This is a genomic window from Tateyamaria omphalii (assembly GCF_019802125.1).
In the GTDB taxonomy this organism is placed as follows: domain Bacteria; phylum Pseudomonadota; class Alphaproteobacteria; order Rhodobacterales; family Rhodobacteraceae; genus Tateyamaria; species Tateyamaria omphalii_B.
Map to the genome: position 1 here is coordinate 1 of NZ_JAHVHT010000006.1, position 115343 is coordinate 115343.

At 61.2% G+C, this 115343-nt stretch carries 96 protein-coding genes and 1 tRNA gene (1 of these 97 running past the window's edge); 54 read left to right on the plus strand and 43 right to left on the minus strand.

Annotated features, from left to right (window positions below; translation table 11 throughout):
• The 4 genes from KUV51_RS19275 to rpsL form a co-directional block, all read right to left on the minus strand.
• The coding region (locus KUV51_RS19275; RefSeq protein WP_222457858.1) for a GTP-binding protein at positions 1-119 on the minus strand (119 nt) is incomplete at its 3' end.
• 108 nt (positions 120-227) lie between these two features.
• The gene (fusA, locus tag KUV51_RS19280) at positions 228-2345 is read right to left on the minus strand and encodes an elongation factor G (RefSeq protein WP_147114138.1); all 2118 of its coding nucleotides are present in this window, start codon (positions 2343-2345) and stop codon (positions 228-230) included.
• A 26-nt stretch (positions 2346-2371) separates the two neighbouring features.
• Entirely contained in the window at positions 2372-2842 is a 471-nt protein-coding gene (gene rpsG, locus KUV51_RS19285; RefSeq protein ID WP_039689754.1) for a 30S ribosomal protein S7, read from the minus strand.
• A 12-nt stretch (positions 2843-2854) separates the two neighbouring features.
• Entirely contained in the window at positions 2855-3226 is a 372-nt protein-coding gene (gene rpsL, locus KUV51_RS19290) for a 30S ribosomal protein S12 (RefSeq protein ID WP_024809820.1), read from the minus strand.
• 340 nt (positions 3227-3566) lie between these two features.
• On the opposite strand from rpsL, the gene KUV51_RS19295 reads away from it, so the two are divergent.
• Positions 3567-4373, plus strand: coding sequence for a putative rhamnosyl transferase (locus KUV51_RS19295; RefSeq protein ID WP_222523094.1), 807 nt, complete (start codon positions 3567-3569; stop codon positions 4371-4373).
• Here KUV51_RS19295 and KUV51_RS19300 read toward each other — a convergent pair.
• The gene (locus KUV51_RS19300; protein WP_222523095.1) at positions 4362-5228 is read right to left on the minus strand and encodes a DMT family transporter; all 867 of its coding nucleotides are present in this window, start codon (positions 5226-5228) and stop codon (positions 4362-4364) included. The two genes, KUV51_RS19295 and KUV51_RS19300, sit on opposite strands and share 12 nt — an antisense overlap.
• Before the next feature lie 184 nt (positions 5229-5412).
• On the opposite strand from KUV51_RS19300, the gene KUV51_RS19305 reads away from it, so the two are divergent.
• A complete protein-coding gene (locus KUV51_RS19305) occupies positions 5413-6633 on the plus strand; it encodes an MFS transporter (protein WP_261385955.1) in 1221 nt (406 codons plus the stop codon).
• A gap of 6 nt (positions 6634-6639) precedes the next feature.
• Here the strand turns inward: KUV51_RS19305 and KUV51_RS19310 are convergent, their stop codons facing one another.
• Both KUV51_RS19310 and KUV51_RS19315 read right to left on the minus strand, forming a co-directional pair.
• Positions 6640-8016, minus strand: a complete 1377-nt coding sequence (locus tag KUV51_RS19310) for a sensor histidine kinase (protein ID WP_222523097.1) — start codon at positions 8014-8016, stop codon at positions 6640-6642.
• Positions 8013-8687 (minus strand): response regulator transcription factor, encoded by a 675-nt coding sequence (locus KUV51_RS19315; protein WP_222523098.1) that lies wholly within the window; start codon positions 8685-8687, stop codon positions 8013-8015. Before KUV51_RS19315 ends, KUV51_RS19310 begins: the two co-directional genes overlap by 4 nt.
• A 132-nt stretch (positions 8688-8819) precedes the next feature.
• On the opposite strand from KUV51_RS19315, the gene KUV51_RS19320 reads away from it, so the two are divergent.
• The 6 genes from KUV51_RS19320 to tcuA all read left to right on the plus strand — a co-directional run bounded on the left by KUV51_RS19320 (position 8820) and on the right by tcuA (position 15835).
• Positions 8820-9932, plus strand: a complete 1113-nt coding sequence (locus KUV51_RS19320; protein WP_222523099.1) for a tricarboxylate transporter — start codon at positions 8820-8822, stop codon at positions 9930-9932.
• A 68-nt stretch (positions 9933-10000) separates the two neighbouring features.
• Positions 10001-12028 carry a tripartite tricarboxylate transporter permease gene (locus tag KUV51_RS19325; RefSeq protein ID WP_222523100.1) on the plus strand — a complete coding sequence of 676 codons (2028 nt, stop codon included), beginning with the start codon at positions 10001-10003 and terminating at the stop codon, positions 12026-12028.
• A complete protein-coding gene (locus KUV51_RS19330; protein ID WP_222523101.1) occupies positions 12025-13110 on the plus strand; it encodes a 4-oxalomesaconate tautomerase in 1086 nt (361 codons plus the stop codon). The genes KUV51_RS19325 and KUV51_RS19330 overlap by 4 nt, the downstream gene beginning before the upstream one ends.
• A gap of 48 nt (positions 13111-13158) precedes the next feature.
• Positions 13159-13398 (plus strand): hypothetical protein, encoded by a 240-nt coding sequence (locus KUV51_RS19335; protein ID WP_222523102.1) that lies wholly within the window; start codon positions 13159-13161, stop codon positions 13396-13398.
• Entirely contained in the window at positions 13395-14369 is a 975-nt protein-coding gene (locus tag KUV51_RS19340) for a D-2-hydroxyacid dehydrogenase family protein (protein ID WP_222523103.1), read from the plus strand. The genes KUV51_RS19335 and KUV51_RS19340 overlap by 4 nt, the downstream gene beginning before the upstream one ends.
• Positions 14366-15835 carry an FAD-dependent tricarballylate dehydrogenase TcuA gene (gene tcuA, locus KUV51_RS19345; protein WP_222523104.1) on the plus strand — a complete coding sequence of 490 codons (1470 nt, stop codon included), beginning with the start codon at positions 14366-14368 and terminating at the stop codon, positions 15833-15835. The genes KUV51_RS19340 and tcuA overlap by 4 nt, the downstream gene beginning before the upstream one ends.
• On the opposite strand, the gene KUV51_RS19350 is transcribed toward tcuA, so the two are convergent.
• Positions 15832-16833: a LacI family DNA-binding transcriptional regulator gene (locus tag KUV51_RS19350; RefSeq protein WP_222523105.1), complete on the minus strand. Its 1002-nt coding sequence runs from the start codon at positions 16831-16833 to the stop codon at positions 15832-15834. The two genes, tcuA and KUV51_RS19350, sit on opposite strands and share 4 nt — an antisense overlap.
• A 116-nt stretch (positions 16834-16949) precedes the next feature.
• Between KUV51_RS19350 and KUV51_RS19355 the strand changes: the two genes are divergently transcribed.
• The 4 genes from KUV51_RS19355 to KUV51_RS19370 are packed head-to-tail and all read left to right on the plus strand — an operon-like array spanning position 16950 to position 22898.
• Positions 16950-19274: a DUF1989 domain-containing protein gene (locus tag KUV51_RS19355; RefSeq protein ID WP_315898852.1), complete on the plus strand. Its 2325-nt coding sequence runs from the start codon at positions 16950-16952 to the stop codon at positions 19272-19274.
• The gene (locus KUV51_RS19360) at positions 19271-20329 is read left to right on the plus strand and encodes a glycine betaine/L-proline ABC transporter ATP-binding protein (protein WP_241462684.1); all 1059 of its coding nucleotides are present in this window, start codon (positions 19271-19273) and stop codon (positions 20327-20329) included. Before KUV51_RS19355 ends, KUV51_RS19360 begins: the two co-directional genes overlap by 4 nt.
• A gap of 1 nt (position 20330) precedes the next feature.
• Complete coding sequence (locus tag KUV51_RS19365; RefSeq protein ID WP_222523106.1) at positions 20331-21917, plus strand: ABC transporter permease; 1587 nt, start codon at positions 20331-20333, stop codon at positions 21915-21917.
• Between the two features lie 30 nt (positions 21918-21947).
• Positions 21948-22898 (plus strand): glycine betaine ABC transporter substrate-binding protein, encoded by a 951-nt coding sequence (locus KUV51_RS19370; protein WP_222523107.1) that lies wholly within the window; start codon positions 21948-21950, stop codon positions 22896-22898.
• A gap of 79 nt (positions 22899-22977) precedes the next feature.
• Here the strand turns inward: KUV51_RS19370 and KUV51_RS19375 are convergent, their stop codons facing one another.
• From KUV51_RS19375 to KUV51_RS19455, 17 genes are all read right to left on the minus strand, one after another.
• Positions 22978-24876 carry a serine hydrolase domain-containing protein gene (locus KUV51_RS19375; protein ID WP_222523108.1) on the minus strand — a complete coding sequence of 633 codons (1899 nt, stop codon included), beginning with the start codon at positions 24874-24876 and terminating at the stop codon, positions 22978-22980.
• Positions 24877-25034: 158 nt separating this feature from the next.
• A complete protein-coding gene (gene rpoC, locus KUV51_RS19380) occupies positions 25035-29279 on the minus strand; it encodes a DNA-directed RNA polymerase subunit beta' (RefSeq protein ID WP_222523109.1) in 4245 nt (1414 codons plus the stop codon).
• A 216-nt stretch (positions 29280-29495) separates the two neighbouring features.
• Positions 29496-33632, minus strand: coding sequence for a DNA-directed RNA polymerase subunit beta (gene rpoB / locus KUV51_RS19385; protein ID WP_222523110.1), 4137 nt, complete (start codon positions 33630-33632; stop codon positions 29496-29498).
• A 397-nt stretch (positions 33633-34029) separates the two neighbouring features.
• Positions 34030-34407, minus strand: coding sequence for a 50S ribosomal protein L7/L12 (gene rplL / locus KUV51_RS19390; RefSeq protein ID WP_222523111.1), 378 nt, complete (start codon positions 34405-34407; stop codon positions 34030-34032).
• 69 nt (positions 34408-34476) lie between these two features.
• Positions 34477-34989: a 50S ribosomal protein L10 gene (gene rplJ / locus KUV51_RS19395; RefSeq protein WP_039689769.1), complete on the minus strand. Its 513-nt coding sequence runs from the start codon at positions 34987-34989 to the stop codon at positions 34477-34479.
• Positions 34990-35428: 439 nt separating this feature from the next.
• Positions 35429-36511 (minus strand): sensor histidine kinase, encoded by a 1083-nt coding sequence (locus KUV51_RS19400; RefSeq protein ID WP_222523112.1) that lies wholly within the window; start codon positions 36509-36511, stop codon positions 35429-35431.
• 1 nt (position 36512) lies between these two features.
• Complete coding sequence (locus KUV51_RS19405; protein WP_222523113.1) at positions 36513-37133, minus strand: hypothetical protein; 621 nt, start codon at positions 37131-37133, stop codon at positions 36513-36515.
• Between the two features lie 468 nt (positions 37134-37601).
• Positions 37602-38174, minus strand: coding sequence for a hypothetical protein (locus KUV51_RS19410; RefSeq protein ID WP_222523114.1), 573 nt, complete (start codon positions 38172-38174; stop codon positions 37602-37604).
• Positions 38175-38540: 366 nt separating this feature from the next.
• Positions 38541-39602, minus strand: a complete 1062-nt coding sequence (locus KUV51_RS19415; RefSeq protein ID WP_222523115.1) for a 2Fe-2S iron-sulfur cluster-binding protein — start codon at positions 39600-39602, stop codon at positions 38541-38543.
• Positions 39603-39612: 10 nt separating this feature from the next.
• Entirely contained in the window at positions 39613-40086 is a 474-nt protein-coding gene (gene paaD, locus KUV51_RS19420; protein WP_222523116.1) for a 1,2-phenylacetyl-CoA epoxidase subunit PaaD, read from the minus strand.
• A complete protein-coding gene (gene paaC, locus KUV51_RS19425; protein WP_222523117.1) occupies positions 40083-40835 on the minus strand; it encodes a 1,2-phenylacetyl-CoA epoxidase subunit PaaC in 753 nt (250 codons plus the stop codon). The genes paaD and paaC overlap by 4 nt, the downstream gene beginning before the upstream one ends.
• Complete coding sequence (gene paaB, locus KUV51_RS19430; protein ID WP_222523118.1) at positions 40835-41125, minus strand: 1,2-phenylacetyl-CoA epoxidase subunit PaaB; 291 nt, start codon at positions 41123-41125, stop codon at positions 40835-40837. The genes paaC and paaB overlap by 1 nt, the downstream gene beginning before the upstream one ends.
• A 4-nt stretch (positions 41126-41129) precedes the next feature.
• Entirely contained in the window at positions 41130-42107 is a 978-nt protein-coding gene (gene paaA, locus KUV51_RS19435) for a 1,2-phenylacetyl-CoA epoxidase subunit PaaA (protein ID WP_222523119.1), read from the minus strand.
• A 40-nt stretch (positions 42108-42147) separates the two neighbouring features.
• Positions 42148-43344, minus strand: coding sequence for a 3-oxoadipyl-CoA thiolase (gene pcaF / locus KUV51_RS19440; RefSeq protein ID WP_222523120.1), 1197 nt, complete (start codon positions 43342-43344; stop codon positions 42148-42150).
• Positions 43345-43460: 116 nt separating this feature from the next.
• The gene (locus KUV51_RS19445) at positions 43461-44249 is read right to left on the minus strand and encodes a hypothetical protein (protein WP_222523121.1); all 789 of its coding nucleotides are present in this window, start codon (positions 44247-44249) and stop codon (positions 43461-43463) included.
• 16 nt (positions 44250-44265) lie between these two features.
• Positions 44266-46305: a phenylacetic acid degradation bifunctional protein PaaZ gene (paaZ, locus tag KUV51_RS19450; RefSeq protein ID WP_222523122.1), complete on the minus strand. Its 2040-nt coding sequence runs from the start codon at positions 46303-46305 to the stop codon at positions 44266-44268.
• Between the two features lie 20 nt (positions 46306-46325).
• A complete protein-coding gene (locus tag KUV51_RS19455) occupies positions 46326-48338 on the minus strand; it encodes a 3-hydroxyacyl-CoA dehydrogenase NAD-binding domain-containing protein (protein ID WP_222523123.1) in 2013 nt (670 codons plus the stop codon).
• A gap of 95 nt (positions 48339-48433) precedes the next feature.
• Here KUV51_RS19455 and paaG point away from each other — a divergent pair, with 95 nt between their 5' ends.
• From paaG to KUV51_RS19515, 12 genes are all read left to right on the plus strand, one after another.
• Entirely contained in the window at positions 48434-49219 is a 786-nt protein-coding gene (paaG, locus tag KUV51_RS19460) for a 2-(1,2-epoxy-1,2-dihydrophenyl)acetyl-CoA isomerase PaaG (protein WP_222523124.1), read from the plus strand.
• Positions 49216-49641 (plus strand): hydroxyphenylacetyl-CoA thioesterase PaaI, encoded by a 426-nt coding sequence (gene paaI / locus KUV51_RS19465; RefSeq protein ID WP_222523125.1) that lies wholly within the window; start codon positions 49216-49218, stop codon positions 49639-49641. The genes paaG and paaI overlap by 4 nt, the downstream gene beginning before the upstream one ends.
• A gap of 13 nt (positions 49642-49654) precedes the next feature.
• Positions 49655-50968, plus strand: a complete 1314-nt coding sequence (gene paaK, locus KUV51_RS19470) for a phenylacetate--CoA ligase PaaK (protein ID WP_222523126.1) — start codon at positions 49655-49657, stop codon at positions 50966-50968.
• A 1-nt stretch (position 50969) separates the two neighbouring features.
• The gene (locus KUV51_RS19475) at positions 50970-51569 is read left to right on the plus strand and encodes a TetR/AcrR family transcriptional regulator (RefSeq protein ID WP_222523127.1); all 600 of its coding nucleotides are present in this window, start codon (positions 50970-50972) and stop codon (positions 51567-51569) included.
• Between the two features lie 120 nt (positions 51570-51689).
• The gene (locus KUV51_RS19480; protein ID WP_222523128.1) at positions 51690-52688 is read left to right on the plus strand and encodes a TRAP transporter substrate-binding protein; all 999 of its coding nucleotides are present in this window, start codon (positions 51690-51692) and stop codon (positions 52686-52688) included.
• 2 nt (positions 52689-52690) lie between these two features.
• A complete protein-coding gene (locus KUV51_RS19485) occupies positions 52691-53182 on the plus strand; it encodes a TRAP transporter small permease (protein ID WP_222523129.1) in 492 nt (163 codons plus the stop codon).
• Positions 53179-54519, plus strand: coding sequence for a TRAP transporter large permease (locus tag KUV51_RS19490; protein WP_222523130.1), 1341 nt, complete (start codon positions 53179-53181; stop codon positions 54517-54519). The genes KUV51_RS19485 and KUV51_RS19490 overlap by 4 nt, the downstream gene beginning before the upstream one ends.
• 20 nt (positions 54520-54539) lie before the next feature.
• Complete coding sequence (locus KUV51_RS19495; RefSeq protein ID WP_222523131.1) at positions 54540-55463, plus strand: helix-turn-helix domain-containing protein; 924 nt, start codon at positions 54540-54542, stop codon at positions 55461-55463.
• A gap of 88 nt (positions 55464-55551) precedes the next feature.
• Complete coding sequence (locus KUV51_RS19500; protein ID WP_261385956.1) at positions 55552-56961, plus strand: aldehyde dehydrogenase family protein; 1410 nt, start codon at positions 55552-55554, stop codon at positions 56959-56961.
• 58 nt (positions 56962-57019) lie between these two features.
• Positions 57020-57418 carry a hypothetical protein gene (locus tag KUV51_RS19505; RefSeq protein WP_222523132.1) on the plus strand — a complete coding sequence of 133 codons (399 nt, stop codon included), beginning with the start codon at positions 57020-57022 and terminating at the stop codon, positions 57416-57418.
• Between the two features lie 25 nt (positions 57419-57443).
• Positions 57444-57803 (plus strand): nuclear transport factor 2 family protein, encoded by a 360-nt coding sequence (locus KUV51_RS19510; RefSeq protein WP_222523133.1) that lies wholly within the window; start codon positions 57444-57446, stop codon positions 57801-57803.
• A 55-nt stretch (positions 57804-57858) separates the two neighbouring features.
• Entirely contained in the window at positions 57859-59496 is a 1638-nt protein-coding gene (locus KUV51_RS19515; protein WP_222523134.1) for a GMC family oxidoreductase, read from the plus strand.
• Positions 59497-59641: 145 nt separating this feature from the next.
• Here KUV51_RS19515 and KUV51_RS19520 read toward each other — a convergent pair whose 3' ends face one another.
• Positions 59642-60673 carry a carbon-nitrogen hydrolase family protein gene (locus tag KUV51_RS19520; protein WP_222523135.1) on the minus strand — a complete coding sequence of 344 codons (1032 nt, stop codon included), beginning with the start codon at positions 60671-60673 and terminating at the stop codon, positions 59642-59644.
• Between the two features lie 171 nt (positions 60674-60844).
• Between KUV51_RS19520 and KUV51_RS19525 the strand changes: the two genes are divergently transcribed.
• Positions 60845-61828, plus strand: a complete 984-nt coding sequence (locus KUV51_RS19525; protein WP_222523136.1) for a helix-turn-helix domain-containing protein — start codon at positions 60845-60847, stop codon at positions 61826-61828.
• A 143-nt stretch (positions 61829-61971) separates the two neighbouring features.
• On the opposite strand, the gene KUV51_RS19530 is transcribed toward KUV51_RS19525, so the two are convergent.
• Positions 61972-64260 (minus strand): adenosylcobalamin-dependent ribonucleoside-diphosphate reductase, encoded by a 2289-nt coding sequence (locus KUV51_RS19530; RefSeq protein WP_222523137.1) that lies wholly within the window; start codon positions 64258-64260, stop codon positions 61972-61974.
• A gap of 193 nt (positions 64261-64453) precedes the next feature.
• Between KUV51_RS19530 and KUV51_RS19535 the strand changes: the two genes are divergently transcribed.
• The gene (locus KUV51_RS19535; RefSeq protein WP_222523138.1) at positions 64454-64885 is read left to right on the plus strand and encodes a DUF1489 family protein; all 432 of its coding nucleotides are present in this window, start codon (positions 64454-64456) and stop codon (positions 64883-64885) included.
• Positions 64886-65133: 248 nt separating this feature from the next.
• On the opposite strand, the gene hisG is transcribed toward KUV51_RS19535, so the two are convergent.
• From hisG to hisS, 3 genes are read right to left on the minus strand one after another with little or no spacing between them, the layout of a single operon-like run.
• Complete coding sequence (hisG, locus tag KUV51_RS19540; RefSeq protein WP_222523139.1) at positions 65134-65826, minus strand: ATP phosphoribosyltransferase; 693 nt, start codon at positions 65824-65826, stop codon at positions 65134-65136.
• Positions 65823-66893, minus strand: coding sequence for an ATP phosphoribosyltransferase regulatory subunit (locus KUV51_RS19545; protein ID WP_222523140.1), 1071 nt, complete (start codon positions 66891-66893; stop codon positions 65823-65825). The genes hisG and KUV51_RS19545 overlap by 4 nt, the downstream gene beginning before the upstream one ends.
• On the minus strand, positions 66890-68434 hold the full coding sequence (gene hisS / locus KUV51_RS19550) for a histidine--tRNA ligase (RefSeq protein ID WP_222523141.1): 1545 nt from the start codon (positions 68432-68434) through the stop codon (positions 66890-66892). Before hisS ends, KUV51_RS19545 begins: the two co-directional genes overlap by 4 nt.
• An 86-nt stretch (positions 68435-68520) precedes the next feature.
• Between hisS and KUV51_RS19555 the strand changes: the two genes are divergently transcribed.
• Positions 68521-68715, plus strand: coding sequence for a SlyX family protein (locus KUV51_RS19555; RefSeq protein ID WP_039683762.1), 195 nt, complete (start codon positions 68521-68523; stop codon positions 68713-68715).
• Between the two features lie 282 nt (positions 68716-68997).
• Here the strand turns inward: KUV51_RS19555 and KUV51_RS19560 are convergent, their stop codons facing one another.
• Together KUV51_RS19560 and dnaE are read right to left on the minus strand one after the other, a co-directional pair.
• Positions 68998-70071 carry a hypothetical protein gene (locus tag KUV51_RS19560; RefSeq protein WP_222523142.1) on the minus strand — a complete coding sequence of 358 codons (1074 nt, stop codon included), beginning with the start codon at positions 70069-70071 and terminating at the stop codon, positions 68998-69000.
• 85 nt (positions 70072-70156) lie between these two features.
• A complete protein-coding gene (gene dnaE, locus KUV51_RS19565) occupies positions 70157-73657 on the minus strand; it encodes a DNA polymerase III subunit alpha (RefSeq protein WP_222523143.1) in 3501 nt (1166 codons plus the stop codon).
• Positions 73658-73780: 123 nt separating this feature from the next.
• Between dnaE and KUV51_RS19570 the strand changes: the two genes are divergently transcribed.
• From KUV51_RS19570 to KUV51_RS19625, 12 genes are all read left to right on the plus strand, one after another.
• The gene (locus tag KUV51_RS19570; RefSeq protein ID WP_222523144.1) at positions 73781-74113 is read left to right on the plus strand and encodes an ArsR/SmtB family transcription factor; all 333 of its coding nucleotides are present in this window, start codon (positions 73781-73783) and stop codon (positions 74111-74113) included.
• Complete coding sequence (locus KUV51_RS19575; protein WP_222523145.1) at positions 74110-74592, plus strand: SRPBCC family protein; 483 nt, start codon at positions 74110-74112, stop codon at positions 74590-74592. Before KUV51_RS19570 ends, KUV51_RS19575 begins: the two co-directional genes overlap by 4 nt.
• The gene (locus KUV51_RS19580; RefSeq protein WP_222523146.1) at positions 74589-75047 is read left to right on the plus strand and encodes an SRPBCC domain-containing protein; all 459 of its coding nucleotides are present in this window, start codon (positions 74589-74591) and stop codon (positions 75045-75047) included. Before KUV51_RS19575 ends, KUV51_RS19580 begins: the two co-directional genes overlap by 4 nt.
• Positions 75048-75177: 130 nt before the next feature.
• The gene (xdhA, locus tag KUV51_RS19585; RefSeq protein ID WP_222523147.1) at positions 75178-76563 is read left to right on the plus strand and encodes a xanthine dehydrogenase small subunit; all 1386 of its coding nucleotides are present in this window, start codon (positions 75178-75180) and stop codon (positions 76561-76563) included.
• Entirely contained in the window at positions 76560-78917 is a 2358-nt protein-coding gene (gene xdhB, locus KUV51_RS19590) for a xanthine dehydrogenase molybdopterin binding subunit (protein ID WP_222523148.1), read from the plus strand. The genes xdhA and xdhB overlap by 4 nt, the downstream gene beginning before the upstream one ends.
• On the plus strand, positions 78910-79833 hold the full coding sequence (gene xdhC / locus KUV51_RS19595) for a xanthine dehydrogenase accessory protein XdhC (RefSeq protein WP_222523149.1): 924 nt from the start codon (positions 78910-78912) through the stop codon (positions 79831-79833). Before xdhB ends, xdhC begins: the two co-directional genes overlap by 8 nt.
• Positions 79830-81344, plus strand: coding sequence for an ABC transporter ATP-binding protein (locus KUV51_RS19600; protein WP_222523150.1), 1515 nt, complete (start codon positions 79830-79832; stop codon positions 81342-81344). Before xdhC ends, KUV51_RS19600 begins: the two co-directional genes overlap by 4 nt.
• 53 nt (positions 81345-81397) lie before the next feature.
• Positions 81398-82480 carry an ABC transporter permease gene (locus KUV51_RS19605; protein WP_222523151.1) on the plus strand — a complete coding sequence of 361 codons (1083 nt, stop codon included), beginning with the start codon at positions 81398-81400 and terminating at the stop codon, positions 82478-82480.
• On the plus strand, positions 82477-82740 hold the full coding sequence (locus KUV51_RS19610) for a hypothetical protein (protein ID WP_222523152.1): 264 nt from the start codon (positions 82477-82479) through the stop codon (positions 82738-82740). Before KUV51_RS19605 ends, KUV51_RS19610 begins: the two co-directional genes overlap by 4 nt.
• A 5-nt stretch (positions 82741-82745) precedes the next feature.
• Complete coding sequence (locus KUV51_RS19615) at positions 82746-83666, plus strand: ABC transporter permease (RefSeq protein WP_222523153.1); 921 nt, start codon at positions 82746-82748, stop codon at positions 83664-83666.
• A gap of 31 nt (positions 83667-83697) precedes the next feature.
• A complete protein-coding gene (locus KUV51_RS19620) occupies positions 83698-84771 on the plus strand; it encodes a BMP family ABC transporter substrate-binding protein (RefSeq protein ID WP_222523154.1) in 1074 nt (357 codons plus the stop codon).
• Between the two features lie 83 nt (positions 84772-84854).
• Positions 84855-85244 (plus strand): tautomerase family protein, encoded by a 390-nt coding sequence (locus KUV51_RS19625; RefSeq protein WP_222523155.1) that lies wholly within the window; start codon positions 84855-84857, stop codon positions 85242-85244.
• A 6-nt stretch (positions 85245-85250) separates the two neighbouring features.
• Here KUV51_RS19625 and KUV51_RS19630 read toward each other — a convergent pair whose 3' ends face one another.
• Together KUV51_RS19630 and KUV51_RS19635 are read right to left on the minus strand one after the other, a co-directional pair.
• The gene (locus tag KUV51_RS19630; RefSeq protein WP_222523156.1) at positions 85251-85976 is read right to left on the minus strand and encodes a hypothetical protein; all 726 of its coding nucleotides are present in this window, start codon (positions 85974-85976) and stop codon (positions 85251-85253) included.
• 124 nt (positions 85977-86100) lie between these two features.
• A complete protein-coding gene (locus KUV51_RS19635) occupies positions 86101-86778 on the minus strand; it encodes a DUF2461 domain-containing protein (protein ID WP_222523157.1) in 678 nt (225 codons plus the stop codon).
• Between the two features lie 277 nt (positions 86779-87055).
• On the opposite strand from KUV51_RS19635, the gene KUV51_RS19640 reads away from it, so the two are divergent.
• Genes KUV51_RS19640 through KUV51_RS19650 form a run of 3 tightly spaced genes read left to right on the plus strand, consistent with a single transcriptional unit; the run spans position 87056 to position 89822 of the window.
• Positions 87056-87982: an aldo/keto reductase gene (locus KUV51_RS19640; protein WP_222523158.1), complete on the plus strand. Its 927-nt coding sequence runs from the start codon at positions 87056-87058 to the stop codon at positions 87980-87982.
• Positions 87979-89034, plus strand: a complete 1056-nt coding sequence (locus KUV51_RS19645; RefSeq protein ID WP_222523159.1) for an NAD(P)/FAD-dependent oxidoreductase — start codon at positions 87979-87981, stop codon at positions 89032-89034. Before KUV51_RS19640 ends, KUV51_RS19645 begins: the two co-directional genes overlap by 4 nt.
• A 17-nt stretch (positions 89035-89051) precedes the next feature.
• Positions 89052-89822, plus strand: a complete 771-nt coding sequence (locus KUV51_RS19650; protein WP_222523160.1) for a GH25 family lysozyme — start codon at positions 89052-89054, stop codon at positions 89820-89822.
• 85 nt (positions 89823-89907) lie between these two features.
• On the opposite strand, the gene KUV51_RS19655 is transcribed toward KUV51_RS19650, so the two are convergent.
• From KUV51_RS19655 to KUV51_RS19675, 5 genes are all read right to left on the minus strand, one after another.
• Positions 89908-92406, minus strand: a complete 2499-nt coding sequence (locus KUV51_RS19655) for an FAD-dependent oxidoreductase (RefSeq protein ID WP_222523161.1) — start codon at positions 92404-92406, stop codon at positions 89908-89910.
• Between the two features lie 198 nt (positions 92407-92604).
• The gene (locus tag KUV51_RS19660; RefSeq protein WP_222523162.1) at positions 92605-93213 is read right to left on the minus strand and encodes a spondin domain-containing protein; all 609 of its coding nucleotides are present in this window, start codon (positions 93211-93213) and stop codon (positions 92605-92607) included.
• A 10-nt stretch (positions 93214-93223) separates the two neighbouring features.
• Positions 93224-94633 carry an FAD-binding oxidoreductase gene (locus KUV51_RS19665; protein WP_222523163.1) on the minus strand — a complete coding sequence of 470 codons (1410 nt, stop codon included), beginning with the start codon at positions 94631-94633 and terminating at the stop codon, positions 93224-93226.
• Positions 94634-94660: 27 nt separating this feature from the next.
• Complete coding sequence (gene ggt, locus KUV51_RS19670) at positions 94661-96442, minus strand: gamma-glutamyltransferase (RefSeq protein WP_222523164.1); 1782 nt, start codon at positions 96440-96442, stop codon at positions 94661-94663.
• Positions 96443-96515: 73 nt separating this feature from the next.
• Entirely contained in the window at positions 96516-97502 is a 987-nt protein-coding gene (locus KUV51_RS19675; protein ID WP_222523165.1) for a 2-hydroxyacid dehydrogenase, read from the minus strand.
• A 146-nt stretch (positions 97503-97648) separates the two neighbouring features.
• Here KUV51_RS19675 and KUV51_RS19680 point away from each other — a divergent pair, with 146 nt between their 5' ends.
• On the plus strand, positions 97649-98119 hold the full coding sequence (locus tag KUV51_RS19680; RefSeq protein ID WP_261385977.1) for an SH3 domain-containing protein: 471 nt from the start codon (positions 97649-97651) through the stop codon (positions 98117-98119).
• Here the strand turns inward: KUV51_RS19680 and KUV51_RS19685 are convergent.
• Entirely contained in the window at positions 98116-98505 is a 390-nt protein-coding gene (locus KUV51_RS19685; protein WP_222523166.1) for a Rid family hydrolase, read from the minus strand. The two genes, KUV51_RS19680 and KUV51_RS19685, sit on opposite strands and share 4 nt — an antisense overlap.
• An 81-nt stretch (positions 98506-98586) precedes the next feature.
• Here KUV51_RS19685 and KUV51_RS19690 point away from each other — a divergent pair, with 81 nt between their 5' ends.
• The 6 genes from KUV51_RS19690 to KUV51_RS19715 all read left to right on the plus strand — a co-directional run bounded on the left by KUV51_RS19690 (position 98587) and on the right by KUV51_RS19715 (position 104100).
• A complete protein-coding gene (locus KUV51_RS19690) occupies positions 98587-99579 on the plus strand; it encodes an NADPH:quinone reductase (protein ID WP_222523167.1) in 993 nt (330 codons plus the stop codon).
• Positions 99576-100907 (plus strand): mechanosensitive ion channel family protein, encoded by a 1332-nt coding sequence (locus KUV51_RS19695; protein WP_222523168.1) that lies wholly within the window; start codon positions 99576-99578, stop codon positions 100905-100907. Before KUV51_RS19690 ends, KUV51_RS19695 begins: the two co-directional genes overlap by 4 nt.
• A 63-nt stretch (positions 100908-100970) precedes the next feature.
• A tRNA-Gln gene (locus tag KUV51_RS19700) sits at positions 100971-101046 on the plus strand.
• Between the two features lie 92 nt (positions 101047-101138).
• The gene (locus KUV51_RS19705; protein WP_222523169.1) at positions 101139-102182 is read left to right on the plus strand and encodes a pyridoxal-phosphate dependent enzyme; all 1044 of its coding nucleotides are present in this window, start codon (positions 101139-101141) and stop codon (positions 102180-102182) included.
• The gene (locus tag KUV51_RS19710) at positions 102179-103342 is read left to right on the plus strand and encodes a M24 family metallopeptidase (RefSeq protein ID WP_222523170.1); all 1164 of its coding nucleotides are present in this window, start codon (positions 102179-102181) and stop codon (positions 103340-103342) included. The genes KUV51_RS19705 and KUV51_RS19710 overlap by 4 nt, the downstream gene beginning before the upstream one ends.
• On the plus strand, positions 103339-104100 hold the full coding sequence (locus KUV51_RS19715; RefSeq protein ID WP_222523171.1) for an Asp/Glu racemase: 762 nt from the start codon (positions 103339-103341) through the stop codon (positions 104098-104100). Before KUV51_RS19710 ends, KUV51_RS19715 begins: the two co-directional genes overlap by 4 nt.
• On the opposite strand, the gene KUV51_RS19720 is transcribed toward KUV51_RS19715, so the two are convergent.
• Positions 104063-105625: a peroxidase family protein gene (locus KUV51_RS19720; protein WP_222523172.1), complete on the minus strand. Its 1563-nt coding sequence runs from the start codon at positions 105623-105625 to the stop codon at positions 104063-104065. The genes KUV51_RS19715 and KUV51_RS19720 overlap by 38 nt on opposite strands.
• 248 nt (positions 105626-105873) lie before the next feature.
• Between KUV51_RS19720 and KUV51_RS19725 the strand changes: the two genes are divergently transcribed.
• Entirely contained in the window at positions 105874-106998 is a 1125-nt protein-coding gene (locus KUV51_RS19725) for an efflux RND transporter periplasmic adaptor subunit (protein WP_222523173.1), read from the plus strand.
• Between the two features lies 1 nt (position 106999).
• Entirely contained in the window at positions 107000-110164 is a 3165-nt protein-coding gene (locus KUV51_RS19730) for an efflux RND transporter permease subunit (RefSeq protein ID WP_222523174.1), read from the plus strand.
• Here KUV51_RS19730 and KUV51_RS19735 read toward each other — a convergent pair.
• Entirely contained in the window at positions 110095-111102 is a 1008-nt protein-coding gene (locus KUV51_RS19735) for a GlxA family transcriptional regulator (protein WP_222523175.1), read from the minus strand. The genes KUV51_RS19730 and KUV51_RS19735 overlap by 70 nt on opposite strands.
• 78 nt (positions 111103-111180) lie before the next feature.
• On the opposite strand from KUV51_RS19735, the gene KUV51_RS19740 reads away from it, so the two are divergent.
• From KUV51_RS19740 to KUV51_RS19750, 3 genes are all read left to right on the plus strand, one after another.
• The gene (locus KUV51_RS19740; protein WP_222523176.1) at positions 111181-112341 is read left to right on the plus strand and encodes an acyl-CoA dehydrogenase family protein; all 1161 of its coding nucleotides are present in this window, start codon (positions 111181-111183) and stop codon (positions 112339-112341) included.
• A 103-nt stretch (positions 112342-112444) separates the two neighbouring features.
• Positions 112445-114433 carry an acetate--CoA ligase family protein gene (locus KUV51_RS19745; protein WP_315898853.1) on the plus strand — a complete coding sequence of 663 codons (1989 nt, stop codon included), beginning with the start codon at positions 112445-112447 and terminating at the stop codon, positions 114431-114433.
• A gap of 3 nt (positions 114434-114436) precedes the next feature.
• Entirely contained in the window at positions 114437-115216 is a 780-nt protein-coding gene (locus KUV51_RS19750; RefSeq protein WP_222523178.1) for a carnitinyl-CoA dehydratase, read from the plus strand.
• Here KUV51_RS19750 and KUV51_RS19755 read toward each other — a convergent pair.
• Positions 115213-115343: the end of a cytochrome-c peroxidase gene (locus KUV51_RS19755; protein ID WP_410001088.1), read on the minus strand. 1252 nt of this gene lie beyond the right edge of the window; the window shows 131 of its 1383 coding nt (coding positions 1253-1383); its start codon lies off the right edge, out of view; its stop codon occupies positions 115213-115215. The genes KUV51_RS19750 and KUV51_RS19755 overlap by 4 nt on opposite strands.

The window sequence follows — 115343 nt, forward strand, 5'->3', positions numbered from 1 at the left end:
TGGAAATCACCAAAATACTTCGTGATCGCCGCCGTCAGCGTCGTCTTGCCGTGGTCAACGTGGCCAATCGTGCCAATGTTAACGTGCGGCTTCGTACGTTCAAACTTTTCCTTTGCCATTGCAAAGCTCCTTCTCTGTCTCAAGGGTGGCGGGGTGAACCCCGCCCTACGGTGGGTGGTAGGGCGGGGTTCACCCCGCCTTCCCAGTGGTCGGGAAACCCGACCTTATTAAGCGTATTTCGCCTGGATCTCGTCGCTGATGTTCTGCGGCACCGGATCGTAGTGATCGAACTGCATGGTGAACTGGGCACGGCCCGAGCTCATCGAACGCAGGGTGTTGATGTAGCCGAACATGTTGGCCAGCGGCACCATTGCGTCGATGGCGATGGCGTTGCCGCGGTTTTCCTGGCCCGACACCTGACCCCGACGCGATGTCAGGTCACCGATGATGCCACCGGTGTATTCTTCAGGCGTGATGACCTCGACCTTCATGATCGGTTCCAGAAGCTTGGCGCCAGCCTTCTTCATGCCTTCGCGCATGCCCATACGGGCCGCGATTTCGAAGGCCAGAACGCTGGAGTCCACGTCGTGGAATTTACCGTCGATCAGAGCCACCTTGAAGTCGATCACAGGGAAGCCCGCCAGCGGACCGGAGTCCATGACCGACTGGATGCCCTTTTCAACGCCCGGGATGTATTCCTTGGGCACGGCACCGCCGACGATGCGGCTCTCGAAGGAGTAGCCTTCGCCCGCTTCCGTCGGCGAGATGATCATCTTCACCTCGGCGAATTGACCCGAACCACCCGACTGTTTCTTGTGGGTGTAGGTGTGCTCGACCTCGTGACCGATGGTCTCGCGATAGGCCACCTGCGGGGCACCGATGTTGGCTTCGACCTTGAACTCACGCTTCAGACGATCGACGAGGATGTCGAGGTGCAGTTCGCCCATGCCTTTCATGATGGTCTGACCGCTTTCGAGGTCAGTTTCCACACGGAAGGACGGATCTTCTGCCGCCAGACGCGCCAGACCCTGGCTCATCTTCTCCTGGTCGCCTTTGGTCTTGGGCTCAACCGCGATCTCGATCACCGGATCGGGGAAGGTCATCGTTTCCAGCACAACCGGCTCTTTTTCCGAGCACAGCGTGTCACCGGTGGTGGTGTCTTTCAGACCCGCCAGCGCGATAATGTCGCCTGCGAACGCTTCCTCGATCTCCTCGCGGTTGTTCGAGTGCATCATCATCATCCGACCAACGCGCTCTTTCTTGCCTTTGGTCGAGTTCAGCATCGAGCCGCCCTTGTTCAGGACGCCCGAGTAGATGCGGGTGAAGGTCAGCGAGCCCACGAAGGGGTCGTTCATGATTTTGAACGCAAGACCCGAGAACGCCATGTCGTCGTCCGCGCGGCGGGCGATGTTACGCTCTTCAGTCTCGTCACCGGGGGCGAAGCCCATGTAGTCAACCACGTCCAGCGGGCTGGGCAGGTAGTCGATCACGGCGTTGAGCAGAGGCTGGACACCTTTGTTTTTGAAGGCGGAGCCACCCAGAACCGGAACGAAGTCCAGTGCCAGCGTGCCCTTGCGCAGCAGTTTGCGCAGCGTGGGAACGTCGGGTTCGTTGCCTTCCAGATAGGCTTCCATCGCGTCGTCGTCTTGCTCGACGGCGGCTTCGATCATCTTCTCGCGCCATTCGGCGGCCATGTCCTGCAGCTCTGCACGGATGGGGGCTTTGATCCAGGACGCACCCAGGTCTTCGCCCTGCCACAGCCACTCTTCCATGGTGACGAGGTCAACCAGACCTTCCAGCTCGGTCTCTGCACCGATCGGGATACCGACGGGCACGGCGCGAGCGCCGGTGCGGTCTTCGATCATGCGGACGCAGTTGAAGAAGTCGGCGCCGATCTTGTCCATCTTGTTGACAAAGACCATGCGCGGCACCTTGTAGCGGTCAGCCTGACGCCACACGGTTTCGGTCTGCGGCTCGACACCGGCGTTTGCGTCCAGAACACAGACAGCACCGTCGAGAACCGCCAGCGAACGCTCGACTTCGATGGTGAAGTCCACGTGGCCGGGGGTGTCGATGATGTTCAGGCGGTGCTTGGGCGTGTCAGCGGTCTGACCGTCCTCGGTGCGCTCCCAGAAGGTGGTGGTCGCAGCCGACGTGATGGTGATCCCGCGTTCCTGCTCCTGCTCCATCCAGTCCATGGTGGCCGCACCATCGTGCACCTCACCGATGTTGTGGGACTTGCCTGTGTAGTACAGGATGCGTTCCGAACATGTGGTCTTGCCGGCATCGATGTGAGCCATGATGCCGAAGTTGCGGTAGCGGTCGAGCGGATATTCGCGTGCCATGGGGCTGCTTCCTCAGGGTGTCTGGATTACCAACGGTAATGGCTGAACGCTTTGTTGGCGTCGGCCATCTTGTGCGTGTCTTCACGCTTCTTCACGGCAGTACCGCGCGACTGTACGGCGTCGAGCAGTTCACCGGCGAGGCGTTCTTCCATCGTGTTTTCGTTGCGGCCGCGGCTGGCAGTGATCAACCAGCGGATGGCCAGCGCTTCGCGGCGCTCGGGACGAACTTCAACCGGCACCTGGTAAGTGGCACCACCGACGCGGCGCGAACGCACTTCGACGGACGGTTTGATGTTGTCCAGCGCTTCGTGGAACACTTCCACGGGCGCGCGCTTGATCTTGCCTTCAACACGGTCCAGCGCGTTGTAGACGATGCGTTCGGCGGTCGATTTCTTACCGTCCAGCATCAGGTTGTTCATGAACTTGGTCAGAACCTTATCGCCATATTTGGCGTCAGGCAGGACTTCGCGTTTCTCGGCGGCGTGACGACGTGACATCTGCTGCTCTCCTTATTTGGGGCGCTTCGCGCCGTACTTCGAACGGCGTTGCTTACGATCTTTGACGCCCTGGGTATCCAGAACACCGCGCAGGATGTGGTAGCGCACACCGGGAAGGTCTTTGACACGGCCGCCGCGGATCAACACAACCGAGTGCTCTTGCAGGTTGTGGCTCTCGCCGGGGATGTAGCTGATGACCTCGAACCCGTTGGTCAGGCGCACCTTGGCAACCTTCCGCATGGCCGAGTTCGGCTTCTTCGGTGTGGTGGTGTACACGCGCGTGCACACGCCGCGCTTCTGAGGGTTGCCCTCAAGGTGAAGCGACTTCGAGCGTTTTACTTTGGGCTGCCGCGGCTTGCGGATCAGCTGTTGGATCGTTGGCATTGCAGGTTCTTTCCCCGTCTCATCAACACATGTGTCATGCGGGACCATCCCGCGGTTTCAATCTCATCGCTGCATGTGCGTCCACAACAGCGCAAAAACCGCAATCGCTCCTGTTCACAGGGGCGACGCGGTGGGTTTCCAGAGGATCGGGCCAATGCGAGGGCCGGATCGTGTCCACTTAAGCTTTGATTTCGGTGCCGGGGCGACCCCCTTGCCGAGATAGCGGGCGTATAGGGGGAGTCGGAGGTACTGTCAACAGCCACAGGCGCCTTGCACGGGCCATATCCGATAGGGCACAGTCCACCGCAATACGAGCAGAAAAACAAGGGGCTTTGCAGCCATGCAGATCATCGGGCTCTGCCGCTTTTCCTATCCCGCCATCGGGGGCTTTCAGGTCGGTCACGAAACCATCGAGGACCGGATGGATTATCTCTGGGCTCATGACCGGCTGGAGGAGCGGTTTCGCCTGCTCGAGACCATGGCCCTGCCCTGTTTGCGTGCGCAGACGGATCAGGATTTCGACCTGATCATGCTGATCGGGGACACGTTCCCCAAACAGCACGAGGACCGGCTGCGTGACCTGACCGCGGACATGCCGCAAGTCCAGATCATCAAGAAGCCCCCGCTCGATAGCCGTCCGGTCTGCAAGGACGTCCTGAACGCTGCCCGGCGCGATATCGACAAACCTTGTATCCAGTTCCGACATGATGATGACGACGCCTGCGCGGTGGACTTCATCGAAAAACTGCGGAACGCGGCCCATGACGCACGGTCGCTGTGCCGCAACAACAAGACCGTCGCCTTCGACTGGAACCAGGGCTACGTGGCCGAGGTCGGCGCGCACGGCATCGCGGCCACCGAGATTTACCGCCCCTTCTATGTCTCCGCGCTTGGCGTTTACATCGCGGGCGGGGTCATGACCTCGATCCATAATTTCATGCACGAACGCATTCCGCAATTCATGCCCTGCGTGACCTATTCCGACAAGCACATGTTCGTGCGCACGCACAACGGCTACAACGACAGCCGTCAGAAAAAGGTCAAGGACTGGCCGGTCGAGCCATTGAGCCCGGAACAGGAGCGGCTGTTCAAATCCTGCTTCAACGTAGACGTGGCACAGGTGCGTTCTGTCTTTTCAGCGCCCTGACAGCCGCCGCTCGCGATACAGCGTGAACAGCCCCGTCGCGACAACGATCCCCGCCCCAAGGAGCGTCAGCGACGAGGGCCAGTCGCCAAAGACCAGCCACCCCAGCACAAGCGCCCAGATCAGCCCGGTATAGCGGAATGGTGCGATGAAGCTGATCTCGCCCACGCGCATCACCTGCACGGAAAAGAAGTATCCGCCGATGATGAAGACGGACGCGCCGCCGATCAGCACGGCCAGGCGCAGATCAATGGGCACCCATGCCGTGCCCGTCGTGCTGACACCGGCAAAGGCGGTGACCGTCAGCGCCGCGACAAGGGTCACGGTCATGGATGGTACCTCCTCGGACAGCCGCCGCGTCGCCAGATCGCGCAGGGTCACACAGGCAACCGCGATCAGGGCATAGGCGGACCAGACCGAAAACCCCTCGGCCCCCGGGCGCACGATCAGCAACATGCCCATGAACCCGATCAGAATGGCGGACATCCGGCGCCAGCCCAGCGGCTCCCGGAAAAACAGGGCGGCCCCCACTGCGACCGTCAACGGCAGCACCTGCAGGATCGCCGTCACATTGGCGAGCGGCATGTTCAGAAGCGCGGTGATGAAGAAATACGCCGCCCCGACCTCGGCCCCAGACCGCACGGCGATCAGCCCCCAGTCACGGCCCCCGATGCGAAAGTGAATGGTGCCCAACCAGCGAGCCATCCCCACGATCAGAACGGATGAAATCACGCCGCGAATGACCAGAAGCTGCATCAACGGCACCGCTCCGTCCGTCATCTTGATCAGCGTGTCATTCAGCGTGAAAGACGCCATCGACGCCATCATCAAAAGCGCACCAATCGTGTTGGGAGACATGGGGAAAACCGATCCTGAGCTTGTGCGCAGACGCTATCCCCACCGTCTCGCAGTGACCAGAGACACAGTTGAGAATTTTCCTTGACCTAAAGTCGACTTGACCTCGTAGGCGTTGAAAAACTCTGGCACGAAGACATCAATGGCAAACCGCTCTCTCCTACCCCGTTTTATCGCAGCAAGTGGCATGACGAACCTGGCCGACGGCATTGCCGTCGTGGTCTGGGCGTGGATCGCGTCCCTGCTGACACGCGATCCGCTGCTGATCGCTTTGATGCCCATCGCTTTGCGGCTTCCGTGGTTCGTCTTCGCGCTGCCTGCAGGGGTCGTCACGGACCGGGTGGACCGGCGCCACCTGATCCTGATCATGGATGTCCTGCGCGCCACTGCCTTTGCCGCGGCCGGGCTCTGCGTCTGGATGTCGATGCCGCTCGCACCTGCTGCAGACAGTGGTACCGGCGATCCAATGCTCTTCTACGCATTGCTGGGATGCGCGCTTGTGGTCGGGACGGCCGAAGTGTTCCGTGACAACGCCGCCCAGACCATCCTGCCCGCCCTGGTGCCGCATGACAGGCTGGAACAGGCGAACGGCCTGTTGTGGAGCGTCGAACTTGTCGGAAACTCGTTGCTCGGCCCGGCCCTTGGAGCATTTTTGATCGCCACGATCCTGTGGACGCCCTTCGCGCTGAACGCCGCCATGTTTGCCCTCGCTGCGCTGCTCGTGCTGTCCCTGGCCGGATCCTTCAAACCGACGCGGGCAATGCACGGATCGTGGCGCAGCGATCTGACCGAGGGTTGGACGTTCCTGCGCGGACATCCCTTCCTGATGGTGCTCGCTGTGATCACCGGGGTGTGGAACCTGCTGCATCAAATGGTGGTGATCGCACTGATCCTGCACGTGCAGGAAAATCTGCAGATCGGGGCGCAAGGGTACGGTCTGATCCTCGCCGCCGGGGCGGTCGGCGGCATTGCCGGCGGGATCGTTGCGGCCCGCGTTGTCGAAAAGATCGGACAAAACGCAGCCGCCCAGTGGATGACGCTGGCCTCTGCCGTCGCGTTTGCGCTCATGCCCTTTGCGCCCAATGGTTACACGCTGGCATTGGTGCTTGTTGCCTTTGAGTTCACCGGTCTGATCTGGAACACCGTGTCGGTGTCCTACCGACAACGCTCGATCCCCGACGAATTGCTTGGACGCGTCAACAGCATCTACCGCTTGCTGGCATGGGGCATGATGCCCATCGGGCTGCTGTTGTCAGGTCTGGTCGTGCGCTGGTCCGAAGATGTCGTGACGCGCGACCTGGCGTTGATGGCACCCTTTGTCCTTGCGGCTGTTGGTGCCACCCTGCTCACGGCCCTTGCCTGGCGTCCTCTTGGCCGCGGGTTCAAGCCGATCCTGCCAAATCCGTGACACCGGTCAGGCAAGCTCTGCCAGGGGCAGCTCAAGGACAATACATGCACCCTGATCGCACTCGGCAATCGTCAACCGCCCGCCATGATTTTCCATCACGCGGGCCGCAATCGGCAGGCCAAGGCCCGTCCCGGGCCCGGCCTTTGGCTGGCTGAAGCGCCCAACGGCCAGCGTGCGATCCTCGGGCGCGATGCCGATGCCATTGTCCCGCACCTCCAGCCGCGCAACGTCACCGTCAGCTGTCAGACGCAACACGATACGCGACACGTCACGGCCACCGTGCAGCACTGCATTTGTGAGCAGGTTGAGCAGCGCCTCCTGCACCATCAGGTCATCGCCAGAAACGCACACGGGTCCGGTCGGCGCGTCCAGAATGACCTGAACATGATCAACGCACAGGGACGACCCGCCCTCGAACCGCGAAATGACAGTCTGGCACAGCGCGGCCAGATCCAGCACGGCGCGCGGTTGCGCCGTGTCTGACCCCTTGGCCCGCTCAAAGGACAGAAGCTGGTTCGTCAGATGCGTCGCCTCCCGCGCAGCCGCCACCAATTCCGCACTGCGCGCCTTGGACGCCGCGCGCGTTGGCGCGCTTTCGACCGCCTCGGCCAGCGCCAGCACCCCGGCAATCGGATTGCGCAACTGATGCGCCGCGTTCGAGATGAACTCGTCCTTGGAACTGATGCGGCGCGCCACACGGTCGAGCAGGGCATTCAGAGTGGCAACGATGCCCTGTGCTTCGGTCGGCACAGGACGACGGATCGGGGTCAGATCGCTGGGTGTGCGCCGGGCGATGGCATCCTCCAACTCGAGCAGCGGGCGCAGCCCCAATCGCACCCCGAACCAAACGATCAGCGCCACCGACAGCACCAACAACAAAAGCACCGCGATTGTGCGGGACACCACGGTCGTCACAAAAGACGCGCGCACGCCCATGTCCTGCCATACGGAGATTGTGAAGATGCCTGTAAACCCATCCAGCGTCGCCGCATCCTGAAACCGCAACGCACGCACGTCCCGGCCCTGATAGATGGCATCGTAGAACAACGGCTCGGCTTCGGTCATGGGCACGGCAGAGGGCGGACGCGGCGGCGTGGCATATCCGGTCACGAACACGCCATCGGGGGCAAAGACGTGGTAGAACAACTCGCCTCCCGAGGTGTCACTGATCAACCGCCTCGTATCCGGCGACAACGCATCGCCCCCGGACAAGGCAACATCGCGCGAAATAGCGAGCGCCGCCGACAACAGTCCGCGGTCAAAGATCTCCCCGGCCCGCTCGGTCGTGCCTCGAAACTCCAGAACCGCCAAGCCAACGGCAATCAGCAACAAGGGCGTCAGGATGATGATGATCAGGCGCGTGCGCAGTGACCGGGTCTTCATGGCTCCTCGCTCACGCGCAACTGATAGCCCAAACCGCGCTGCGCCTTGATCCCGATGCCATAGGGCTTCAGGCGCGACCGGATGCGCGAGATATAGACCTCGATCACCTGCTCCTCGACATCCGCGCCGGTGCCATAGGCATAGTCAAGCAAGGCCGACTTGGTCACCAGCCGCTGGCCCGCATTCAGCAGGCATTCGAACACCGCAAGCTCGCGGCGCGGAAGCTCGACCGGCGTGTCACCATCCAGCAACTGCCGGGCATCGGGGTCAAAGGCCAGCCGCCCGACCTGCCGCACCCGCCGCTGCGGCACTGCGCGACGGCGCGCCAAGGCCCGCACACGCGCCTCAAGCTCGGCCATTTCGAACGGTTTGATCAGGTAGTCATCGGCCCCGGCATCCAGACCCAGCACACGGTCCTCGGTCGCGGCCCGCGCCGTCAGCAGGACAACCGGGCGCGGATCGCCCCGCTCCCGCAACTCCGACAGGATGCGCAACCCGTCGGTTCCCGGCAGATTGATGTCGAGGATGATCATGTCCGACGTGTCGGTCCGCAGAAACTCCGCCGCGTCGGCTCCGTTGTGCAGAACATCCACGGCGTGGCCCGCATCCTCCAACCGGTAGGCGATGCCCTTGGCCAACCCGACATTGTCTTCCACCAACGTGATCCGCATGAATTTCCCGGTCTGCAAGTTTCGCGCAAGGTTCGCAGGTCAACTTGCACACATCAACCGGGCACGGACAGCCCGGTCACATGGCTTCGGTCGGCCCGGGGAGGGGACGACCAGCACATAAGGGAGGAACATATGTCCACTATCAAAACCACACGTCGTGTGGCCTGTAGCCTCGTGGCTGCGGCAGCCGCGACTTTCGCCGTGCAGGCCAACGCAGACGGCCACGGCATCGATCTGCAAGGCAAGACCGTCGAATGGATCATCCCGTTCTCGGAAACCGGCGGCTCGGCCAAATGGGCCAACTTCTATGCACCTCTGCTCAGCGAAGCGCTGCCCGGCCAACCCACCGTCGTCGTCAAGTTCATGCCCGGCGCCGGCTCGACCAAAGGTGCCAACTTCTTCCAGGAACAGCAATACGCAGACAGCGAAGGCACGCTGATCTTCGGCTCGTCCGGATCCACACAATTCCCGTTCCTGCTGGACGACCCACGGGTCAAATACAATTACGCCGACTGGAACGTCGTGCTGGCCTCGGGCACGGGCGGTGTCGCCTACCTGCCGCCGGACATGGCGGCCAAGATGGACGGGCTCGACGCCTCCGGCCTTCAGGGCGAAGACTTCATCTACGGCTCGCAAGGCGCCACACGGCTCGACCTTGTCCCGCTTCTGGCGTGGGAAATGCTGGGCCTGCAGGTCGAGCCGGTCTTTGGCATCAAGGGCCGCGGCGATGGGCGGCTGATGTTCGAGCGGGGCGAAGCCAATATCGACTACCAGACGTCCTCCGGATACCTGTCGGGTGTAGCCCCGCTGGTCGAAGCAGGCACCGCCGTCCCGATGATGAGCTGGGGCGCGCTGGATGCTGATGGTAACATCGTGCGCGACCCGACCTTCCCCGACATGCCGACATTCAAAGAGGTGTGCGAGGCAACGGATGGCTGCGAGACGTCGGGTACACAATGGGATGCGTGGAAAGCCTTCTTCATCGCAGGCTTCCCGGCGCAGAAGATGGTGTTCCTGCCCAACGGCGCCTCGGCAGACGCGATTGCGACCTACACGCAGGCGTTTGAAGCGGTCAAAGCCCGCGCAGACTTTGCCGACATCTCGTCCAAACGTCTGGGCAAGTACCCGCAAATGACCGGGGCCGAAGCCCAAGGCGCGCTCGAAAGTGGCACCAACGTCCCGCAAGAGGCGAAGGACTTTGTTGTCGGCTGGTTGGAAGAGCGCTACGGCGTGACGCTCAACTAAGCCCTGCTGTCTGACTGCCCTGTCCCCGCGGGGACAGGGCGCTTTACCGGGTAAGGCAGAGACATCTCATGGACATTCTGGCAACGGCTCTCCCCGCGCTCGGGCAAGCGTGGGCCCTCATCCTGCAACCTGTCGTGCTGGGCTATCTGGTGCTGGGCGTGGTCATGGGGCTGTGCATCGGCGTCTTTCCCGGCCTTGGGGGCATCGCGGGGCTGTCACTGCTCCTGCCCTTCATGTTCGGCATGGACCCGATCCTGGGCCTCGCGCTGATGATCGGCATGGTGGCTGTCGTGCCTACCTCCGACACGTTCGCCTCGGTCCTCATGGGCATCCCCGGATCCTCTGCATCCCAAGCCACCGTGCTGGATGGCTTTCCCCTCGCAAAGAAGGGCCAAGCCGCCCGCGCCCTCTCCGCTGCCTTCGCCTCATCCCTCTTCGGCGGCCTTGTCGGCGCGAGTTTCCTCACGATCTTCATCCTGATCGCCCGCCCCATCGTACTGGAATTCCGCACGCCTGAACTGCTGATGATCACCATCTTCGGCCTGTCGATGGTCGGCATCCTCGCCGGTCGGGTGGCAATCAAGGGGCTGGTCGCCGCAGGGCTCGGGATGCTGATCGGCACCATTGGCGAGGGCGCCTCGTCAGGTGATCTGCGCATGTCGTCCTACGACTACCCCTACCTTACCGACGGTCTGAAACTGGTGATCGTGGGCCTCGGCATCTTCGCCATCCCCGAGATCATCTCGCTCCTTCGCCAGGACCGCGCCATCGCCAAGGAACAATCCCTGGGCGGTGGCTGGCTCGACGGGGTGCGCGACTGGTTTGCAAACATCTGGCTGTCGGTCCGCTGCTCAATCATCGGGGTGGTGGTCGGCGTGATCCCCGGCCTCGGCGGCTCGGTCGTCGACTGGATCGCCTACGGTCACTCTGTGCAATCGACCAAGGACAAGTCGAACTTCGGCAAGGGCGAAGTGCGCGGCGTGATCGGCCCCGAAAGCTCGAACAACGCGAAAGAAGGTGGCGGACTGGTCCCCACCCTCCTGTTCGGCATCCCCGGGTCCGGCTCCATGGCGATCTTCATCGGTGCCATCGCCCTTCTGGGTTCCGGCCAGATTGAGGTCGGCCCGGCCGTGCTGAAAAACAACCTCGACATCACCTATTCGATCGTATGGCTGCTGGCACTTGCCAATGTGGTTGGCACCATCATCTGCATCGCGGCCTCGAACGGCATCGCCAAGCTCACGACAATCCGCTTCGCGCTCCTCGCCCCGTTCCTCTTCATGATCATCAGTTTCGCGGCCTTCCAGTCAGGCCAGAACCTGATGGACCTCGTCGCCCTCTTCGCCATCGGCTTCCTGGGCATCCTCATGCGCCGCTTCGACTGGTCGCGGCCTGCCTTCCTGATCGGCTTCGTGCTCAGCAATCCAGCCGAAACATACGCCAACCAAGCCCTGCAAATCGCCCAATCCCGCTTCCGCCGCAGTATGGAAGAAGGGCTCGACTACATCTTTTCCCCCATCGTGATCGTACTGATCATCATCACGGTCCTGTCGGTGGTCATCGGCCTGCGCCAATCGAAAAACATCATGGCCGAGGGCGATGTGCAGTCCGGTTCAAAACGCGCGCCGTTCCTCTTCCTGATCGCAATCACCGCCTACATCGCTTACGCCCTCTACGACGCCGCCTCGATCCCAAGCTTCAGCCGCGACCGCACCTTCCCAATGTTCGTCGCGGGCGTCTGCCTCGCGGGCTGCGTGATCCTGATCATCCGCATGATGTTGCGCCCGGAGACCGACACGATCTTCGCCGACCGCGAGAGCGACGGCGAAGATGCCGACGCCACCCATGGCCTTTGGCCCACCCTCGCATGGTTCGCCGCCCTTCTAGTCCTGACGTCCCTCCTCGGTTTCATCCTCGCCCTCGCCCTTTTTCTCTTTGCCTTCCTCAAGATCCGGGCGGGTCTGAGCAACGCCATGGCCGCCGCCTACACCACCGCAGGCATCGCCTTCATGTGCCTGATGGCAGGCCTCCTGAACCGCGACTTCCCGCCCGGCCTGCTGCAAGGCTACGCCGACCTGCCCTGGCCGCTCACATGACACAGACGGCGATCCCATACCTGTTCATGCGGGGCGGTACGTCGCGCGGGCCGTACCTGAACCGCGCTGACCTGCCCGAAGACCTCGACACGCTGGCCCAAGTCCTGATCGCCATGCTCGGCTCGGGCCATCCACTTAATATCGACGGCATCGGCGGTGGCGCAGCAGTCACAACCAAGGTCGCCATGCTCTCGCGCTCAGACGACGACTGGGCCGACATCGACTATTTCTTCGCCCAGGTCAGCGTCGAAGACTGCCTGGTCGATTTCAAACCCACTTGCGGCAACATCCTGTCCGGCGTCGGCCCAGCGGCGATCGAAATGGGTCTGACCTCGGCACAAGAGGGTGAGACACGCATCAATATCCGCGCCGTCAACACAGGCGCACGAGTCAGCGCGACCGTCCAGACACCGGACAGGCAAGTCGCCTACGCAGGCGAGGCCCACATCGATGGCGTCCCGCACACAGCCGCACCCGTTGCGCTGCAATTCATGGACACTGTCGGCGGCGCAACCGGAGCCTTCCTGCCCACCGGTAACCTGATCGACGAGATCGACGGCATCCAAGTCACATGCATGGACGTTGCCATGCCCATGGTCATCGCCCGCGCCTCGGACTTCGGGCTAACCGGTTACGAAAGCGCTGCAGAACTGGACGACAACACAGAATTCTTCGCGCGGATGGAGGCTGTGCGGCTCAAGGCCGGCGCACTCATGGGCATGGGCGACGTATCGAAGTCGGTCACCCCAAAATTCGGCGTGGTCGCCCCGGCCCGCAACGGCGGAACCGTCGCAACCCGCTACTTCATGCCGTGGAAAACGCATCCGACCATGGCTGTCACCGGCGCACAGTGCCTGGCCTCCTGTGTGCTGACACCGGGCACGGTGGCCGACGCTCCCACCCCGAACGAACGCCCGGCAACGATCACACTCGAACACGCATCGGGCCAGATCGAGGTGCTGGTCGACTACGACCCAACCGGCAACGGGATCACGATCAACTCGGCCGGACTGGTGCGCACCGCCCGCAAACTGGCCGCCGGACACGTCTTTATTCCGGCTTCGATCTGGGACGGGAATTGACCTTTGCCTCAAATTGTATACACCTGGATACAATATTGGAGGTACACCATGCCCGACACGTTCGAAGACTGCGTCCTCGCCGCACGCGCGGAACTGGCCATGGCCCGGCAACTGCTGCGGGACGAGATTTCCACCTACCCAAGCCCCATCGCGGGCTGTGACGCCCAATTCAATCACCTGCTGGCCGCGCGGCAAAAGGTGCTGACAGCGATCCGGTCGCTGGATGACAGCGTGTTCGTGCCCACGCCGCGCACCCCGACGCCCGAGGCCGGTATCGAAAGCCGATGAAGGTCCACATCCTCGACGACTGGTTCAACACGCTGCGCAGCCTGCCCTGCTTCCACAAGCTGGCCGCACACAACGTCACCGTATGGACCGATCACGAACCCGACCCGGCCGCCCTAGCCCAGCGCGTACGGGAGGCCGAAGCACTTGTCCTCTTCCGCGAGCGCACAAAAATCACCGCAGACCTTCTTGACCGCCTCCCAAACCTGAAACTCATCTCCCAGCGCAGCGTCTATCCCCATATCGACGTCGACGCCTGCACCCGCACCGGCGTGCTCCTATGCTCCAACATGCACGCGGGCACGCCCTCCTACGCCGCCGCCGAACACACGCTTGCCCTGATACTCGCGAGCTACCGGCAAATCCCGGAACAGGTGGCATCGATCCGAAGCGGCAATTGGCAATCCGGCGTTGGGCGTACCCTGCGCGGGCGTAAACTCGGGCTCTATGGCTACGGGCGCATCGCCCAAGCCGTCGCGGGCTACGCCAAGGCCATGGGCCTGCAGGTGCAATGGTGGGCCTCGGACGATGGCCGCGCCCGCGCGCAGGCAGATGGCGAAACCGTCGCCCCCTCCCGCGAAGCCTTCTTTGCCACTTCCGACATCGTTAGCCTCCATGTCAGGCTCAAGCCAACAACGCGCGGCATCATCACCGCAGACGACCTCGCCGCCATGACCCCGCGCAGCCTCTTCGTGAACACCTCTCGCGCAGGCCTCGTCGCCCCCGGCGCGCTTGAAGCTGAAATCGCACGCCAGCGCATCTTTGCAGCCATCGACGTCTTCGACACCGAACCGCTGACGGACACCGCCCATCCGCTGCTCACAGCCCCCAACGTCCTGCCGACACCCCACATCGGCTATGTCACCGAGGACGAGTTCGACCTGCAATTCTCCGACATCTTCGACCAGGTCAACGCCTACGCCAGTGGCACCCCCATCCACATGATCAACCCCGAGGTTTGGACCACCCCATGACCCACATCATCATCGCCGGCTCCGGCAACGCCGCCCTCTGCGCCGGCATCGCAGCCCTCGAAAAAGGGGCCACCGTCCTGATGCTGGAAAAAGCGGACGAGGCCCTCGCAGGCGGCAACACCAAATACACCGCAGGCGCCATGCGCTTTGCCTACGAGGATGGGGCGGACCTGATCCCACTTCTGAATGACCCCAACGATCCCCGTCTGCCCCACACTGATTTCGGCAGCTACACCCAAGACAAGTTCGGCACCGACCTTCTCGGCTTCAACGACGGCCGCCCGCTCAGCCCCGAACAGCAAACCCTGATCTCGGAAAGCTACGAAACACTCAAATGGCTCGGTAGCCACGACGTCAAATTCGAGCCGATCTATTCCCGCCAGAGCTTTGAAAAGGATGGCCGCCACGTCTTCTGGGGTGGCCTGACGCTCGCAGCAGAAAACGAAGGCGTCGGCCTCTTCGACCAGGAACTCGCCTCTTTCAAGCGACTGGGCGGAGAGATCCGCTACAACACCGCCGTTGCAGACCTGATCACCGACAAGGGCCGCGTCACCGGCGTCATAACCGATGCAGGCGACCGCATCCCTGCCGATGCCGTCATCCTCGCCTGCGGAGGGTTCGAGGCGAACGCGGACCTGCGCCAGCGCCATATCGGCACCGACTGGGACAAGGCCAAGGTGCGCGGCACGCCTCACAACACCGGCGACGGGCTCGTGATGGCAACCAAACTTGGCGCGCAGGAATACGGGTTCTTCGGCGGCTGCCACGCCACGCCCATGGACCTGCACATGGCCGAGTATGGCAATCTCGACATCCCCCCGGGTGAGCGCAAGAACTACCGCAAGATCTGCTACTTCCTCGGCGTCATGCTCAACGCAAACGGCCAGCGCTTCGTCGATGAAGGGATCAATTTCCGCAACTACACCTACGCCCAGTTCGGCGCGGCGATCATGGAGCAGCCGGGCCACTTCGCCTGGCAGATCTTTGACGCCAAGGTGCTGGGCTTGCTCTACGGCGAATACCACTTCCACGACGCGCATTATGTCGAGGCCGACACGCTCGACGCACTGATCCCGATGCTGGACGGGGTCGATCACGCGCAGGCGGCCCAAACGCTCGATGCCTACAACGCCGCCGTGGACGACAGCACGGTCTTCGATCCGACCATTCTGGACGGTAAGGCCACCCAAGGGCTGCCTCTGGCCAAATCCAATTGGGCGCAGCGGCTGGATCAGGGGCCCTTCCGCGCCTACCCGGTCACGGGCGGGATCACCTTCACCTATGGTGGTCTCAAGGTGAACCAGACAGGTGCCGTGCTGACCGAAACCGACGCGCCCATCCCCGGCCTCTACGCCTGCGGCGAGTTGGTGGGCGGTGTGTTCTTCAACGGCTACCCTGGCGGTTCCGGCCTTACCTCCGGCGCCGTGTTCGGACGACGCGCGGGCTACGGCGCCGCCTCGGCCTAGGTCAGGTCGGCTACAGAGCCGCGCTCGATAATCTGCGCCGTCAGCAACTCGTTTTGCAGCGGCGCGCCATCCTCAAGGTACGCCACGATCCGATGCGCCACCATCTCGCCCATACCAACGGCGGGCAGGTCGATGGTGGTCAGCGGTGGCACGATGTCCCGCGACCAATCAAGGTTGTCGAAGCCCATGACAGACACGTCTTGCGGGATGCGTTTGCCCGCTTCGGCACAAGCGAAATACGCGCCCAGCGCCAGCACGTCGGTCGAACACAAGTAAGCGGTGAAATCGCGCGGATCCTCAAGCGCGGCACTGACACAAGCCTTGCCACCCGCAACGTCCAAGGGCGCCTCAAAAAACGCCAGATGCTCGAACCGGTCGCTCACCGACATCGCACCGGCGCGGCGGGCACGGGTCCGGTCGCTTTCGGCCAACGGCCCATGCACAACAGCGACCCGCCGATGCCCATGATCCGCCAAATGATGCATGGCCCGCTCGGCAAGCAGCGCATTGTCATAGCCGATGGTGGGCCGCGCACTGCGCGCGTCCCAGGCTGACGTAAACACGTAAGGCACCGCACGACGTTCCAGCATGTCGAGCAGCAGGTCACTGTGATCCAGCCCGCTCAGGATCAGCGCATCGGCCCCCATGCCCAACAGCTTGCGGGCCGCGGCCAGCTCCTCTGTCTCGTCCGCATTGGAAATGGCCATGATCAACGAATACCCACGCTCCCCCAAAGCCCGCTCGATGGCGGCGATGAACTTGGCAAAGACCGAATGCTCGATGGTCGGGATGATAGCCGCCACCGCCTTGGACCGGCGGGTCGACAGGGCACGCGCCGCTGGGTTTGGCAGATAGTCCAGCCGCGCACAGGCCTCCAGCACCCGCGCCCTTGTCTTTTCGCTGACCTTTCTGCCGCCATTGACCACGCGCGAGATCGTCGCCGTGGACAAGCCCGTTTCGCGGGCAACATCGCGGATACTGACGCCAATCTTGTTCACAAACTGCCCCCTACCCGACCCACACTCTTGACCGAAGCGATTCGCGAGTGTTGAAATGTAACCGGTTACACCGCACCTGCGTCAATGATGCGGAAACCAAACAGGGAAATAGGCTCGTGTTACAACGCAGCGACAGCTTTGCGCCACAACGGGTGCGGTACCGGGGTCTCAAGGACACGTCGACCCTGCGCCGCGACGTGCGGTATGGAGGTATGGACCGGGTCCACGTTCGGGCCGGTTCAGTCATCTCCATCACCGCGACCGACGGCGGATGCGACGTCTGGCTCACCGCGCTGCCGGACGCTGCAAGAGACTTCGGTGTCAGCGCATTCGAAGGAGTAACCGGCACAGGCGACGCGCTGCCCAAATCCGGCTACGACACCCGCGCGCTGAAAGCCATCGCGCAAGGACGCGACACCGCGCTCTCCGAAGCGCGGGCGCTGCACATCTTCACCACCGACGACGCGCCAGGCGAAACCCATATCGGCAAGGTCACGCAGGACGCTGACCTGTTCTGCATCCTGCCCGCCCAAAAAGGCTTCATCGAAACCGGCGCGGGCGGCAGCGTGACACTGACCGTCCAGCCACCTGCAGGCGACGGTTTCGAGCTCACCCTGCCCGAGCCGCTGGGCCACGTGGTCGACGAATGGCGCGTAAATCGCGGCACCGCGCACGCCTACACGCTCAAAAAGGGACAATTCGTCCAGATCATCGACGTCGAAGGGCAGCAATGCTCCGACTTCATGGCGATGCGGGCGGACGCGCTTGATCAGGGCACCGAACGCTACATCGACAGCACTGTTTCGCGCACCATGGCGCGCGGCGCCTACCCCACGCCCGGCCTGCACGACAAGTTCTTTGACCAAGACATGGTGCCCCTTCTGGCACTCCGCCAAGACACGGTTGGCCGCCACGACACCTTCGCGCTCGCCTGCACCGCCCGCGGGTACGAAGAACGCGGCTTTCCCGGCCACATCAACTGCTCCGACAACATCTCGGGCGCCTTCGCCCCCTACGGCATCGGCAACCGCCGCGCATGGCCTGCGATCAACTTCTTCTTCAACTCGTGGATCGACTGGCAGAACCACCACATCGCCGCGGACGAGGCGTGGTCCCGCCCCGGCGATCACGTGACGATGCAGGCGCTCACCGACCTCGTCTGCGTCTCCACCGCCTGTCCCGACGACGTGGACCCGATCAATGGATGGAACCCAACGGATGTCCACGTGCGCATCTACGACGAAAACAGCCGGATACAGCACGCCGTCGCATGGCGCGCCAACCCCGAGGACGCAGCGCAAATGACCGCCCACTCCGCCTTCCATCCGCGCATCTCAAAACTGACAAGCAGCTACCAGGTCGCGCGGCAGCTTTGGATGCCCACGCAATACGACGCCACGGGGGCCATCGCCGAATACTGGGCCTGCAAGAACGCCGCCACGCTGCAGGACATGTCGGGCCTGCGCAAGTTCGACATCATCGGCCCGGACGCCGAGGAACTCCTGCAAATCTGCCTGACGCGCAACGCAGCCAGACTGTCCCAACATCGCGGCTTCTACGCCCTGATCTGCGACGCACGCGGGTCGGTGCTGGACGACGGCACGCTCTTCCGGCTCGAAGACACGGCCTTCCGCTGGTGCTGCGGCTCGGACAACTCGGGCCTGCACCTGCGCGAACAGGCAGCGGCCCACGGGTTGAACGTCCGGGTGCTCAGCTACGGCGACAAGATCCAGAACCTCGCCCTTCAGGGCCCCAAGTCCCGAGATATCTTGCGCAAGATCGTCTTCACGCAGCCCTCGCGCCCGTCCCTCGACAACCTCAAATGGTTCGGCTTCACCATCGCCCGGCTGCACGACCGCGACGGGCCGATGTTCATGCTCTGCCGCACGGGCTTCACCGGGGAACTCGGCTACGAACTCTTCTGCGACAGCGCCGACGCGGTTACCATCTGGGACGCGCTCATGGAGGCTGGCGCACCCGACGGGCTGGTGCCCATGGGCGGCAACGCACTGGAAATGCTGCGGATCGAAGCGGGGCTGATGATCTCGGGCGCCGAATTCGGTCCCGAAGCGGACGCCTTTGAATCCGGCCTCGGCTTTGCCGTCGATCTGAAAAAGGAAAACTTCATCGGGCGCACCGCCCTTGAACGCAACAACACGGCACCACGGCGCAAGCTCGTGGGCCTGCACATGGCCGGCAATGAGGTGCCCGTCCATGGCGATGGCATCTTTGTGGGACGCGAGCAGGTGGGCACGATCACCAGTGCCTGCCACTCCCCCGCACTCGGACATGCAATCTGCATGGCCCGGGTCGCCGTCGAAAACGCCGCACCCGGCACGGAACTGGAAGTGGGCAAACTGGACGGACATATGAAGCGCCTCGGCGCAACGCTTGTCGATCTGCCCTTCCTCGACCCAAAAAGAGAAAAGGCACGCGCTTGAACGACAACAGGGAAGAAGGGGTGGTCGTCACCCGCAACGTTTGGAAAATCTTTGGCAGCCGCGCAGACGAAGCGATGGAAGCCGTCCGCAGGGACAACCTGTCCAAGGCCGAGGTGCTGGAGCAATTCGGCGCCGTCGTGGGGGTCAAGGATGTCTCGATCTCCGTCGGTGAGGGCGAGATTTTCTGCATCATGGGCCTCTCGGGCTCGGGCAAATCCACCCTCGTGCGGCACATCAACCGCCTGATCGAACCCACGGGTGGCGACATCCTGATCAACGGGGCCAATGTTGGCCAACTCAACGCCGAAGAGCTTCGCGCCATGCGCGCCGACAAGATCGGCATGGTGTTCCAGAACATGGCGCTCTTGCCCCACCGCACGGTGCGCGACAACGTCGCCCTGTCGCTGGAGCTGCGCAACGTCGACGCCTACACCCGCGCGCAAGTCGCCGACCGCGTGATCGAACTGGTCAGCCTGCAAGGCTACGGCGACCGCCTGCCTTCCGAACTGTCGGGTGGGATGCAGCAGCGCGTGGGCCTCGCCCGCGCCATGGCCGCCGACCCGGACATCCTCTTGATGGACGAACCCTTCTCGGCCCTCGACCCGCTGATCCGGCGGGTGCTTCAGGACGAATTCCTCGACCTGTCGAAGTCGATGAACAAGACCACGCTCTTCATCACCCACGACCTGGATGAGGCGATCCGCATGGGCAACCGCATCGCCATCATGAAGGATGGCGAGATCGTGCAAGTGGGCACACCCGAAGACATCGTGACCAAGCCCGCTGACGACTACGTGGCGGACTTCGTGGCTGGCATCTCCAAGCTGAAGCTGCTCTATGCACACACAGTCATGGAACCGCTCGAAGCCTACGAACAACGCAAGGGACCCATCCCGCAGGCCGAGGCCCCCGTGGCCGAACCCGACGACGACCTCGACAAGCTGATCGCGCTCAGCGTCAACCAGGACCACCCGGTGCTGATCAAGTCGGACGGCAACGTCGTGGGCGTGGTGTCCAAAGATGCAATCCTGCACGGCGTCCAGGGGGAGGCGTAACATGACCGACACAACACCCGATCAAATGGGCGGCGCACCTGCTGCCGCCACGGACGAAACCAAACCCTTCGTCGAGTTCGCCGACAAATCCGGCGGCTACTTTGCCGAAACCTTCCTCTCCATCCAAAAGGCCAAGCTGCCCGCCACCCACGTCAACTGGATGGCGGCCATCGCGGGCTTCCCATGGGCCGCCCTGCGCGCCAACAAGATGCTGTTCTGGATCGGCTTCCTGATCGACCTCGTGGCAGCGGTCTATCTCATGCAGGTCTGGAAGTTCTCCCGCGCCGCCGAACAGGCGGTCATCGACAACAAGGATTTCCTGGTCGAACGGTTCGAAAACTGGACCACGTCCAGCCTCTGGGCCGCCGTGATCATCTTCATCCTCGGTCGCGTCATCTTCGGTTGGCTCGCCGACCGGCTCTACTTCCGCCAGTACAACACCTGGCGCGTCGACCATTCCAAACCCTCCGGTTGGGACATGAAACGGCTCGTCTGGGCGACACTGATCGTAGCTATGATCGCGCCCCTCATGCTCTACCGCGCCTCGCAATTCCCGCCCGAAGAACGGACCTGCATCAAACAGGCCCGCTCCATCGCCGCGGGCGAAGAGGTCGCGTTCAAGGACCAGTTCGACTGCATGATCATCGGGGAATTCCCCACCATCGTCTGGCTGGAACGGCGCGACACGGTCACCTACCCCCGCGACGACAACGGCGACCGCTTTGTGCGCCGCGAAGCCCCGCGTGAGGGTCTGCCACCGGTCAACCTCAACAGCTACACGGCCCAGCTCATCGATGACGGCATCGGCTACCTGACGGCGTTCTATGGCTTCTTCTTCGACGGGATCACGACCTTCCTGCGGTCGATGCTGTCGGCCATCACGGCGGTCTTCGTGGGCACGCCATGGATCATCGCCATGGGGGCGATCATGGCGATCAGTTACACGATGGCCGGGGCCCGAATAACCATATTCGTGGCCGCATCGCTCTGTTACCTCGCCCTCTTCGGCTTCTGGCAAACAGCGATGGACACGATGAGCCTCGTGGTCGCGGCCTCGATCATCTGCATCGTCTTCGGCCTGCCCCTGGGCATATGGGTCGGCAAATCGAAACGGGGGCAAGCGATCATCACGCCCATCCTCGACATCATGCAGACGATCCCGTCCTTCGTGTATCTGCTGCCTGCGGTCGCCTTCTTCTCGATCGGCAAACCGCCGGGCATTCTGGCCACAGTGATCTTCGCCATGCCCCCCATGGTGCGTCTCACGGCCCTCGGCATCCGCCACGTGCCCGAGAACACCAAGGAAGCGGCCCTGGCCTTCGGCGCCAACCCACGGCAACTCTTGATGAAGGTCGAACTGCCCCAGGCCCTGCCGTCGATCATGGCAGGGGTCAACCAGGTGGTGATGATGGCATTGTCCATGGTCGTCGTGGCCGCGCTGATCGGCGCAGGCGGCATGGGCTTTATCGTGACGGAGGCGCTCGCGAACACTCGCACGGGCGCAGGCATCCTGGCCGGCATCGGCATCGCGCTTCTGGCGATGATGATCGACCGCGTGGTCCAGAAGGCCAACACCGTCAAACACTAACCAAGAATGAGTTCAATAAGGGAGACACATATGAAACTCATCACAACCCTCACCGCTGCAGGGGCGCTGTCCGTCGCCGCAGTGGGTGCATCGGCACAGGAAAAGGTCGCCATCTCCGACCTCAACTGGACCGGCGCCAAGGCCATCGCCCACGTGATCAAAACGGTCATCGAAGGGCCGCTGAACTCCGAAGCCGAAATCGTCGAAGGCCTGTCCGACCAGGCCATCATCGGCGCAGGCATGGACAAGGGCGACGGCTCTGCCGACGTCTGGACCGACATGTGGATGCCGAACCAGCAAGCGCCCTGGGACAAGTATATCGAAGACGCAGGCACGGTCGCTCACAACCAACCCTATGCCGGCACCCAGCAGATGTACGTGCCCAGCTACATGTCCGACCAGATCAAGTCCTTCGAGGACCTGAAGGACCCGGCGGTCGCCGCCATGTTCGACAAGGACGGCAACGGCAAGGGCGAATACTGGGCCGGTGACGCCTCGTGGAAATCCACGAAAATCTGGCAGGTCAAGATGAAGTCCTATGGCCTGTCCGAACTGTGGGAGCCGGAGATTATCTCCGACGCGACCTTCAAGGCGCAGCTGAAAACATCCTACGGCAACCAGAAGCCGATCCTGTTCTACTACTGGACGCCCGAATGGATCCACGCCGCCTATGACATCTCGCCCCTGGCCGAGCCCGAGCACACCGAAGGCTGCATGAACCTGCAGCTCGACGGCGAAGATTGGCTGGAAGTGTCCGAAGCAGGCTGCAAGACGCCCGACGCGTCGATCTATGTCAGCTACTCCAAGTCCCTGGAAGAGCGGAACCCGCCCGCGGCCAAGTTCCTGAGCCAGATCCAACTGGACCCGGCAGTCGTGAACGACTGGATCCTGAAAATCGGTCGGGATGAAATGGACCCGCAGGACGTGGCCGAAGAGTGGGTCGCAGAAAACATGGACATCGTCGAAGGCTGGATCAACTAAGCAGCCCTGATCGTTCTACAGACCCGGCGCGAGGGATGCCTCGCGCCGGGTTTTCTTTGCCCGACTGCTGCCTGCGCACTCACCACGTCAACGCAGCCGTCGGCACATTCCACACCCACGCGACAACCAAAACCCATCCAAAGCACGCAACAGCCGCCAGCGTTGCACCTCGTTCGCCGAGTGGTATCCGTGTCGCCGGGACAACTGACCTCGCTATTGCCCAAACCAGCGCAAGCGCGATGGCCACGCACAGACCTGTTGCAATCCACAAGTCATCGCCTGGTGACGCCTGACTGGACAGATCACGACCACTGATGATCGGGGTGATGATGACGTAACACCCCGGGACCCCGATCAACCCGACCGCACCAAGCCACGTGGCTGCTCCGATAATACTCCGCCGGGCACGCCAGGCGAGTGCAATCCCGATCATGCAGAAAAGCACACCACCGACCGTCGCCCATAGTGCGGAATCCAAAGACACACCGCTGTGCCAAAAACCGACGCGGTCAAATGTTTGCATACCACCGTTCAAATTTGCGCCCACGACACGGCCCGCCGCGTCGCGTATGAACCCAAGCGGCACGTCGCCTTCGGCCGTTTCGAACTGATCAGTCCCTATGGGTTCAAACCGCAACGGATAGCCCAACCCAGAGACAAGAAGCGCACCGTTATCAGTCGCAGACACATCAAAAGCATGGGTGTTCAGCACATGCAGCCTGTCCAAACCAGAGGTGTTGCGGCGCGTCATCATGTAACGGCCTTCCATCTCTTGTAAGCAGACGTCATCGCACGCGATGCGCTCCGCAACAGGACGTGTATCTGGGGAAATCACTTCTCGCAGCACGCGGCGCGGAAGTGCCGCCAACGCTGAACCGCCAGGGCTGTTGGCCGCAACGAAAAAGCCGAGATCAAGCTCGGGAACAAGCACCATGTTGGTGTGGAACCCGAAATGCGATCCGGCATGATGGTACACTTCATGTCCAGCCCAAGTTTCGGACCAGAGACCCTTGGTCCGCGATGTGAACCCGGGACGATCTGGCCACATCGGCGCGTACAGGTCGGCAACGGCAGTTGAACCTGCCCCATCAACAGCGGTGTCTCCCAACAGAAGCTGCATCACGCGGCCCATGTTTTCAGCGCTTAGCGCCAAGCCGCCCGAAGCCGTGTGCGGCTGTGGAAACGGCGTGGGGTCAACGCCGACATATTGCCCGGCATTCCACACATGAAACGGGCTCGCGCCATTCTGATCCTTGGGCATGTGCATGGCACGCAGATCGTAGACACCGTGCGGCGCGAGCATTTCAGCGATGTAGTCGGTCAGGGGCGTACCAGCGACCTGGGCCACGATTTCACCAAGCAGGACATAGCTGGCGTTTGAATAGGCGATGACGTCTTCCGGCGGACGCACCTGGCGCGGCAAAATTGCGGAAATATGGTCAATGGCATTTTCAGCGCCGATGGCCTCAGGCGTCGTGAAATACCCCGCGTACCGTTCCTCAAGACCGGCCGTATGACTTAACAAATGACGCACCCGGACCTCACCAAACCGCTGGTCCAGCTTGAGCCCCGGCAAGTGCTGCGCAATCGGATCATCAAGCGTCAACCGCCCTTCACGCTCCAACTGCAGAATTGCCCAAGCCGTAAAAACCTTGGAAATGGACGCAAGTGGGATCACATCCTGTTCCGGGGACATCAATCGCCCGGTGCGCGCATCCCCCAGCCTGTAACCCCGCGACAAGATCACGTCGTCCCCAGAGACGACAACGACAACCGCGCCAGCGACAGCATCCTGATCCAGGCCGGTTGTCACAACACCGTCGACAAACCCGCTCAACTCTGCCTGCCACTGATCATCCGATGGCACCTCACCCGCGGCCAAAGACGCAGTAACCACCCATGACAGTGCAGCAAAAACGACGAACAGCCCCAGTACAACGTTCCGAAATGGGCGCAAAAATGTGCTTGATGTGGTCAACGCAAATGGCTCCTTGCAACGAAAAGTAGAAATGACTTGGAGCACATGTTTGGGTCGCGACCAGCCATTCAAGCAGGCCGCGAACGTTTTTTCTGTCCAGACAAAAAAACCCCGCCGTCTCCGGCGGGGCTTTCAATCTCAAAACCGAAAGATCGGGATCAGTCGCGGCTCTCTTCCGAGGTGTCGATGACCGTGTCGAACACGTCGCCACCCACCACGTCGTCGGCTGTCGGAGCAGCCAGGGCAGCGGCCGCTTCGGCCTCTTCCCGACGTGCTTCGATGACGACGTTGTCGCGGTCCGACGCGATCTTGCGCACGGCCTGAGTTGCCCCACCAGTCCCCGCAGGGATCAGGCGACCCACGATGACGTTTTCCTTCAGACCGACCAGCTTGTCCTTCTTGCCCTGCACCGACGCTTCGGTCAGCACGCGGGTGGTTTCCTGGAAGGACGCGGCCGAGATGAACGACCGGGTCTGCAGCGACGCCTTGGTGATGCCCAAGAGGATCGGACCACCCTGTGCCGGACGACCGCCTTTCGACAGCGCCTTCTCGTTGGCCGCGTCGAACTCCTGCTTGTCCACATGCTCGCCTTTCAGCAGCGTGGTGTCGCCCGAGTCCTCGATCTCCCACTTCTGGAGCATCTGACGCACGATGACCTCGATGTGCTTGTCGTTGATCTTCACGCCTTGCAGTCGGTAAACCTCCTGCACCTCGTTGATCATGTAGTCGGCAAGCGCCTCCACACCCATGATGGCAAGGATGTCATGGGGGGCTGGGTTGCCGTCCATGATGTAGTCACCCTTCTGGATGAAGTCGCCTTCGGCCACCGGGATGTGCTTACCCTTGGGCACCATGTACTCGACCTTTTCCATGGTCTCGTCGCTGGGCTCAATCGCAATGCGGCGCTTGTTCTTGTAGTCCTTGCCAAAGCGCACGTAACCATCGATTTCGGCGATGATCGCGTGGTCCTTGGGACGACGGGCTTCGAACAGTTCGGCCACACGGGGCAGACCACCGGTGATGTCCTTGGTCTTGGCACCTTCACGCGGGATCCGGGCGACAACGTCACCGGCTTCCACGGTCTGGCCATCCTCGACCGACAGAACCGCATCCACGGACATCGGATAGGTCACCGGATTGCCCGCATCGTTGCGGACCGGCTCGCCATCTTCGCCCACCAGAATGATCTCCGGCTTCAGCTCGTTGCCCTTCGGTGCGGCACGCCAGTCGATCACGATCTTCTGGGTCATGCCGGTGGCGTCGTCCGTTTCGTCGCGCACGGCCAGGCCGCTCACGAGGTCCACGTATTTCGCCGTACCCGCCTTCTCCGCAATGATGGGCAGCGTGTAGGGGTCCCACTCGAACAGCTTCTCGCCGCGCTTCACATCCTGACCATCGGTCACGAACAATGCCGTACCGTAGCCCAGCTTGTGGCTCGCGCGCTCGTCGCCATTCTCGTCCTGGATCACCAGCTTCATGTTCCGGCCCATGACCAGAACCTGACCGGCTGCATTGGTCAGCGTCTGCGGGTTCTCAAAGACGATCTTGCCTTCCTGGCTCGCTTCCAGGAACGACTGTTGACCACCCTGAGCAACCCCACCGATGTGGAAGGTCCGCATCGTCAGCTGCGTGCCAGGTTCACCGATGGACTGTGCCGCGATGATGCCGACAGCCTCGCCCGTGTTCACCATGGTGCCACGCGCCAGGTCGCGACCGTAACACATGGTACACACACCCTCTTCGCTTTCGCAGGTCAGGGGCGAGCGGATGCGCATGGACTGCACACCCATCTCTTCGATGGTGTCGGACATGCGTTCGTCGATCAGCGTACCGGCGGCAACGATTACCTCGTCGGTCCCTGGCTTCAGCACGTCGTCAGCTGCAACACGGCCCAGCACACGCTCGGCCAGCGATGCAACCACCTCACCGTCATTCACAGCCGCTTCGGCGGTGATGGCGTTTTCAGTGCCGCAATCGATGTCGCGCACGATGCAGTCTTGGGCCACGTCCACCAGACGACGGGTCAGATAACCCGAGTTCGCCGTCTTCAAAGCGGTGTCCGACAGACCTTTCCGCGCGCCGTGGGTCGAGTTGAAGTATTCAAGAACGGTCAGACCTTCCTTGAAGTTCGAAATGATCGGCGTCTCGATGATGTCGCCATTCGGCTTCGCCATCAGGCCGCGCATCCCGCCCAGCTGCTTCATCTGCGTGACCGAGCCACGGGCACCGGAGTGCGCCATCATGTAGACCGAGTTCGGCTCCATTTCGGCGCCCGCCTCGTCCTTACGCTCGGCCGAGATCGAGCCCATCATAGCATCGGTGACCTTGTCGTTACACTTCGACCAGGCATCGACCACCTTGTTGTACTTTTCACCCTGGGTGATCAGGCCGTCCATGTACTGCTGTTCAAAGTCCTTCACCTGCTCGCGGGTGTCATCCACGATGGTCCACTTGGTGTCGGGGATCAGCATGTCGTCCTTGCCGAACGAAATGCCCGCCTTGAACGCTTCCTTGAAGCCCATGGACATGATCTGGTCACAGAAGATGACCGACTCTTTCTGACCGCAATAACGGTAGACGGTGTCGATGACCTGCTGCACTTCCTTCTTCCGCAACAGGCGGTTGACCAGGTCAAACGGCGCCTTGTTGTTCAGCGGCAGAAGCGCACCCAGACGGACACGGCCCGGCGTGGTTTCAAAGCGCTGCATGACCTCTTCGCCATGGTCGTTGATCTGCGGCACACGGGCCGTAACCTTGGCATGCAAGTGCACTTCGCCCGCGTCGAGGGCATGTTGCACTTCCTCGATCGAGCCAAAGACCATGCCTTCGCCCTTCATCCCCTCGCGTTCCAGCGTGGTGTAGTAAAGGCCAAGGATCATGTCCTGCGACGGCACAATGATCGGCGCGCCGTTGGCAGGCGACAGAACGTTGTTCGTCGACATCATCAGCACGCGCGCTTCGAGCTGGGCTTCCAGCGAAAGCGGAACGTGAACAGCCATCTGGTCGCCGTCAAAGTCAGCGTTAAAGGCTGAACAGACCAGCGGGTGAAGCTGGATCGCCTTACCTTCGATCAGCACAGGCTCGAACGCCTGAATGCCCAAACGGTGCAGCGTCGGTGCACGGTTCAGCATGACAGGGTGTTCGCGGATAACCTCGTCCAGAATGTCCCAAACTTCGGGACGCTCTTTTTCCACCAGCTTCTTGGCTTGCTTGACGGTGCTGGACAGCCCCTTCGCCTCAAGCCGCGAGTAGATGAACGGCTTGAACAGTTCGAGCGCCATCTTCTTCGGCAGCCCACATTGGTGCAGTTTCAGTTCCGGCCCGGTCACGATGACCGAACGGCCCGAGAAGTCGACCCGTTTCCCCAGAAGGTTCTGACGGAAACGACCCTGCTTACCTTTCAGCATGTCCGACAGCGATTTCAGCGGACGCTTGTTGGCACCGGTGATCACACGGCCACGACGGCCGTTGTCGAACAGCGCGTCAACGGATTCCTGCAGCATCCGCTTTTCGTTGCGGACGATGATGTCAGGCGCGCGCAACTCGATCAGACGCTTCAGACGGTTGTTCCGGTTGATGACCCGGCGGTACAGGTCGTTCAGGTCGGACGTCGCGAAACGGCCCCCATCCAGCGGCACCAGCGGGCGCAGTTCTGGCGGGATCACGGGGATCACGGTCAGAACCATCCACTCCGGGCGGTTGCCGGACTCGAGGAACGACTCCACCACTTTCAGACGCTTGATGATCTTCTTGGGCTTCAGCTCGCCTGTCGCCTCTTTCAGATCAGCGCGCAGGTTTTCGGCTTCTGCTTCGAGGTCGATCTGGGACAGCATCTCACGGATGGCTTCGGCGCCGATGTTCGCGGTGAAGGCGTCCATGCCAAACGCGTCCTGCGCGTCCATGTACTCTTCTTCCGACAGCATCTGGCCATAGGACAGGTCGGTCAGACCCGGCTCGGTCACCACGTAGTTTTCGAAATACAGCACACGCTCCAGATCACGCAGCGTCATGTCCAGCATCAGACCGATGCGGGACGGGAGCGATTTCAGGAACCAGATGTGCGCGACCGGGGCCGCCAGTTCGATGTGACCCATCCGCTCGCGGCGGACCTTTTGCAGTGTGACTTCGACACCGCATTTCTCGCAGACAACGCCGCGATACTTCATGCGCTTGTATTTGCCGCACAGGCATTCGTAATCCTTGATCGGGCCAAAGATACGCGCACAGAACAGGCCGTCACGCTCGGGCTTGAACGTCCGGTAGTTGATGGTCTCGGGCTTCTTGATCTCGCCAAACGACCACGAGAGGATGCGTTCGGGCGACGCCAGGCTCACCTTGATCTCGTCAAAGACCTTGGGCGGCGTCAGCGGGTTGAACGGGTTGTTTGTCAGTTCTTGGTTCATTTTCAAATCCCTATCAGAGGGCCAAACGGTAAAGGACGATTCCGGCTAGGAGCGCGACGGATCCTGCAACGAACGCACAGCGCCCGACGAAATCTGTTCGCACGGAATTGTCGACGAAAAAGTACCGATACGCACAAACTGCTCCGACGGCGCCGGACGCCATCGAAGTGAGAACAACAAGCATTCCCAACAGCTTGAAAGTAACGGTTTCGACGATCACTCGTCCTCCTCCGCATCCAGGAGTTCCATGTTGAGGCCCAGACCGCGGACCTCTTTGACCAGAACGTTGAACGATTCCGGCACGCCGGCTTCGAAATTGTCCTCGCCCTTGACGATGCTCTCATAGACCTTGGTCCGGCCCGCCACGTCATCCGACTTCACCGTCAGCATCTCCTGCAGGGTGTACGCGGCGCCGTAGGCTTCCAGGGCCCAGACCTCCATCTCACCAAAGCGCTGACCACCGAACTGCGCCTTACCACCCAGCGGCTGCTGGGTCACAAGCGAGTACGGACCGGTCGACCGGGCGTGGATCTTGTCGTCCACAAGGTGGTGCAGCTTCAGCAGGTACTTGATGCCCACCGTGACAGGACGCGAGAACTGCTCACCCGTGCGACCGTCGAACAGGATCGACTGACCGCTTTCCGAGAAGCCCGCACGCACCAGCGCGTTGTTCACATCACCTTCCTTGGCACCATCAAACACCGGCGTCGCGATCGGCACACCGCGGGTCACGTTGCCCGCCGCCTCGATCAGGTGCTCTTCATCCATCCCGGTGAAGCCCTCATCATAAACGTCGTCGCCATAAGCGATCTTGAGCGCCTCACGCACCGGGGTCAGATCACCCGACCGGCGATACTCTTGCATCGCGTCATCGATCTGCAGACCCAAACCGCGTGCGGCCCAGCCCATGTGCGTTTCAAGGATTTGCCCCACGTTCATACGCGACGGCACACCCAGCGGGTTCAGACAGAAATCGACCGGAGTACCATCGGCGAGGAACGGCATGTCCTCCATCGGCACCACTTTCGAAATCACACCCTTGTTGCCGTGACGACCGGCCATCTTGTCGCCCGGTTGCAGCTTGCGCTTCACCGCCACGAACACCTTGACCATCTTCATCACGCCCGGGGGCAGATCGTCACCACGGCGGACCTTCTCGACCTTGTCCTCGAACCGGGCATCCAGGGCACGCTTCTGCGCCTCGTACTGCTCGTTCAGGGCCTCGACCACCTGTGCGGATTGCTCGTCTTTCAGGGCAATCTGCCACCACGCGGACCGCGGAAACGCCTCAAGCAAATCGGCGTCCACGTTGGAGCCTGCCTTGACGCCTTTCGGCCCCTTGGCAATCTCCTTGCCCAGCAGCATGTCGCCCAGACGGGCATAGATGTTGCGGTCCAGAATGGCCAACTCGTCGTCCCGGTCACGGGCAAGGCGTTCGACTTCCTCACGCTCGATCTGCAGGGCACGTTCGTCCTTGTCCACACCATGGCGGTTGAACACACGCACTTCCACAACAGTCCCGAAGTCACCCGGCTTCACCCGCAGCGACGTATCGCGCACGTCGGAGGCTTTCTCACCAAAGATGGCGCGTAGCAGCTTCTCTTCCGGCGTCATCGGGCTCTCGCCCTTCGGTGTGATCTTACCGACCAGGATGTCGCCCGGCTCCACATCGGCACCAATATACACGATGCCCGCCTCGTCGAGGTTGCGCAGCGCTTCCTCACCGACGTTCGGGATATCGCGGGTGATCTCTTCCGGCCCCAGCTTGGTGTCACGGGCCGCGACTTCGAATTCCTCGATGTGGATCGAGGTAAACACATCGTCACGCGACACGCGCTCGGAAATCAGGATCGAGTCCTCGTAGTTGTAGCCGTTCCACGGCATGAACGCGACGACCACGTTCTTGCCCAGCGCCAGTTCACCCATATCGGTGCTTGGCCCGTCAGCAATCACTTCGCCCTTCTGAACCGTGTCACCCACCTTCACCAGCGGACGCTGGTTGATGCAGGTGTTCTGGTTGGACCGCTGGAACTTGCGCATGCGGTAGATGTCCACACCCGCGTCACCCAGCTCAAGGTCATGCGTCGCACGGATCACGATCCGGGTGGCATCCACCTGGTCAATGATGCCCGCACGTTTCGCCATGATGGCCGCACCAGAGTCGCGCGCCACAACTTCCTCGATGCCGGTGCCGACCAGCGGCGCCTCGGCTTGCAGAAGCGGAACCGCCTGACGTTGCATGTTCGAGCCCATAAGCGCCCGGTTCGCGTCGTCATTCTCAAGGAACGGGATCAGCGAGGCCGCAACAGACACCAACTGCTTGGGCGACACGTCGATCAGGTCCACCTGGTCCACCGGCGACAGGGTGTAGTCCCCGGATTTCCGGGTGTTCACCATCTCGTTGCGGAACTTGCCGTCCTCGTCCAGCATCGCGTTGGCCTGCGCCACGGTGTGACGCATTTCCTCGGTCGCGGACATGTAGTGCACTTCGTCGGTCACCTGACCTTCGTTCACCACGCGGTACGGTGTTTCAATAAAGCCGTACTTGTTCACGCGGGCAAAGGTCGCGAGGCTGTTGATCAGACCAATGTTCGGCCCTTCCGGCGTCTCAATCGGGCACATGCGACCATAGTGCGTCGGGTGCACGTCGCGCACCTCAAAGCCTGCACGCTCACGGGTCAGACCGCCCGGCCCAAGCGCCGACAGACGGCGTTTGTGCGTCACTTCGGACAGCGGGTTGGTCTGGTCCATGAACTGCGACAGCTGGGACGAGCCAAAGAACTCGCGCACGGCAGCAGCAGCAGGTTTCGCGTTGATCAGATCCTGCGGCATCACCGTGTCGATCTCGACCGACGACATACGCTCCTTGATCGCACGCTCCATGCGCAGCAGACCCACGCGGTACTGGTTCTCCATCAGCTCGCCGACAGAGCGGACACGACGGTTGCCCAGGTGGTCGATGTCGTCGACATCGCCCTTGCCGTCGCGCAGTTCCACCAGCGCCTTGATGCAGGCAACGATGTCCTCGGACCGCAGCGTCCGCTGGGTGTCTTCGGCGTCCAGCGCCAGACGCATGTTCATCTTCACGCGACCAACGGCCGACAGGTCATAGCGCTCGCTGTCAAAGAACAGCGTGTCGAACAGAGCGGAGGCCGCATCCACGGTGGGCGGCTCGCCCGGACGCATCACGCGGTAGATGTCCATGAGCGCGGTTTCGCGGTTCATGTTCTTGTCTTGCGCCAGCGTGTTGCGGATGTACGGACCGACATTGACGTTGTCGATGTCGAGCACAGGAATATCGGTGATCCCTGCGTCGATCAGCTCCTTCACGGTGCCGCCGATCAGGTCGCCGTCCTTGTCGTATTCCAGGGTCAGCTCATCACCGGCCTCGACATAGATCGCGCCGTTTTCTTCGTTGATGATATCCTTGGCGACGAACTTGCCCACGATGTTCTCGTAAGGGACCAGCAGGTCGGTGACAGCACCTTCGTCGATCAGCTTCTTGACCGCGCGCGGCGTGACTTTCTTGCCTGCTTCGGCAATCACTTCACCGGTTTTGGCGTCGACCAGATCATATGTCGGACGGGTGCCGCGCACACGCTCGGGGAAGAACGGTGTGACCCAGCCCTTGTTCTTCTCCAGCTTGTACTGAACGGTGTTGTAATAGGCATCCATGATGCCTTCCTGATCCAGACCCAGCGCGTAAAGCAGCGTTGTCACCGGCAGCTTGCGGCGACGGTCGATGCGGGCAAAGACGATGTCCTTGGCGTCGAATTCAAAGTCCAGCCACGAGCCGCGGTAGGGAATGATACGGCAGGCGAACAGCAGCTTACCAGACGAGTGCGTCTTGCCCTTGTCGTGGTCAAAGAACACACCGGGCGAGCGGTGCATCTGGGACACGATCACGCGCTCGGTGCCGTTGACGATAAACGTACCGTTGGGCGTCATCAGGGGCATGTCGCCCATGAACACGTCCTGTTCCTTGATGTCCTTAACGGACTTGGCACCCGTGTCTTCATCGACATCAAACACGATCAGACGCAGGGTGACTTTCAGCGGCGCGCTGTAGGTCATGTCGCGCTGCTGGCATTCCTCAACGTCGTATTTGGGCTTTTCCAGCTCGTACTTGACGTATTCCAGAACGGACGTCTCGTTGAAGTCCTTGATCGGGAAGACCGATTGGAACACACCCATGATGCCCTCGCCGTCCATCGGCGTCGGCTCATCCCCGGAATTCAGGAAAAGATCATACGAGGATTTCTGCACCTCGATGAGGTTCGGCATATCCAGCACTTCGCGGATCTTGCCGTAATATTTACGTAGACGTTTCTGACCAAGGAACGTTTGTGCCATGCGGTTCTCGCACTCCATCTTTGTTCTGGTCGCGCAACGGAAGGGGCATTCCCGGCGCGAGCCTCAAAGATCGAAAAGGTGATCTATCCCTGCGCACCCGCCCAAGATGCGCGCCCGATCACAATCTTTCCTAAAAAGCCGCCGCAGCGGTTCGTACCCAGCGGCTTTTTGCGAAAGATCGGAACATGAAGTGTGTGTTCGGCTGACCCCCTTAGATACAAGACGCAAAAAGCCGGGCGCGAATCATCGCTCCCAGCGGAGAGGTTCATTTAGGACGCTATCGGGGAAAGCACAAGGGACACCCTGCGCCAAACACCCGCTTTTGTCAAATCCGGCCCCTCAAAGCAAAAGGGCGCCCCGTCTCCGGAACGCCCCCTGAATTGCGAAATCGCAAGGCTTAGGCCAGCTCGACCTCGGCGCCAGCTGCTTCCAGCTTGCCCTTGATGTCTTCGGCTTCGGCTTTGTCGACGCCTTCCTTGATCTTGCCGCCGGCTTCGACCAGGTCCTTGGCTTCTTTCAGGCCCAGACCGGTGATGCCGCGCACTTCCTTGATCACGTTGATCTTGGAGGCGCCTGCGTTCTTCAGGACAACGTCGAATTCCGACTTCTCTTCCTCGGCTGCGCCACCGGCGTCGCCTGCAGGGCCAGCCATCATCACTGCGCCGCCAGCGGCGGGCTCGATGCCGTACTCGTCCTTGAGGATGGTTTTCAGTTCTTGTGCTTCCAGCAGGGTCAGACCCACGATGCTTTCTGCGAGTGCTTTCAGATCAGCCATTGTATCAGCTCTTTCCGTTTACATGTGTTCCAACGTGCAGTGTCTACCGCACGCCAATCAGACAATGCCTCAGGCCGCCTTTTCCTCGATGGTCGAGAGGATGGAGGCGATGTTGCTTGCAGGTGCGCCAATGGCCCCGGCGATGTTCGATGCAGGTGCGCCGATGCAGCCCACGATGGAAGCAATAAGCTCCTCGCGCGAAGGCATCTTCGACACAGCCGTCACACCGGCCCGGTCCAACGCATTCTCACCCATGGCTCCGCCGAGGATCACGAACTTGTCGTTGCCCTTGGCAAAGTCCTCCGACACCTTGGCGGCTGCCACGGGGTCCTCGGAATAGGTCAGAACGGTCATGCCCGTCAGGTAGTCAGCAATGCTTTCGCAGGGCTTGTCCTGAAGGGCAATCTTGGCGAGCCTGTTTTTGGCAACACGAACCGCAGCATCTGCTTCACGTGCTTTCGCGCGCAGATCCTGCATTTCGGCAACTGTCAGACCGGCGTAGTGGGCAACCACAACGACGCCAGAGCTTTCAAAGATCTGGCCGAGTTCCTCGACCACTTTCTCTTTCTGGGCTCTATCCACAGTTTTCTCCAGTTTATGGGAGGCGAACCCCCCGGCTCAGTTTGCACCGGATCACTCCGGCGGTTTGGTCCTCGAAATACACGGGTCCAAGACCGCCAGAGGCTCGACGGAGCATCTGGAGAAGTAAGGTCTGTTCCCGCCTCGGGCAGGATTTATGAGCCAAGGCTCACCCACCGTCTCGGACGAAAGCGAGGGCGTTCGAATCAATCGGACACCCTCGAGGTGCGGAGTTATAGGGTTTGGGGGGCGTTGTGAAGGGGGTTCACTAATCTTCACCGGTTGGGACTGAAGTCGAACGTATCGTCAATCCACAGCCCACGGAACAAGTGACAGTCTTCACCTTACTGCGTTCCAAATTGGGTTGCGGTAAGTAAATGAGCAAGTTCGCTCGTGACGCCGGCCTCTGACAAATTAAATTGTGTGACCCCAACTATCGCTGTCAGCTCGGCACAAAGCGGCGTTTTCGTCTCGCCATGTTCATACGGTAGGTGTCTTCACCGCTTGAAGGGACAGAAAAGGTAAATGTCGTAGTCCGGTATGCAGTACCTTCGCGTTGCACTACTTCGCCCGTCTGCTCTACCGAAAGCTCTCCTGAAAACTTTTCCACGATCTCTTTGGCAACCGATAACCCGATACCAGTACCAGCAGGTCGGAGCTTAGAAGCCGTCTGACCTCTAAAGCCAACTGAGAAAACTTTCTCGACCTCAGATTCAGCTATCCTCGGGCCAATGGATGTTACTGACACCACCGTCTTTGCCTCCAAGTCGTACACTCCGACTTCCACAGCGTTGTGCGGAGGGCTGTACTTAATTGCATTGTCGATAAGGGTGTATGGGACAATATCAAGAATGTTTGGCCCTCTTGTGAACCGGTAAGAGCCGCCTGAAATTTTGATATTAATAGATTTATCGTTGGCCGCAGCACGAAAACAGCGCACAACCTTGTCTACCCGACTATATACCGGAATCTTCTCTAATTTTTCAAAGCGGTCTACACCGGTGGTATAGTCGAGATAGTCAATTCTCGCTTTGAGCATTGTTTGCGTCGCGACAATAGTCTTCAAACTGTCCGCTAACTCAGAATGGTCTCTATTTGCATGCGCCCTTCCAGCCTGCTCAGCGGAATGATATATTGCAGAAGACAAGTGCCTGAGGTCGTGCACCAGAGCCGTCGTGCTTTCCTCTGCGAGTAGCCTCTGCTGCTTGGAGCGCAAGAGATGCTGCTTGAGATACTCCTCAATCATTTGCTTAGTATTGACGGCAGTATACCCATACACTTTTTTGGTTGGCTTTGGGCCATCAAGCAGATGCAAACCGGGGATAATATACGAGCGACCAAAATCGTCGGTTTTTCGATACAGCAGATATCCGAATTCAGAGACATGCCATCCGTCTTCATTGATTGATGTATATTTTGAGACACGAAACTGGTCACAGAGTTCAGGTGGCAACCTAAACAAGGAACCTTGACAAGAGGTAAATGAACCGTTCGGCTCAACAATTATTGAAAAGTACGCAAGCATTCTACGCTAGGATAAGACTATAAATTGCAGAGGCTATCAAGCTCTGAACAATACCCTTTGCATGTCCACTTACGTTTACTTTTGAAAGTACTTGGCTGAGTAGTTTGAAGTCAGCATCTTGCGTCTGCACCGATCGCACATATGCATCTTCAAGTTTTACGATGTCTCGGATATCAATCTCTTGATCAAGCAAACCTTCTCTTGCGTTTAACCACATGATGTAGGGGTCCATGACCTGTTTTACGTAAGCGTCTAGCATTTCTGACCAAGCAGTTAAATCTTCATCCTTCTTGAGAAAGTGATCGCAGTACTCTTTAGCCGCTATTGCTTCGGCAGAGTTAGCGCGCGCACCGGTGTAGGCTATCACTATCTTCGTTGGGTAATTGGTTTTTATTTCTTTGATAAGACTAGCGCCACCAATGCGTTGGTCAAAATGCGCCCCAACGCCCATCAAATCAGACAGCACTATATCATATCCGCTTACCTCTGCAGTATTTGAGATATCATGCAGCAGCGTTATGTCATATCCGTATGATTTTAAGTTGGAATATGGTTGGAATTTTTCGTCATCAATCACCGCAATTTTAACTGCCGACCGCAAGTCAGCTTGGTTTTGGTTCATACGGTTCTTTTTTGCGTAGTCTCGCAGTTCTAGAACCGATTTGTAAGAGCTCAATCCAAACACTTCTCATCGTTCCTTAGCATAGACGTACGCGACGCCATCAGTTCTGCACCTTATACAGGGCTGAGCGCCGTAAGTGTAGCTGTCTTGCTAGAGAAGCGAACTGAAGCCACAAACTTCCCTGTTGTTGCCCACCATACAAAAACCGCCCGCCTTCGGGCGTCATGCTACAAATCAACCCGTTAAAATCCCGGAAACTCACCGTGCGGTGGCCTCGCCCCCAAGACCGGCCCCACGGGCTGGCGATACATCTCCACCTGCACTCCGCGCATCCGTCCGATGACCCCACGACCATAAAGCGCGCCGCACGACCCCCAAGATCGCCATCCCCCGGTCCCGCGATGTCCGTCTCACCGCGCAGCCAATACACCGTAGGGTGGGCATTCTGCCCACCACCCCGACCCGCCTCTACGCGCAAGGCACCATTTCCGCCTCTATCGCCGCCTGATACGCCTCGGCAAACCGCGCGCTGAGCGGATCCAGCGCAAGGATCCGCGCGCTTGCCGCATCCATCCGCATGCACGCAAACTGGTCGATGCCGGCAAACAGCGTCGCGTGGGCCGTGTCCTCCGTCATATCCGGCTGCGTCGCGGCCCAGAGTGTCGCGATCCGGTCGCGCTCCGTCTCTGTCGGCATCAGGCACAGGGTCAGGTCAAATTTCGCTTGTGCCAGCGCCAGGCTGGCGGGGTCCCGTGCGACCGCATCGGGCAGCCCCACGAACACGCCCACATACTCGGCCAGCGCGACCACACCCGCCGCATATTTTTCAAAGGCTGCGCGGGCCACAGAGTCTGTGGTCTGCACGGGTGTCACTGGCCCGACGGCGCCCCATGCCTCGGGCTCCATCGCGGTCACGGCCGCCCACTCTGCCGGGCAGGTCCGTGCCGCAATGTCGATCGCGCGTGTGCCCGCCTGCGCCGCCGTGGCCGTCATCACCACCAGCGCGGCGGATACGTTCAGAAAGAGCTGTCTTGCGGTCATGCGTCCGGCCCGTTTTCAGCGCTGTCTACAGGCCAAGCGTGTCAGGATTTGGGCCGCATATGTTACCAAAAGGTAAAAACGCCCTTGTAACCCTTTGATCCTACAGGGGTCGCGCAATGTCCCCGCGTGGGACACCAAAAAAGGCGCGTACATTGCAGTCCAAAATCCCCACATCTTCTCTAACCAGCCGAGAGGTCAAAGACCTCAGGAATGGCGCAACCAAGAGGGCTTCTCAAAAGGTCAGCAAAACCAGCGAACGCGACGCGAAGCTATCGATCTCATGGCCAACGCCAGACCGCATGGACTTGCCATCCGCCCCGGCAACAGCTGTGGTCCCACAACCCGCCGCCGCAGGCAAAGGCTGCGCTAATGGCCGGCTTCATCGTAGTTCCAGACAACTTTCTTGCCGGAAACCGGATAGCACTGGCAGGTCAGCACATAACCCGCGTCCACCTCGTAATCTTCCAGCGCATGGTTGGCCACCATCTCGACATCACCCTCCGTCACCTTTGCTTTGCAGGTCGAGCAAACACCAGCCTTACACGCAAAAGGCGCATCGATAGTGTTGGCGAGCGCAGCATCCAGCAGGCTGGTGTCCGGTGGGATGACAAATGACCGTGCCTCGCCACCCAATGTCACGCGCCCCTGCACGCCTGCTTCCATCTCTGACGCATCAGCGACTTTTTGCGGCAAGCGGCCCGGTTGGGCGCTGGCGAAAAGCTCGAAGCGGATCTGGTCCTTGGACAGCCCGTGGTCTGACAGAGCCTCGGAAATCGCCAGCATCATCGGTTCAGGTCCGCAGATATAGGCCATATCTACCGAAGCAATGTCGATCCAGTTGCGGAACAATGTGGCACATTTGGCGCCATCCACACGACCGTGGAACAAATCGATGTCTTGGCTGTCGTCTTCAAGCACATGAATCACATTGAGACGGCCAAGATGCTGATTTTTCAGGTCTTCAAGCTCCTCCCGGAACATGATCGTGTTCGGGCTGCGATTGGCGTAAACCAAGGTGAAGCGCGACGTTGGGTCGTCGGCCAGACCGGTTCGGATGATCGACAGGATCGGCGTTATGCCAGAACCACCTGCAAAAGCGAGGGAATGGTTGCCGTCCGGTTCGGCATAGAAGTTGCCCATCGGCGGCATTGCCTCAACAACATCACCCACGGAAAGATCACTGTTGGCCCAGCTGGAAAACGCGCCCCCTGCCACGCGCTTGATACCCACCTGCAGAACCCCGTCATCCTGACCCGCGCAGATGGAATAGGACCGACGCAACTCCTGTCCGTCGAAGTCGCGACGAAACGTCAGATACTGGCCTTGAGTGAAGGTGAAATCGCCCTCTCGGGGTTTCAGCGTGACGACGACGGCATCACGGATCGTCTTTTGGATGTCGGTGACTTCCAGGGGATGGAACTGGGGCATCATCTCACCTTTAGATACATTTGAAGTAATCGAAGGGCTCAAGGCAATCCGTGCAGCGCCACTGCGCCTTGCAGGGGGTGGAGCCGAACTGGCTCACCTTTTCCACTGCGTCGGAATGGCAATGCGGGCAGCGGGTCGGACCGCCCGCCGGTTGTGGGGGAGCAATGCCATAATCCTCAAGCCGGGCGCGGCCTTTGTCAGACAGCCAGTCGGTGGTCCACGCGGGCGCAATCTGGGTCTTGAGTTGAACGTCGGTAACACCTTGCTTCGCCAGGGCCGTCTCGATGTCCATTGCAATCACGGACATGGCGGGACAGCCCGAGTAGGTCGGCGTGATGGTCACGGTGACCGCAGTGTCCAACACGGACACATCCCGTACAACACCCAGATCCACGACCGAGATCACGGGGATCTCGGGATCAGGCACGTCGTCGAGCCACGCCCAAACCTGCGCCTCGGAAAGAGCTGCTGTCTGCGGCCTCACCACACCGCACCAGGGTAGGAGCGTTGCAAGGTCTGCATGGTCGCCAGCATGTGGCCGAGATGCTCGGTGTGCCGTTTGCCGGATCGTCCCCCAGCATGGGCAAAGCCACTTTCAGGCTGCACGAGATTGGCGTTGGTCAAGGTCTCGGTGACTGTCGCGGTCCACTGACCGCGCAAGGTGGACGGCAGCGGTGCGACGCCCTGATCGGCCATCGCCCGATCCACGTCGTCGTCGACAAAGACCTCGCCCGTATACGGCCAAAGGTAGGCCAGTGCGGCCTGCATCCGGGCATTGCTGTCTTCCGTCCCATCGCCCAATGCGATCACGGTCTCAGCCGAACGAGCGATGTGATACTTGGCCTCTTTCAAAGACTTTGCGGCAATCTCTGCAACACGTTGGTCAGACGACGTTTGCAATGCGTCCAGCCACGGCACCTGAAACGCATCAAAGAAAAATTGGCGCATCAAGGTACGGCCGAAATCCTCGTTCGGGACCTCGACCATCAGCATGTTGCGAAAATCATAGGCGTCGCGCCGAAACGCGAGGTCATTGGCGGTGCGCCCTTCGCCTTCGACCTCTGCCGCGTAACCAAGCCACAACTGGGTCTGACCGATCAGATCGAGGGCCGTGTTGGCAAGCGCGATGTCTTCTTCGAGGGCCGGCGCAACGCCACACCACTCCGAGGTGCGATGCCCCAGAACCAAGGCGTTGTCGCCCTGACGCAAAAGGAACTCGAACAGGTGGTTCATCACATTTTCCCCACTTCTTCGGGGATGTCGTAGAAGGTTGGATGGCGATAGACCTTGTCCCGCGCCGGTTCATACAATGGCCCCTTTTCCGAAGGGCTTGAGGCTGTGATCTGCGCGGCTTCAACCACCCAGATACTGACACCTTCGTTGCGGCGCGTGTAGACATCCCGCGCATTGCGGATCGCATGTTCCGCGTCGGCGGCGTGAAGAGACCCTACATGCCGATGGCTCATCCCGTGCTGTCCGCGAATGAAGACTTCCCACAGCGGCCATTCCTTTGACGTGCTCATGATCTTACTCCGCTGCCAGCTTGCGTGCGCGTTTTTTCTCTGCGTGTGCCACCATTGCCTCGCGCACCCAGGCGCCGTCGTCCCAAGCCTTCTGGCGCGCGTTCAGACGGTCGGTGTTGCAAGGCCCGTTGCCCGAGATCACATCGAAGAATTCTGACCAATCAGGCTCGGAAAAGTCGTAGTGCCCGGTCTCTTCGTTCCAGCGCAGATTTTCGTCCGGCACGGTCAGGCCGAGGTATTCGGCCTGCGGCACGGTTTCGTCCACAAACTTCTGACGCAGCTCGTCATTTGTGTTCATCTTGATCTTCCACGCCATGCTTTGGGTGGAATGGACGCTGTCCTTATCCGACGGCCCGAACATCATCAGAGCAGGGTACCAGAACCGGTTCAGGGCATCCTGAGCCATACGTTTCTGGGCGTCCGATCCGTTGACCATCGCCATCATGATGTGAAAGCCCTGCCGCTGGTGAAAGCTTTCTTCCTTGCAAATCCGCACCATCGCACGGGCGTAGGGCCCGTAGGACGTGCGCTGCAACGGCACCTGGTTCATGATGGCCGCCCCATCGACCAGCCAACCAACCGCGCCCATGTCGGCCCAAGTCAGCGTGGGGTAGTTGAAGATGGAGGAATACTTCATCCGCCCATCCAGCAGCATCTCGGTCAGCTCATCCCGGCTGACCCCCAGCGTTTCGGCCGCACAATAGAGATAAAGACCGTGCCCTGCCTCATCCTGCACCTTGGCCAGCAGGTTTGCCTTGCGCTCCAGCGTCGGGGCGCGGGTGATCCAGTTGCCCTCGGGCAGTTGGCCCACGATTTCGGAATGGGCGTGCTGACCAATCTGACGGATCAGCGTTTTGCGGTAGCCTTCAGGCATCCAGTCCTTCGGCTCAATCTTTTCGCCAGCGTCGATGCGGGCCTGAAAGGCGGCGAGCATTTCAGGATCGTCCTGCGTTGCTTCGGATTTGATCATTTGTGCGTACATGATGTGTGTCCTATCGCTTGTGCTACGTGAGGGCGGAGCCTCAGACCCTTTCCAAAATCAGTGCCGTACCCTGGCCTACGCCCACGCACATCGTGCAAAGCGCATAGCGTCCCCTGGTCCGCTTCAACTGGTAAGCCGCCGTCATCACAAGGCGTGCGCCAGACATGCCCAGCGGGTGACCCAGTGCAATGGCCCCGCCGTTGGGGTTCACATGGGGCGCGTCATCGGGCAGGCCCAATTCGCGCAAGACGGCCAGACCCTGCGAGGCGAAAGCCTCGTTCAGTTCGATCACGTCCATCTGGCCGAGCGTCAGGCCGGTTCGATCCAACACTTTTCGCACGGCGGGCACGGGGCCAATTCCCATGACGCGCGGGGCGACGCCAGCGGCGGCCATGCCGACCACGCGGGCCAGAGGTGTATGCGCCTTTGCGGCGTCTTCATCCCCCAGAAGCAACGCTGCCGCACCGTCATTGACGCCGGAGGCATTGCCCGCGGTAACGGATTTTTCCGGTGCATTCACGCCACGCAGCTTGGACAGCTTTGCCGCATCGGTGCCGGGTCGGGGGTGCTCGTCAGTATCGAAGACGATGGGGTCACCCTTGCGCTGCGGGATGCTGACGGACATCAGCTCATCCGCAAATACACCTGCCTCGGCAGCCGCTGCATATCGAGCCTGCGATCTGGCAGCAAAGGCATCCTGGTCCGCGCGCGATACGTCGTAGTCTTCAGCGACGTTATCCGCCGTTTCCGGCATCGAGTCCACGCCATATTCCGCCTTCATCTTCCGGTTCACGAAGCGCCAGCCGATGGTGGTGTCGTAGACCGCGTTGGCGCGGGAAAAGGCAGCCTCCGCCTTTGGCATGACGAAGGGGGCGCGGCTCATGCTTTCGACACCGCCGGCGATGGCCAAGCGGTAATCACCGGCCTTGATCCCACGGGCCGCCATGCCCACGGCGTCCATGCCAGAGGCGCAGAGGCGGTTGATGGTTGTTCCCGGCACGCTCTCGGGCAGACCCGCAAGAAGCGCTGCCATACGTGCGACGTTGCGGTTGTCTTCACCCGCCTGATTGGCATCGCCAAGGATCACATCATCCACATCGCCAAAACTGACATTTGGGTTACGCCGCGCAAGTTCCGCAATCGGCAGCGCGGCAAGATCGTCCGTGCGCACAGAGGACAAAGCCCCGCCAAAGCGGCCAATTGGTGTACGAACTGCGTCAAGAATAAATGCGGACATGGATCTTTCGTCTTTCACGTGTTGCTTTGACTTTATTTGTTACAAAATTTGTTTTCAACAAATTTCCGGTAACATATTGTGGGATGGATTGCTCATTTCAGTTATTTCGTCCTTGTTCAGATTTCAGGTGGCGTCAGTTGATCAGTGCGGTCCAAAAGATCGGTCACAACCCGATGACACCGTGCCATTTCACCAGACGGGACCAATGAGATATGCGCCCAAACACCTGTTCTTAAAGCCATTTTTCGCCAGAAGTGAATAAACAGGATCCGCGCGGTCGTGGCATTGGCTGCGGTCAGCTTCCCGGAAACGTCCTCAAAACATGCGGCGAGATCAGCCAAGACATGTGCCTGATGCAGCAGGTGCGGTGCAACGAGCGTGTCGGCGACCCATTGCGGCAGATCCCCGTCTGCCAGTGAAAGTGTCAAAGCATCCGCAAAATCCTTGCCTTCGGGCGCAAGGACGAGGTTCCGGCCAAGGGTGATTCCTCCGCACGCATCCATTGGTGCGCCTGGGTCGAGAGCATACACCTGCCACCCAGCACTGAATTTCACATCACGACGGTAAACATCCTTTTGGGCGGCGAATGTTTCCGCCCGCCCCCGATCCGAAAGAGCATAGCTGACCTCTCGCCCGGTTTTGTGTGACACGATCCAGCCATCGCTTCGCAAGCGATGCAGGGCCACGCGGCTCGCCTCAGGCTTGATGCCTGCATCGGCCAAGAGCGCACCGATCTGTTTGCCGGACAAACTGTCACCGTCCAAATCTCCGAACATCGTAGCAATCAGAGACCAGGTTTTCGGCGGCTCGATCTGCAAGAGCGATGTGACGAACGGATGCATGTCGGGCACAAGAAAAACCTGATTTGCCAATAGGGTCTTGGCGCCAGCATAGGCACCGGACACATCTGGGCAAGCAGGGTTAGCGGGAACCATAGGCGTTCATCGTCAACAGTTCGTATTCGGCGACCATGTCATCATCCTGGTTGGTCAGGGTGACGTGCCACCGGACCTCTCCGTAGTCATCGTTGCGCGGGGTCTTGTGCTTCACGCTCAGGCGCACCTTGATACTATCCCCCACTTCGACGGGCTTCATGAACCGCAGGTGATCGAGGCCGGTATTTGCCAGGACGGGGCCTTCATCGGGTTTCACGAACAGACCGGCCGCGAAGCTGAGCAGCAGATAGCCATGCGCCACGCGCCCGGGAAAGAACGGATTCCGCTTTGCTGCAGCGTCATCCATGTGCGCGTAGAACGTATCGCCCGTGAACTCGGCGAAATGCGCAATATCATCGGAAGAGATTTGACGGGATGCGGTATTGAATGTCTCCCCGATCTGCAGGTCATGGAATGTGCGTGTGAAGGGATGGTCGTGATGACTGATCTCCGTGGCGCCGGGGACCCATTTTCCACCGATAGCCGTGAGAATGTCCGGGCTGCCCTGAATGGCGGTGCGCTGCATGTAGTGCATCACGCCCCGCACACCGCCCATTTCCTCGCCGCCGCCCGCCCGGCCCGGCCCGCCGTGCACCATATGTGGCAAAGGGGAGCCGTGGCCTGTGCTTTCCTGCATCGAGTCGCGGTCGTTGAAGTAGAGCCGCCCATGAAAGGCGCCCGCCCCAAGCGCCACCTGCCGTGCGACATCGCTGTCATGGGTGATGACCGAAGCCACAAGGCTGCCTTGTCCGCGGTTCACCAGACGCACCGCGTGATCCAGATCCTTGTAGGGCATCACGGTCGAGACAGGGCCAAAGGCTTCCACCTCATGCACATGCTGCGCAGCATCTGGCGTGGAACAGTGGAACAACATTGGCGGGACAAAGGCCCCTTTGTCGGCGCTGGCCCCATGCACATCAAAGTTGTCGGGATCCCCGAACACTCTTTCGGCTTCTTGGCCGATCAATGCGGCCTTTGCCAGCACGTCGGTCTTCTGACTGGCTGACACCAGCGCACCCATACGCGTCCTGGCATCTTTGGGATCGCCAATCGTGGTCTTGGCGAGGTTGGCCTGCAGAGCCTCGATCACCGCGGAGACCTGCGCTTGCGGGGCAAAAATACGGCGGATCGCGGTGCATTTCTGCCCGGCCTTTGTCGTCATCTCGCGCGTGACTTCCTTGACGAAAAGGTCAAATTCGGGCGTGTCCGGCACAGCATCCGGCCCGAGGATTGAGGCATTCAAGCTGTCTTGTTCCGCGATGAAGCGGATGGAGTTTGACAAGATGTGCGGTGCAGAGCGCAGCTTCAGTGCCGTCTCCGCGGACCCGGTAAAGCTGACCACATCCTGATTGGTCAGGCGGTCGAGCATATCGCCCAAGCCACCGGAAACCAGCTGCAGTGCGCCCGCGGGCAGGATACCGCTGTCGAGCATGATTTTCACAGCCAGTTCCGCCACATAGCAGCTTGCCGTTGCAGGCTTCACGATCGCAGGCACACCCGCGAGCAGCGTGGGTGCGAGTTTTTCCAGCATGCCCCAAACCGGGAAGTTGAAGGCGTTGATGTGAACCGCGACGCCTTGCAGCGGTGTGCAGATGTGTTGCCCAAGGAAGGTCCCGTTGCGCGAAAGCTGCTCGACCTCGCCATCAAGATAGACCTGCGCATCCGGCATTTCGCGCCGCCCCTTGGAGGCAAAAACGAACATCGTGCCGATCCCACCGTCGATGTCGATAAGGTGGTCCTTCTGCGTGGCCCCCGTTGCAAAGGAGATGTCGTAAAGCTGCTGCTTGTGATTGCCCAAGTGCGTTGCCAGCGCCTTGAGCATCTTGGCGCGTTGGTGGAATGTCATTGCGCGGAGCGCGGGACCCCCGACAGTGCGGGCGTGATCAAGCATCGCTTCCACGTCCAGTGCACCATTGCCGGCGCGCGCAATCACCTCACCAGTTACGGCAGACCGGATGTCGCGCGCGGCGTTGTCACAATCAACCCACTGGCCTGCGGCGAAACTCTTGATTTGTTGAAGTGTCATTGGGGCGTCCTTCTTTTGGATCAATCTTCGCGATACCGGACAGCACGGGTCCAGGACCCCGGACTCGCGGCTTCAAGCTGCCTGAGGGCTGCGCAGATGGTCACGTGCCCTTGTGCGGCGGCCCAATGCATCGGGCCACCCCGCCAGCGTGGAAAACCATATCCTGCAACTTTGACCACATCGACGGCATCCGCGCTTTCTGCAATGCCCTCCTCGACGATCCGAGCCCCTTCATTCGCCATGGCGGCAAGCAAAAGGGCTCGGATGTCTTGGGGAGAAAACGTCTGCCGGGTCAATCCGACTTCAGCGGAATAGTCAGCGATCAGTGCGTCGACCTCTGGATCGCGATGAGCGGTGCCGCCACTATAGTCGTACCAGCCGGAGCCGCTGCGTTTGCCGAAACGTTCCAGCGCACACAGACGGTCAGAGATCGGCACGTATCGCTCGGCTGGATCACGTGTGGCATCCTGTCTGCGCCGATTGGCCAGTGCAATTTGAAGCCCGGCCATATCCTGCGCCTCGAATGGCCCCATAGCCATGCCAAAATCGCGCATGGCTGCATCGACCTCGTGCGGCAACGCGCCGTCGGCGAGCAGATATTCTGCGGCTCGCCGGTAAACAGAGAGAATACGGTTGCCGATAAACCCGTCGCAGATACCTGAAAGGACAGGAGTTTTTTGCAGTGTCTTCGCGAATGCAAATGCGGTAGCGAGCACTTCGGGCTTTGTCTCCTTCGCCTGCACGATCTCTACCAGTTTCATGATGTGGGCGGGTGAAAAGAAGTGAATCCCGACACACCGCTCCTGTCCCGACAGGCCTGCGAAGATCTCATCCGGGTTCAGATAGGATGTGTTTGTAGCCAGTATTGCGTCCGGGCGCATCACCTCAGCCAAATTGCACATGACATCGCGCTTGGCTGTTAAGTCCTCGAACACAGCTTCGATCGCGAGGTCTGCGTCTCGCGCGTCGGTATAGCTCTCGGTGACGTGCAACGCATTCATACGTGCGACCAGCCCGGCCGCATCGATTTTGCCACGCTTCAGGCTGCCATCCATCAGGCGCTGCACATTTGCCAGCGCGGCCGCAGCCGCTGGCGCTTCCCGCTCGATGATCGTCGCATGTATATCGACATTCAAGCAGGCGGCCGCAATGCCCGACCCCATCAGTCCGCCACCAACAATGGCAATGCGCTTCAACAGTCGGGGTTTTTGACTTGAGATAACATCAGGCCGTGTGGCGACCCGTTCGGCAAAGAACTGGTGACGTAGCGCCTTGCTTTCTGCGGAACCGCGCAACTCAAGATGCAAGGCGCGCTCCTTCGGTTGCGCCTTGACGAAGGGCATGATCGCATTCTGCAGCATGGTCAGGTTGTGGATTGGCGCTTGCCGCCCTTTCGCGAATTTTTCGACTTGCGCGCCGTACGCCTCCCAATCCGCTTCGGCCATTGGGCTGATACTCCGCTCTGAAACGGGCTCAAAGGGAATCCCCACAAACCGCTGTACCGCGCTCTCCGGATCGTCGGAAATGAGGTCAAGCGCCCCCACCCTCTTCAAGTCATCGGTCGTCTTGCGTTGCCCAAGACAGGCCATCTCTATCGCCATCTGCCAACCCAAGAGCCGCGGCGCGCGCTGTGTGCCGCCTGCGCCCGGAACCAGTCCGACATTGACTTCTGGCAGCCCGAACAGAGTGCCCGGACGCGCAATACGGAACGCACAGGCCATCGCGATTTCAAGGCCACCACCAAGCACGTTACCATGCAAAATCGCAAGGAACGGCGTTTCGCTGCTCTCGACCGCATTCACAACATCAGGCAGATGGGGCTCTACCGGAGGGGCGTCAAACTCCGACATATCGCCGCCTGCGATGAACGTTTTTCCGGCACAGAAAAGCACGGCAAGCTCACAGCCCTGCACTTCACGAACAGCATTCAGAAGCCCCGCACGCACCCCCGTCGAAGCGGCATTCACCGGCGGATTGTCAATCCGAACCCATGCAATATTCCCATTGATTTCTATGGTAACAGGGCCTGCCATCAGCGGCATTCTCCAGCAATTCTATAATTGACCAACCGGTCGGTTTATGCCAAAACAGGTAGACCGGGGCAAATCAAATTGCAAGGGAGAGTTCGGTGGGAGAAACAATTTTAAACCAAGACCACGGCACTTGGTCCGAGATCACACTGAACCGCCCCGACAAGCTTAACAGTTTCAACGAAGATATGCATCTTGCCCTGCGCGAACGGCTGGAGCATGCGATCCAAGATGGCAAACGTGCGATACTGCTGACAGGCGCAGGGCGTGGTTTTTGCGCCGGGCAAGATCTCGGCGACCGCGACCCCGCCAAGATGGATGGTCCACCCGATTTGGGTGACACACTTACACGTTTTTATAACCCGTTGGTACGCTTGATCCGCGATGCAGAACTCCCGGTGATCTGCGCTGTTAATGGCGTCGCGGCAGGTGCGGGTGCAAATCTGGCTATGGCATGTGACATCGTTCTTGCAGCAGATACGGCAAAGTTTGTGCAGTCCTTTGCCAATGTTGGGCTTGTCCCGGACGCAGGAGGCAGCTGGAACCTCACACGCCTGCTTGGCCCTGCCCGCGCCAAAGCACTCGCGATGACAGGAGAACCATTGCCCGCGACACAGGCCGCCGATTGGGGCATGATCTGGCGGGCCGTCCCCGCTGAAGACCTTATGGCAGAGGCCCGGGCGCTCACCGCCAGACTGGCCAATGGTCCAACCCAAGGGTTTGCGCACACTAAAAAAGCCATGAACGCCGCGACAATGCACACGTTGGACCAACAGTTGGAACTCGAAGCACGTTTTCAAAAAGCGTGCGGCCAAAGCGCTGACTACGCAGAAGGCGTTGCAGCCTTTTTGAACAAGCGCAAACCCGAGTTTAGCGGCCAATGACACCAAAGGAACGCGCCGAAAAGTCTGCCGCTGTCATGTGGTCGGATGACCGGGCCAGCACATGGCTCGGCATGACATTGGCAAGTATTGATGAAGGCAGGGCAACCTTGCATTTGTCTGTTCAGGAACATCACACAAATGGCCACGGCATCTGTCATGGTGGTATTACCTTCGCTTTGGCCGACAGCGCCTTCGCCTTTGCCTGCAACAGCCGCAACCAATCAACGGTCGCGCAGCACAACAGCATCACTTACATCGCGCCCGCGCATCTTGGCGATACGCTGACCGCCTTCGCACGCGAAGTCAGCCTATCGGGGCGCAGCGGTATCTACGACGTGACCGTGACCAATCAGGACGGGATCACAATCGCAGAATTCAGAGGCGGGTCTCGCGCCATACGCGGCACGCTCTTTGACGAATGACCCGGAGGAGACCATGAAAGATTTAACCCCATCCCGAGAGAGCCTTGATCCGATCGAGATCGCCTCGACAGACGAAATTCGTGCGCTGCAACTTGAACGGATGAAGTGGTCGGTCCGCCACGCCTACACCAACGTCCCGATGTACAAGGAACGGTTTGAAGCGGCGGGGGTACACCCCGACGACCTGCAAACTCTTGCTGATCTCGCGAAGTTTCCGTTCACCTACAAAAACGACTTGCGTGACAACTATCCTTTCGGCCTGTTTGCCGTGCCTCGCGAACAGATTATGCGTTTGCATGCCTCATCCGGAACGACCGGTAAACCGACCGTGGTGGGTTACACCAGGAACGACATTGATATGTGGGCGAACATGGTTGCTCGATCGATGCGAGCCTCGGGCACGAAACCCGGTGATATCGCGCATATTGCCTACGGATACGGGCTGTTCACGGGCGGACTTGGTGCTCATTACGGCGCGGAACGGCTGGGTTGTTCGGTCGTGCCCGTGTCTGGCGGCATGACGGAGCGGCAGATCACGCTGATCCAGGATTTCAAGCCGACCACGATCATGGTCACCCCATCTTACATGCTCAACATTCTGGAACAGTACCAGAAGGCGGGTTTGGACCCGCGCGAAAGCTCTCTTCAGGTGGGCATTTTTGGCGCAGAACCGTGGACGAACGCCATGCGCGCCGAGGTCGAAGAGGCGTTCGACATGCATGCCGTCGACATCTACGGCCTATCCGAAATCCTTGGTCCCGGTGTGGCAAACGAATGTGTGGAAACAAAGGATGGACTGCATATCTGGGAGGATCACTTCTATCCCGAAATCATCGACCCGGAAACCGGAGAGGTTCTGCCCGATGGCGAGATGGGTGAACTGGTTTTCACCACGATAACGAAAGAAGGCCTGCCGATGATCCGCTACCGCACTCGCGACCTTACGCGGCTGTTGCCCGGCACCGCGCGAACAATGCGGCGGATGGAAAAGATTACTGGGCGCTCCGACGACATGATCATCTTGCGCGGCGTCAATGTCTTCCCCACCCAGATCGAAGAACAGGTGCTGGCGATCCCTGAGCTCGCCCCGCATTTCCAGATCACGCTGTCGCGCGACGGCCGAATGGACAAGATGGCGGTGATGGTCGAAGCCATGCCAGACGCCGCAAGCGAAGACGCCCGCACCGCCAGCAGCAAGATCCTGTCCAAGAAGATCAAGGATGTGGTTGGCGTCTCGACCCAGATCACTGTAGGCACGCCAGGCACTGTCGAACGCAGTGAAGGCAAAGCTCGCCGCGTCGTCGACAACCGTCCGAAGGGGGAATGACTTGGTCCGCACGATTGCAAAAGACCACGACGATAAACGTCGTCATATCCTGAAGGTCGCAGCAGAGGTTTTCGCGCGCGAAGGCATTGCCCGGGCCTCCATGAATGAGGTTGCCCGTGCGTGCGGGATCTCGAAGGCAAACATCTATCACTACTATTCTAGCAAGGATGACCTGATCTTCGACATCCTCGACAGTTATCTGTCGGAACTGCGTGATTGGATTTGTGATTTGTCCCTCGATGCGCTGTCACCGGCCGAACAGTTGAGGGCCGTTACACGCGAGTTCTTATTGGCTTACGACGGCATGGACCATCAACACAAAATCCAGGGCGAAGGCCTGCCGCTCTTGCCAGAAGACAAGCAGACCATTCTGAAAGGCTACCAACGTGACCTTGTCGCGGTGGTCTCGCGCATTTTGCAAGGGTGCGCGCCAGAAACACTGGGACAAGACAGGGCGCAGTGCCGCGATGTGACAATGTCTGTGTTCGGCATGTTGAACTGGTTCTACATGTGGCAGCCAAAAGCCACAAAAGATGCCCGCATCGCCTATGCGGGGTCTATCGCAGACCTGACGCTTAACGGAATCACTACCAAAACCTGACCGCACGAACAGGATCAGACGCTCAAGGGCGTTTGACTTGCCATTATTATTGACCGAACGGTCGGTTTATGTATAGTGCTTTCGACAAAGGGCAATCAGCCCGGTTCAGAGGAGGGAACCATGAAATTGAAGCTCGCAACAGCGCTTGCGGTCGCGCTCGGCACCAACGTGGCCTCGGCCGAAGAAATGGTCATCTCATCTTGGCTCCCGCCGAGTCACGTGATGAACGAGATCATCTGGCCCGAGTTCATCAACCGCGTGGAAGCAGCAACCGATGGCCGTGTGACTGCCACGGTTGAATACCAGCTCGCATCCCCACCCTCACAAGCTGATTTGGTTGAAGACGGCGGCGCAGATGCTGCGTGGATTTTCCACGGCTACAATCCGGGCCGGTTTGTCACAACAAAGCTCATCGAAATTCCGGGGCTGCAAGGTGATAGCGCTGCTGCTTCTGCTGCGCATTGGCGCGCGCATGAAGAAGTGCTGGGAGCCGCGAACGAACATGATGGCGTGGTGCCTGTTGCCATGATGGTGCACGCGCCGGGGATGTTGCACTTGTCCAGCGAGATTGCGTCACTGGACGAGGCTGACGGGCTCAAAATCCGGTCCGGCGGAGGTGTAATGGGCGACGTGCTGGCAGGTCTCGGAATGGCAGGCGTTCAGGTCGCGGCCCCCGCGGTCTATGAAACCGTTTCGAACGGCGTGGCCGACGGCACATTTTTCCCGGGTGACACGATTGCAATTCTGCGCCTGACAGAGGTGCTGCCCTACACCTACCGCGTTGACGGGGGGTTCTACCGCGGATCGTTTGCCATCGTCATGTCCGAGGAATTCCTGGAGTCCATAGGTGAGGAAGACGCGGCCGCAATCAAAGCTGTTTTGGGAGAGGACTTCTCTGCATTCGCAGGCGCGGCATGGGACCAAGGCAACCAGCGTGGCCTTGATGCACAAGCTGAAACGGGTCAGATCATCGATCTCTCGGGCGAGGCTTCCGCCAAATTCGAGACCCTTGTCCCCCAAATCCAAGCTTCTGTTCTGGCCGAAGTGAACGCCAAAGGCGTTGACGCAGAAGCGGCGCTCGAGATCATCCGATCGACAATGGCCGAATACAGCAACTGAACATGGCGGATGTTCTTGCTCGGGCGGGCCATTGGCTCGCCAGTATCTTCCTGACACTCAGCGCGGTATGCTTGGTGGCTATCATGTGCCTGACGGTGGTCGAGGTCATTGGCCGCTATGCCTTCAATGCACCGATCTTCGGGCGGCAGGATCTGGCACAAATCCTCTTGGCGCTTGCAATTTTCTTTGCGTTCCCCGTTGTAACTCTGCGCGGCGAACAAATTGACGTGGACTTGCTGGACAGCGTTTTTAGCGTGCGCGCGGCCTTCTGGCGTGATCGATTGATTGCGTTGATGATGTCTGGATCGCTTCTGACGATGGGATACTGGCTTTTCGCGCGCGCCGAGAAATTCCAAAGCCGCGGCATCACCACCGAGCTGCTGTTTCTGCCAAAATATCCATTAATCTACGCCATCGCCACAGTGGTCACGGCAACTGGCCTGTTGTTGGCCGTGGCAACAGCCACAAAGATGTTCAAAGGGGTTCAGACGTGATTGTCTCCCTGATCGCCTTTGCTATCGTCATCGGCTTTGTTCTGGTGCGCGTGCCCATCGGCATTGCAATGGGTGGCGTTGGCGCGATCGGATTTGTTTTTTTGCGCGACTGGCGCTGGTCGGCCGGGCTGGGGCCCGCTGCGGACTCGATCCTCGATGTCACACAGAATGACGCGCTCTCTGTCATCCCGCTGTTTATCTTCATGGGGATGTTGATCGCGCAAAGCGGTATGGCGCACGATCTCTACCGCGCGGCCTATGCTGTTGTCGGGCGGCTGCCTGGCGGGCTCGCAATGTCGACCATTTTGGCGTGTGGTGGCTTTTCTGCGGTCTCGGGCTCGTCTTTGGCGACAGCGGCTACCATGTCGCAGGTGGCGCTGCCATCGATGCGCAAGTTTGGCTATCACGACAGCCTGTCCACCGCGTCTGTCGCCGCGGGCGGCACGCTTGGGATCCTGATACCCCCAAGCATCATCCTCATCATATACGGCTTTCTGACAAGTCAATCCATTGGCAAGCTGTTCCTCGCAGGTATCCTGCCCGGCCTTCTCGGCGTCCTGCTTTACCTTTGCGCCGTGGCATTCGTCGTTTGGCGCAAGCCCGAAGCGGGCCCGGCTGGCACCCCCCTCACACCCGCGGAAACCCGTGAAAGTGTTGTACGTGTTGTTCCGATCCTGCTTTTGTTCACACTGATTATTGGCGGCATCTACGGACAGATTTTCACAGCAGACGAAGCTGCTGGCGTCGGTGCGTTCGGTGCAATCCTGATCTCAATCGTGATCAAAAGGTTCAGTTGGAAGGGCCTGATCGACGCACTGACGCAAACGGTCAAAACCTCCGTAGGTCTCTTCGTGCTGCTGATCGGCGCAGACATCTTCAATCGGTTCGTGTCGCGCGCCGGACTGCCCGAAGACCTGTTGGCACTGGTCCAAGGAGCCGGCTTCGACCCCTTCACGGTTCTGGCCCTGATCGTCCTGATCTACCTGCTTCTGGGCGCCGTGTTCGAAAGCCTCTCCATGATCACGCTTACCGTGCCTGTCTTTGCCCCGTTGATCGCGACACTCGGCTTCTTCGAAGGTGATGTAACCGGGGAAGTGGCGCTGATCTGGTTTGGCATCATCGTGGTGGTTGTCACCGAAATCTCGCTGATCACGCCGCCTATCGGGCTGAACGTCTTTGTCTTGCGCTCCGTCGTTCAGGATGTGTCGACAGGGACAATTTTCCGGGGTGTTACCCCCTTCTGGGCTGCCGATATCGTGCGCCTGGTCATTCTGATCACCCTGCCCTTCTTTGCCTTGATGCTGCCCATGGGCGTGGTGAGTTTCGGAGGCCCCTGAAGCAAGAAGGAGACCCAAATATGCCGACTTTGCCATTTGCCGAGCAGACGACCCCACAAGACGTCTTTGAGGCGCAGTTGAACGCGATCTGCGGTTCTTTTGATGTGCAGCACGACAAACCGACCCTCACAGGTCACGTCGATTTGCTCTGCAAAGGTGGGTTGAGCTTTGCCAAGGTGGCCCAGAACGCCAAGGCGATCCACAGATCGCGCACCAACATCAAGCAAGACCCCGGCAATCACTTCTTCCTGGTCCTGCAAACGGAAGGCGAGGCCTTGATGTGTCAGGATGATGCGGATGTTCAGATGAAACAGGGGGATATGTTCCTTGTCGATTCAACCCGCCCATCGACCTTTGTTTACAACAACCAGGCCTCGCGCCAATTGTCCCTGCATCTGCCGCGCGAGGAAGCAACACAGCGCTTTGGACATCGAATTGGCGGCGGTATCGCCATGACCCGCGCAGACCCTTTGGCGCAGGCGATCGAGGCGATACTCAAAGACCTGACACAAAACGACCGCCCGCAGCAAGAACACGTCGCCGAAGCATTCTTTGCGGTCCTGGGCGCGTTTCTGTTCAACCGGTCGATCGGGGACCGCAGCCCGGCGACGCCTGATCATCAGATCATAAACCGGGCCATGCAAATCCTGTCGCAGCATTATGCTGATCCCGAATTTGCGCCGATCCATCTGGCCAACATGACGGGCGTCTCCCTGAGGAAGCTGCAGCGGGCCTTTGGGTCATTGGACACCAGCCCCCACAAACGCATTCAAGAAGTCCGACTTGATGCAGCAGGGGAGATGCTGAACCGACTGGGCGACAAGCCACAAACCTCAATTGCCTCCATCGCATTCGATTGTGGGTTCAGTGACCTGTCGACATTCTATCGCCACTACAAAAAACGTCACGGTTGTGCCCCGGGTGAGCGTCGCGCATTGCAATAACTTTTGACGCGGAGCGCAAAGACCCGGCTCCATCCGCTTTCTACGCTGTCATATCGCCCTTTGAGGCATTCAAGCGGAAGGAACACCCATGACACAGACCTATCAGATGGTCATCGACGGCCAATCTGTTGCCGCAGCCAGTACCTTTGAAGTCCGCAACCCATCGACGGGCGAGGTGATCGGCCTTGCACCTGAAGCAAGCCTGCACGACCTCAACACAGCGGTCGCCGCGGCCCATGCAGCTTTCAAGACATGGTCGGCAAGTAGTGACGACGATCTTCGTTCTGCCTGCGAAGCGGTGACGGCCAAGATTGCCGAACACTCCGATGAGCTCGCGCGCCTCATCACACTGGAGCAAGGCAAGCCGCTAAATGGTCTTGGTTCCCGCTGGGAAATGGGTGGCGTAGGGGCGTGGGGCGGCTACACAAGTGCGCTATCCCTGCCGATGAAGGTCCTGCAGGACAACAACGAAGGCCGAGTGGAATTGCATCGCAAACCACTTGGCGTGATCGGCTCGATCACGCCCTGGAATTTCCCGGTGATGATCGCGATCTGGCATATCATGCCCGCCCTGCGGACGGGGAACACGGTGGTGATCAAACCATCCCCCATGACGCCGCTGTCGACGATACGCATGGTCGAGTTGATGAACGAGGTGCTGCCCAGCGGCGTCGTGAACTGTGTCACCGGCAGCGATGGCGGAGACTCGATCGGAGCGGCGATGTCCGCACATCCCGATATCCGCAAAATCGTGTTCACAGGCTCTTGCGCGACAGGCGAGAAGGTCATGCGATCTGCCGCAGAAACCATGAAGCGATTGACCCTGGAAATGGGCGGAAACGACGCAGGCATCGTGCTGCCGGACGTCGACACCGCGCAGATTGCAGAAGGTCTGTTCTGGGGCGGCTTCATCAACAACGGCCAGACATGTGCTGCAATGAAACGCCTATATGTCCATGAAGACGTCTACGACGAGGTCTGCGAGCACCTGGTCAACTTCGCCAAGAGCATTCCGGTTGGCGATGGCATGTCCGAGGACAGTATTCTGGGTCCGATCCAGAACCAGATGCAGTTCGACAAGGTCAAGAGCCTCGTCGATGATGCAAAGGGTAAAGGACGCGTTCTTTTGGGCGGTGAGGCAGGCGAGGGTCTGTTTTTTCCACCCACGATCATTGCCGATCTGAGCAATGACGACCCGCTGGTGGCCGAGGAACAGTTCGGCCCGGCATTGCCGATCATCAAGTTTTCGGATCTCGACGAAGTGATCGCACAAGCCAATCGGTCTGAAAACGGTCTCGGTGGCTCCGTCTGGTCGCAGGACATCGAAAAGGCCAAGGAAATCGCGCTGAAGATGGAATGCGGCTCCGTCTGGATCAACAAGCACGGCGCCATCCAACCCAACGCACCGTTTGGTGGGGTCAAGAAATCAGGCATCGGCGTCGAGTTCGGGGAAGAAGGCCTGCAAGAATACACCGACGTGCAGGTTGTCTTCAGCTAAACGCTCGGCCGCCGCGTTTGCCGGAGGCCTCTTCGCACACAACAAAGGACATGATCAGATGAACCGTCTGCTCTCCATTTATCAGTCGTTCCGCCGCCTGCATCCGGGCACGCAAGCATGGATGATGCTCGCACTTGGCCCGGGCATCTTTCTGCCCCTGTTTGCCATGAACGGGCCGCTGGGTCCGTGGGTGGCAACCCTGTCGATCCTGGGCTTTGCCCCGGCCCCATTCATTATTTGGAAAGAAGCCGGGTTTTCACTGAAACTTGGTCTTGCACATGTGGTATTCTGGCCGCCGCTATTGGCGCTGCTGGCGTGGCATTTTGCAAGCCACGGGTTCACCGGCGGGACCGCCGAAGTGATCTATCTGATCAATGCTGCGATCCTGTCAATCTCTCTTCTTTTTGACATCCGCGACGCGCGCCGCTGGCTCACCGGTGCGCGTGCAGTTGCCTAGCGCTTTCCTTGAAAGGACTGAAACCATGAACAGAACTGATGATGCCGCCGCCGTAGAGGCCATCGTGAATACCTATATCAAAGGCACTGCCGACCGCGACGTCGACCTGCTGAAAACGGTGTTCCACGAAAACGCCGTGATGGCGGGCTACCTGGGGCCGGCCAAACTGATCGGTTCACCCCAACCGTTCTACGACCATCTCACGGCCAACGAACACGGACCGGGCTATGTCGCCAAGATCACCCATATCGCGGTCACCGGCCGGACGGCGGTGGCGCGCATCGTTGAGGACAGCCTTTATGGCATGTCGTTCGTCAACGATTTCCACCTGATGAACGACGACGGCTCATGGGTGATCACGGCCAAGCTGTTTCACCACGACTAACCAGACCAAGGGGCGCTGTGGCGCCCCTCTTTCTTTGCCAGATAGGGAGGACATCATGGCACATAAAACTCAGACACGGCGCAGTTTTTTGAAAAGTACGGGTGTCGCCGCGGGCGTTCTGTCGCTTGGTGGCGGGCTTTGGGGGGCGTCCGTCAACACAGCCGCGGCGCAAACCGGCAGCTTCGACTACATCATCTGCGGCGCCGGATCAGCCGGTTGCGTTCTGGCCAACCGCCTTACCGAAGATGGCGCCACCGTCCTGCTGATCGAGGCAGGTGGCCCGGACAATTCAGAAGCGATCAGCACACCCATGCGGCTGCTCGAGCTTTGGGGCACCGAATACGACTGGGCCTACAGTACGGCACCACAAGAACACTGCAACGGACGGCAGATCTTTTGGCCGCGCGGTAAAACGCTCGGCGGGTCCAGCGCGCTCAACGGGATGATCTATGTGCGCGGCCATGCGTCGGACTACGACAATTGGGCCTATGCCGGAAATGCCGGGTGGTCATATGATGACGTCCTGCCCTATTTCAAAAAATCCGAGGACTTCTCCCGCGGTGAAGATTCGTTTCACGGTGAGGGCGGACCCTTGCACGTGACCGCTGACTTTGAGCCGCACCCCACCACGAAACGCATCGTCGAAGCCGCCCAGCAAGCGGGCTACGCCTTTAACGACGACTGCAACGGGGCCGACAGCGAGGGTGTGGGTTACACCCAACTGACCACCAAGGACGGCGTGCGCCAATCGACGGCGGAGGCTTTCCTGCGTCCGGCCCTTGAGCGCAGCAACCTCAGCCTGATCACCAACGCCCGGGTCAAACACGTCGACTTCACCGGACAAACAGCAACAGGCGTGACCTACATTCAGGACGGGCAGGAAATGTCCGTGACCGCGACCAGAGAGGTCATCCTGTCCGGTGGCACGCTCGAGACGCCAAGGATCCTGATGCTGTCCGGCATCGGCGCCCCGGAGGAGCTGGAACCGCACGGGATCGAGGTACGTCACGCCTTGCCCGGTGTGGGCAAGAACCTGCACGACCACACGCTTTTGCCCGTCATCTTCGAAGGATCCGAACCCATCGCGCCGCCCAGCGACATGGCCATTCAGGTCCTGCACGGTCAGGCATTCATCCGGTCAGAACCGGGTTTGCCCGCCCCCGACATGCAGCCTCTGTTCTTCCATGTTCCCTTTTATCAGGACGGGATGGAGCAGGTGACGGGCAACGCATACACCATCAACGCCGGTGGCGTGATACCCACCAGCCGCGGCCACCTGACAATCACCGGCCCGAGTGTCGAAGACCCGCTGCACATTGATCCGAACCTGTTGGAAACCGAGTACGATGTGATGACGCTGGTCAAAAACATCCGTATCAACCGCGAGATCGCCAAGCAGCCTGCCTTGGCCGAGGTGACAGCGCGGGAAACCTACCCCGGTGAGGACAAACAGACGGATGAAGAACTGGCCGACTACGCCCGATCAGCCCTGGCCTCCTACCACCATCAGGTTGGCACCTGCAAAATGGGGCATGATGAGATGGCGGTGGTCGATCATCATCTCAAGGTGCATGGGGTCGAAGGATTGCGGGTGGTCGACGCCTCGATCATGCCGCGCGTGACGACGGGCAATACGAATGCACCCGTCATCATGATCGCCGAAAAGGCTGCGGATATGATCAAATCGGCCTGATGTATCTTCATGGATCTGCACGGGGCGGTTGCGGTTGAGACCGCCCCGTGCGGTGGCAATCCGTCTCGACGCACTATGCGAACTGACATAGAAAAACGCCCGGCGCGCTTGCACCGGGCGTTTCAGTTTCGCTGCATGCGCGTGGCTATTCAGATTGCTCTATCACCGCTTCCAGTTGCGCCTCTGCGCGCTCCACGACTTCATCTGTGCCCGCGGCCTGCAAACCTTCGTCAAAGTTCATTACGCGCGGATTCTTGCTGCGGTTAAACATCAACCGGAACACGTCCGGGCGTGAATAATGGCCGGTCGGGTCAGCAGCCGCCTTGGCAATCGCGATAGTGTCCAGATTGATTTCCGCTATCAAAAGCCCCTCTTCGGTCTCGGCCAGCGGCTCTGCCAATGCCTGGCCATCTGGCCCGAAGATATTGGCATATCCCCCGCCCTCAAGCAGGAATTGACGCTTCACATCCGTGTCGCACAGCATCTCGATCATCTCTTTTGATACTGTCGCGCAGGCCGAGAGCACGAAGCATTGCCCTTCAACGGCGTGCTGTCGCGCGGCGCAAACATTCACGTCAGACCCAAGCTGATATGCACCTCCGCGATAGACACTGAAACTCGGCCAAGCGGCTGCGTGGATCTGCTCATTCTGCGAGAACATCGCGTATTTGGTCAGCGGCTGCAGATGCTCCCAGCAGCAGAGTGCCCCAATACGGCCAAGCTCGGTCTCGTTCACCACGATGTCGCTGCCGTCTCCCTCGCCAAACACGGCGCGTTCCACATGGGTCGGTTTCAGTTTGCGGCGGCGCGAGATCACGTCGCCGTTCGCATCATAGTGCCATTGCCCCATATACAGCGATCCCTCATGGCGTTCAGACACGCCCATGATCACTTGAATGTTGTTCTTACGGGCCGCCTCCGCCAGCGCGAGATCCTCGTCACTGCCTGCTTCTATGGAGTTTTGAAAGTAGGGCACGACATATTGCATGCCGACCGCGGGGGCATCCAACCAGATCCACCAAGGATAGCCGGGCAACCACGTTTCAGGAAACGCAATCAACTTGACGTCTTGTGCTGCGGCTTCTTCGATCAACGCGATGGCTTTGGCGACGCCAGCTTTCAGATCAAGAAAAGCCGGCGCGGCCTGAACGGCAGCGGCTTTGAACGGTGTGGTCATCTGCAATGCTCCTGTTTGGATCCAAAAATGTGATCGAAAGCCTAAGCACAGTGCGATCAGGACAGTTTGCACGTCTGGGCGGAAAACCTTGTCATGTTACAGATTTGAAAAATTCGACGAATTGTGTATCGTTTCAGCGCGAAGACCGCGTTCGGGAACCTGCCAATGGAAATGATCTTTCGCACAGATGACGTCAGACCGGCGGACCGGTTCGCCTATTGGTCAGATGCTGTTTGCGCATCCTACACAAAACTGTGCTGCGATACCGAGAACCGGCAGACCTTTGCGGGCGGTATCCGCCTCAACAAGATCGCCAATGTCGGAAGTTCAAAGGTCTGGGGCAGCGGTCAGGTCGTCGAGCGCAGACCCTGCGACATCGCGCAATACGATGACGAAAGTGTCCTGCTCAGCTTTCAGGTACAGAACCAGTGCGAAATCCGCCAGAACGGCCGCAGCGCCGTCATCGAACCGGGCGAGTTTGCCGCCTATCGCAGTTCGGATCCCTATCGGCTGCGGCTTGATGACAACTTCCGACAGCACGTTATCCAGGTGCCGCACCGCGCCCTGTCGAACCGTCTGCCCAACCTTGATCAGCTCACCGCCCGCAGGATCAGGAAAGATGTGGGCGAGGCGATCTATTTCAGTATTCGCAAGATCATCGCGCTGGGGTCATCATCGAATGAAGTCATGCGCGCCTGCCAGGAAGACGCCATCATCGACCTCATCGCGACCGGCCTGGCTTCGCTGGATGAGGGACGGATCAAGCTGCGCGAGTCCGGCCAAAACATCCTGATACATGCGCGTCAGCACATTGAACGCACATGCACCCAGCCGGAGTTGACCCGCATGGATGTCAGCGACGCGGTTGGCGTCTCTGTCAGGCGCCTCAATGAACTGTTCGCAAGCGAAAACAGTTCAATCCAGGCTGAAATCCGTGAGGCGCGGCTGCAGAGAATCTGCGCCGCCCTCGCGGACCCGAGACAAGCCCACCGCTCGGTCGCGGACATCGCTTTCCGTTGCGGGCTCGAGAACGCCCAGTACTTTTCTCGGCAATTCAAGGCACGGTTCGGACAGACGCCGACAGCCTACAGAGCCAGCAAAGGTTGGAGGGTTCGTGACGGCCAATCAAAGCAAAGCCGCCGTGAGCAGATGTGATCACGATCTTTCGATTGCAGGCTTCGAAGGCAGGCCAATGAAGGCAGAGAATTGCCCGCAAAGCTAAAAATGACCAACACAATCCTTACGGTCGCACGAGCAGGGCTATGTGTGCGCGTAAGACTGCACTCTAACCAACCAACCTAGCCACATTTTGAAAAGCCGCAGGACGCGCAGGTCATGCACCCTTCGATCATGCGCATCTCGAAGCTGCCGCAGCTTGAACAGGCTTTGCCGCGGGGAGTATCCAGACCGACGACCTCGGCCTGCGGGTCGGACTTCAGGCCCATGCCTTCACCCTCGATAAATCCGATCTGGATCATGTGCTGTTCGATCACCCCGCCGATGGCTGCGAGGATCGAGGGAATATACTTGCCTTGCATCCATGCGCCGCCACGCGGGTCGAATACGGCCTTCAGCTCCTCGACCACGAATGACACGTCCCCGCCCCGCCGGAACACGGCAGAGATCATGCGCGTGAGCGCAACGGTCCAGGCGAAGTGTTCCATGTTCTTGGAGTTGATGAACACCTCGAACGGGCGCCGATGCCCGCCGATCACCAGATCGTTGATGGTGATGTAGAGCGCATGTTCGCTGTCGGGCCACTTGACCTTGTATGTGTTCCCCTCAAGCGAGGTTGGACGGTCGAGCGGTTCGGCCATGTAGATCACGTCGCCATGGGGCTGCATGGGTTCTGCATCGTCGTTGGCCATGACCGGCGCTTCGGCAGGTTTTTCCTCGGCCACAGTCAGGACGGAGCCGGTGACTGCGTTCGGGCGGTAGGTTGTGCAGCCTTTGCAGCCGGTGTCCCAAGCCTGCATGTAGACGTCTTTGAAATCGTCAAAGCTGATGTCTTCGGGGCAGTTGATCGTTTTGGAAATCGACGAGTCGACCCATTTCTGGGCCGCAGCCTGCATCTTGACGTGGTCGCTTGGTGCGAGCGTCTGGGCGTTCACGAAATAGTCGGGCAGCTCCGCGTCGCCGAACTTATCGCGCCACATTTGTACTGCGTAATCAACGACTTCTTCCTCGGTTCGGCTGCCGTCTTTTTGCAGGACCTTGCGGGTGTAAGCATAGGCGAAGACGGGTTCGATGCCGGATGAGACATTGCCTGCATACAGCGAAATGGTGCCAGTCGGCGCGATAGATGTCAGGAGCGCGTTGCGGATGCCGTGTTCGGCAATGGCGTCCCGTACGTCGTCATCCATCGCCTGCATCGTGCCTGACTGCAGATAAGCATCTGCATCAAAGAGCGGAAAGGCGCCCTTTTCCTTCGCCAATTGCACCGACGCCAGATACGCGGCGCGGGCAATCGCTTTCAACCAGTGCTCGGTCTGACGCGCCGCCTCGTCCGAGCCGTAGCGCAGGCCCAGCATCAAGAGCGCGTCGGCGAGGCCGGTGACGCCCAGTCCGATACGGCGTTTGGCGGCTGCTTCGCGTGCCTGTGCTTCAAGCGGGAAGCGCGAGGCGTCGACCACGTTGTCCATCATCCGGACCGCTGTAGCGACGAGGTCGGACAGTGCAGACTCGTCAAGTTCCGCTTCTTCTTCAAAAGGTTGGGTGACCAGGCGGGCGAGGTTGATGGAGCCAAGGAGGCATGCGCCATAGGGCGGCAGGGGCTGTTCGCCGCAGGGGTTCGTGGCAGCGATGGTCTCGCAATAGTTCAGGTTGTTGGCGGCGTTGATGCGGTCGATGAAGATCACGCCGGGTTCGGCGTAATCGTAGGTCGAGCGCATGATGCCGTTCCACAGATCGCGAGCCTCAACCGTCTTGTAAACGGTACCGTCGAAGACCAGGTCCCAGGACCCGTCGGCCTTCACCGCTTCCATGAAGGCGTCCGTCACGAGGACCGACACGTTGAACATGCGCAGGCGGGCGGCGTCGGACTTGGCGGTGATGAAATCCTCGATGTCGGGATGGTCGCAGCGCATGGTGGCCATCATCGCACCGCGGCGCGATCCGGCGGACATGATGGTGCGGCACATCGCGTCCCAAACGTCCATAAAACTAAGGGGTCCGGAGGCATCTGCGGCCACGCCTTTGACCCCTGCCCCCTTGGGCCGGATGGTCGAGAAATCATAGCCGATACCGCCGCCCTGCTGCATGGTCAGCGCCGCCTCTTTCAGCATCTCGAAGATGCCACCCATGCTGTCGGGGATCGTGCCCATGACAAAGCAGTTGAAGAGGGTGACGGAGCGTGCCGTTCCCGCTCCGGCGGTGATGCGGCCAGCGGGCAAAAACTTGAAATCTTCCAAGGCGTTATAGAAAGTCTGCTCCCACTGAGCGGGGTCCTTTTCGACCGACGCGAGATCGCGCGCGATGCGCCGCCAGCTGTCTTCGACCGTGACGTCGATGGGCGTGCCGTCGGCCTCCTTGAAGCGGTACTTCATGTCCCAGATCTGTTCGGCAATCGGCGCGGCAAAGCGTGTCATCGGAGCATCCCCTTGGGGGCGTCCGATTCTGTCGGACGCCGTGCAGGCAAACAGGCTACCATTTCTGACGCATTCCACAACAGATAGATGTACTTGACTTGGTAGCCACCAAATCTAGAGGTATCACAACCACAACAGGTTGCAGTTCGGCGTGACAGCGCTACATTATATGGTGTGGCGAGAGGTGGATTCTGTGGATAAGTACATCAATCTCATCAAGCTGTCCGTGGGCAGCGACAGCTATGACGATCTGGTCGCGTGGCAGTCCACGAAACGTGCGCAGACCGATGATGGCTATCCGCGCCATGTGACCCGTATGTGGCCCAAGCGCGAGGCCGAGATACTAAATGGTGGGTCGATCTTCTGGGTTGTGAAAGGGGTGCTGACCTGTCGCCAGCGCATTCTGCGGCTGGATGAAGTGATCGGCAGCGACGGCATTCGCCGCTGCGCCATCGTGTCTGATCCGGAGTTGGTGCGGGTGCAATCGGCGCTCAAGCGACCGTTTCAGGGATGGCGCTATCTGAAGCCCGAAGACAGCCCGCCGGACCTGCCGAAAGGGCGCGAGCGGGAGGAGCCGCTGCCGGTTGAACTCAATCGGGCGCTGGCCGAGATCGGGGTTCTTTGAGGCGAGAGGTTAACGCGCCGTGCGGTGCGAAATTCGCGCCCGATTTTGCGAAACTGCACATTTTCGGTCTGAAACTGCGCGTTTTGCACCCCTCGAAAACGCCCGTTTTCAGCCGGTTTTGAGCAAACTGCACATTTTGACCCGCAAACTGCGTGTTTTGGACCCCAGGCAACCGTTCAGACATCGTTAACGCTCGCCCGGCGTTCATGTTTGCGCGGGCGCGTTCACTCTTTGGAAAGAGTTGGCCTTCAGTCGGCCCCCAGTCGGTCCAGCAGCGTTGCCAGCACCGCGCGCTCCGCATCCGTCACCTCAGCCACGCGGCTGCGCCAGAGCGTCGCCTGGCTGGCGAGGATCAACCCGTCGCTCAGGATCTTGAGGTGGTTGGCGCGCAGTGTCTCGCCGGACGAGGTGATATCGGCGATGGCCTCTGCCGTCTCGTTCGCGACGGTGCCTTCGGTCGCGCCCTGGCTGTCGACGATCGCGTAGTCAGCCACCCCTGCATCGCGCAGGAAATCGCGGACGAGCCGGTGGTACTTGGTTGCGATCCGCAGGCGGAAGCCGTGGGCCGCGCGAAAGGCCGCGGCGGCAGCGTCGAGGTCATCGGTCAGGTCCACGTCGATCCAGGCCTGCGGAACAGCGAGGACAAGGTCGGCGTGACCGAAGCCCATTTCGGCCATCGGTTCGACCTGCTGCTCCCAGAGCGGCAATTTTTCGTGGATGAGATCTGTGCCGGTCACGCCCAGATGGATGCGCCCAGCGGCGAGTTCGCGCGGCACTTCCCCTGCCGACAGCAGAACAAGCGCCACGCCATCGATCCCGTCCACGGCGCCCGCATATTCGCGGTCAGATCCTGTGCGGCTGAGCGTGACGCCGCGCTTTTCGAACCACTGGAACGTCTTGTCCATCAGCCGCCCCTTGGACGGCACGCCGAGCTTGATCATGCTGCGCCCTCCAACTCGTCCATCAGGCCGGGGCGGATGACCGCGCCGACGGCGGGGATTTCCTGCCCCTGCCCTAAGCGGCGGGTGAGCGCGTCGTAGCGCCCGCCGGAGGCGACGGGGGGCAGGTCAGGGCGCTGTTCGGCGTAAAAGCCGAAGACGAAGCCGTCGTAATATTCCATCGAAGTGCGGCCGAAGCTCGCCTCGAATTCCAGGTTGTCGACGTCGATGCCGCGGGCGGAAAGTGCCTCCGCCCGCGCGTCGATCCGTTTTACCGCAGGGCGCAGCGCGGGCAGGTCAGCGCAGAGCGTGTGCATCTGGGCAAGCGCGAAGGGCAGCGTTTCGCGGACGTTCAAGAGCGCATCAAGGCATTCCATCTGCGCGCCGGAGAGTGGCGGTTCGGCGGCGTCCGCTTGAAGAGCTGCGATGCGGGCGTCGATTTCGGACTGGCGGCGCAGGCCGGTGAGCGGCGCGTCGGTTGTGGCGTTGCCTGCAAGCAATGCTGCCCGCGTTTCCGGTACGGGGCTCCGGCCAGAAAAGCGGTCGAGCAGCGCGCGGAAGCGGCGGGGGCGCCAGATGTGGCGGCGCAGGGCGGCCTTGCGCCGGTCGGAAATGTCGAGACCATCGACGGCGGCCATGAGGATGCCGATGTCGCCTGTCGCGGCCCGCAGGTTGAGCGGACTGACAGCATCGGCGATCAGGGCGAAGACCTCGGCATCCGCTGCCGCAGGGTTGGTGCCGTCGAAGAGCTCGTAGCCCACTTGCAGGTATTCGTTTGCGCGGTCGGGGTCATCTTCCTGCCGCCGAAACACTTTGCCCGCATAGGTGTAGCGGGCGGAGTCGGCGCCGTTTGCCATGTGCATCTGGACAACCGGCACGGTGAAATCCGGGCGCAGCATTTGTTCGCCGCGCAGGGCGTCGGAGGTGACGTAAGCGCGCGCGCGGATATCCTCGCCATAGAGGTCGAGCAGCAGGTCCGCCGGTTGCAGGATCGGCGGTTTGACCAGCTGCGCGCCCGCCGCGATGAAGCGGTCGCGCAGGGCGTGGGCCCGCTCGCGTGCTTGGGTCATTGGTTCAGTTTGTCCATAACTTGCCGATGCTCTGCGTGCTTCTGCAGCAGTCGACGAACGGCTTCAACCATGTCACATTCTGCAACTTCTTCTTGTTGTGGACGTTCCTTCCACTCTTCTTGGGTTGCAGTCTGCGCCAGCTCGGCGCCCAAAACCAAATCTTTGATCTGAACGACACCTCGCTCCCATTCATCGTCCCCAGCGATAATAGCAACGGGACTGTTTCGCTTATCAGCGTACTTTAATTGGTTACCAAAATTCCTAGGGTTCCCCAGAAATACCTCGGCCCGTATTTTTCCCAGCGACGGGTTGTCTGGATCGAGATCAGCCTCCCGCAAGAGTGCCACAAGCCGTTGGTAGTCGGCCATGCGGTCGCGGTCCATGACGGTGACGACGACGGGGCCTTGTTCGGTGGTGCCGATGCGGTTGGTGGCGCGCAGGGCTGCCAGCAGCCGGTCGACGCCGATGGAGACGCCGGTGGCGGGGACTTCCTGGCCGGTGAAGCGCTTGACCAGATCATCGTAGCGCCCCCCGCCCGCGACGGAGCCGAACTGGACCGTCTGGCCCTTTTCGTTCTGGACGTCGAAGGTGAGTTCGGCCTCGTAGACGGGGCCGGTGTAGTAGCCGAGGCCGCGGACGACGGAAGGGTCGATGACGATGCGGTCGGGGCCGTAGCCTGCGGCGTCGAGGAGGGCTGCGATTTCTTCGAGTTCGGCGACGCCTTTGGCGCCGATGTCCGAGCCTTGGACGAGTTCGCTGAGCCGCGCGACGGTGTCCGGGCCGGTGTCGCGCTTGGCGTCCATGAAGCCCATGACGATGTCGGCTTCGGCTTCGCCGAGGCCAGCGCCCTTGGTGTAGTCTCCGCTTTCGTCCTTGCGCCCCTCACCCAGCAGCGCCCGCACACCGTCTGGCCCCAGCCGGTCAAGCTTGTCGATGGCGCGCAGGACGATGCCGCGTTCGGCTTCCTTGTCGTCACCAGCAAGGCCCGCGACCTCCATCACGCCGTTCAGCACCTTGCGGTTGTTGATGCGGATCACGTAATCTTCACTCTGGATGCCCACGGCTTCGAGCGTGTCCGACAGCATCGCGCAGATCTCGGCATCCGCGGCCATGGAGGCTGTACCGACCGTATCCGCATCGCATTGATAGAACTGGCGAAACCGCCCGGGTCCGGGCTTTTCATTGCGCCAGACCGGACCCATCGTGTAGCGCCGATAGGGGTTCGGCAGGTCGTTGCGGTGTTGCGCATAGACGCGCGCCAGCGGGGCCGTCATGTCGTAACGCAGGGCGAGCCAGTCGCCGTCTTCTTCTTGCCAGGCGAAGACCCCTTCGTTCGGGCGGTCGACGTCGGGCAGGAACTTGCCCAGCGCCTCGACCGTTTCCACGGCACTGGATTCGAGCGCGTCAAACCCGTAGCGATGATACACCCCGGCGATCTTTTGCAGCATTTCGGCCCGGTCGGTGACGTCCGTGCCGAAATAGTCGCGGAACCCCTTGGGCGTTTGCGCCGTGGGGCGGGGAGTTTTCTTGGGCTTGGCCATTGTGGCGCTCCGGGTTTGCGTTCGGGCGCGGGATACCGCAGGCATGGGGGCTGGGCAAGCGGGGCTTGAGGTGGCAGATGGGGGATATGGAAAAGCTGGAAGAAGAGATCGCGCATTTGCAGCGCACCGTGGACGAGCTGTCGGACGTGGTGGCGCGGCAGGAGACCGAGATTGCCCTGCTGACCCGGCGCGTGCAGATGCTGATGGAGCGGGAAGCGCAACGGGAGGCAGATGGCGGCGGCGGTGTCGTGATCGGGGACGAGCGGCCTCCGCATTATTGAGAACCCGGCGACCCGGTTGCCAATCGGCTCTTCGGGGAGGATTTTTTTGAAACAGGGAAGACAGACCCTGTTCACCAATCATTAAGGTTGATCGCCTTTGCTGACAGAGCATCGGGAGCAGGGATGCGAACCGGTGTAAACGGGGAAGGCCCTTGATCCATTGCGATCAAGGGCTGGACCGCCCCGGCTTTCCCCACGTTGATAGGACGAGCGCCACCGTCTGCATCTTCCCTGTTTCAAAAAAATCCTCCCCGAAGGGTCGGGATGCCAGAGACGCAGACCTCAGGGTGTTTTGAGCGCGGCGGCAAGCACCGCGCCATCGTGCAACAACATGTCCGCCCAGCGCCCGTTGTCGGTGAAGTTTTCGTAAGCGCTGATGAATGTTGTGTTGCGCGCGAGCCTGTCGATCCGTCCGCCGCAGGGCTTGTTACGCCCCACATTGCATACCCGGCGCTTCAGCTTTTCGTAGGCTTCGTCCGTAGTGGAGTAGGGATACTCGTCTGCGGGCAGGCCATAGCGCAGTTGTTCGTGGAACGCAGGTTCGCCGAAGAGCGCAAGTGCGGCCGTGAATTGGCGCGGGCAATTGTCTGCAAAGCCCGTCACGTAGAAGGTGCGTGGTGCGGTGCTGTCGGGCGCGGTGTCGTAGAGGACGTAGCCGCGGCCCTTGCCTGCCGCCTTGTCGACCACCTTGCCCAATCTTGCCGGTTGCGCATCGCAATTGCGCGCGATCTGGCCGAAGGGCACAATCATGCCGGGTGCCACATCCGTTCCGTCCGGTCCCGTACGTGGGGTGTTTCGTGTGCCGCCGAAGAGGCGGCGGCGCTTTTCCGGTTCGACCAGCGCCTCGGGGGAGACAGCTGCCGTGACGACCGGTTCTGCATCAGTTTGGGTTTCCGTCGGAGCATCCAGCCCCGCTTCGACCGGATCCTGGCCTGTCAAAGTTTGTGGATCGGTATCCGATTGCGAGGCACGGCGCAGCCAGCCGAAGAGGCCGCCGGAGGCGGGCTCTGCTTGTGGTGCTGCGGCGGCGGCCCCGGCGCCTGCAATCGCGTCGGACGGGGCTGGTTCGACAGGCAGCGCATTGTCTGCATCTGACACAGTGGCGGTGTCCGCGTCGATCTGATCCGGGTTGGCCACAGGTGTTTGCGCATTTTCTTCCGCGCCAGCGGCCGGGTCGCGGAAAAGTCCCGACAGGACACTTTCCTGGCGCGCGAGCTCTTCTTCGGTTGGCAGGACGTTGGCGCCGGGTTCGGGGGGCAGAACAGCCCCTTCGGACACACGTTCGATGCCGCTGAGCGGATCGCCGCAGGCTCCAAGGAGAGCTAACAAGGCGCAGGCCGACAGCGTTCGCATCATGCGCATATCCTCCCTGATCGTGTCCACATCCCGCGGGCGGTTTTATCCTCAAGACGTCGGAAGGTCCAGTCAGGGGGCCGTGGCGTCAGAGGTCCTGCACCTCGACCACGCCGGAGAGAGATTTGATCGCCCCCTTGATCTGGGGTGTGACGGGGAATTCAGCGCCGAGGTCCATCTCGACCTCGCCCGGCAGGCTGTCGTCCATCAGGCAGACCGTGATCGGGCCGCGTCCTGCCCCCTTGGCCGTGTTTGCCGCCCCTTCGAGCACTGTGGCGACCGAGGCGAGCGCGGTGGGGGCTTCGACAAAGATGCGCAAACCCATGCCGCCGACATCTGCGACCACGGTATCAACGGGGGCGACGGAGCGGCCGAGGAGCTTGAGTTGGTCGCTTTCCATCGTTGCCTCGACCGTGACGATGACCTTGGCGCCCGTTTCCAGATGGTCCTGGGATTTTTCGAGGCTTTCGGAGAAGAGCGTCACCTCGTAGGCGCCGGTCGTGTCGGACATCTGACAGAAGGCGAAGCGGTTGCCTTTGGCCGATTTGCGCACCTGCAGACCGGCGACAACGCCCGCGAGTTTGGCGACCAGCGGTTGGGTTTCGGCCTTGGCCGTCACCTCGTCCAGCGTGATGACCCCCTTGCGTTTGAGCGGGCCCATGTAGTCGTCGAGCGGGTGGCCGGAGAGGTAGAAGCCGACCGCCTTGTGCTCCTCGCCCAAACGTTCCGCGGGCAGCCAGTCATCTAGGGGCAGGAGCCTGGGTTCGGGCAGGTCGTCGCCTGCCTCGCCGAAGAGCGAGACCTGGTTGGAGTTTTTCTGGTCATGGACTGCTGCGGAATAGGCGCTCAGCGCGTCGAGCGCGTCGAAGACGCGGCGGCGGTTGGGGTCGAGCTGGTCAAAGGCCCCGGCGCGAGCCAACATTTCGAGGGGGCGTTTGCCGACCTTCTTCAGGTCCACGCGGCGAGCGAAGTCGAAGAGGTTGACGAAGGGTTTGTCGGCACGGGCCTCCTGCACCAGCCGCATGGCTTCGACGCCAACGTTTTTGAGCGCGCCCAGCGCGTAGACCAGCGCGCCGTCGACCACCTTGAACGTCGCATCCGAGCGGTTCACGCAGGGCGGCACCCATGGCAGGTCGAGCCCCTTGCGGACCTCTTCGAAGTAGACGGCCAGCTTGTCGGTGAGGTGAATATCGCAGTTCATCACACCGGCCATGAATTCGACCGGATGGTTCGCCTTCAGCCATGCCGTCTGGTAGCTGACCACCGCGTAAGCCGCCGCGTGGGATTTGTTGAAGCCGTAGTTCGCGAACTTGTCGAGGAGGTGCCAGACTTCCAGCGCCTTGTCCTCGTCCACGCCGTTTTCCTTGGAGCCTGCAAGGAATTTGGGGCGTTCGGCGTCCATCGCTTCCTGGATTTTCTTACCCATGGCGCGGCGCAAGAGGTCCGCGCCGCCAAGCGAGTAGCCCGCCATTTCCTGCGCGATCTGCATCACCTGTTCCTGGTAGACGATGATGCCTTGGGTTTCGTCCAGGATGTGGTCGATGGACGGGTGCAGGGTGTCGCGTTCGCTCAGCCCGTTCTTGACCTCGCAGAACTTCGGAATGTTCTCCATCGGGCCCGGGCGGTAGAGGGCCACGAGGGCGATGATGTCCTCGATACAGTCCGGTTTCATCCGCTTGAGCGCGTCGATCATGCCCGAGCTTTCCACCTGGAACACGGCGACCGTCTTGCCCGCAGCGTAGAGTTTGTAACTTGCCTCGTCGTCGAGGGGGATGCCGCCGATGTCGTTCTCCATCCCGTCGGCGGGCGTATAGAGTTCGGTGCCATCGGCAGCGATGTGCAGCTTGCGGCCAGAGCCGAGGATTTGTTCGACCGCGTTCTGGATCACCGTCAGGGTTTTCAGGCCGAGGAAGTCGAATTTGACGAGACCCGCCTGTTCGACCCATTTCATGTTGAACTGGGTGGCGGGCATGTCCGAGCGCGGGTCTTGATAGAGCGGCACCAGCGCGTCGAGCGGGCGGTCCCCGATTACCACACCGGCGGCGTGGGTGGAGGCGTTTCTGAGCAGCCCCTCGACCTGCTGGCCATAGGTCAGGAGGCGGTCCACGACCTCTTCATTCCGTGCCTCTTCGCGCAGGCGTGGTTCGTCCTTCAGCGCCTTTTCGATGCTGACGGGTTTGACGCCTTCGACCGGGATCAGCTTCGACAGCCGGTCCACCTGGCCGTAGGGCATTTGCAGCACGCGCCCGATGTCGCGTACGGCAGCCTTGGACAGAAGCGCGCCGAATGTGATGATCTGGCCAACCTTGTCGCGGCCGTATTTCTCTTGCACGTAGCGGATCACTTCCTCGCGCCGGTCCATGCAGAAGTCGATGTCGAAGTCGGGCATGGAGACCCGTTCGGGGTTGAGGAACCGTTCGAACAGAAGGGCGTAGCGCAGGGGGTCGAGGTCGGTGATGGTGAGCGCATAGGCCACGAGGCTGCCCGCCCCCGAGCCACGGCCCGGCCCCACCGGAATATCGTGGTCCTTGGCCCATTTGATGAAGTCAGCCACGATCAGGAAGTAGCCGGGGAAGCCCATGCCCTCGATGATGTCGAGTTCGAAGTCGAGGCGTTTCTGGTACTCCTCGACGCTGGTGGCGTGCGGGATGACCTTGAGCCGTTCCTGTAGCCCCTCATTGGACTGGCGGCGCAGTTCCTCGACCTCGTCATCGGCAAATTTGGGCAGGATGGGGTCGCGGCGATAGGCCATGAAGGCGCAGCGTTGCGCGATCTCGACTGTGTTTTCGATGGCTTCTGGAAGGTCGGCGAACAGCGTCACCATCTCGGCCTGTGACTTGAAATAGTGCTGGGCCGTCAGGCGGCGGCGCGGTTCCTGCTGGTCGACATAGGCCCCTTCGGCAATGCAGATCAGCGCGTCGTGGCTTTCGTACATGTCCGGTTTGGGGAAGTAGACGTCGTTGGTGGCGACCAGCGGCAGGTCCATGGCATAGGCCATTTCGATCAGCGGACGCTCGGTCAGACGCTCGGCTTCAGGCTGACCACCTTCGCCCGGGTGGCGCTGCAATTCGACATAGAGCCGGTCGGCGAAGATGTCCTTGAGCCGGTCCATGAGCGCCTGGGCAGCCGGCACCTGCCCAGTTTGCAGAAGCATCCCGACGGGGCCGTTTGGGCCGCCGGTGAGGCAGATCACATCCGCCGAATGGCCCGCCAGTTCCTCGACCGTGACATGGGGCAGTTCGGAGCCGTCGCGCAGGTAGAGGCACGAGTTCAGCTTCATCAGGTGCTCGTACCCGGCCTCGGTCTGGGCCAGCAGTACGAGCGGCGCGGGATCGCGGGGCCGTTCACCGGGGCGCGGTGTCACGTATTGCAGATCGACCTGGCAACCGATGATGGGCTGCACCCCTGCCCCGGCCATACCCACGGAAAACTCAAGTGCCGCGAACATGTTGTTTGTATCGGTCAGCGCGATGGCGGGCATCCCCGCATCCCGCACCAGGCCGGACAGCTTTTTCAGGCGCATGGCGCCCTCGAGCAGCGAGTATTCGGAGTGGGTGCGCAGGTGAATGAATCGGGGAGCGTCGGTCATGGCGCCTACGATATGTCGTGGCAGGCCGCTCGGAAAGCCCCACAAGATGTTATCCACAAGCTATAAGTTAGCTACCTGGCTAAGTATCTTGACTCGAATCGCCTGATGCCAATACTTAGCCACATGACTAACCAACTCGACATTGTCTTCGGCGCCCTTGCCGACCCAACCCGCCGCGCGGTGGTTGAACAGCTGACCCGGGGGCCAGCGGCCGTCAGCGCGCTGCACGATGGGCACGACATGGCCCTGCCCACGTTCCTCAAGCATCTGAAAGTGCTGGAGGAGAGCGGGCTGGTCTCAAGCACCAAGAAGGGCCGCGTGCGCACTGTCCATATCGAAGCGGCGCCGCTGCGCGTGATGGACGATTGGCTGAAACGCCAGAAGGACATGTGGGAGGGTCGGCTCGACCGTTTGGCGCGGCTTGCCGAAACACTGAACGAAGAGGACAGCACATGATGGATTTCAACCCGGACCTGGACCTGCGCATCGAACGCGAGATCGGGGCAAAACCCGAAACCATCTGGCGCTGCTGGACCGATCCCGACCTGCTGGCCCAGTGGTTTGCGCCCAAACCGTTCACGGTCAAGGACATCGCATATGATTTTGTGCCCGGCGGACGGGCGAACCTGACCATGGTGCTGGATGACGGGACCGAAATGCCGCTCAAAGGCTGTGTCCTCGAGGCGGATCCGGCACGGCGGCTGGTGACCACCGATGCACTTTTGGGCGGCTACCGCCCCAACGCGGCCCCGTTCATGACCGCGATCTACGATTTGGAGCCGCACGGAGACTCCACACTGTACCGCGCCACCGTTCTGCATGGCGACGTGGAGGCCCGCAAACGGCATGAAGAAATGGGATTTCACGAGGGCTGGGCGACGGTGATCCGTCAGCTTGGCGACCTCGCAATGACTTTGAAGGAGAAGACATCATGACAACAGATACCGGACATTTCGACATCACACGGACCATGCCAGTCGCCCCCGACCGACTGTGGCACCTGCTGACCGATGGGAAAATGCGCGAAGCCTGGGGCGCACCCGAGGAAGGGATGGTTCTTGTCATGGACAAATCGGACTTTCGCGTGGGCGGGCATGAAACACATCGCTGTGGGCCTGCGGAGAACCCGGAATTCACGGTGGACACACGCTGGTACCGGATCGACGGGCCGCATGATGCAGCCTTTACCGAGACGGTCATCATAGACGGCGCCGCAATCGCCACCACACTGGTCACCTACCGCGTGACGGCGGAGGGGACAGGATCGCGTCTCGACGTGTCGGTGGCGGTGTCGTCCTTCACCGGGCCGGATGCGGATGGCGAGTTCAAGGCCGGCTGGGAAGCCGGGCTGGCCAACCTTGAGGCACTCGCGACCAAGATGGCCGCGTAAACGCCCGGCCCGCTTGCCTTTGCCTGCCCGCCTGCCCTACCTTACCTGCTGACAGCCCGCCCTTCGGTCTACGCCGCATCGACCGAGGGGCCGCGCACTGGGCGTTGGTACCGCGGCAGGCACACATGACATGCGCACGACCTTTCTTCTGAACGGAAGCGAGATCACGGCGGACACCTCCCCGACTACGACACTTCTGGACTGGCTGCGGGACCGCCCCGGCCTGACCGGCACCAAGGAGGGCTGCAACGAAGGCGATTGCGGCGCCTGTTCCGTCATGGTGACGGACGCGAGCGGCGCGCGGGCTCTGAACGCCTGCATCCTGTTCATGCCGCAGCTTGAGGGCAAGGCGATCCGTACGGTCGAGGGGATCGCCGCCCCCGACGGGACCCTGCATCCGGTGCAAGAAGCCATGATCGAACATCATGGATCGCAATGCGGCTTCTGTACGCCGGGTTTCATCACGACGATGGCGACGGCGCATCTGAATGCCGAGACAGACCACGACACGACGCTTGCGGGCAACCTCTGCCGCTGCACAGGCTACGCGCCGATCATCCGCGCCGCAAAGGCTGCCGAAACAGCGCCGGTGCCGGATCACATGCACGACACCCCCCTTCTTCTGACTGAAAATACCACGGGGGAGGCTCCAACGGAGCCGGGGGCAGAGCCCCCCACCACGCCCGAAGCTCTCGCGACGTGGATGAATGAAAACCCCGGCGGCACGCTGATCGCGGGCGCCACGGATGTCGGTCTGTGGGTCACAAAGGATTTTCGCGATCTGGGACCAGTGGCCTTTCTGAACCGCATCCCTGCGCTGAACGGTATCGAGGTCGGTGAAAACGAGATCCGGATTGGCGCGGCGACGACGCTGACTGAACTCCATGACGTCATGGCGGAACATCACCCGGCCTTTGCTGAGCTGATCCGCCGCTATGGGTCCGTGCAGGTGCGCAATGCGGCGACCATTGGAGGCAACGTTGCCAATGGCTCGCCCATCGGCGATGGCTCACCCGCGCTTATTGCGCTTGGGGCCAGGCTGCATCTGCGGTCCGTGGACGGGGTGCGGGAGATGCCGATCGAAGAGTTCTTCATCGACTATGGCAAGCAGGACCGCGCGGAGAACGAGTTTGTCGAGGCGATCACGATCGCTCGGCAGTCGGATAATCTGCGCTGCTACAAACTGTCGAAACGGTTTGATCAGGATATCTCGGCCGTGTGCGGCTGTTTCTGGATCGAGGTCGCTGACGGAGAGGTACGTGAGATACGCCTCGCCTTTGGTGGGATGGCTGGCACGCCCAAGCGAGCCAAGCGGGCCGAGGCGGCGCTGCGCGGAATGCCCTGGACGGACGCGACCGTGGCGAGCGCCATGCAGGCGATGACGCGGGACTTCACGCCCATGTCCGACATGCGCGCCTCGGCCACCTACCGGATGGAGGCGGCGCAGAACATGCTTCTGCGCGCGTGGCTCGAGGATCAGGGCCAAGCCACGAATGTGCTGGAGGTGCGGGCATGAGTGTCGCGAAACCCCTGCCCCATGATGCCGCGCATCTGCATGTAACAGGTGCCGCGCGGTATGTGGATGACATGCCGAGCCCCGCCGGGACGCTACACCTCGCCTTTGGCATCAGTGATGTGGCCAGTGGGCAGATCACCGCGATGGATTTGGAAGCCGTGCGGGCAGCGCCCGACGTGGTGGCCGTGCTGGTGGCCGACGATCTGCCCTTTGCCAATGATGTCTCGCCCTCGGCCCATGATGAACCTCTGCTGTCCGATGGCTCGGTGCATTATCTGGGTCAGCCGCTGTTTCTGGTGGTGGCGCGGTCGCATCTGGCGGCGCGCCATGCGGCGCGGTTGGGCAAGGTCGAGATTGCGGAAGAGAACCCGATTCTGACCATTGATCAGGCTTTGGCCGCCGGCACAAGATTTGAGGACGGCCCGCGCATCTATGCCCGCGGCGATGCCGCCACGGCCATGGGCGGGGCAGAGCACCGCCTTACCGGCTCGTTCGAGATTGGCGGGCAGGAGCATTTTTATCTTGAAGGGCAGGCTGCGCTGGCCTTGCCCGGTGAGGATGGAGATATGCACGTCATCTCCTCCACCCAGCACCCGACGGAAATCCAGCACAAGGTGGCCGATGCCCTTGGCGTGCCCATGCACGCGGTGCGCTGCGAGACGCGGCGGATGGGTGGCGGCTTTGGCGGGAAGGAGAGCCAGGGCAATGCGCTGGCTGTCGCCTGCGCCGTGGCTGCGCGGCTGACCGTTGCGCCCTGCAAGATGCGGTATGACCGCGATGACGACATGGTCATCACCGGCAAACGACATGACTTCCGGATCGACTACGACGTGGGCTTTGACGATGCGGGCCGCATCACGGCGCTGGATGTGCGTCAGTATGCGCGCTGCGGCTGGGCGATGGACCTGTCCCTGCCTGTGGCCGACCGGGCGATGCTGCACGCGGACAATGCCTATTGGTTGCCCGATGTGCGGATCGAGAGCCACCGGTTGCGTACCAATACGCAGAGTGCCACGGCGTTTCGCGGCTTTGGCGGGCCGCAGGGGATGCTCGGTATGGAGCGGATCGTGGACCATGTGGCGGGCCATCTGGGGCTTGATCCGCTGGCGGTGCGGGTTGCGAACTTTTATGGTTCATCGTGTCCCGGAAATCCTCTGGGGGAGGATTTCAACGATGAACGGGCGGAGCCCGGCGGGCATATTTCTGGAACAATGAAGCCTCAGACGACGCATTACGGGCAGGAGGTCGATGATTTCATCGGCGATGCGGTGGTCGCGCAATTGCGGGAAAGTGCGGAATACGACGCGCGGCGGGCGGCGGTGGCGGAGTGGAATGCGGCCAATCCGGTGCTGAAGAAGGGGATTGCGCTGACGCCGGTGAAGTTCGGGATTTCGTTTACCCTGACCCATCTGAACCAGGCGGGGGCGCTGGTTCATGTCTATGCCGACGGCTCGATCCATCTGAACCACGGTGGGACCGAGATGGGGCAAGGGCTCTTCCAGAAGGTGGCGCAGGTGGCGGCAAGCCGGTTTGGGGTGCCGTTGGAGATGGTCAAGATCACCGCGACAGACACGGCCAAGGTGCCCAATACGTCGGCCACAGCTGCCTCCTCGGGCAGTGATCTGAACGGGATGGCGGTGAAGGCCGCTTGCGACACCATTCGCAATCGGATGGCTGAACATCTGGCGCAGTTGCATCAGTGTCGCCCAGATGAGGTGGTGTTTGAAGCAGGGCGCGTGCGCGCCGGGGCGGAGGATTACAGCTTCGCCGAGGTGGCCGCGCTGACCTACATGGCACGCATCAGCCTGTCTGCGACCGGCTTTTACAAGACGCCGGACATCAAGTGGGACCGGATCAAGGGGCAGGGCCGCCCGTTCTTCTACTTTGCCTATGGCGCAGCTGTGACGGAGGTGGTGATTGATACGCTGACCGGCGAGAACCGGATTTTGCGCGCCGACATTCTGCACGATGCTGGAGCGTCGCTGAACCCTGCGCTCGATATCGGGCAGATCGAGGGCGGCTATGTGCAGGGCGCGGGCTGGCTCACGACCGAGGAGTTGGTCTGGGACGACGCGGGCCGCCTGCGAACCCATGCGCCATCGACCTACAAGATCCCGGCCTGTGCGGACCGTCCCGATGTGTTCAACGTGGCGCTTTGGGACGGCGAGAACAGGGCCGATACGATCTATAAATCCAAGGCCGTGGGCGAGCCGCCCCTGATGCTGGGCATTTCGGCGTTCCTCGCCCTCAGTGATGCAGCGGCGGCGTGTGGGCCGAACTACCCGGACCTACAGGCGCCAGCCACTGCCGAGGCGGTGCTCAAGGCGGTGCACACCGCACGTGGCGATGTTTGATCGCGCGGGTCTGATTGCGGCCTGCGAGGCCCATGGCCGTGTCGTGCGCGTGGTTGTGGCTCAAGTCCAGGGGTCGGCCCCGCGTGAGGCGGGCGCGGCGATGCTGGTCTGGGACGGCGGGCAGTCTGGTACCATTGGCGGCGGTGCGCTGGAGTTTGAACTGGCAGCGGCGGCGCGCGCGTTGACGCGGGACACGCGCAGCCGACATGCGCTTGGGCCGGACCTTGGGCAATGTTGTGGTGGAGCGGTTGAGATCCTGTCGGAAGTCTTCGACGTGAACCGGGCGCGCGCCCTGCCCCATGATCTGGTGGCGCGGGGGCCGGACCCGATGCCCCTGTCCATCAAGCGGATGATGAAGGCGGCGCGCAACCAGGGCACCCTGCCCGCTTCGCAGTTGAAGGACGGCTGGATGATCGAACCGGTGCGCCCGGAGGATCAGGACATCTGGATCTGGGGCGCAGGTCATGTGGGCCGTGCGCTGGTCGACATTCTGCGCCACGTGCCGGGGCATCGGTTGACCTGGGCCGATACAGGGCGGGAGCGGTTTCCGGAGGATGTGCCCGACGACGTGACCACAGTGCCTGCCGTGGACCTGCCAGCGCTGGCTACCCATGCGCCCAAGGCCGCGCATCACCTGATCCTGACCTATGCTCATGACATTGACCTCGGCCTTTGCCATGCGCTGCTCACTCGTGGCTTTGCGTCTTGCGGACTGATCGGATCGGCTACGAAATGGGCCCGCTTCCGCAAACGGTTGGTCGAACTAGGACACGCACAGGATGAAATTGACCGCATCACCTGCCCCATTGGAGATCCATCTTTGGGCAAGGACCCGCATTTGATTGCGATTGGGGTCGCCTATCGGCTAGCACAGTCCACGCAGACCATACCGCTACGACTGGAGACGCGTGCTTGAACCCCCTTTTGTCCCTGAACGGGTTGACCAAGGCCTATCCCGGCGTTGTCGCCAACGACGACGTGTCGTTGGAGATCGCACCCGGTGAGATCCACGCCCTGCTGGGCGAGAACGGCGCAGGCAAGTCGACGCTGGTCAAGATGATTTATGGGCTGGTGAAGCCCGATGCGGGCGTGATGCAGATGAACGGGGCGGGATTTGCCCCTGTCGATCCGCGTGCGGCCCGTGCGGCGGGTGTGGGGATGGTGTTTCAGCACTTTTCCTTGTTCGACGCGCTGAGTGTGGCGGAGAACATCGCGCTGGGGATGGAGACGCCGCCGCCTATGCGGACGCTTGCGGCGCGCATTCGCGAGGTGTCGGAAACCTATGGCTTGCCCCTGTCGCCGGACCGTGTGGTGGGCGATCTGTCGGCGGGCGAACGGCAACGGGTCGAGATCATTCGGTGCCTGTTACAGGACCCGAAGCTCTTGATCATGGATGAGCCGACGTCCGTGCTGACGCCGCAAGAGGTTGAAATCCTGTTCGAGACCCTGCGCAAGTTGAGCGCGGAGGGCACGGCCATCCTGTATATCTCGCACAAGCTGGAGGAAATTCGCGCGCTCTGCGATGCCGCGACGATCCTGCGGGGCGGGAAGGTGGTGGGCACCTGCGTGCCGCGTGACACCTCCGCCCGGGCGATGGCAGAGATGATGGTGGGCAGTTCGCTGGCCACGCCAAAGGCAGCCGCCCATGCGGCAGGCAATGTGCTGTTGTCCGTGACCGGGTTGTTGGTTGCGTCGCCGTCAGCCTTTGGCATGTCGTTGAAGGATGTGTCCTTTGACGTACGTGCAGGCGAGGTTCTGGGCATCGGCGGCGTTGCGGGCAACGGGCAGGATGAATTGTTGGCTGTCTTGTCGGGTGAGTTGCCGTGCGGGCCGGGCATGGTCCGGTTCAAGGGCGATGATCTGGCAAAGGCTGGCCCTGAAGCGCGGCGCGGGCTTGGCGTTCTGGCTGCGCCGGAGGAACGGCTGGGCCATGCGGCGGCGCCGAATATGTCGCTGACGGAAAACGCCATGTTGACGGGTGCTGCGCGCGAGGGGCTGGCGCGGCGGGGGATGCTGGACTGGCGCAAGACGCGCGACTTTGCGGAGCGGATCATTTCGGGGTTCGACGTGCGCACGCCGGGACCGGAGAACGCGGCGCGGTCGCTGTCGGGGGGCAATCTGCAGAAATTCGTGATCGGGCGCGAGGTGTTGCAGAAACCCGAAGTGCTGGTGGTGAACCAGCCGACCTGGGGTGTGGACGCAGCGGCGGCGGCAGCCATTCGGCAGGCTTTGCTGGATCTGGCGGCAGACGGATCGGCCGTGGTGGCGATTTCGCAGGATCTTGACGAGCTGATGGAAATCTCGGACCGGTTTGCCGCGCTGAACGAGGGGCGCTTGAGTGCGCCGCGTGCCACGGCGGGGCTGGATGTGGAGCAGATTGGCTTGATGCTGGGGGGTGCCCACGGGATGGAGGTTGCGCATGTGTGAAATCGACCCTCCGGGGGGAGTTTATTGGGCAAGATGAAGCTGGGGATTTTTGGATGATCCGGATCGAGGCGCGGCCGCAGCCCTCTGCCGTGATGGCCTATGCGACGCCGGTTCTGGCCGTCGTGCTGACCATGATCTTTGGCGGGGTGCTGTTTGCGGCCCTGGGCAAGGACCCGTTTCAGGCCATTGCGACGATTTTCTGGGAGCCGCTCTTTGGCGAGTTTGCGTTCTTCTACCGGCCTCAGTTGTTGATCAAGGGGGCACCGCTGGTGCTGATCGCCATCGGGTTGGCGCTGGGGTTCCGGGCGGGCATCTGGAACATCGGGGCCGAGGGGCAGTACATCGTGGGCGCCATTTGCGGTGCGGGCGCGGGGCTGGCGTTTTTCCCCGCTGAAAGCGTGCTGATCTTTCCCCTGATGGTGCTGGCGGGGGCTTTGGGTGGTTGGGCCTGGGCGATGATCCCGGCGGTGTTGAAGGTGAAGTTTGGCACCAACGAAATTCTCGTGTCGCTCATGCTGGTCTATGTGGCAGAGCAGCTTTTGGCCTCTATGTCGTTGGGATTACTGAAGAATCCTGAAGGGTTCGGATTTCCCGGCTCGCGCAATCTGCAGCAGTATCCCAGCGCGCATAATGCCGAGATCATTGCGGGGACCGGCATGCACTGGGGCGTCGCCGCCGCGCTGATTGCGGTGATCTTTGCGTACGTTCTGTTGACACGGCACCGGCTCGGGTTTGCCATTCGGGTGACGGGTGAGGCGCCGCGGGCGGCGAAGTTCGGGGGCGTCAATCCGGGGCGGCTGGTGCTGTTCTGTCTGGGTATGTCGGGCCTGCTGGCGGGGCTCGCGGGGCTGTTCGAGGTGGCGGGGCCTGCGGGTCAGATCAGCATTGATTTCAACGTGGGCTATGGATTTACGGCGATCATCGTGGCGTTTCTTGGGCGTTTGAACCCGTTGGGGATCGTGGCGGCGGGGCTGCTCATGGCGCTGACTTACATCGGCGGGGACATCGCGCAGTCACAGCTGGGCCTGCCTGCGGCGGCGATACAGGTGTTTCAGGGGATGCTGCTGTTTTTCTTGTTGGCGCTGGATTTGCTGACGAATTACCGCGTGCGGTTCGGCACGGCGGAGGTGGCATGATGGCGAAAGGGTTGGAAAACTCCGTCGCAATGATCCTTGGTGCGTTGCTTGTGCCGGCTTTGCTCTGGTTCCTAGTTGATCCGGCGGCTCTGCTTTGGCCTGCAATGCATTGGAATTTGTTACTCCCCATCATGGCGGTGCTGGTGATCACCGGCATTTCGGCATCAAATGACGCGGCCCGGAAGATATGCCGCATTTTGGTATTTGCGGTACTCGGTTTGCTCGTGGCCAGCTTCGCAGTTCTCTTTTCGATGGTGTAGCAGACATGGACCTCTCTTCCATCAATCCCATCCTTTTGATCGCGGCCATGATCGCGGCGGCCACGCCGATCCTGCTGGCAGCCATCGGCGAGCTTGTCGTCGAACGCGCAGGCGTGCTGAACCTTGGCGTCGAGGGGATGATGATCACCGGGGCCGTCTGTGGTTTCATCATTGCGGTGAACACCGGCTCGCCCGCGATGGGTTTTGTCGCGGCAGCCGTGGGGGGCGCGGTGCTGTCACTGCTCTTTGCCTTTCTCACGCAGGTGGCGCTGGCCAATCAGGTGGCGTCGGGCCTTGCGCTGACGCTCTTCGGCCTCGGGCTGTCTTCGTTGATGGGGCAGAGCTATGTGGGGATCAAGCCGCCGCGGGCAGAGGCGACGCCCCTTGGACCGCTCGCCGACATTCCGATCATCGGGCCAATCATCTTTGGGCATGACCTCATGGTCTATATTGGTCTGGCGCTGGTCGCGGGCACATGGGCGGTGCTGAAGTTCACGCGCATGGGCCTCGTCCTGCGGGCCGTTGGTGAAAACCACGATGCGGCGCATGCGTTGGGCTACAAGGTCAAGCGTATCCGTACGCTTGCCATCCTCTTTGGCGGGGCCTGTGCGGGGCTGGGTGGCGCCTACATCAGCCTGATCCGCGTGCCGCAATGGACCGAAGGCATGACAGCCGGTGTGGGCTGGATCGCCCTCGCCCTCGTCGTCTTTGCCTCTTGGAAGCCGTGGCGCGTGCTGCTCGGTGCCTATCTTTTTGGCGGGATCACCCAGCTCCAGTTGAACCTGCAAGGCGCGGGCGTTGCCATTCCGGTCGAGTATTTGGCAATGTCCCCCTACATCGTGACGATCATCGTGCTGGTGATTCTGAGCGCAGACAAATCACGCGCCCCCGGCTCACTGGGGCGCACATTCCACGCCTCGGGATAAGGGGCGCACCTAAATGGGGAGAAAACCGAAAATGAAATTCACGACACTTGTGGCAAGTGCCGCGCTGGCGCTTGGGCTGGCGGGCGGCGCTTTGGCCGACGATCCGACCAAGGTTGGCTTTGTCTATGTCGGCCCGGTGGGCGACGGCGGCTGGACCTACGAGCACGACCAGGGCCGTATCGCCGTTGAGGAAGAGTTCGGCGATGCTGTCGAGACCGTGTTCGTTGAAAACGTGGCCGAAGGCCCCGATGCAGAGCGCGTGATGACGCAGATGGCACTCGACGGCGCTGACCTGATCTTCACCACGTCCTTCGGCTTCATGGACCCGACGATCAACGTCGCCCAGAAATTCCCGGATGTGAAATTCGAGCATGCCACCGGCTACAAGCGTGCCGACAACGTGTCGACCTACTCCGCACGCTTCTACGAAGGCCGCGCGGTGCAGGGCCACATCGCGGGCAAGATGACCGAGAGCAACATTGTGGGCTACATCGCGTCCTTCCCCATTCCCGAAGTGATCCGCGGCATCAACTCGGCCTATTTGCACGCCTCGAAGGTGAACCCGGATGTCGAGTTCAAGATCATCTGGGTCTACACGTGGTTTGACCCCGCGAAAGAGGCCGACGCCGCCAAGGCGCTGATCGACCAGGGTGCGGATGTCGTGCTCCAGCACACCGACTCCACGGCTCCGCAGGCGGCCGCACAGGAAGCGGGCAACGTGATGACCTTCGGCCAGGCCTCGGACATGGCGCAATACGGCCCCTACCCCCGCGTATCGTCGATCATCGACAACTGGGCGCCCTACTACATCGAACGCACGCGCGCCGTGATGGACGGCACCTGGGAAAGCGTCGACACATGGGACGGCATCCCGACCGGCATGGTCGAGATCGGTGAGATCACCGATGCGGTTCCTGCCGAGGTGAAGGCCGAAGCCGAAGCGATGATCGAAGCCATGCGGACGGGCGAATACCACCCCTTCACCGGCCCCATCAACAAGCAGGACGGCAGCGCCTGGCTGGCCGAGGGCGAAGTGGCCGATGACGGCACGCTCGCGGGCATGAACTTCTACATCGAAGGTGTGGACGGCGACATCCCGCAATAAGCCGAACCAACGTCGAAGACATGAAAGGCCTCCGGTTTCGGGGGCCTTTGCTTTTTCACTGTTGCTTTGAAAGGGTCACAGACATGCCATTCAACAAACTCCACGTGCCGCGCACGCTGGCGCCCGAGACGTGCCAGCAGATCAACCGCAACCTGCACGCCGCACTGGTCGAGACCTGCGGCGTCAATCCCGACGATGATTTCTGCCTCGTGTGCCGGTACGAGCCGGAAGACATGGCGTTCCATCCGACCTTCCTCGGGCCGCGCGATCCAGCGGCGACGATTGTGATCGAAATCGCGCTGCTCGGCGGGCGGACGGATGCGCAGAAAGAAGCGCTTTACACCGACATTCGGAAGCGGCTGGACAGTATCGGGTTTCCGCCTGAAAACTCTATCGTCTTCCTGATCGAGAATGCCGCGATCGATTGGTCATTCGGACCGCAAGGGTCGGTCAAAACTGTGCTGGGTCTTTGACACCTGTCATTTGGCAAAGATCCGAACCATCTGGGCGTCGAAATGAGCCCAGGTCATCGTCGCCTTGTTCCCGGCATAGCCGTGGTAATGCGACTTGCCGGTGTCATTCGGCAGGCCCGCCCAGATCTTGGCCAGGTTGTTCATGAAGGCGACGCGGTCCATCTCGCCCGCGAGGAACGGCTTCAACCCGGCATCGGCCAGCAGGATGTCGGCCAACTGGTCCTGCACCTTGCGGCTGAACCGTTGCCGCGGGTCGATGCCCGCTTGCCGCACGAGACGCCGCAAGGTCGGCGGGATGAATTGATAGCGCCCAATGGCGTGGGGCTGGCCCGGCGTGGCGTCGATCCAGTCATAGATCTGCTGGATGGTCAGCCTTGTGGGATCGGCGGGCGGCTTGATCGTGGCACCGTATTGCACGGCGTCATAGCCTTTGGATCCAGCCTCGGCCTGAGCAATCAACGTACGCAGGCGCGCAATGCGGTCACCCGCCGGATAGGTCCGCAGCTTTTCCAGCTCTTCCGGGTCAGGCGGAGCAAACAGGCCCGTCTCCGACCGCCCCACGAACAGGCTGGGGCCAGTATGCCTGATCATGGGCGGGTCAGAGGGCGCAATCAGCGGTGCCGCCTGGGGCAACAGGCTGGCGCGACTGACCATTGGCAACGCTTCACCCCAGGCAAGGGCTGCCTGCCCGATCAACGCCACACATGCCAAGACACACCAGATCCACCGCATCGCAATCCCATTCTGAAATCATCGCGTGGGATGCTTTTGGCGCAGACCCCTAAACAGTGTCTTGCCGCACCGGCGCTTTGTCTGCGCGATTTAGTTCAAATGCGATTGAAACAGGTTCAGGTGGTCAGAGATGCGTGTCGAACATTTTCCAGACAGGCATCAGCGCTTCGATCCGGTTGACCGTCGCCTTCACCACGCCCGTCTCGCGCCAGTCATCGGGCATCGGGCCGGACACGGCCAGCGCCTTGCGCTTGAGCAGATCGCCATGCGGGTGGTCCTGATCGTAGGGTTTGGGCACACGTTTCAGCGGTTCAGGCCCCCAATCGCTGATCGCCGCGCCTTTCTCCGCCGCCTCGTCCAGCGCATCCTGCAAACCATCGCCCCATTTGTCGACAAAAGCACGATACCGGGTCAGATGCTCGCCCTGCAGACCCATCACGCCCATGCCCAGAATGAAGTAGTCCGGGGCCAATCCCCAGAACCATGACGGCGCCAGCGGATCCTTGTCGACCGGGGACCACATGATGTGCAGATGCGTATTGAGCGGCGTCTTGTCCTTGGAAAAGCGCACGTCGCGATAGATGCGAAACACCTTGGGCTTATGCGGCTTGCCCGTGATGCGGGCGACGTCCTCGGCCATCAGGTCGGCAAAGAACCCGGCAGGGCCGGCGATTGCATCCTTGTAGTGCGCCTTGTGCGGCTCGAACCACGCCTTGGTGTTGTTCTTGTCCAGCTTGGCGAAGAACGTCAGTGCTTCGTCCACCATCGCTTCGAAACCGTCGGCCATGATCTCGCCCTCCATCTCGTGCCCTCCTGAACCTATCGCGTGACGCGGGTCAGTCCACCGCAGTCTGGTGCCAGTTTCCGGCAGTGGCGGGCATTTACGCTTTGGTAACACACCGGACCGCACGGTGCGTTAACCACGCCAAAGGCGCATCCGGGGGTGTACGGGGGGTGCATGAGGGTTGTACGCCCGGTGCCCCCTGCAAATGCAGGCCATTAAGAGGTTTCAGCACGATTCGCGCCTTGGGCCCCGTTAACCGTTGCGCGTACGGTGCCCCCGTGCCACGACTTGACCCATGATTACGTCCCTCAACGGCACCCCGCTTTCACCCCTGACTTTCGGCACGATGCAGTTCGGCGGACGCGCTGATGCAGCGGAAAGCCGGGCCATGTTCGACGCCGCCCGCGCGGCGGGGATCACCCATTTCGACACGGCTTATGTCTATACCGGCGGCGCGTCTGAAACGCTCTTGGGCGAGATGGCGCAAGAGGATCGCGATGACCTGATCATCGCCACGAAGGCCGCTTATGAAGGCGGTTCAGGTCGTGAAAACATCCTGACGGGGTTTGCCACATCGCAGCAGCGCATGCAGATGGATATGGTTGATATCCTCTACCTGCACCGCTTTGACGACGACACGCCGCTGCAAGAGACATTCGACGCGCTTGCAACCCTTAAACACGAGGGACGCATCCGCCATATCGGCGTGTCCAACTTCGCCGCCTGGCAAGTGATGAAGGCGCAGGCGGTCGCCGCACAGTTCGAGGTTCGGATCGACATCATCCAGCCCATGCACAGCCTGGTCAAACGGCAGTCAGAGGTCGAGATCTTCCCCATGGCCGTCGATCAGGGCATTGAAATCGCACCCTATTCTCCGCTGGGTGGTGGGCTGCTTACCGGCAAGTACGCAAGCGGCGGCACCGGGCGTCTCACCGAAGACGACCGTTATGCCGCGCGTTATAATGTGGATTGGATGCGCGAGGCGGCAGTGAAACTGACAGCGCTGGCCTCTGATCTGGGCACCAGCCCTGCAACGCTCGCCGTTGCTTGGGCAATGTCCCACCCCGCACGTCCCCGCCCCATCATCTCGGCCCGCTCGGCAGAGCAACTGGAACCCTCTCTCGCTGCACTCGACTTCGAGATGACGGCTGATCTCTACGACCAGATCACCGGGTTCAGCGTCACGCCACCGCCCGCGACCGACCGGATCGAAGAAGCGTGACCGACATCATCGTTATTGGCGGCGGCATCGCGGGCATCTCCGCCGCTGCACGCCTGTCCGAAGGGGCAAACGTCACCGTTCTCGAAGCCGAAGGCGCGCTTGGCTACCACGCCTCTGGCCGCTCTGCCGCGCTCTTCGAAGAAAACTACGGCCTGCCGCCTGTCGTCGCTCTGAACAAGGCCAGCGCCGAGTACCACCAACCCTATCTCAGCCCCCGCGGTTTCCTGCTGGTGGCCCGCGCGGGCGAGGACACCCAGTTCGAAGCGGACACCAAATCCCTGAAATGCCCCGAGATTTCAGTGGACGAGGCCCGTGCGTATGTTCCCATTCTGAACAGCTCGGTCACCCGTGCCGCCTACCACGCCGATGCGTGGGACATCGACACGGACCGCATGATTCAGGATTTCGCAAGGACCGTACGCTCCAATGGCGGGCAGGTTCTGACCGACCGCAAAGTGACCGAGATAAAATGCGAAAAACACTGGACCGTCCGTTGCGGTCACGAAGTGTTAACCGCCGATCTGCTGGTCAACGCTGCAGGCGCCTGGGCCGACCAGATCGCGACCATGGCCGGTGTCAAACCCATCGGCATCACGCCCCACCGCCGCTCAATGGCGCGCCTGCCCGCACCCGGCGGCCAAACCGTTGAAAACTGGCCCATATTCTTTGGCGTAGGCGAGACATGGTACGCCAAACCCGACGCCGGCAAACTGCTCGTCTCTCCCGCCGACGAAGACGCGATGGAGCCTCACGACGCATGGGCCGACGACATGGTGCTGGCCGAGGGTCTCGACCGCTACGCGCAGCACGTGACCGAACCCGTCACGCGGGTCGAAACCAGCTGGGCGGGCCTGCGCAGCTTCGCCCCCGACCGCTGCCTTGTCCTTGGCCGCGACCCCCAAGTCCCTGATTTCATTTGGTGCGCGGGTCAGGGCGGCTACGGTTTCCAGACGGCCCCGGCGGCCAGCCAACTCCTCGCCGACCTCGTCCTCGGCCGCTCGCTACAAATCGACGCCACGACCGTCAATTCCCTGTCGCCAGCCCGCTTCTGAGCCGCTAGGCTCACCTCATGTTGATACGCTATTTGATGATGACCGCCCTGGTCGTTTTGACCGCCTGCGGCGCCCACGCCCCTGCCCCTTTCACTGGCCCGATGGTCATCGGCGATACCGATCCCGTCCGCTTCTCAGGCCGCCAACCCAGCAGCTACCCCGTGCGCGGCATGGACGCCGCGCGCTTCCAGACCAGCGTCGACTGGGTCCGAGCCAAAGCCGTCGGCATCGAGTTCGTCTTCCTCAAAGCCACCGAAGGCGGCGACCTGCTCGACCCCGCCTTCCAGGACCACTGGCGCGGCGCGGGCCGCGCAGGCATCAAGCGCGGCGCCTACCATTTCTACTATTTCTGCACGGCCCCGGAGGTGCAGGCCCAGTTCTTCATCCGCACGGCCCCCAAGACCCGCGGCAGCCTGCCGCCCGTGCTCGATATGGAATGGAACCCCTTCTCCCCCACCTGCCAACGCCGCCCCGACGCGGCCACAGTACAGGACGAAATGCGCCGCTGGTTGCGGATGGTCGAGGCGCATTACGGCCAGCGCCCGATCATCTACACGACGCCCGGCTTCTACGAAGATGCTCAGCTAAGCACCTTCAAAGGCTACGAATTCTGGCTCCGCACCACGGCCAAGACACCCGCACAGGCCTATCCCGGCCAGCCCTGGAAGTTCTGGCAATACACCGCCACCGGCACCCTACCCAACACAGCGGGATCTGTGGACATCAACGCCTTCAACGGCTCGACCGCCGAGTGGGAGGCGTGGCTGGACCGCCGCACCATCCCTTAAAACCATTTCTTCTGGCTAAAAATACTTCGGGGTCTGGGGCAGAGCCCCAGTCGGTCGCCGCGGCGCAAGCGCGGCGAAACCGCTCCTATCCGTCCTTCCGGATCACCTCATTCTTGGGATCATAAGGGCTGTCCTCGACAATCTCCGCGTCCCAAAGCTGATTGAACATCTTGACCTTCAGCTTGGTCCCCGGCACCGCCAGACCAGGCGTCACATAGCCCATCCCAATCGACTTTCCGAAAGCCACGGAGTACCCACCCGAGGTCAAGCGCCCCACACGCGTTTCCCCATGGTACAGCGCCTCGCGCCCCCACGGATCCGCGTCATCCGGCCCATCAACCAGCAGGGTCACGCATTTCGACCGCACCCCGATCTTCTCCATGGCCGCCTTGCCGTGGAAGTCCTTCGACAGATCCACAAACCGCGGAAGATCAGCTTCCATCGGCGTCGCATCCCGGCCGAGCTCGGTTCCAAACGCGCGATAGGATTTTTCCTGCCGCAACCAGTTCTGCGCCCGTGCGCCGACCAGCTTCATCCCGTGCTTTTCACCTGCAGCAACCAGTTGATCCCACAGGTAATTCTGCATCTCGATCGGGTGGTGCAATTCCCACCCAAGCTCGCCGGTATAGGCCACACGGATCGCCCGCACGGGGCACATGCCCAGCTCGATGTCGCGATAGCTCAGCCACGGGAAGCGCTTGTTCGACAACACGGTCGCAGGATCGGCATCCTTCACCAACTCATTCAGCACATCCCGCGATTTCGGCCCGGCAATGGCGAACACGCCCCACTGCGTCGTCACATCCTCTTCATTGATGCGGCCGAATTCCGGCTCTTTCTCCATGATCGCTTTATAGAGATAATCCTGATCATAAGCGTGCCACGCCCCTGCCGACACGAGGTAGTAGTCATCCTCGGCCAGCCGCACGATGGTGTATTCAGTCCGCGTGGTGCCAGCCGCCGTCAGCGCATAGGTCAGATTGATGCGCCCGACCTTGGGCAGCTTGTTGGTGGTGAACCAGTCGAGGAACGCAGTCGTCCCCGGCCCGGAAATCCGATGCTTGGTAAAGGCCGTGGCGTCGATCAGGCCAACACCCTCGCGGATCGCCTTGGCCTCTTCCACAGCATATTGCCACCAGCCCCCACGACGGAACGAACGCGCATCATGGTCAAAACTGTCCGGCGCATCCAAAGGCCCATAGTAGTTCGGCCGCTCGAACCCGTTCACGCACCCAAACTGCGCGCCCGCCGCCTTTTGCCGGTCATAAGCTGGTCCTGTGCGCAGCGGACGGCACGCCTCCCGCTCCTCATCCGGGTGGTGCAGGATATAGACGTGCTCGTAGCATTCCTCGTTCTTGCGCGCCGCGTACTCGGTCGTCATCCACGACCCGTAGCGCTTGGGATCAAGCGAGGCCATGTCAATCTCCGCCTCGCCCTCAACCATCATCTGGGCAAGGTAGTAGCCGGTGCCACCCGCCGCCGTGATGCCGAAAGAGAACCCTTCGGCCAGCCACATGTTCTGCAAACCGGGTGCAGGCCCCACCAGCGGGTTGCCATCGGGCGTGTAGCAGATAGGCCCGTTGTAATCGTCCTTGAGGCCCACGGTTTCCGACGACGGAATCCGGTGGATCATGGACATGTATTCTTCCTCGATCCGCTCCAGATCGAGGGGGAACAGATCCGCCCGGAAGCTGTCAGGCACAGCATATTCAAAGCGCGCAGGCGCATTGCGTTCATAGGGCCCAAGGATCCAGCCACCGCGTTCCTCGCGCACATACCACTTGGCGTCGGCATCCCGCAGCACCGGGTGTTCGGGGTTGTTCTTGCGCCATTCCACCAGCGCCGGGTCGGGTTCTGTGACGATATACTGGTGCTCGACCGGAATAGCCGGGATTTTGATGCCCAATAGCTGCGCGGTGCGCTGCGCGTGGTTGCCGGTGGCCGTCACAACATGCTCGGCATGAATGACAATCTGCTCATCCGAGGGAACAAGGTTGCCGCCCTTCTCGACCATCTTGGTACAGGTCACATCCCAATGATCGCCGGTCCAGTGATAAGCATCGACCTGCCACTTCCGCTCGATCAATACACCGCGCTGCCGCGCCCCCTTGGCCATCGCCATGGTGACGTCAGCGGGGTTAATGTAGCCATCGGTCGGGTGATAGATCGCACCCTTCAGATCCTCGGTCCGCACCAAAGGAAACCGGTCCTTGATCTGCGCCGGGCTCATCCACTCATAAGGCACGCCACAGGTCTCGGCGGTCGAGGCATAGAGCATGTATTCGTCCATGCGCGCATCCGTCTGCGCCATGCGCAGATTACCGACCACGTAGAACCCAGCGTTCAAACCGGTCTCTTCCTCGAGAGTCTTGTAGTACTTGATCGAGTAGTCGTGGATGTGGGTCGTCGCATAGGACATGTTGAAATACGGCAAGAGACCGGCGGCATGCCATGTACTGCCGCTGGTCAACTCGTCGCGTTCCAGCAACATGACGTCGTCCCAACCCGCACGGGCCAGATGATAGGCAATCGACGTGCCAACCGCACCGCCGCCGACCACAAGCGCTTTCACATGGGTTTTCATGTCCCGACTCCCTCGCAAACCGTCCCTGCCGTTCTAGGCAAAGCACGTCCCGTCCGCGCCAGCAAGCCGACCGAACGCTGCAGAAAAACGACGCCCGCAACAGGTCCACTCTTCTCTGTTTCCAAAAAATCCCGGGGGAGTCCGAAGGACGGGGGCAGAGCCCCCTGAATCATGGCGTCGCCGCAGGCGTCCGTGGGACTACGGTAAGCGCTTGAACGTGGCGCGGCCGATGGGCTGCAAACCCTGCGCCGTCAGAAAGTCCGGATGCACCAACAAGCGCACGGACTGCCTTGGCTGGGTGTCGATGTTCGGCCCGGAATAGTCAGGACCACTGTCGACACCCGCATCCCAAGGCCAGAGCTCAACCGAGAACTCGTCCCGCCAAACATCGTCGATGCGAAGCTCCACGCTGCTGACGCCGGAAAACCAATCCGGGCTCGGGGCGAGCATGGTTGCGAACGACATGCGGCTGTGCGTGACGTCGACATCCAAGGCAAAAGCAAATTCACCCGGGCTTGCAATGCCCGGCAACACAACGTGCTGGCCCACGCGGCCCCGCCTGCGACCTTCGGCCAGTTCGGCCTCCAACACTGAAACACGCCCGTTCGTCGCGACAAGAGCAAGGCCGCTTGACGCTGTTGCCCCATCTTCAAACAGGGCGTAGCGCGACGAATGGGCAAAGGCGATCAGGCGGCTCCAATGCGCATCGATCTCCGGCGCGGCCACCCAGTTGAATGTGACATCGACCTGGTAGCGCGCCGTATCCTGCGCCGCGACGAGGCTGGCCGAAACCAGCCAGAAGAGCACCGCAAACGGCCTAGCGAAGTGGGCCAAAAATCTTGCCCGGGTTCATGATGCCCTGCGGATCCAGCGCCGTCTTGATGGCGGCCATGTATTCCACCGTGGGCCCAAGCTCCTTGATCAGATAGGGCATCTTGCCCTGCCCGATCCCATGCTCACCGGTGCATGTGCCGTCCATGCGGATGGCCTCATCGGCCAGATAGGCGGTGAACTCTTCGGCCCTACGGACCTCATCGTCGTCGGCCATATCGATCAGAACAAGCGAGTGGAAATTGCCGTCTCCCACGTGTCCGACGATGGGCGCGAGCAGATCGAGCTCGGCCGCCTTGGCCTGCGCGCCCGTCACCGCTTCGGCCAGACGCGAAATGGGCACGCAGACATCTGTGGAAATCCCCTGCGCGCCCGGACGCAATTGCAGCGTAGCCCAGTAGAGATCGTGCCGCGCTTTCCACAGCTTGTTGCGCTCCTCTGCGGTGGCCGTCGTCGCGAAGTCCGTGCCGCCCACGTCTTCGGCGATCGACCCGAACATCTCTGCCTGTTCGATCACGCCGCTGTCCGAACCGTGGAATTCCAGCAACAAAAGTGGTGTCTCCGGCAGATCAAGCCCTGCATAGGCGTTGGCCGCTTTCACATTCAGTTCGTCCATCAGCTCGATCCGCGCGACCGGGATCCCGTACTGGATCGTCGTCATCACCGCTTGGCAAGCCGCGTCGATGGACGGAAAGGACATCCGCGCAGCCGAGATCGCCTCGGGGATGCCTTGCAGCTTCAGCGTGATCTCCGTGATCAGACCAAGCGTGCCCTCCGACCCGATCAGAAGCCGGGTCATGTCGTAGCCGGCGGACGTCTTCTTGGCTCGCTGCGCCGTGCGGATGATGCGCCCGTCGGCCATAACGGCCTCAAGGCTGAGGATGTTGTCCTTCATCGTGCCGTAGCGCACAGCGTTGGTGCCGGATGCGCGGGTCGAGGCCATACCACCAAGCGACGCATTCGCGCCGGGATCGATGGGAAAGAACAGGCCGCGGTCCCGCAGGTAGGTGTTGAGCTGTTCGCGCGTAACACCTGGTTGGACGACGCAATCGAGATCCTCGGCATTCACGGCCAGGATCCTGTCCATCTGCGTCAAGTCGACCGACACCCCGCCCGCAGGCGCGTTCACGTGCCCTTCGAGCGACGTGCCGGTGCCGTAGGGGATCACCGGCACCTGATGGGTCGCGCAGACCTTGACGATATCAGACACCTCCTTGGTGGACGCTGGAAAGACCACCGCGTCGGGGGCCTGCGCCCTGATCCATGTGGTCGTGTGGGCGTGTTGGTCGCGGATGGCCTGCCCGGTGTGGAACCGGTCGCCGAACTGCTGCTTTAGGATCCCGAGCGCAGTCGCGATCCCCTCTTCATTGCGTGGCAGATCCATCGCCTGCGGCATGCTCTTTCCTCCCTTGTTGCGCGAAGCTCAGTCGCCCAGCGCAATCCCTTCGCGGCGTGGGTCTGCCCCACCTTGCAGCGTTTCACCGATTTCAATCGCATGGAGCCCGGAATTCAAGTCCCGGACGTTGACTTCAAAGCCAAGTGCCTCAAGCTCAGGTGCCAGATCCTCGGCAGATGTGCCTGCTTCGAAGTCATAGGTGCCGAAGCGGTTGACCGCATGGGGCAGGTTGACGGCTTGCTGTACATCCATGTCCCAATCCATCCACGCGATGATCGACTTGGCGGTGTAGCCAATGATCCGGCTGCCGCCGGGAGAGCCGATGGCGAGCACCGGCGCGTCATCCTTCATCACGATGGTCGGCGACATGGAGGATCGGGGGCGCTTGCCCGGTGCCAGAGCGTTGGCGATGGGCACGCCGTCCACATGACTGCGGAAGCTGAAATCAGTCAATTCGTTGTTGAGCAGGAACCCATGCACCATCAGCCGAGAGCCGAATGCGTTTTCGATGGTGGTCGTCATGGATGCAACGTTGCCGGACGCATCGACAATGGAAATGTGCGAGGTCGAGGGCAATTCGAGGCTTTCGTCATCCGCCCAATTGCTGCTGTGGTCAAAGGCGGGGTTGCCGGGTTCGACCTCGGACAGCGCGGCATCACCGCCCAATTGCGTAGCCCGCTCTGCGAGATAGGCCGGATCGACCAGCCCAGCAGTCGGCATCGGAACGTGATCGCTGTCGGCCATGTACCGCCCCCGGTCCGCAAAGGCCAAGCGCGACGCATCCCCGATCAGCCGCCAGCTTTCGGGGTTTTCGGCCCCCAATTCTCCCAGATCATAGCTGTCGAGCATCCCGAGGATCTGCCCCACGGTCAGTGCACCTGACGAGGGCGGTCCCATGCCGCAGACGTCATGATCTCGATACGTCACGCAGACCGGCGGACGTTCTTTGACCTGATAGACGGCAAGATCGAGATGCGAGAGCACGCCGGGATTACTGGGTGCAAACTGGACCGTCGCCATGATGTCCTGCGCGATCTTCCCGATGTAGAACGCATCCGCCCCTTCCTCGGCCAACCGGCGCAACGTATCGGCATAGGCTTGGTTCTTCAAAGTTGTGCCCGCGGCAAGGGGCGTGCCGCCCGGCAAAAAGTACTCTGCCGTGACAGGAAAGGTGCTCAGACGTTCTGCATCCCGTTCGATCATGGCCGCGAGGCGGGGCGAGACTTCAAACCCGTTTTCGGCCAGCCCGATGGCCGTATCGAACAGGCTCGGCCAGCCAACACTGCCCCAGCGCAGATAGGCTTCCTCCAACAGTGCAGGCGTGCCCGGCGTGCCCACAGAACGACCGCCGACAACCGCGTCGAAAAACCCCATCGGTTCGCCGTCTTCCGTCTGAAACAGATCGGGTGTCGCGGCGAACGGGGCCGTTTCGCGACCATCCAGAGTGGTGAGTTCCTCTGTTGCGGCATCATAGTAGACGAGGAATGCACCGCCGCCGAGGCCGGACGATTGCGGCTCGACCAGTCCGAGCACAAGCTGGACCGCGATCAACGCATCTGCAGCCGATCCGCCGCGCGCAAGTACCTCGACACCGGCCTGCACCGCGAGCGGGTTGGCGGCTGCAACCATGTAGTTTTCGGCTGTGACGGGTTCACCCGCGTCCTTCGCTGCCTGCGCTGCCGCCACGGCTTCGGTCGTCGCCACGGCAGCGCCTGTTGTGGACCCTTCGGGCTGCACGGCATCTGCGGTCTGTTGGGCCAACGCGGCCCCTGCAATCAGGGAAAAGGCAACGGTAAGGGAAAAGCGCATGGGGTCCTCCTTTGGCGCAGGCATGGCAGTCTATTCGGCAGTCTTGAACCGGGCGGACATGCCGCCCGGGGCATCACAACATGGACGGCACAACCTGGTCCGGGGGCCTGTGGCCGTCATCGAAGGTCTTGATATTGATAATGACTTTCTCGCCCATCTCGACCCGGCTTTCGCGGGTGGCGGACCCCATATGGGGCAGCAGGACGACATTGTTCAACTCGCGCAGGCGCGGGTTCACCTCGGTTCCGTTTTCATAGACGTCGAGGCCGGCGCCCGCGATTTCGCCTGCGCGCAGCATCCGGGTCAGGGCGTTTTCGTCAATCACCTCACCGCGCGAGGTGTTCACGATCACCGCATCCGGTTTCATCAGTTTCAGACGGCGCGCATTCATTAGGTGAAAGGTCGATGGCGTGTGCGGGCAGTTGACGCTGATCACGTCCATCCGCGCAACCATCTGATCCAGACTGTCCCACCAGGTCGCGTGCAGGTCTTCTTCGATCTCGGAGCGTAGGCGACGACGGTTGTGGTAGTGGACCTGCATCCCGAAAGCCGCTGCCCGGCGGGCAACCGCCTGCCCGATCCGACCCATGCCAAGGATGCCAAGTCGGCGTCCGGCCACACGTCCGCCCAGAAAGGCAGTCGGCGCCCAACCGTCCCAATTCCCGGACTGCATCGCGGCCAGCCCCTCAGGCAAACGGCGCGTGACGGCCAGGATCAGACCCATGGTCATGTCGGCGGTATCATCCGTCAGCACGCCGGGTGTGTTTGACACCAGAATGCCGCGCTGCCGGGCGGTGGCGACATCGATATTGTCGACACCTGCACCATAATTGGCGATCAGTTTCAGCCGCTCCCCGGCCTGCCCGATCATGGCGCCGTCGATGGTGTCGGTGATCGTGGGCACCAACACATCGGCGGTTTTCATCGCCTCGACAATTTGGGACCGTGACATCGGGGCGTCGTCCTCGCGCAGCGTCACGTCAAAAAGCTCACTCAGCCGCGTTTCGACCTCGGCCGGCAACCGTCGCGTAACAACAACACTCAGACGTTCCTTTGGCATCGCGCCCTCCCCGGTGCTTGGCCTTGGCCTGCGTTTTTGGCATGGTGGCGGATGTGAGCACGAGGCACAAGAACCTCGGCCATATCAAGAGGCGCGTGATGAGCGGAAAGTTCCCGATGGTTGCGGTGTGGAGATTTGTGCTGTCGATGCTGGTGGTGCTGGGTCTGACCCTGCCGCTGCTGGCGCGCGACACGGGTCCCGTCACCAACCTGCCTCTGCCCCGATATGTTTCGATGAAGGCCGCCGAGGGCAACGTGCGTCGGGGGCCATCCCTGACCCACCGCATCGATTGGGTGTTCAAGCGCCGCGACATGCCCCTGCGCATCACGGCCGAACACGGCCACTGGCGCCGGGTCGAAGATCGAGACGGGCTGGGTGGTTGGGTCCACTATTCGCTTCTTTCCGGCACGCGCACCGTGATCGTGGAACAAGACATGCTGACACTGCGGACGAAGCCGGATGCAGCCGCGCCCGTCACCGCAGCACTTGAAGCGGGCGTCGTAGCCCGGCTTGGCAAATGCGGGCCGGAGTGGTGCCGCATCAGTTCCGGCGGCTACCGGGGCTGGGCGCCCAAGGCGCGCCTTTGGGGCGTCGCCATTGACGAGTTGCGCGACTAGCGCAGCGCCGCGATTGCGCGGATTTCAACAACTGCGCCCACGCGGCGCAAACCGGCAACCTCGACCGCCGTCCATGCCGGATATGGGGCGCTTAGATGCGCCTTGCGCACAGTGTCGAACAGATCGAAATGCCCGCGCAGACCGACATGGTAACTGGTCATTTCAACAAGCGAACCAAGGTCCAGATCCGCTTCGGCCAGCACCGCTGCGATCTTTTCAAAGCAGGCGTTGAACTGTGTTTCTTCGCGTTCCGGCATGAACCCGTCGGATGCAGCACCCGTCACACCCGTGAGGAACACGTGATCGTGCGACACGATCCCGGGCGACATGCCTGCCTCCGCGCAGGCATTGCGCAAGGCGGGCGGGGTCAGAACCTGTCTCGTCATCGGAACTCTCCTTGCTCTTGCCGGTAACTTGGGTAGCATCCGTGGGGCGCGCCACGCGGCGATTTGGAAAAGATCATTGAAATGAACTGCATACAATACTCACGCTTCGGGCCAGCCGCCGACGTTCTGACACTCGCCCACATGCCCACGCCAGACCCGAACCCGGGCGAGGTGCTGGTCGAGTTGAGCTATTCCGGCGTGAACCCGTCCGACGTCAAGGCGCGGGGCGGCACACGCCCCGGCGTGACCAAACCACCCTTTGACGCGATCATCCCGCACAGCGATGGCGCAGGGCGCATCGTGGCCGTGGGGGATGGTATCTCGGCGGAGCGCATCGGCCAGCGTGTGTGGATCTGGAATGGGCAGTGGCAGCGCCCTTTCGGCACATGCGCGACGCATATCTGCCTGCCAGCGGATCAGGCGGTTCCTTTGCCAAATGCGGTGTCCGACCAAACCGGCGCGGTACTTGGCATTCCCGGGCTGACGGCGGCGCAGGCCGTCTTTGGCAGCGGGGACGTGAAGGGGAAGACCCTTTTGATACAAGGCGGCGCAGGCACCGTCGGTTTTTTGGCCGTGCAACTGGCCAAATGGGGTGGTGCGCGTGTCATCGCCACGGCCCGCGAGGCTGGGCTGGACCGCGCAAGGGAGGCCGGGGCGGATGCGGTTCTGAACTACGCTGATCCTGATCTTGCCGACCATATCCTTGCCGCGAACGATGGCACGCCGGTGGATCGCATCATCGAGGTCGAACTGGGCCGAAACATCGACACCGACGCGCATGTGATCGCGCCGAACGGCACGATTGCGGTCTACGGCTCTGCGCTCGACATGACCCCGAAGCTGCCCTTTGGCCCTTTACTGTTCAAAGCGGCGACGCTGGACATCCTGCTGATCTACCTGCTGCCCAAGGCCGAACGGGATGCGTGCATATTGCACCTGCACGACGCGCTCGCGGACGGCGCGTTGTCCTGCCCCGTCGCTCACGTCTTCCCCCTTACCGAAACGGCTGCAGCGCATGAGGCTGTCGAACGAGGCGGTCGGGATGGAGCCATTCTGGTCGAGGTGCAGGCATGATCCGCATCCTCGCCCTACTGATCTGTCTTTGCGCGGTCCCGGTCTGGGCGCAAGACACCGGCCAGCCGCAGGGCACCATCACGGTCGAGGACAGCGCGACGCAGGACGCGGCCATCGCCGTGCGGATCCGGGACATTCTGGGTGAGTTGGATGGGTTTGACGGGGTCACCGTTGCGGTCTCCTCCGGCATCGTGACCCTGCGCGGCACGACGGTCGACGCCAACACGGCCACGCGGCTGAACGAGCTGGTCGGCCGGGTTGAAGGCGTCGTCGCCATCAACAACGAGGTGACGGAGACCACGGATGTGGTCGCCCGCCTGAACCCGGCGGTCGAGCGGTTCCAGGCCAGGATCATGCAGGCCATCGCACTCTTGCCCCTGCTTGCCGTTGCAGCACTCGCCTTTTTCGGGGTGCTGGCGCTGGGGATGCTTCTGGCGCGGGCCCGCAACCCGTGGAACCGGATCGCGCCCAATGCCTTTATCGCTGACATCTACCGGCAGGTGGTGCGTATCCTGTTCTTCATAGCGGGTGTGGTTATCGCGCTCGATATCCTTGGGGCGACCGCGCTATTGGGCACGATCCTGGGTGCTGCGGGTATCGTCGGTCTGGCCATCGGTTTTGCCGTCCGCGACACGGTCGAGAATTTCATCGCCTCGATTATGCTGTCGATCCGCCAACCCTTCCGCCCCAATGACGTGGTCGAAATCCAGGGTGACATCGGGAAGGTGATCCGCCTGACCAGCCGTGCCACCATCCTGCTCAGCTTTGACGGCAACCACATCCGCATCCCGAACGCGACCGTGTTCAAGGCGCGCATCGTGAACTACTCGACCAACACCGAACGCCGTTTCAGCTTCGAGATCGGGGTCAGTTCGGACGCCGATCTGGCGGAGGTGCGCGAGATGACGGAAGAGACGGTGGCCGCTCTGCCCTTTGTCCTGGCCGAGCCTGCGCCGATGTCCTGGATCGAACGGATCGGCGACGGAGCGATTTTCCTGACGGTCACGGGCTGGATCGATCAGGAGGCAACGTCGCTTGTCCGCGCCAAGGGCGAGGCGCTGCGTCTGGTCAAGGCGCGGATTGAGGGCGCAGGGATCGAAGTGCCCGACACGACATACCGGGTCCAACTGCTTGGCGGCGCCGCACCAGTAACCGAAGCCGCCCGTCCGTCACCGCCGCCGACACAACCGAAACCGACCGAGGTGCCGGACGTGGATACCGCCGACGTTACCGACATGTCGGAGCCCGGACTGGACAAGCTTGTCGACGCCGAACGCAGCGACCCGGATGCGCCCGATTTGCTGACCGATGCCGCGCCAAAGGAATAGTAAGGAATTTGGTGCAAAGGGGCTTGCGCGCGCCGCAGCGCCGATCTAATTAGCGCGGCACGTTGGGATGTAGCTCAATTGGTAGAGCACCGGTTTTTGGTACCGTAGGTTGTAGGTTCGAGTCCTACCATCCCAGCCATTTCAAAGCTTTGCAGGATTTTCGACGCCATAGGGCGGGAATGTGTCGCGATTCCATTGGGGCGATGCCGCACGACCTGCTAGCCCTTGGGCATGAAGCACCTTTCCCGCACCGACATGCACAGCCAGGCCGTCATCGACGATTTGGCGGACATTCCCTGGCCCAGCACCAATGCAGACGCTCCGATGGCGCTGTTGACCCGCTGCCCCGCAGCCGCCGCAACCCCTTTGGTGCAATCGCCGGACCTTGCCAAGATGGTCGGTGTCGCCGAGGTGACGATCAAGGACGAACGGGCGCGCATGGGCCTGGGCAGTTTCAAGGCGCTCGGGGCGGCCTATGTCATTGCTTGCGACGCTGCAGCCGGAGAAACCGAGGGCCGAACCTATGTGACAGCGAGCGCGGGCAACCATGGTCTGTCGGTCGCAGCGGGGGCACAGGCCTTTGGCGCACAGGCGGTGATCTATCTTGCGGAAACGGTTCCGGAGACCTTCGCCGACCGGCTACGCAGCTTCGGAGCCGATGTGCGCCGTCATGGTGCGGTCTACGAGGACAGCATGGCAGAGGCGGCGCGTGCAGCAGATGTGAATGGCTGGGCGCTGCTTTCGGACAGTTCCTGGCCCGGCTACACCGCCGCGCCGCATCGGCTGATGGAGGGCTACACTGTACTGATGCAGGAAGTGGTCGAAGCTATGGACGCCCCGACGCACATCTTTTTGCAGGCTGGCGTGGGTGGTCTGGCCGCAGCTTGCGCCGCAGTGGCACGTGACGCTTGGGAAGATGAGCCGCGGATCATTGTGGTGGAGCCCGAGGTGGCGCCGGCCATCTATGCCTCAGTTCAGGCAGGCGCGCCGCAAGTGACCGAAGGGCCCAGTTCCGACATGGGCCGTCTGGATTGCAAGGAGCCCTCGCTGATCGCGCTCAAGGGGCTCGCCCGCGATGCCACCGATTTTGTCCTGATCTCGGAAGCCGAGGGTGCTGAAGGCAGCACCGTGGCCGCGCAAGTCGGCTTGCCTTCCACCCCGTCAGGCGTGGCAGGATTGGCCGCTTTGTTGCATAGCGACGCCTGCCGTGAAGCGTTGGCTTTGGATGCGACCTCCCGCGTGCTGCTGATCCTGAGCGAAGAGGCGCAGCTATGACTGCGCCTGCACGGGGGTTCCCTGAGGCGGAGTTCGAAAGGCGAACCCGAAATGCACAGGCCTTGATGGCCGAGGCGGGCCTGTCTGCCCTGCTGCTGACGACTGAGCCGGAGATCCGCTACTACACGGGATTTCTCACGCGCTTTTGGGAAAGCCCGACGCGGCCATGGTACGTGGTTTTGCCTGCGACCGGACAACCGATTGCCGTCATCCCCTCCATCGGGGCGCATCTGATGAGGCAGACGTGGATCACAGATTTACGGACTTGGCAGGCGCCGGACTACTCCGACGATGGCGTGGGGCTTTTGTCAGACACCCTGCGCGAGGTGACACTGATGGGCGGCGTGATCGGGCTGGCCGATGGGATGGAAAGCCACGTCCGGATGCCCCGCGCTGATCTGTTGGCGCTGGAAAGCGCGCTTGCGCCGCGCAAGCTGGCGTCAGACGCGCAGATCACAAGGCGGCTGCGTTTGATCAAATCGGACGCCGAGATTGCGAAGATCCGCATAGCCGCGGGCATCGCCGACCGCGCATTTGACAGGGTAACAGAGATTGCGCAGACCGGCACGCCGCTGAGCACGGTGTTCCGCCGGTTTCAGGCATCGTGCCTGGACGAAGGCGCGGATTGGGTCCCGTACCTGGCCGGGGCTGCGGACCATCGCGGTTATGGGGACGTCATTTCACCGGCGACAGATGCGCCATTGGAAACCGGACATGTTTTGATGCTCGACACCGGGTTGATGCATGACGGATACTTCTGCGATTTCGACCGGAATTTCAGCATCGGCGCGCCCGCCGCTGAGGTCCAAAGCGCCCATGCCCGGCTGATCGACGCAACCGAGGCTGGTTTCGCCGCCGCGCGGCCCGGCGCTGTGATCGCGGATCTGTTCCACGCCATGAACGCTGTCGCCAATCCTGACGGGAATACAATGGATGCCGGGCGCCTTGGGCACGGTCTGGGCATGCAACTGACTGAATGGCCATCGATCATTCCGGCTGACCAGACCGAGTTGGTGCCCGGTATGGTCCTGACGCTTGAACCGTCCGTCACTCTGGCGGATGGCAAGATCATGGTCCACGAAGAGAACATAGTGATACGTGAGACGGGCGCGGAATGGCTCTCCACACCGCAAGGCAGCGAGATCCGGGTACTGACATGAGCGTGCCCTACGACCTTGATCCGCATCGCACGACACAACTCGGGCTGATCGTGTTGCAGGCGGATGAGACAATCGAACAGGACATGCGGCGGCTGTTGCCGGACAATGTCGAATGCATGGTCAGCCGTGTGCCGTCCGGCACATCTGTGACGCCCGCTACATTGCAGGACATGGCTGCGCACCTGACCGATGCCGCACACCTTTTGCCGCGTGGTGCTGACATGGCCTGCGTCGCGTATGCCTGCACCTCCGGCACGGCAGAGATCGGCGCGGATCGGATCAGAGAACTGGTGCGGGACGGCGTCTCAACGCCCCATGTCACTGATCCGGTGACAGCGCTGATCGCAGCGTGCAGGCATCTTGGCATCTCCCGACTTGGGCTGCTGAGCCCCTATATCGCCAGTGTGTCGGATCGGCTGCGGTCCGTGTTGGCGGCATCAGGAATCGACGTCGTGGCCTTCGCCGGCTTTGACGAACCTGTTGAAGAGCGCGTGGTGAGGATTTCCTCGCGTTCCGTCATCGCTGCGGCCGAGAGCCTGGGGCGCGACGCTCAGGTGGATGCATTGTTTCTGTCCTGCACAAACCTGCGCACGCTTGACGCCATCCCGGCGATCGAAGCCGCGCGAGGCATTCCCGTTCTGTCCAGCAACCTCGTTCTCGCGTGGCATATGGCGCAGCTGGCCGGTGAACCCCTCGACCCCGGCCTGCCCTTCCGCCTTGCTATTCAGGCCGCCACTCGGGCCGCGTCATCCCGATAAAGGTGTCGCCTGCCCCACCCTCGACATTCCGATCAACGACATCCCGCAGCGTCTGCGTGCGGTTGATGGCGCGCCAGCCGGGACCGGAAAACGTCGAACGCTTGAACACATGCCGCGACAAAAGCGGATTGGTCAGCGCCTGACTGAAGGCATCAAGCGCGACGAATTTCAGCACCAGGTTCGGCAACGGGCTGTTCGGCACGCGGTCTTCGCAGAAAAGGCCCACGTGGAAATCCACGTCTCGCGGGCCGTCATACAAATCGCGCAACATCCCAGCCACATCCGGATCAGACGAAATCGCCTCGAAATTCGCGGGGCGGCGCTGGCTCATGTAGTCGCAATAGTCGGAAAAGCTGGCCAGAGCACAGTCGCGGTCCTGTTGGATCGAGGCCACCTCGATATGCAAAAGCGGCTCTGCCGTATTGCACGGACCAAGTTCAGCCGCCTGGGTGGCGCTGATCCCTTCAAACGCCGACAGCAGCCCGCCGTCCATCAGAAGTGCGTTGTTCATGAAGGTCGATGCAACCGGACGCGCCTCACCACCCCATTTGAGCGCGTCGGGAATCAGCGCGTGCCAACGGTAGAGCAGACTGAATTCCGTGGTGATCCAGTTGGGCTTGTTCCACGGCGCATTCCACGCTACGGACGGGTCGGCACGTAGCGTGAACGGCAAAGGCGAGATGTGGTTGATGTAATCCTCGACCACGATCTTGATGAACATCACGATCATGCTGTTGCGGGCGGTCTCGAACACGCGGGCATCGTCCCAATCGGGATGCTCCACCTCGATCTCGGCCGCCAAGCGATTGTGTTCGCGCAAAAACAGCGTGTTCAGCATCGCCACCTGCGGAACTGAGTTCGCCCGGTCTCCGCCAAAGGCAAAGATGGTGGCCCGGCGCGTGTCGTCCAGCGTGCTTTGGCCCAGGGGCGGGTCCAGAACCTGGAACCGCGGATCCACCTTGCCATCGGTGTAGAGAAACGGCGCATATTCTTCGCCATTGATCATCTGCGAGGCAAGCCGTCCCTTTTCACCGGCCTTTTCCGACCGGTGGCGCAGCGCAAGCGTTTGTTCCCGCGTCCGTCCATAAAGCGGGCAAAGGTCAATCTCGTGGTTTGACGTGTTGCGCTTCAGGCGGTGCGCGGGGTCTTCTCCATCCGGCACCAGATCTTCGGACTCGGTGCGGATGAAACCATCGGTGAGGTACTGGGCAAAGGCTGGAAACAGACAGGTCGACTTGGGACACATGCGCTGCTTGCCATCCTTGCGGCGGAACAGGTCGGCCAGCGCGTCAGGGGCCGGCGCGGTGTCGCGCGGGCGGGGCGGCAGGTGCCTGCTGCTCCAACGCCGGTCCGTCAGACCACCCCACCACACATAGGGCCGCTCCGTACTCAAAGGATGCGGGCGGGGCCGTGCGCGGTTCACGACACGGTTGATCGCCCATCTGTTGGCAAGGGCTGCGGCAGGCGGGATCGCTTCAATCACGGAAAACAGGGCCCGCTGAACGGGATATGGGAGAATGGTCATAAAATGCTCAAAAATTAACGGTACGAATGAGGCAATAATCCTCCAAAATGGGCGTTGATGCTAGGAAAAGTTGAATTTCTGAAAGGTTTAGCGCCAAATGTCCCGATCGACATAGCCACTCTCGGTTTGTCAGGGTATCGGCGCAGCGGCCCCTCACCCTGACAGGCTTAAAGACGTCTGGACCCGTGCCCGATACATCCTAGGTGCGTTATTGTTCAAATGCCCGCCTTCAAAACAGGACTGTTTCCATGAAGTATTTTGCGTTTCTGGCTTTTCTTTTGTTGGCACATCTTGGCCCTTCCGCCTCTGCCCAGCAGGGACCACCGACCGTGAAAGTCGCCAGCCCAGTCGTGAAAACCATCGTTGAAGACGACGAATTCGTCGGAAGGTTCGAGGCACAATCCGAAGTGATGGTCCGGTCGCGCGTGTCCGGGTATCTGGAGGAAGTGCATTTTCAGGACGGCGCGCTGGTCGAACAGGGGCAACTTCTGTTCACCATTGACCAACGCCAATTCAACACCGCGCTGCGCCAGGCCCGCGCACAGATCGACGTGGCGACGGCGACATATGACTTCGCCGAAGAACAACTGGAGCGCGCCCAGGCCCTGATCGGTAATGGCACCATCCCCCAAAGTGTTCTGGACGAGCGTCGCGAGGCGTATCTGGCGGCGCAAGGCGCGTTGGAACAAGCGCGTGCAGCCGTCGAACTGGCGGAGTTGGACGTGGAATTTTCGGAAATTCGCGCGCCCATGTCCGGGCGCATCGACCAGTCGCTGATTGACCCCGGCAACCTTGTCTCGGCCAACCAGACAGAGTTGACGAGCATCGTATCCAACGACCCCATCTATTTCTTCTTCGACATCGATGAGCGTTACTTCCTGGCCTATGCCCGCGACGCGCGCGCCCGCGGCAGCGCATTGCAAGAGGGCGGCGGCGCGCTCGAGGTCAAGGTGACGCTGTCCGATACGCGCATCCCACCGCAGACAGGCTATCTCGACTTTTCCGAGAACCGCATCGATGCGGCCACCGGTACGATGCGCGTGCGCGCGGTGCTGCCCAACCCCGATGAGCTGTTGACGCCGGGACTGTTTGGCCGCGTGAACGTGCCGGGTTCGCTGCCCTATGAGGGCATTCTGGTTCCGGATCGCGCCATCGTCGCTGATCAGAACCGAAGGCTCGTGATGACCGTGGGCGAGGACGGCGTTGTAACGCCCCTGCCCGTGCGCCCGGGTCCGCGCATTGACGGTTACCGCGTGATCCGGGACGGCATGGATGGCAGCGAAATCATCGTGATCGACGGATTGGTCACTGCCCGGCCCGGCTCGACCGTGAAGCCCGATAGGGTTGACCTGCCGCTGATCGCGGAAAACTAGGATGGGTCGCTTTTTCGTCACCCGCCCGATCTTTGCCATCGTGGTCTCGGTCCTGATGACCATCGTCGGGATGATCTCGTATTTCCAGCTGCCCATCGAACAGTATCCCGAGATCGCGCCCCCTTCGATTGTCGTGCAGGCCAGCTATCCCGGCGCCGATGCGGAAACGATTGCCAACACCGTTGCGACGCCGCTGGAACAGGAAATCAACGGGATCGAGGGCATGTTGTACCTGTCCTCGTATTCGACCGCCGACGGGTCGATGAGCCTGACCATCACCTTCGAGTTGGGCACCGATCTGGATACCGCACAGGTGTTGGTGCAGAACCGTGTCGCCATTGCCGAACCGCGTTTGCCGCAAGAGGTGCGCGCGCTGGGTGTCACGACCACCAAATCCTCGCCCGACCTGATGATGGTCGTGCACATGCTGTCGCCGGACGAAAGCTTCGACCAGCTTTACGTGTCCAACTACGCCCGTGCGCGGGTCCGTGACCGGCTTGTCCGGATCGACGGCGTGGGCAATCTGCTGATCTTTGGTGAACGCGAATTTTCAGCACGGGTTTGGCTGGACCCGGACAAGCTGACCTCGCTCGGCCTGACTGCAGGCGACGTGGTAAATGCCCTGCGTGAGCAAAACGTGCAGGTCTCTGGCGGTTCGCTTGGCGCGCCACCCAACGCGGCCGACAACGCATTCCAAGTGTCCATCACCACCCAGGGGCGGCTGGAAGACCCGCGTGAATTCGGCCGCGTGATCGTCAAGGCATCCGATGATGGACGCGTGGTGCGCGTGCGCGACGTGGCGCGCATCGAAATCGGCGCCCGATCTTACGTGACCAATTCCTATCTCGACAACAAACCTGCCGTCGCACTGGGCGTGTTCCAGCGGCCGGGTTCGAATGCGCTCGCCACCGCAGCCGAGATCCGCGCGACCATGGACGACCTGGCCGAAGACTTTCCAACCGGCCTCGAATACCGCGTTGTTTACAACCCGACCGAATTCATCAGCGCGTCCATCGACGCCGTCTACACCACGCTGTTCGAAGCGGTGCTGCTGGTGGTCATCGTGATCCTTGTGTTCCTGCAAAGCTGGCGCACGGCCATCATCCCTTTGTTGGCCGTCCCAGTGTCTCTCATCGGGACTTTCGCTGTCATGCTGGCCCTGGGCTACACGCTGAACCTGTTGACGCTCTTTGGCCTGATCCTCGCCATCGGGATCGTGGTCGATGACGCGATTGTCGTGGTCGAAAATGTGGAACGGAACATCCAGGACGGCCTGTCCCCGCGTGAGGCATCGGCGCGCACCATGGACGAGGTACAAAGTGCCATCATCGGCACGTCGCTGGTGTTGATCGCGGTCTTCGTCCCCGCAGCCCTCGTGCCGGGGATCACCGGACAGTTCTACAAACAATTCGCCGTTACAATTGCCGTGGCCACGGTGATTTCAAGTATCAACTCCCTGAGCCTGTCACCTGCCCTCGCCGCTGTTCTATTGAAACCGCATGACGCCAAACCATCGCGCAATCCGCTGGCGCCTGTTGCCGATTTCTTTGCACGCGGCTTCAACCGCGGTTTTGATGCGATGACGTGGGGCTACACCGCTCTCGTGCGTATTCTGGTGGGAACCTGGGGCATGATCGCGGTCGTTTTCCTGGCTTTCATCGCCCTCATGGGTACCGCTTGGTGGGTCAATGAACAGGTGCCGACGGGTTTCATTCCGGATGCCGACCAGGGTTACGCCATCGTGGTGGTGCAACTGCCCGAAGGGGCGTCCCTGGATCGAACCGATGCGGTCATGAAGCAAGCAACGGAGATCGCGCTTGATACTCCCGGTGTCACGAATGCCGTGGCTTTTGCAGGATTTTCCGGTGCGACATTCACCAATGCAAGCAACCAGGGCGTCATCTTTACCACCTTCGCACCGTTCGAAGAGCGTCTTGAAAGCGGGTTGGGTGCCGATGCCATCGTCGGGCAGATTTTTGGACGGATGCAGGCCATCCGCGAGGCGTTCATCATCGCCATCGCCCCACCGGCCGTGAGCGGTGTCGGCACTGGCGGCGGCTTCAAGTTGCAATTGCAGGATACCGAAAGCGCCGACATGACGCGGGTGTTGAACACCGCCTATGCCATCATGGGCGCGTCGCAGCAGTCGGACAAGGTTATCGGCGTGTTCACCACCTTCTCGGCCAGTTCGCCGCAAATCTTCCTTGAGATCGACCGGGTCCGCGCACAGATGCTGAACGTGCCGATTGGCGAGATTTTCGAGACCTTGTCGATCAACCTGGGCTCGGCCTACGTCAACGATTTCAACGCCTTTGGCCGTCTGTTCCAGGTACGGGCGCAAGCCGACCAGCAGTTCCGGCTTGAAGAAGAAGACATCCGGACCCTGCGCGTGCGCACCGCAACGGGTGAGTTGGTTCCGCTGGGCACGTTGGTGTCTGTTGTCGACACCGCCGGTCCGGCCCTCGTCCAGCGCTATAACCAGCTTGTGTCGGTGCCTATTCAGGGCAACGCCGCACCGGGCGTGTCCACCGGCGACGCCCTCATCGCGATGGAGGAGCTGGCCGAACAGCTGATGCCCCCGGGCGTGAACTACGAATGGACCGAACTGGCTCTTCAGGAGCGCAACCAGGGCAACACTGCAACCTACATCTTTGCCTTCTCGGTGCTCTTTGCGTTCCTGTTCCTCGCTGCACTCTACGAAAGCTGGGTCCTGCCGCTGGCCATCATCCTCGTGGTGCCGCTGGCCGTTTTGTCGGCGCTGTCCGGCGTGATGCTGCGCGGAATGGACAACAACATTCTGACCCAGGTCGGTCTGATCGTACTGGTCGGACTATCCGCAAAGAACGCGATCCTGATCGTGGAGTTTGCCAAACAGGCGCAGGAAGAAAGGGGTTTGACCCCAGCCGCGGCTGCCGTGGACGCCTGCAGGCTGCGCCTGCGCCCGATCCTGATGACGGCCTTTGCCTTTATCCTGGGCGTCGTGCCACTGATGATCGCAACCGGCCCGGGCGCGGAAATGCGGCAAGCGCTTGGCACCGCGGTCTTTTTTGGCATGTCAGGGGTGACGTTCCTGGGGCTGTTCTTTACGCCCGTGTTCTACGTCGCCTTGCGTCGCATATTCCCGATGCGATCAGCCGAGGGCGAGACGGCACCGAAACCAACCTGATCCTCGCCCCGGCGCAACGCGCTGGGGCTTTGGCCAAAGGCTTGCCGGAACGCGCGTGTCAGCGCGCTGGCATTGTCGTACCCACAGCGACCGGCGATTTCCGAGACAGGCAAGTCGCTATCCAACACCAGCCGCCGCGCCGCGTTCAAGCGCTGCCTGCGGTAAATGGCGGATGGGCTTGCGCGCAGGGCGGTCTTCATCCGCTGTTCCAGCGTCTTCTGGGTGCACCCCACCCGTCTGGCCAGTTCGGGGATCGGAAGCGGGGTTTCGACGTGATCCTGCATCAGCGCCACCGCACGGGTCACGGTGCGCCCCGCCTTCGGCGTTCGCAGTGCTGGCACTGCATCGCGCGACATGAACATCTGAGTCACGTCTAGCGCGACACCAGCCCCATGGGCAGAGGCGATAAGCTCTGTCACCAGATCGAATGCGGCCATCGCACCCGAACAGGTGACCCGATCTCGGTCGATCACATGGCGCGCGCGCAGCGTGTCGGTCTCCGGAAATGCCTCGGCAAAAGCGTCAAGCACATCCCAGTGAATTGTCGCTTGATACCCGTCCAGCAACCCCGCCCGTGCCAGCAGCCACGCACCCGTGTCGAACCCGCCGACCAGACGCCTGCCCTGCGACGCCCGTTTGATTGCGCGCACGACATCTGTCCGATCCAGCCCGCGAATACCGTAGGACGGCATAACCATCAGCGCACTGCCATCCGCCTCGGCGAGCGCCACATCAGGCGCAATCTGCAAGCCACTTGAGCTTTGAACCGGCGCGCCATCGAGCGTCACAAAGCGCCAGTTGTAATGCTGTTGTTGCAAAAAACCGTTCGCGGCACGCAAGGGCTCAACAAAATTGGCGAGGCAATGATTGGAAAACTGATCAAACAGCATGATGTCCACATGCTGCATTGCGTCGTGGATTTTTGGCCAACTCTGCATGATCAACATCTAGTTCTGCACAGCATCCCCGATCAAGCCACCTTCACATCGGAAAACGACACGAGGAGGTGTACGGACATGCAATTTGGCCTGAGCGAAGAACAGGAGATGATCGTTTCGACCGTGCGCAGCTTTGTCGAGAACGAGATCTACCCCCATGAAGCCGAGGTCGAGCGCACGGGCCAGGTGCCCCATGAGCTGGGCGAAGAGATCAAGCGCAAGGTCATCGACATGGGCTTTTACGCCTGCAACTTCCCCGAAGAGGTCGGGGGCGCGGGCCTGAGCCATCTTGATTTCACCTTGGTCGAGCGTGAGTTGGGACGCGGGTCGATGGCGCTGACCCATTTCTTCGGCCGTCCACAGAATATCCTCATGGCTTGCAACGATGAACAGCGCGAACGATACCTGCTGCCCGCCGTGCGGGGCGAGAAGATGGATGCGCTCGCCATGACCGAACCCGATGCCGGGTCGGACGTACGCGGCATGAAATGCACGGCTGTGCGGGACGGCGGCGACTGGGTCATCAACGGGTCGAAGCATTTTATCTCGGGCGCAGAGCACGCCGACTTCTTCATCGTCTTCATCGCCACAGGCGTCGATGACACGCCAAAGGGTCCGAAGAAACGGATCACGACCTTTCTAGTCGATCGGGGCACGCCAGGCTTCGACGTGCGGGACGGCTACAATTCGGTCAGCCACAAAGGGTACAAGAACTGCATCCTCTACTTCGACGATTGCCGCCTGCCAGACGCGCAAGTGCTGGGCGATGTCGATGGCGGCTTTGCCGTGATGAACGAGTGGCTGTATGCAACCCGCCTGACCGTCGCCGCCTTCTCCGTTGGGCGCGCGCGGCGGTGCTTTGACTACGCGCTCAACTACGCCGCCGAACGCAAGCAGTTCGGCCAGCCCATTGGCAAGTTCCAGGGCGTCGGCTTTCAGATCGCCGACATGATCACTGAGATTGACGCCGCCGACTGGCTGACACTGGCCGCCGCGTGGCGTTTGGATCAGGGCCTGCCGTCGAACCGGGAGATTGCGTCGGCGAAACTCTATGCTTCCGAAGCCTTGGCACGGGTCACGGACACGACCCTGCAGATCTATGGCGGCATGGGGTTGATGGACGACTTTCCGATCGAACGGTTCTGGCGGGATGCACGGGTTGAACGCATCTGGGACGGCACCAGCGAAATTCAGCGCCACATCATCAGCCGCGACCTGTTGCGGCCCTTGGGTGCCTGAAATGGTTTCGTATGGGCGAGGCCCATCCGACCGAAGCGAGGGGCCAGCCCCTCGCGCTCCCCGGAATTTTTTTGAACCAGAGAAGAAAGGACTGCAGCGGCTGTTGCGCCCCAAATCCATCGCGGTCATCGGCGGCGGCGCATGGTGTACCTCGGTGATCGAGCAGGCGGAACGCTTTGGGTTTGACGGTGCCATCTGGCCCGTGCATCCGACCAAGGCGATGGTCGCGGGCCACGGTGCGTTTCCATCAGTGGATGACATGCCGCACGCCCCGGATGCCGCATTCATCGGCGTGAACCGGTCCGCAACGGTCGAGATCGCCAGCGCGCTGTCCCGGATGGGCGCAGGCGGTGCGGTCTGTTTTGCCTCGGGTTTTTCCGAAGCGGAGGCCGAAGACGCAGACGCAGCGCGCTTGCAGGAGAAGCTGGTCAGCGTTGCGGGTGACATGCCCATTTTGGGGCCCAACTGCTACGGCTTCATAAACGCCCTGGATCAGTCCCTGCTCTGGCCGGATCAGCATGGATGCACGCCGGTGGATCGTGGCGTGGCGATCCTGACCCAAAGTTCGAACATTGCGATCAACCTGACCATGCAGCAGCGCGCCCTGCCGATTGCATACACCGTTACCTGCGGAAACATGGCGCAGACCAGCCAGGCGGACATTGCAATGGCACTGCTTGATGACCCGCGCGTGACCGCCATTGGCTTGCATGTCGAGGGGTTCGGTAACCTGCGGGATTGGGAAGGGCTCGCGGCAGCAGCCCATGCACGCGGCGTGCCAATCGTGGTTCTGAAGGTCGGTGCATCGGATCAGGCGCAGCAGGCAGCCATATCACACACCGCATCTCTTGCCGGGTCGGACGCCGGGGCGCAGGCCTTTCTGGACCGGCTCGGGATCGCGCGGGTGACCGCCTTGCCGGATCTTCTGGAAACGTTGAAACTGCTCCATCTGAACGGCCCCCTGCACAGCAATGGAATCGCCTCCATCAGCTGTTCGGGGGGTGAGGCGAGCCTGATGGCGGATATGGCTCATGGCAGCGGCCTGACCTTTCCCGCTTTGACGGAACGGCAGACCGACGCCCTGCGCGATGCGCTTGGCCCCATGGTCGCACTTGCCAACCCGTTGGATTATCATACTTATATCTGGCGCGATGCGGATCGTATGGCGCAGACCTGGGCCGCGATGACGGGCGACGGTATCGGCATGACCCTCTCCATCGTCGACTACCCCACCACAGACGCAACCGACTGGGCTTGCACCGTGGACGCAGCGATTGCGGCGCGTGCGATGTCACAAGCGCCCTTCGGCGTTGTCGCAACCCTGCCGGAGTTGATGCCGGCGGACAAAGCCAAGCAATTGGCAAAGCACGGGGTCGTGCCCTTCTACGGCTTGCGCGAGGCGTTGGAAGCCATAGGCGCGGCCCAGCGGATCGGTGCACCCGACCCATCCCCCATCTGCTTGCCCGGCATCGCCAAACCGAACATCGTGATGACGGAGGCAGACGCAAAGACCGAGTTGTCGACCTATGGCATTGATGTGCCGCGCAATTTCACTGTGAGAACGGACGAGGCCACACCCGACACAAACACGCTCACCGGCCCGTTTGCGGTCAAGGGCATCGGCCTGGCGCACAAGACCGAAGCGAATGCCGTGCGGCTGAACATCGCCGCCCACGACATAACCGCGATTGCAAAGGACATCGGGACGCCCGAAGTTTTAGTCGAGGAGATGGTGACAGATGGCGTCACCGAGTTATTGGTTGGCATCTTGCGCGATCCTGCGCATGGCTTTGTCCTGACCATCGGGGCGGGCGGCGTGCTGACCGAACTGATGCAGGATACGATACATCTGTTGCTGCCGGTGCGCGCGGCGGATGTGGACGAGGCCCTGAACCGTCTGCGCTGCGCACCACTTCTGGACGGCTACCGTGGTAAGCCCTCTGCCAATCGTCAAGCCGTGGTCAAGGCTGTCCTTGCCATGCAGGACTACGTCCTTGCCCATGCAGACACTGTCAGCGAGGTTGAAGTGAACCCGCTGATCTGCACCCCCACCCGCGCCGTTGCTGTCGACGCGCTGATACGAAAGGCCTGAGCCATGAGTCCCATAAAAACAAGGCGCGAGGGCGCAATTTTGGAAGTCACGTTGGACCGGCCCAAGGCCAATGCCATCGACCTCGCCACCAGCCGGATCATGGGTGAGACGTTCATGGCGTTTCGTGACGATCCTGAGCTGCGCGTCGCGATCGTGACCGGGGCAGGAGAGAAGTTTTTCTCGCCCGGTTGGGACCTGAAGGCGGCGGCCGATGGTGATGCTGTAGACGGGGATTATGGCGTCGGCGGCTTTGGTGGGTTGCAGGAATTGCGTGGGTTGAACAAGCCGGTGATTGCGGCGGTGAATGGCATTGCTTGCGGCGGTGGACTGGAGTTGGCGCTGAGCGCGGACATGATCCTTGCCGCCGATCACGCGACCTTTGCCCTGCCGGAGATACGGTCAGGTACGGTGGCGGATGCGGCCAGCATCAAGCTGCCGAAGCGCATCCCCTATCACATCGCGATGGAGCTGTTGTTGACCGGGCGATGGTTCGATGCAGAGGAAGCGCACCGCTGGGGGTTGGTCAATGAAATCGTTTCAGCGCAAGGCCTTATGGATCGCGCGTGGGAATTGGCGCGGTTGATCGCGTCGGGGCCGCCGCTGGTTTACGCGGCGATCAAGGAAGTGGTGCGGGACGCAGAGGATTCCAAGTTTCAGGACGCGATGAATCGGATCACCAACAGCCAGTTGCCGACGGTCGAGACGCTCTATCGGTCCGAGGACCAATTGGAAGGGGCGCGCGCGTTTGCGGAAAAGCGCGACCCAGTCTGGAAAGGGCGCTAGTTCGAAATCCGTGGATCGACGGGCAGACCGCTGGGCACGGACGTGGGCACGCCTAGCCTATCGGTGTTCGCTGTCTCGCCCGTGAGCGCGTGCAAAAACGCAATGATGTCATCGACTTCCGTGTCGC

Bases quoted from the DNA above. Each gene is read 5' to 3' on its own strand.
- fusA (WP_147114138.1), bottom strand. From the start codon at position 2,345: ATGGCACGCGAATATCCGCTCGACCGCTACCGCAACTTCGGCATCATG.
- rpsG (WP_039689754.1), bottom strand. From the start codon at position 2,842: ATGTCACGTCGTCACGCCGCCGAGAAACGCGAAGTCCTGCCTGACGCC.
- rpsL (WP_024809820.1), bottom strand. From the start codon at position 3,226: ATGCCAACGATCCAACAGCTGATCCGCAAGCCGCGGCAGCCCAAAGTA.
- KUV51_RS19295 (WP_222523094.1), top strand. From the start codon at position 3,567: ATGCAGATCATCGGGCTCTGCCGCTTTTCCTATCCCGCCATCGGGGGC.
- KUV51_RS19300 (WP_222523095.1), bottom strand. From the start codon at position 5,228: ATGTCTCCCAACACGATTGGTGCGCTTTTGATGATGGCGTCGATGGCG.
- KUV51_RS19305 (WP_261385955.1), top strand. From the start codon at position 5,413: ATGACGAACCTGGCCGACGGCATTGCCGTCGTGGTCTGGGCGTGGATC.
- KUV51_RS19310 (WP_222523097.1), bottom strand. From the start codon at position 8,016: ATGAAGACCCGGTCACTGCGCACGCGCCTGATCATCATCATCCTGACG.
- KUV51_RS19315 (WP_222523098.1), bottom strand. From the start codon at position 8,687: ATGCGGATCACGTTGGTGGAAGACAATGTCGGGTTGGCCAAGGGCATC.
- KUV51_RS19320 (WP_222523099.1), top strand. From the start codon at position 8,820: ATGTCCACTATCAAAACCACACGTCGTGTGGCCTGTAGCCTCGTGGCT.
- KUV51_RS19325 (WP_222523100.1), top strand. From the start codon at position 10,001: ATGGACATTCTGGCAACGGCTCTCCCCGCGCTCGGGCAAGCGTGGGCC.
- KUV51_RS19330 (WP_222523101.1), top strand. From the start codon at position 12,025: ATGACACAGACGGCGATCCCATACCTGTTCATGCGGGGCGGTACGTCG.
- KUV51_RS19335 (WP_222523102.1), top strand. From the start codon at position 13,159: ATGCCCGACACGTTCGAAGACTGCGTCCTCGCCGCACGCGCGGAACTG.
- KUV51_RS19340 (WP_222523103.1), top strand. From the start codon at position 13,395: ATGAAGGTCCACATCCTCGACGACTGGTTCAACACGCTGCGCAGCCTG.
- tcuA (WP_222523104.1), top strand. From the start codon at position 14,366: ATGACCCACATCATCATCGCCGGCTCCGGCAACGCCGCCCTCTGCGCC.
- KUV51_RS19365 (WP_222523106.1), top strand. From the start codon at position 20,331: ATGACCGACACAACACCCGATCAAATGGGCGGCGCACCTGCTGCCGCC.
- KUV51_RS19370 (WP_222523107.1), top strand. From the start codon at position 21,948: ATGAAACTCATCACAACCCTCACCGCTGCAGGGGCGCTGTCCGTCGCC.
- rpoC (WP_222523109.1), bottom strand. From the start codon at position 29,279: ATGAACCAAGAACTGACAAACAACCCGTTCAACCCGCTGACGCCGCCC.
- rpoB (WP_222523110.1), bottom strand. From the start codon at position 33,632: ATGGCACAAACGTTCCTTGGTCAGAAACGTCTACGTAAATATTACGGC.
- rplL (WP_222523111.1), bottom strand. From the start codon at position 34,407: ATGGCTGATCTGAAAGCACTCGCAGAAAGCATCGTGGGTCTGACCCTG.
- KUV51_RS19400 (WP_222523112.1), bottom strand. From the start codon at position 36,511: ATGCTTGCGTACTTTTCAATAATTGTTGAGCCGAACGGTTCATTTACC.
- KUV51_RS19405 (WP_222523113.1), bottom strand. From the start codon at position 37,133: ATGAACCAAAACCAAGCTGACTTGCGGTCGGCAGTTAAAATTGCGGTG.
- KUV51_RS19410 (WP_222523114.1), bottom strand. From the start codon at position 38,174: ATGACCGCAAGACAGCTCTTTCTGAACGTATCCGCCGCGCTGGTGGTG.
- KUV51_RS19415 (WP_222523115.1), bottom strand. From the start codon at position 39,602: ATGCCCCAGTTCCATCCCCTGGAAGTCACCGACATCCAAAAGACGATC.
- paaC (WP_222523117.1), bottom strand. From the start codon at position 40,835: ATGAACCACCTGTTCGAGTTCCTTTTGCGTCAGGGCGACAACGCCTTG.
- paaB (WP_222523118.1), bottom strand. From the start codon at position 41,125: ATGAGCACGTCAAAGGAATGGCCGCTGTGGGAAGTCTTCATTCGCGGA.
- paaA (WP_222523119.1), bottom strand. From the start codon at position 42,107: ATGTACGCACAAATGATCAAATCCGAAGCAACGCAGGACGATCCTGAA.
- pcaF (WP_222523120.1), bottom strand. From the start codon at position 43,344: ATGTCCGCATTTATTCTTGACGCAGTTCGTACACCAATTGGCCGCTTT.
- paaZ (WP_222523122.1), bottom strand. From the start codon at position 46,305: ATGACACTTCAACAAATCAAGAGTTTCGCCGCAGGCCAGTGGGTTGAT.
- KUV51_RS19455 (WP_222523123.1), bottom strand. From the start codon at position 48,338: ATGGCAGGCCCTGTTACCATAGAAATCAATGGGAATATTGCATGGGTT.
- paaI (WP_222523125.1), top strand. From the start codon at position 49,216: ATGACACCAAAGGAACGCGCCGAAAAGTCTGCCGCTGTCATGTGGTCG.
- paaK (WP_222523126.1), top strand. From the start codon at position 49,655: ATGAAAGATTTAACCCCATCCCGAGAGAGCCTTGATCCGATCGAGATC.
- KUV51_RS19480 (WP_222523128.1), top strand. From the start codon at position 51,690: ATGAAATTGAAGCTCGCAACAGCGCTTGCGGTCGCGCTCGGCACCAAC.
- KUV51_RS19485 (WP_222523129.1), top strand. From the start codon at position 52,691: ATGGCGGATGTTCTTGCTCGGGCGGGCCATTGGCTCGCCAGTATCTTC.
- KUV51_RS19495 (WP_222523131.1), top strand. From the start codon at position 54,540: ATGCCGACTTTGCCATTTGCCGAGCAGACGACCCCACAAGACGTCTTT.
- KUV51_RS19500 (WP_261385956.1), top strand. From the start codon at position 55,552: ATGACACAGACCTATCAGATGGTCATCGACGGCCAATCTGTTGCCGCA.
- KUV51_RS19505 (WP_222523132.1), top strand. From the start codon at position 57,020: ATGAACCGTCTGCTCTCCATTTATCAGTCGTTCCGCCGCCTGCATCCG.
- KUV51_RS19510 (WP_222523133.1), top strand. From the start codon at position 57,444: ATGAACAGAACTGATGATGCCGCCGCCGTAGAGGCCATCGTGAATACC.
- KUV51_RS19515 (WP_222523134.1), top strand. From the start codon at position 57,859: ATGGCACATAAAACTCAGACACGGCGCAGTTTTTTGAAAAGTACGGGT.
- KUV51_RS19520 (WP_222523135.1), bottom strand. From the start codon at position 60,673: ATGACCACACCGTTCAAAGCCGCTGCCGTTCAGGCCGCGCCGGCTTTT.
- KUV51_RS19525 (WP_222523136.1), top strand. From the start codon at position 60,845: ATGATCTTTCGCACAGATGACGTCAGACCGGCGGACCGGTTCGCCTAT.
- KUV51_RS19530 (WP_222523137.1), bottom strand. From the start codon at position 64,260: ATGACACGCTTTGCCGCGCCGATTGCCGAACAGATCTGGGACATGAAG.
- hisG (WP_222523139.1), bottom strand. From the start codon at position 65,826: ATGATCAAGCTCGGCGTGCCGTCCAAGGGGCGGCTGATGGACAAGACG.
- KUV51_RS19545 (WP_222523140.1), bottom strand. From the start codon at position 66,893: ATGACCCAAGCACGCGAGCGGGCCCACGCCCTGCGCGACCGCTTCATC.
- hisS (WP_222523141.1), bottom strand. From the start codon at position 68,434: ATGGCCAAGCCCAAGAAAACTCCCCGCCCCACGGCGCAAACGCCCAAG.
- KUV51_RS19555 (WP_039683762.1), top strand. From the start codon at position 68,521: ATGGAAAAGCTGGAAGAAGAGATCGCGCATTTGCAGCGCACCGTGGAC.
- KUV51_RS19560 (WP_222523142.1), bottom strand. From the start codon at position 70,071: ATGATGCGAACGCTGTCGGCCTGCGCCTTGTTAGCTCTCCTTGGAGCC.
- dnaE (WP_222523143.1), bottom strand. From the start codon at position 73,657: ATGACCGACGCTCCCCGATTCATTCACCTGCGCACCCACTCCGAATAC.
- KUV51_RS19570 (WP_222523144.1), top strand. From the start codon at position 73,781: ATGACTAACCAACTCGACATTGTCTTCGGCGCCCTTGCCGACCCAACC.
- KUV51_RS19575 (WP_222523145.1), top strand. From the start codon at position 74,110: ATGATGGATTTCAACCCGGACCTGGACCTGCGCATCGAACGCGAGATC.
- KUV51_RS19580 (WP_222523146.1), top strand. From the start codon at position 74,589: ATGACAACAGATACCGGACATTTCGACATCACACGGACCATGCCAGTC.
- xdhA (WP_222523147.1), top strand. From the start codon at position 75,178: ATGCGCACGACCTTTCTTCTGAACGGAAGCGAGATCACGGCGGACACC.
- xdhB (WP_222523148.1), top strand. From the start codon at position 76,560: ATGAGTGTCGCGAAACCCCTGCCCCATGATGCCGCGCATCTGCATGTA.
- xdhC (WP_222523149.1), top strand. From the start codon at position 78,910: ATGTTTGATCGCGCGGGTCTGATTGCGGCCTGCGAGGCCCATGGCCGT.
- KUV51_RS19605 (WP_222523151.1), top strand. From the start codon at position 81,398: ATGATCCGGATCGAGGCGCGGCCGCAGCCCTCTGCCGTGATGGCCTAT.
- KUV51_RS19610 (WP_222523152.1), top strand. From the start codon at position 82,477: ATGATGGCGAAAGGGTTGGAAAACTCCGTCGCAATGATCCTTGGTGCG.
- KUV51_RS19615 (WP_222523153.1), top strand. From the start codon at position 82,746: ATGGACCTCTCTTCCATCAATCCCATCCTTTTGATCGCGGCCATGATC.
- KUV51_RS19620 (WP_222523154.1), top strand. From the start codon at position 83,698: ATGAAATTCACGACACTTGTGGCAAGTGCCGCGCTGGCGCTTGGGCTG.
- KUV51_RS19625 (WP_222523155.1), top strand. From the start codon at position 84,855: ATGCCATTCAACAAACTCCACGTGCCGCGCACGCTGGCGCCCGAGACG.
- KUV51_RS19630 (WP_222523156.1), bottom strand. From the start codon at position 85,976: ATGCGGTGGATCTGGTGTGTCTTGGCATGTGTGGCGTTGATCGGGCAG.
- KUV51_RS19635 (WP_222523157.1), bottom strand. From the start codon at position 86,778: ATGGAGGGCGAGATCATGGCCGACGGTTTCGAAGCGATGGTGGACGAA.
- KUV51_RS19640 (WP_222523158.1), top strand. From the start codon at position 87,056: ATGATTACGTCCCTCAACGGCACCCCGCTTTCACCCCTGACTTTCGGC.
- KUV51_RS19650 (WP_222523160.1), top strand. From the start codon at position 89,052: ATGTTGATACGCTATTTGATGATGACCGCCCTGGTCGTTTTGACCGCC.
- KUV51_RS19655 (WP_222523161.1), bottom strand. From the start codon at position 92,406: ATGAAAACCCATGTGAAAGCGCTTGTGGTCGGCGGCGGTGCGGTTGGC.
- KUV51_RS19665 (WP_222523163.1), bottom strand. From the start codon at position 94,633: ATGCCGCAGGCGATGGATCTGCCACGCAATGAAGAGGGGATCGCGACT.
- ggt (WP_222523164.1), bottom strand. From the start codon at position 96,442: ATGCGCTTTTCCCTTACCGTTGCCTTTTCCCTGATTGCAGGGGCCGCG.
- KUV51_RS19675 (WP_222523165.1), bottom strand. From the start codon at position 97,502: ATGCCAAAGGAACGTCTGAGTGTTGTTGTTACGCGACGGTTGCCGGCC.
- KUV51_RS19680 (WP_261385977.1), top strand. From the start codon at position 97,649: ATGCTGGTGGTGCTGGGTCTGACCCTGCCGCTGCTGGCGCGCGACACG.
- KUV51_RS19685 (WP_222523166.1), bottom strand. From the start codon at position 98,505: ATGACGAGACAGGTTCTGACCCCGCCCGCCTTGCGCAATGCCTGCGCG.
- KUV51_RS19690 (WP_222523167.1), top strand. From the start codon at position 98,587: ATGAACTGCATACAATACTCACGCTTCGGGCCAGCCGCCGACGTTCTG.
- KUV51_RS19695 (WP_222523168.1), top strand. From the start codon at position 99,576: ATGATCCGCATCCTCGCCCTACTGATCTGTCTTTGCGCGGTCCCGGTC.
- KUV51_RS19705 (WP_222523169.1), top strand. From the start codon at position 101,139: ATGAAGCACCTTTCCCGCACCGACATGCACAGCCAGGCCGTCATCGAC.
- KUV51_RS19710 (WP_222523170.1), top strand. From the start codon at position 102,179: ATGACTGCGCCTGCACGGGGGTTCCCTGAGGCGGAGTTCGAAAGGCGA.
- KUV51_RS19715 (WP_222523171.1), top strand. From the start codon at position 103,339: ATGAGCGTGCCCTACGACCTTGATCCGCATCGCACGACACAACTCGGG.
- KUV51_RS19720 (WP_222523172.1), bottom strand. From the start codon at position 105,625: ATGACCATTCTCCCATATCCCGTTCAGCGGGCCCTGTTTTCCGTGATT.
- KUV51_RS19725 (WP_222523173.1), top strand. From the start codon at position 105,874: ATGAAGTATTTTGCGTTTCTGGCTTTTCTTTTGTTGGCACATCTTGGC.
- KUV51_RS19730 (WP_222523174.1), top strand. From the start codon at position 107,000: ATGGGTCGCTTTTTCGTCACCCGCCCGATCTTTGCCATCGTGGTCTCG.
- KUV51_RS19735 (WP_222523175.1), bottom strand. From the start codon at position 111,102: ATGCAGAGTTGGCCAAAAATCCACGACGCAATGCAGCATGTGGACATC.
- KUV51_RS19740 (WP_222523176.1), top strand. From the start codon at position 111,181: ATGCAATTTGGCCTGAGCGAAGAACAGGAGATGATCGTTTCGACCGTG.
- KUV51_RS19750 (WP_222523178.1), top strand. From the start codon at position 114,437: ATGAGTCCCATAAAAACAAGGCGCGAGGGCGCAATTTTGGAAGTCACG.